Origin of the sequence: Parabacteroides chinchillae (genome assembly GCF_900108035.1) — a bacterium.
In the GTDB taxonomy this organism is placed as follows: Bacteria; Bacteroidota; Bacteroidia; order Bacteroidales; family Tannerellaceae; genus Parabacteroides; species Parabacteroides chinchillae.
In genome coordinates this window covers 115,344-201,703 of the sequence record NZ_FNVS01000003.1, presented here as the reverse complement: position 1 = coordinate 201,703, position 86,360 = coordinate 115,344, and the positions used below count along the sequence as shown (strand labels likewise).

The 86,360-nt window shown below is 39.5% G+C and carries 63 protein-coding genes, 2 tRNA genes and 2 pseudogenes (1 of these 67 only partly in view); 13 read left to right on the top strand and 54 right to left on the bottom strand.

The features are described 5' to 3' along the window. Positions 1-1,086 (top strand): annotated as a pseudogene (locus C4S38_RS04055) (DUF1566 domain-containing protein); the annotation flags it as partial. 323 nt (positions 1,087-1,409) lie between these two features. Here the strand turns inward: C4S38_RS04055 and C4S38_RS04050 are convergent. Next, complete coding sequence (locus tag C4S38_RS04050) at positions 1,410-2,837, bottom strand: CCA tRNA nucleotidyltransferase (protein WP_103982645.1); 1,428 nt, start codon at positions 2,835-2,837, stop codon at positions 1,410-1,412. Positions 2,838-2,930: 93 nt separating this feature from the next. Between C4S38_RS04050 and C4S38_RS04045 the strand changes: the two genes are divergently transcribed. Beyond that, a complete protein-coding gene (locus tag C4S38_RS04045; RefSeq protein WP_103982644.1) occupies positions 2,931-3,758 on the top strand; it encodes a hypothetical protein in 828 nt (275 codons plus the stop codon). Between the two features lie 129 nt (positions 3,759-3,887). Here C4S38_RS04045 and C4S38_RS04040 read toward each other — a convergent pair whose 3' ends face one another. The 3 genes from C4S38_RS04040 to C4S38_RS04030 form a co-directional block, all read right to left on the bottom strand. Then, positions 3,888-6,494 (bottom strand): DUF6383 domain-containing protein, encoded by a 2,607-nt coding sequence (locus tag C4S38_RS04040; protein WP_103982656.1) that lies wholly within the window; start codon positions 6,492-6,494, stop codon positions 3,888-3,890. 207 nt (positions 6,495-6,701) lie between these two features. After that, positions 6,702-9,479: a DUF6383 domain-containing protein gene (locus tag C4S38_RS16260; protein ID WP_103982643.1), complete on the bottom strand. Its 2,778-nt coding sequence runs from the start codon at positions 9,477-9,479 to the stop codon at positions 6,702-6,704. 626 nt (positions 9,480-10,105) lie between these two features. Then, positions 10,106-10,951, bottom strand: a complete 846-nt coding sequence (locus tag C4S38_RS04030; protein ID WP_099464203.1) for a mechanosensitive ion channel family protein — start codon at positions 10,949-10,951, stop codon at positions 10,106-10,108. Positions 10,952-11,105: 154 nt separating this feature from the next. Here C4S38_RS04030 and C4S38_RS04025 point away from each other — a divergent pair, with 154 nt between their 5' ends. Further along, positions 11,106-11,927 carry a tetratricopeptide repeat protein gene (locus C4S38_RS04025; RefSeq protein WP_099464204.1) on the top strand — a complete coding sequence of 274 codons (822 nt, stop codon included), beginning with the start codon at positions 11,106-11,108 and terminating at the stop codon, positions 11,925-11,927. 63 nt (positions 11,928-11,990) lie between these two features. On the opposite strand, the gene leuB is transcribed toward C4S38_RS04025, so the two are convergent. The 18 genes from leuB to C4S38_RS03935 form a co-directional block, all read right to left on the bottom strand. Further along, positions 11,991-13,058: a 3-isopropylmalate dehydrogenase gene (gene leuB, locus C4S38_RS04020; RefSeq protein ID WP_099464205.1), complete on the bottom strand. Its 1,068-nt coding sequence runs from the start codon at positions 13,056-13,058 to the stop codon at positions 11,991-11,993. A 15-nt stretch (positions 13,059-13,073) separates the two neighbouring features. After that, on the bottom strand, positions 13,074-13,517 hold the full coding sequence (locus tag C4S38_RS04015; protein WP_099464206.1) for a methylglyoxal synthase: 444 nt from the start codon (positions 13,515-13,517) through the stop codon (positions 13,074-13,076). Positions 13,518-13,543: 26 nt separating this feature from the next. Further along, entirely contained in the window at positions 13,544-15,055 is a 1,512-nt protein-coding gene (locus C4S38_RS04010; protein WP_200817941.1) for an alpha-isopropylmalate synthase regulatory domain-containing protein, read from the bottom strand. Positions 15,056-15,112: 57 nt separating this feature from the next. After that, positions 15,113-15,517, bottom strand: a complete 405-nt coding sequence (locus tag C4S38_RS04005; RefSeq protein ID WP_103982642.1) for a GxxExxY protein — start codon at positions 15,515-15,517, stop codon at positions 15,113-15,115. After that, on the bottom strand, positions 15,514-16,104 hold the full coding sequence (gene leuD / locus C4S38_RS04000) for a 3-isopropylmalate dehydratase small subunit (protein ID WP_103982641.1): 591 nt from the start codon (positions 16,102-16,104) through the stop codon (positions 15,514-15,516). The genes C4S38_RS04005 and leuD overlap by 4 nt, the downstream gene beginning before the upstream one ends. 66 nt (positions 16,105-16,170) lie before the next feature. Beyond that, positions 16,171-17,574 (bottom strand): 3-isopropylmalate dehydratase large subunit, encoded by a 1,404-nt coding sequence (gene leuC, locus C4S38_RS03995; RefSeq protein WP_103982640.1) that lies wholly within the window; start codon positions 17,572-17,574, stop codon positions 16,171-16,173. Between the two features lie 15 nt (positions 17,575-17,589). Continuing rightward, entirely contained in the window at positions 17,590-19,092 is a 1,503-nt protein-coding gene (locus tag C4S38_RS03990; protein ID WP_099464210.1) for a 2-isopropylmalate synthase, read from the bottom strand. Between the two features lie 319 nt (positions 19,093-19,411). Continuing rightward, positions 19,412-20,881 carry a DUF4434 domain-containing protein gene (locus tag C4S38_RS03985; protein ID WP_103982639.1) on the bottom strand — a complete coding sequence of 490 codons (1,470 nt, stop codon included), beginning with the start codon at positions 20,879-20,881 and terminating at the stop codon, positions 19,412-19,414. 64 nt (positions 20,882-20,945) lie between these two features. Beyond that, positions 20,946-22,490 (bottom strand): ADP-ribosylglycohydrolase family protein, encoded by a 1,545-nt coding sequence (locus tag C4S38_RS03980; RefSeq protein WP_103982638.1) that lies wholly within the window; start codon positions 22,488-22,490, stop codon positions 20,946-20,948. A 128-nt stretch (positions 22,491-22,618) separates the two neighbouring features. Then, positions 22,619-24,223: a DUF4434 domain-containing protein gene (locus tag C4S38_RS03975; protein ID WP_103982637.1), complete on the bottom strand. Its 1,605-nt coding sequence runs from the start codon at positions 24,221-24,223 to the stop codon at positions 22,619-22,621. Positions 24,224-24,338: 115 nt separating this feature from the next. Further along, positions 24,339-25,742 carry a DUF5018 domain-containing protein gene (locus tag C4S38_RS03970; protein WP_103982636.1) on the bottom strand — a complete coding sequence of 468 codons (1,404 nt, stop codon included), beginning with the start codon at positions 25,740-25,742 and terminating at the stop codon, positions 24,339-24,341. 18 nt (positions 25,743-25,760) lie between these two features. Next, positions 25,761-27,350, bottom strand: coding sequence for a RagB/SusD family nutrient uptake outer membrane protein (locus tag C4S38_RS03965; RefSeq protein WP_234999284.1), 1,590 nt, complete (start codon positions 27,348-27,350; stop codon positions 25,761-25,763). 17 nt (positions 27,351-27,367) lie between these two features. Further along, positions 27,368-30,799 (bottom strand): TonB-dependent receptor, encoded by a 3,432-nt coding sequence (locus C4S38_RS03960; protein WP_103982634.1) that lies wholly within the window; start codon positions 30,797-30,799, stop codon positions 27,368-27,370. A 150-nt stretch (positions 30,800-30,949) separates the two neighbouring features. Continuing rightward, entirely contained in the window at positions 30,950-31,906 is a 957-nt protein-coding gene (locus C4S38_RS03955; RefSeq protein WP_103982633.1) for a FecR family protein, read from the bottom strand. Positions 31,907-31,984: 78 nt separating this feature from the next. Next, positions 31,985-32,536, bottom strand: coding sequence for an RNA polymerase sigma-70 factor (locus tag C4S38_RS03950; RefSeq protein ID WP_158228513.1), 552 nt, complete (start codon positions 32,534-32,536; stop codon positions 31,985-31,987). 373 nt (positions 32,537-32,909) lie between these two features. Continuing rightward, a complete protein-coding gene (locus tag C4S38_RS03945; RefSeq protein ID WP_103982632.1) occupies positions 32,910-34,271 on the bottom strand; it encodes an efflux transporter outer membrane subunit in 1,362 nt (453 codons plus the stop codon). A 3-nt stretch (positions 34,272-34,274) separates the two neighbouring features. Next, a complete protein-coding gene (locus C4S38_RS03940; RefSeq protein WP_103982631.1) occupies positions 34,275-37,469 on the bottom strand; it encodes an efflux RND transporter permease subunit in 3,195 nt (1,064 codons plus the stop codon). 11 nt (positions 37,470-37,480) lie between these two features. Further along, entirely contained in the window at positions 37,481-38,587 is a 1,107-nt protein-coding gene (locus C4S38_RS03935; protein WP_103982630.1) for an efflux RND transporter periplasmic adaptor subunit, read from the bottom strand. A gap of 277 nt (positions 38,588-38,864) precedes the next feature. On the opposite strand from C4S38_RS03935, the gene C4S38_RS03930 reads away from it, so the two are divergent. Further along, positions 38,865-39,710 (top strand): DUF134 domain-containing protein, encoded by an 846-nt coding sequence (locus C4S38_RS03930; RefSeq protein WP_103982629.1) that lies wholly within the window; start codon positions 38,865-38,867, stop codon positions 39,708-39,710. Positions 39,711-40,135: 425 nt separating this feature from the next. On the opposite strand, the gene ilvC is transcribed toward C4S38_RS03930, so the two are convergent. From ilvC to ilvD, 5 genes are read right to left on the bottom strand one after another with little or no spacing between them, the layout of a single operon-like run. Continuing rightward, the gene (ilvC, locus tag C4S38_RS03925; protein ID WP_099464221.1) at positions 40,136-41,179 is read right to left on the bottom strand and encodes a ketol-acid reductoisomerase; all 1,044 of its coding nucleotides are present in this window, start codon (positions 41,177-41,179) and stop codon (positions 40,136-40,138) included. A 39-nt stretch (positions 41,180-41,218) separates the two neighbouring features. Continuing rightward, positions 41,219-41,944, bottom strand: a complete 726-nt coding sequence (locus tag C4S38_RS03920) for an acyl-[acyl-carrier-protein] thioesterase (protein ID WP_103982628.1) — start codon at positions 41,942-41,944, stop codon at positions 41,219-41,221. Positions 41,945-41,955: 11 nt separating this feature from the next. Further along, the gene (ilvN, locus tag C4S38_RS03915; protein ID WP_099464223.1) at positions 41,956-42,510 is read right to left on the bottom strand and encodes an acetolactate synthase small subunit; all 555 of its coding nucleotides are present in this window, start codon (positions 42,508-42,510) and stop codon (positions 41,956-41,958) included. A 12-nt stretch (positions 42,511-42,522) separates the two neighbouring features. Beyond that, entirely contained in the window at positions 42,523-44,223 is a 1,701-nt protein-coding gene (ilvB, locus tag C4S38_RS03910) for a biosynthetic-type acetolactate synthase large subunit (protein WP_099464224.1), read from the bottom strand. Positions 44,224-44,246: 23 nt separating this feature from the next. Continuing rightward, on the bottom strand, positions 44,247-46,082 hold the full coding sequence (gene ilvD / locus C4S38_RS03905; RefSeq protein ID WP_103982627.1) for a dihydroxy-acid dehydratase: 1,836 nt from the start codon (positions 46,080-46,082) through the stop codon (positions 44,247-44,249). Positions 46,083-46,491: 409 nt separating this feature from the next. On the opposite strand from ilvD, the gene C4S38_RS03900 reads away from it, so the two are divergent. The 3 genes from C4S38_RS03900 (at position 46,492) to aroC (ending at position 49,728) form a co-directional block, all read left to right on the top strand. Continuing rightward, positions 46,492-47,673 (top strand): MalY/PatB family protein, encoded by a 1,182-nt coding sequence (locus C4S38_RS03900; protein WP_103982626.1) that lies wholly within the window; start codon positions 46,492-46,494, stop codon positions 47,671-47,673. A 305-nt stretch (positions 47,674-47,978) separates the two neighbouring features. Continuing rightward, positions 47,979-48,554 carry an FKBP-type peptidyl-prolyl cis-trans isomerase gene (locus C4S38_RS03895; protein WP_103982625.1) on the top strand — a complete coding sequence of 192 codons (576 nt, stop codon included), beginning with the start codon at positions 47,979-47,981 and terminating at the stop codon, positions 48,552-48,554. A 97-nt stretch (positions 48,555-48,651) separates the two neighbouring features. Then, positions 48,652-49,728 carry a chorismate synthase gene (gene aroC / locus C4S38_RS03890; protein WP_103982624.1) on the top strand — a complete coding sequence of 359 codons (1,077 nt, stop codon included), beginning with the start codon at positions 48,652-48,654 and terminating at the stop codon, positions 49,726-49,728. 109 nt (positions 49,729-49,837) lie between these two features. Here the strand turns inward: aroC and rlmH are convergent, their stop codons facing one another. Next, on the bottom strand, positions 49,838-50,311 hold the full coding sequence (gene rlmH / locus C4S38_RS03885; protein ID WP_103982623.1) for a 23S rRNA (pseudouridine(1915)-N(3))-methyltransferase RlmH: 474 nt from the start codon (positions 50,309-50,311) through the stop codon (positions 49,838-49,840). 88 nt (positions 50,312-50,399) lie between these two features. Between rlmH and C4S38_RS03880 the strand changes: the two genes are divergently transcribed. Together C4S38_RS03880 and nadC are read left to right on the top strand one after the other, a co-directional pair. Next, positions 50,400-50,771 carry a DUF4783 domain-containing protein gene (locus C4S38_RS03880; RefSeq protein ID WP_099464229.1) on the top strand — a complete coding sequence of 124 codons (372 nt, stop codon included), beginning with the start codon at positions 50,400-50,402 and terminating at the stop codon, positions 50,769-50,771. Positions 50,772-50,776: 5 nt separating this feature from the next. Beyond that, positions 50,777-51,616: a carboxylating nicotinate-nucleotide diphosphorylase gene (gene nadC, locus C4S38_RS03875; protein ID WP_103982622.1), complete on the top strand. Its 840-nt coding sequence runs from the start codon at positions 50,777-50,779 to the stop codon at positions 51,614-51,616. Between the two features lie 72 nt (positions 51,617-51,688). On the opposite strand, the gene C4S38_RS03870 is transcribed toward nadC, so the two are convergent. Then, positions 51,689-52,264 carry an acyltransferase gene (locus tag C4S38_RS03870; protein ID WP_099464231.1) on the bottom strand — a complete coding sequence of 192 codons (576 nt, stop codon included), beginning with the start codon at positions 52,262-52,264 and terminating at the stop codon, positions 51,689-51,691. Between the two features lie 12 nt (positions 52,265-52,276). Further along, the gene (locus tag C4S38_RS03865) at positions 52,277-52,981 is read right to left on the bottom strand and encodes an SAM-dependent methyltransferase (protein ID WP_103982621.1); all 705 of its coding nucleotides are present in this window, start codon (positions 52,979-52,981) and stop codon (positions 52,277-52,279) included. Positions 52,982-53,033: 52 nt separating this feature from the next. On the opposite strand from C4S38_RS03865, the gene C4S38_RS03860 reads away from it, so the two are divergent. Next, positions 53,034-54,416: a methyltransferase RsmF C-terminal domain-like protein gene (locus tag C4S38_RS03860; RefSeq protein ID WP_103982620.1), complete on the top strand. Its 1,383-nt coding sequence runs from the start codon at positions 53,034-53,036 to the stop codon at positions 54,414-54,416. Here the strand turns inward: C4S38_RS03860 and C4S38_RS03855 are convergent. From C4S38_RS03855 to C4S38_RS03845, 3 genes are all read right to left on the bottom strand, one after another. Beyond that, entirely contained in the window at positions 54,406-55,413 is a 1,008-nt protein-coding gene (locus C4S38_RS03855) for a DUF4837 family protein (RefSeq protein ID WP_103982619.1), read from the bottom strand. The genes C4S38_RS03860 and C4S38_RS03855 overlap by 11 nt on opposite strands. A 181-nt stretch (positions 55,414-55,594) precedes the next feature. Next, positions 55,595-56,266, bottom strand: coding sequence for a hypothetical protein (locus C4S38_RS03850; RefSeq protein ID WP_103982618.1), 672 nt, complete (start codon positions 56,264-56,266; stop codon positions 55,595-55,597). An 11-nt stretch (positions 56,267-56,277) separates the two neighbouring features. Next, a complete protein-coding gene (locus C4S38_RS03845; protein WP_103982617.1) occupies positions 56,278-58,350 on the bottom strand; it encodes an RNA degradosome polyphosphate kinase in 2,073 nt (690 codons plus the stop codon). Between the two features lie 58 nt (positions 58,351-58,408). On the opposite strand from C4S38_RS03845, the gene C4S38_RS03840 reads away from it, so the two are divergent. Then, positions 58,409-58,903, top strand: a complete 495-nt coding sequence (locus C4S38_RS03840; RefSeq protein WP_099464235.1) for a metallophosphoesterase family protein — start codon at positions 58,409-58,411, stop codon at positions 58,901-58,903. A gap of 11 nt (positions 58,904-58,914) precedes the next feature. Here the strand turns inward: C4S38_RS03840 and C4S38_RS03835 are convergent, their stop codons facing one another. The 3 genes from C4S38_RS03835 to C4S38_RS03825 are packed head-to-tail and all read right to left on the bottom strand — an operon-like array spanning position 58,915 to position 63,124. Continuing rightward, complete coding sequence (locus C4S38_RS03835) at positions 58,915-60,045, bottom strand: NUDIX hydrolase (protein WP_099464842.1); 1,131 nt, start codon at positions 60,043-60,045, stop codon at positions 58,915-58,917. Between the two features lie 59 nt (positions 60,046-60,104). Beyond that, positions 60,105-60,950 carry a lipoyl synthase gene (gene lipA, locus C4S38_RS03830; RefSeq protein ID WP_099464236.1) on the bottom strand — a complete coding sequence of 282 codons (846 nt, stop codon included), beginning with the start codon at positions 60,948-60,950 and terminating at the stop codon, positions 60,105-60,107. Further along, the gene (locus tag C4S38_RS03825) at positions 60,950-63,124 is read right to left on the bottom strand and encodes a S9 family peptidase (RefSeq protein WP_103982616.1); all 2,175 of its coding nucleotides are present in this window, start codon (positions 63,122-63,124) and stop codon (positions 60,950-60,952) included. Before C4S38_RS03825 ends, lipA begins: the two co-directional genes overlap by 1 nt. A 92-nt stretch (positions 63,125-63,216) precedes the next feature. Here C4S38_RS03825 and C4S38_RS03820 point away from each other — a divergent pair, with 92 nt between their 5' ends. Further along, on the top strand, positions 63,217-64,149 hold the full coding sequence (locus tag C4S38_RS03820) for a TIGR01212 family radical SAM protein (RefSeq protein WP_103982615.1): 933 nt from the start codon (positions 63,217-63,219) through the stop codon (positions 64,147-64,149). Here C4S38_RS03820 and C4S38_RS03815 read toward each other — a convergent pair. Continuing rightward, positions 64,139-64,630, bottom strand: a complete 492-nt coding sequence (locus C4S38_RS03815) for a DUF4251 domain-containing protein (RefSeq protein WP_103982614.1) — start codon at positions 64,628-64,630, stop codon at positions 64,139-64,141. The genes C4S38_RS03820 and C4S38_RS03815 overlap by 11 nt on opposite strands. Positions 64,631-64,782: 152 nt before the next feature. Between C4S38_RS03815 and C4S38_RS03810 the strand changes: the two are divergent. Beyond that, positions 64,783-67,521, top strand: a pseudogene (locus C4S38_RS03810) (calcium-translocating P-type ATPase, PMCA-type); the annotation flags it as partial. Between the two features lie 101 nt (positions 67,522-67,622). Here the strand turns inward: C4S38_RS03810 and C4S38_RS03805 are convergent. The 17 genes from C4S38_RS03805 to C4S38_RS16255 form a co-directional block, all read right to left on the bottom strand. After that, positions 67,623-67,695 (bottom strand) — tRNA-Thr (locus C4S38_RS03805). A gap of 248 nt (positions 67,696-67,943) precedes the next feature. Further along, the gene (locus tag C4S38_RS03800; protein WP_146059444.1) at positions 67,944-68,696 is read right to left on the bottom strand and encodes a hypothetical protein; all 753 of its coding nucleotides are present in this window, start codon (positions 68,694-68,696) and stop codon (positions 67,944-67,946) included. Positions 68,697-68,703: 7 nt separating this feature from the next. After that, positions 68,704-69,132 carry a hypothetical protein gene (locus C4S38_RS15695; protein ID WP_234999283.1) on the bottom strand — a complete coding sequence of 143 codons (429 nt, stop codon included), beginning with the start codon at positions 69,130-69,132 and terminating at the stop codon, positions 68,704-68,706. A gap of 508 nt (positions 69,133-69,640) precedes the next feature. Beyond that, positions 69,641-70,099 (bottom strand): JAB domain-containing protein, encoded by a 459-nt coding sequence (locus C4S38_RS03785; protein ID WP_103982610.1) that lies wholly within the window; start codon positions 70,097-70,099, stop codon positions 69,641-69,643. Positions 70,100-70,442: 343 nt separating this feature from the next. Then, positions 70,443-70,811, bottom strand: a complete 369-nt coding sequence (locus tag C4S38_RS03780; protein ID WP_075555921.1) for a HepT-like ribonuclease domain-containing protein — start codon at positions 70,809-70,811, stop codon at positions 70,443-70,445. Next, the gene (locus C4S38_RS03775) at positions 70,804-71,097 is read right to left on the bottom strand and encodes a nucleotidyltransferase family protein (protein ID WP_103982609.1); all 294 of its coding nucleotides are present in this window, start codon (positions 71,095-71,097) and stop codon (positions 70,804-70,806) included. The genes C4S38_RS03780 and C4S38_RS03775 overlap by 8 nt, the downstream gene beginning before the upstream one ends. Positions 71,098-71,660: 563 nt before the next feature. Beyond that, positions 71,661-73,460, bottom strand: a complete 1,800-nt coding sequence (locus C4S38_RS03765; RefSeq protein ID WP_103982607.1) for a DEAD/DEAH box helicase family protein — start codon at positions 73,458-73,460, stop codon at positions 71,661-71,663. Positions 73,461-73,534: 74 nt separating this feature from the next. Next, positions 73,535-74,017 (bottom strand): hypothetical protein, encoded by a 483-nt coding sequence (locus C4S38_RS03760; RefSeq protein WP_103982606.1) that lies wholly within the window; start codon positions 74,015-74,017, stop codon positions 73,535-73,537. Positions 74,018-74,170: 153 nt separating this feature from the next. Then, the gene (locus C4S38_RS03755; RefSeq protein ID WP_103982605.1) at positions 74,171-74,983 is read right to left on the bottom strand and encodes a hypothetical protein; all 813 of its coding nucleotides are present in this window, start codon (positions 74,981-74,983) and stop codon (positions 74,171-74,173) included. A gap of 78 nt (positions 74,984-75,061) precedes the next feature. Beyond that, the gene (locus tag C4S38_RS03750; protein WP_103982604.1) at positions 75,062-76,261 is read right to left on the bottom strand and encodes a site-specific integrase; all 1,200 of its coding nucleotides are present in this window, start codon (positions 76,259-76,261) and stop codon (positions 75,062-75,064) included. A gap of 102 nt (positions 76,262-76,363) precedes the next feature. Continuing rightward, positions 76,364-76,436, bottom strand: a tRNA-Thr gene (locus tag C4S38_RS03745). 39 nt (positions 76,437-76,475) lie between these two features. Next, complete coding sequence (locus tag C4S38_RS03740) at positions 76,476-76,937, bottom strand: hypothetical protein (RefSeq protein WP_099464241.1); 462 nt, start codon at positions 76,935-76,937, stop codon at positions 76,476-76,478. Between the two features lie 66 nt (positions 76,938-77,003). Continuing rightward, a complete protein-coding gene (locus tag C4S38_RS03735; protein ID WP_234999282.1) occupies positions 77,004-77,975 on the bottom strand; it encodes a DUF6340 family protein in 972 nt (323 codons plus the stop codon). A gap of 74 nt (positions 77,976-78,049) precedes the next feature. Beyond that, positions 78,050-78,901 carry a sugar phosphate isomerase/epimerase family protein gene (locus C4S38_RS03730; RefSeq protein WP_103982602.1) on the bottom strand — a complete coding sequence of 284 codons (852 nt, stop codon included), beginning with the start codon at positions 78,899-78,901 and terminating at the stop codon, positions 78,050-78,052. Between the two features lie 100 nt (positions 78,902-79,001). Next, positions 79,002-81,005 (bottom strand): sensor histidine kinase, encoded by a 2,004-nt coding sequence (locus C4S38_RS15905; protein WP_200817940.1) that lies wholly within the window; start codon positions 81,003-81,005, stop codon positions 79,002-79,004. A 30-nt stretch (positions 81,006-81,035) separates the two neighbouring features. After that, positions 81,036-83,657: a valine--tRNA ligase gene (locus C4S38_RS03720; RefSeq protein WP_103982601.1), complete on the bottom strand. Its 2,622-nt coding sequence runs from the start codon at positions 83,655-83,657 to the stop codon at positions 81,036-81,038. Positions 83,658-83,993: 336 nt separating this feature from the next. Further along, positions 83,994-86,360, bottom strand: partial view of a DUF6383 domain-containing protein gene (locus tag C4S38_RS16255; protein ID WP_146059442.1) — the 3' portion only. It continues 429 nt past the right edge of the window; 2,367 of the gene's 2,796 nt are visible here — the last part of the coding sequence; the start codon falls outside the window, past its right edge; it ends in the stop codon at positions 83,994-83,996.

Sequence of the window (86,360 nt, the reverse complement as noted above, 5' to 3'; positions counted from 1 at the left end):
GACGTACCCTACGCCGGAACGGCAACGGCCAATCTATCATCCGGTTCTTTTGATGGCGTTGTTTCTGTCTCATTATACCGCACGCTGGCGAAAGTAACAGTAGTGAATCAGACCTTCTCCATACCCTACAGCTCACAAGGCGGAGGAAACATACCGCGCACAGGAATCCAACTCGTAAACGCAGGAAAAAAGTGCTTCGGAACAAAAAACAACTACGACGGAACAGGAAGCAACACTAACACCGCAGGAGTGGAGAACTCCACCTCCGTAAATGCTAACACCGTAACCTGGTATGTAGGAGAAAACGTACAATCCGGCTACTCGGCCACTAACGCCACCGAAAGAAACAGACTGAAAGCACCCGATGCTGCGAGGGTAACGCTGACGGGAAGCAAAACCCTCGCAACAGACGATGCCTACACATGCCACTTCGACGTCTTTATGGGCAAAAGCAGCGATGTAAGCGACTTCTCGCTACGCCGACACACAAACTACACGCTGACAGTAAACATCAACAATTCACTCGAATTCATTAGAAACTATGTAACGAATAGTAGTGGCAACCTATATTATAAGAATGACGATCCCCGGATATGGCACAGCGTGGCTTCTGTGTGGGTATCGGTTAATCAACCGTTGGCCAATACATATAAAACTTGGATAGGAAGTGATTTAACTAATTATCCACCTTTCAATTACGATGGTGGCGCTTCTTCCGGTACGGGTTCCGATTATATGGGCGTTTCTTCTACCGCTACTGTAAATACGCCTTATTCTTTCGAGGTTGAGAAAACAGAGCGTGGCAGTGCTTCTACTCATCGGTCTGCTACTGATTATTGTAATGGATTAGGTACAGGTTGGCGTGTTCCTACTTTTATAGAGTTAAAAGGTATGTATCAGAATAAGGCGGCATTGGAAGCAACAAGCGGCTTCGCTGCGTTCCTCATCAGCTACACCTACTGGAGTAGTTCGGTCTACAATGGCAGTGCCGGCATACGCTGCGGACTGGGCTTCAACTATGGCAATTACGATTACTACTACACGAGCACCGGCAATGGCTATGTTCGCTGTGTCCGGGATATCTGATCAATGGATAGAATATGGCTTTAGCCTGGTTTCAATTGCCGTCGGTTTCAACCGACGGAGGCAGTAGATTCTCCCCTTTCAAGGGCTTTAGCCCAACCGGAAAGAAATTTGGCTAAAGCCAACAGGAATGTACATCCCTTAATCCGTCCACTAAAGTAGACGGCAACCGAACTTAGGCTAAAGCCTACAAAGAGAACCTTCTTTAAGCCGTCCGCTGAAGCGGACGGTAACTAAAACCAGGCTAAAGCCATTACATAGCAAGGGAACATCCGGAGTATTTCGCTGTGTCCGGTAATGGCTTCTTTTGACACGCTCCGTTGCTGTTAGTGCGGCATAAGCCCCATCTTTTCGGCCCTTTCCAACATGAATAAACGGGCGGCTTCGTACTCGTTAGGGATAATACCATCCAGGATAGCATTCTTTATAGCCTCCTTAATCACTCCTACCGGCTGCGAAGGCGGAAGTCCAAAGGTATTCATGATCTCTTCGCCCGATACCGGCGGCTGGAAATTACGGACACGGTCTTTCTCTTCTATTTCTGCAAGTTTCTCCCTTACCAACCGGAAGTTTGCCAGAAAGCGGCGTACTTTCTCAGGATTCTTGCTCGTTATATCGGCTTCACACAGCTTCATTAAATCATCAATATCGTTGCCGGCATCAAAAAGCAAACGGCGGATAGCAGAATCGGTCACCTCGTCGTCCGCCAAGGCAATAGGACGCATGTGCAGGCTAACCATTTTCTGGACATACTTCATCTTCTCATTCATCGGAAGCTTCATTTTCCTGAAAATACCCGGAATCATACGTTCGCCTATAAAATTATGGTTGTGGAATGTCCAGCCCAAACGATTGTCGAACCGCTTTGTTGCCGGCTTAGCTATATCATGGAAGATGGCACTCCATCGCAACCATAAATTATCCGTGGTCTTACTTAATCTGTCCAACACCATTAAGGTATGTGCAAAGTTGTCTTTATGTCCGATACCTTCTTTCGTCTCCACTCCCTTTAAAGCACATAATTCGGGAAAGATAAGAGGTAAAAGCCCGCACTTGTCAAGCAGATCGAAACCAATAGAAGGCTTTGGAGAGAGCACTATCTTATTAAGCTCATCCACTATACGTTCTTTCGAGATTATCGAAATCCTGTCTTTATTACGTATAATAGCATCAAATGTATCGGGATAAATAAAGAAGCCCAGTTGAGTAGCAAAACGTACGGCACGCATCATCCGCAATGGGTCGTCGCTAAAGGTGATGTCCGGGTCGAGTGGCGTACGGATAGTTAAGTCGTCCATATCATCCAGTCCTCCGAAAGGATCAACCAACTCTCCATACCTGTCTTTATTCAGGCAAAGGGCTAGAGCATTAATCGTAAAGTCGCGTCTATTCTGGTCGTCTTCCAGTGTCCCGTCTTCCACTACCGGTTTACGGCTGTCATGGCTATATGATTCTTTCCGTGCACCAACAAATTCCAATTCCAAATCGCCACATTTAACCTGGGCTGTCCCGAAATTCTTAAACACAGACAGGTGCGCCCCGCGCCCTAACTTTTTTGCAACACTCTTTGCCAGTTCTATTCCGCTGCCAACAGCAACGACATCTATATCTTTAGACGTGCGGTTCAGATAAATATCTCTCACATAACCACCTATTACATACGCTTCGACACCTAATTCATCGGCCGCTTCCGAAATAATGCGGAACGGTTTTGCCGAAATATGTTTCAATATATCTTCTTGCTCTATATACATATATGTCAATAAAATGGTACAAAGATACGCAAATAATCAGACATATTTTCTGTAAGTTTGCAACTTGAAATAAAATCAAAAGGAGAATTACAGATGAAAAAGACAGCCGTTTGCATAGCACTAGCTGCTCTCACTTTAGCAGGATGCAACGATACGGAAAAAAAAGCACAAGCCCATTTGGATAAAGCACGTGCCATGTACGAACGTAACGAATTGTTCTCTGCCAAGAACGAAATAGACAGCATACGCGCCAACTATCCCAAAGAATATAAAATACTAAAAGAAAGTCTCGCATTAATGCGCCGGATCGAATATAAAGAGGCCGAACGCACGCTTGCCTTCTGTGACAGCATGATGCCTGTCAAACAACACGAAGCCGACAGCCTGGCCAAAAAATTCACTTTCGAGAAAGACAGTGTCTACGAAGAAATAGGCAACTATATATGGAAACAGCAAACGATAGAACGTAACTTGAAACGTTGTTATATCCGTTGCGGTGTAAACGAAAAAGGTGAAATGTATCTGGCAAGCGTCTATTTCGGCAGCCGCCCGATAGAACATACCGGGATTAAGCTCAGTACTAAAGACGGTATGTTTGCAGAAACAGCTTCAATACCATACGATGGCGGAGTAAACTACCGTTTCCAGGATCTGGGCAATACAACGGAAGTGGTTACTTATAAAGGCGATAATGGCATCGATGCTGTAAAATTCATCTTTACAAACGAAAAAGAACGGATCAAAGTAGATTATACGGGAGGAAAGCCATACGTCATCTATATAGCCGATGGAGACAAGAAAGCCATCGTGGAGACTTATAATCTGGCTACCGTATTAAGTGACATTGAGAACATGCGTAAAGAAACGGAAAAAGCAAACAAACGCATGAGCTACCTAAAGAACAAGCTGGATAAATCGTAAACCTTTGCAGATAAATGCAGACCGTATTGATATAAAGTTAGCATCTGAATAACTGTTCATAAAAAGAGCCGTATGGCAAGCTCCCGAAGGGCTTCCATACGGCTCTACTATTTTATAGAGACAGGTAACTTATCTCACGATTACTTTCTGAGCGTTTCCGCCTTCAACAGATACAACTACGATACCCTTTCCTGCAGGCAGGGTGAAATTGTCGGAAGTAGCTGTTACAGTAGCGATAACCTGACCTAAAATATTAGTCAAAGTAACCTTCTTGCCTGTTGCATTGTAAATTGTAACATTATCCGTACCGCCGGTAATCACGATTTCAGAAACCGCAACATCTTCATTTCCGGTAGGGGCAGATGTATTATCCACAGTAAACGGAGCACCTACGTTAGACATTACAACTACATTATTAACTACGCCCACATACGGAGTATGGAAATCATTACCACCGCTAAGCGTACGATTCAGTTCTTTCTGATTTTCCAGCAGATAACCACCATCAGAAGCGGTCTTGAAAGCAAACAAAGCAGGACTGTCGGCCATAGTCTTAATCGTATCACTTGTTATAAAGCCTGCACGGTAATAAGTTACATTGTTATTAACAAATGTCTTATTGGAATCGCGCAATGAAACCAGGTAGTAGCGGGTAGCTGCGTCTGCAGTTGCAGTTTCCGGAGCATGCAAAGCAGAAGAAACATAATACAGGCTCTTACCAGGTATTACCGTGTCTGCTTTTTCAACCCACAAACTAAAGTTATCGGCACTATAATCAGCCTTTAAGATTTCCTGGCCTTCGTTCTTAACTTCGGCATAGAAATTCAGCGGATTCATTGTCAGATATTTTCCATTTGTACCAATTTGCTTATGATTGTTTCCAAATGAAGCATATTCGGGAGCATCTACGGCAGTAAAATCAAAGTATGCAACCTTATCAGACAAAATCAGATTTGCATTGTTGATATCCAAAGATACGAAATCAGCGCCTGTAGTCAATTTATACTTGCCACCTTCCAAAGCGGTTACAAATGTAAATGTAAGAGCTTTACCTGCCGTAGAAGTCAGTACCAAACCTGTATTGTCAGGTTCTACATTGTTGGCTACAGAATCGTTAGTAAACTGCTGAGCCAATTTATAAGTAGCCGTATACAACTTATCACCTAAGCTGGTTGCACCCGTATTTTCACCTACATTAGGTATAGAATCCTGTACAATAGCAACTTTAAATGCAATTGGAGTTTCTGAGCTGCCTGCTTTAGCACGCAACATAGAATCTGCTGCAAATACCGGCAAATTACCAACACCCAAACCGGCAACAGCACTTAACTGATATCCGTTATCTGCAATTTCGGAAACTGTAAAATGACGAACACCTAAGAATTTATCATCAAAGTTTATATCTTTCTGATATACAAATGTGATAGAATCGGTTCTGCCTGAAATAGTATATGTATTAGCCATACCTTGTACCGGGAAGATTTCTTTGTTCATTCCGAAATCGGTACCATCATAACGGCTACCAACACTATATTTACCATTGTTCTCCAATACATACCACTGTCCTTTAGCCTGGAATGCAGACAAAGAATCGGCAGACATCATAGGAACAGAAGCAGAAGTAGATACCCAATACTCACCTGCAGTATTCAAACCGGCACTCTTCAGATAGTAAACACCTGTTCCTGTAGGAATAGTAGAAGGCGTACCTCTTTTAACAGTAATCATAGGTGCTGTTCCTTGTGCAGGAGCAGGCGTAGTTGCCACCAAGTTTGCGACAGTCAACACTTTTGTAGAACCAACACTTGCATACACAACACGTGCAGAATCGCCTAATATTCCAATAGGACTTGCATTTACAGTAGGAGCATCTTTTACAAACATAGCCAAAGAATCATTCTTCAGGTTAATTGTAAATTTAAACTTCTGGAAGTCTGCATTACCTACTGTATGTAAACTGCTTTGAGCATAAGTTGAATCCAATGCAAAGTTTGCACCAAATACACCGGTAGCTCCAGCTATAACAGTCTTTGTTGTATCCACACCAAAGTATTTAGGAGTACCATCCGGGAAAGACTGGTCATTTTGCAATTGCAATGTCATATAGCCTTCATCTGCAGCAGTCAAGTTTTTCGCTAAGATTTCCTGGCCTGCAAAAATGTTACCACCATAAGTACCGTCAAACATCAACTGAAAGACAGAAAAGCCATTACCTAATTCTTCGGCGTTAAGCTTCAAAGAAGCAGGAGGAAGCGCAACAGTAAAGTTTGATGTAGATGCAGAAGACAGTTCTAAATCACTACCATTTACATATAGCGCCATTAGCTGATTATTTCCGTAAGAAGCCTTAATGGCACCTCCATCTGTAAATAACCACTTATCAATACCAGCAGCCAAATTAGGCACTGCATCTGCAGAAGCAGCAAAAGACAACACGGCTTGGGTTGCCTTATTGGTAAACTGGTAAGCAGTACCGCCAATTGTTGTGCCCGCATTCGTTATTTGCCATAAAGCCGAGTCAATCGAAGCTTTTGTTGCAGTTGCAAGATCAATAGTCTTAACAATCACAGAGTCAGCCTTGTCTCCACTCAATGCCAAATAGTTACTACCATCTTGTAAATAATAGTAGTTTCCGGCCGTCCATTCGACAGGAGGCACAGAACCTTGCGCATTAGCCGTGAATACGCCTGCAACCATAAGTGCAGCCGCAGCCAAAAGAGTACATTTTTTGTTCATATACATATAGATTTTATTTATACAATCAACCTCTAAACAAGAAGCTTTACAAAAATGTTCTCGATGTGAGCTGCGTTAACAGCAATTTAGCGACTTATAACAAATAGGAGGATTGGTGCAAGGTTTGCTATATGCACAAGCAGAAAAGCCCCACCGGTTTTCCGGTGGGGCGAATCTATGAATAGGATAAACCTATTTAGTTTTCAATTATTTTACAACAGCCTTAACAGCAGCTTCACCTTCTACAGCTACGATTACAACACCCTGAGGAGCAGCAATCACTTCACTGTCTGAAGTTGCAACTATTGTAGTCTTCTGACCTAATACGTTAGATACAGTTACAGCCTTACCAGCAGCACCGTAAACAGTTACGTTACCTTCGCCAGCTACTACACTGATAGTGTTAGCTTCTGTTGATTCGTTGCCGGTTGGAGTATCAACAGTTGTTACTGTAACAGGCAGAGCGTTAGCTGCAACATCAAGAACTAATGCACCATTTACTTGTCTCAAATAAGAAGCAGAACCTACGTTGTAAACTTTATATTCACCAGCAGTCTTAGTGTTAGCAAACATAAACTGAGCCTTAGGTGCCATTGTTGAGTCTTTACCAACGATTAAAGTATCTTTACCAATACCATATTGTTTAGCTTCAACGAACACAACCTTATTATCTTTGTTTACAATCATATAATTAGCAATGCCTTCTTCAATCTTTTCAGCATCAACATTTCTTGTTGTAGTGAAATAGAATTTAGGTTCAGCAACATTTTCCATACAAGCAGTATCAACATACAACTTGAAGTCGTCAGCAGCATAACCAGCCTTCAAATCAGATTCACCCTTCAATACGCCAGAACCATCGGCAGCCATTGTAATAGCCAATGAGCTGTTAGCTGCAGAATTGATAGTCATGTGAGCAGGAGTACTATTTGAAACATTTACCCATTCAGGCAGGTCAGGAGTAGTTACAGTAAATGTACCCAACACTTGAGAATTTACTTTGGCAGCAACCATCTTAGCTTCTGTTCCTGAGAAAGTAGCTTGCAATGTATCAACATTAAACAATACAGTGTTGTCAAATGTCTTCATATTATTTGCATCATATACATCGCTACCCATCAAAGTAATCAACTGATATTGATCTTTAACCGGAGTTGCACGGAACACAACAGCCACAGTATCTCTCTTACCGTCAGCACGTTTTGTCAACTTAAACACTTCATTAGTTCTATCATATCCAAGAACCTTATCACCTAAGAATTCAGTTAAAATATAAGCTTCACGAGTCAAGTTATCACCGAACTTAACTGTACCTGCATTAGCAACTTTCAATTTGAATGTAGTAGCATCAGCATCAGCGGCTGCATGTAAAATAGAGTCTTTTACATATACCATAGCATCAGTTCCTAAAGAAGAGTTGAATTGCAATGCTACAGACAAGTTCTTCAATTCAGCAGCTGTAAAGTGTTTATAACCTACGAATTCGTCAGTTGCAGGAGCTTCTTCGAATATAAATGAATAAGCACCATTCACCATCTTATAGCCATTTGCACCATCTTCATAGATAGCCATACCATTTGCAAACTTTTCATCTTTAAGTTCGCGATTGAAAATATTATAATTACCATTAGCTAATTTTTCAACTGCCCACTGAGTAGAAGCTACATAAGGAGAAGCAGCACCGAATGCCTTAGCTGTAGACGGATAATTAATAACAACATATTTATCTTTATTGTCACCTGTAGTAACCTTAATATAATACTTCTTGGCAGCATCTAATCCTGTAAATTTAGTACCTACCATAAATTCGATACCAGGAAGATCGATATTTGCAGCATCAACAGCAGCAGTAGACAACACTTTTGAACCGTTTGCAATATAAGCCCAAGATACATAAGAAGGGGTAATTCCTTTTTCAGCAGTTGTATTAGCTGCCACATCAACTTTTGAAGTTGCTGTAGAAACGATTAAAGAGTCACCGGCAATTCTACCTTTGTTAATCATAAATTTGAACAAATAAGTAGAGATATTACGACCCTTAGCAGCTACTGTATCAGAAACACCACCATAAGCAGGATCCTGATTTGTTACATTAGTCAATGTATCCAAGCCAAATTTGAAACCGGCACCTTCATTCCAAGAAGCAGAAGCTACGTTGTGGCGAACTGTATCAGCAATGATAAACAGTGAATCGTTCATCACTTTATCATTCCACTTAGACTTCAAACCCGGAGCACCGATTACACGCAACATAACTGAATCTCCAGGAGTAAATCCTGTAACATCTGCTTTTAATTTATCAGAAGTATTTACTTGAGATGCATTTACAGCAATCGCTTTAATCTGATATTTTGTAAATACATTATCAGCAACATCATTATTGAATGCTAATTTGAAATAAGTACCATTAGCTTCATTCAATTGTTCTGCACTCAAAGGCATATCTGCAACTTCTACTGCATTCCATGCAACAGCTGCAGCAGCATTCTTCTGTACCTTTACTGTTCCGTCAACAACAGTATCCAAAGAGAATACATCGGAGCCCACTTTATAAGTAATAGTAGAGGTAGCTCCAGCCGTACAAGCCTTCCAAGACCAATCTTTGTTACCATCTTTTACAATTCCAACAACTTCCTTATTGTTTTCAACACTAAGAACAGTACCTGTCACCTTGTTCTCGAAAGTATAGATAGAGTCGCCTGATGTTGGCTGAACTGTCAAGTTCAACTTCCACATCACAGAGTCCAATGCCGGAACTTCAGAAAAATCGCCTTTTGTAACAGATTTCGTAACCAAACTATCCTTATCACCTGCTTTTGTTTTTATAACAGAAAGATAAGAACCGGCGCCGGCTTTAATGTGGTAATACTTGTCAGCAGGAGCAAGCTTAGTCGCAACCTCGTTACCGGGCGTAAACTGTGCGCTTGCTGATAATCCACCGACCATCAGAGCAATGGCCAAAAGAGTAGAAAATCTCTTGTTCATAATTCAAATAATTTATATTAATACTAAGTAAATAAGTTCTTTAATCTAAAAATATCCCTCACATCAAAACATACCAAGGGATGTAATTCATCTAATCTTGCCAACAAAAGTAAGCATTGTTTTTATATCTGCAATCCATTTCTTGTGTTTTTTTCTCTTTTAGTATACTTTCTTATCAACAAAACAACATAGTGTGTACGAAATTGTCGATTCCTTATACAAAACACTCAACAGTGGTGTATTTAAGCGGATATTCCAATATATAATATAATGTACGCGCATGTACATATCTTTATATCCAAATCATCGGGATCATTTTTCAATATCATCCCGATGATTTCAAAAAATGATCCCGATGATTTCTTTCTGAGAAAATGAAAAGCCCGCAATCAAGAGACCACGGGCTTAAAATCGTTCCTTTTATAACCAAATAATACTAAAGTAATAAAATAAAAGCCCTGAAATATCTTTTATCAGACAGAATGATTTACTTCTGCCGATTATATATCTTTTAAATTTTGATACACAAAGATAAATCTTTTCGATCATCTATAGGAAAAAATCTATTCGATCTAACCAAGTCTATTGGTTTATGAACAAAAAGATTCATTTCGAGTACATATCCCTCAATCTTTCGCCTGATGTACAGTAAGCTGAGGGAATGGGAATCCAATACCTTCGGCATTAAACGTTGCATAAATAGCCTGATTTATATCAAAATAAACACCCCAATAATCAGCACTCTTCACCCACACGCGTACAACAATATTTACACTGCTATCTGCCAATGCCGTTAATGCAATAAATGGAGCTGCCGGATCAGACAATATACGCGAATCTTTAGCCAAGACAGATTCTATTACGGACTTTACCTTCTCAAAATCGCTTCCATATTCAACTCCAAAAGTCCAATCTACACGGCGGCTTGTCTGATGACTAAAATTTGTCACTACCCCACTGCTTAACGAACCGTTTGGAATATAAATTATCTTATTATCAGCAGTAGACAGAACCGTATGGAAAATTTGTATCTCTTTCACCGTTCCCCCGACATTCTGAGCTTCAATATAGTCTCCTACTTTATAAGGTTTAAAAAGAAGAATAATTAAACCGCCGGCAAAGTTTGACAAATTGCCGCTCAGAGCCATACCGACTGCAACACCGGCAGAAGCAAGCAAAGCTGCAAACGATGTTGTTTGTACTCCCAATGCTCCTACAACCGAGATAATTAACAATATCGTAAGAACAACATTTACTAAACTACCGACAAATGTCTTAACAGAAAGGTCGATATCACGTTTATTCAATATCCGGCGAACCAACTTATTAATCAAATTAATAACTAACCGGCCAACTATAAAAACCAAAAAAGCTTTTATCAGTGTCCAGCCCAAAGTAGATCCTTGTTCAACAAGAGACCTCAAAGCAATTTCCAGCTTCGTAGCAGTTTCTGTAGCATCTAATAATAACATATCCTTTAAATTTAATTCTTATACTATATTTAACTCTTAGCGAATAAAATTATTACAAATTGTAGCAAAGGTATAAAGTTTTTTTATTCCAGCTAAAAGATTAATTTATTATGTAGATTTGCGGCAAATCAAATAACAGATTAAACATAATAGAATGAGAATCCTTAGCATATTTGCAGCTCTATTCTTACTTGTAGGCAATGTCTACGCCCAAACATACGAAGAATACATAAAAAAAAGCTATGACTTCCTGGATAAGAACGATTTAGTATCTGCTGAAGAAAGTCTGAAAGCGGCAATGCGTTTAGAGCCAGGAAATCCTACCAACTATGCACTGCTTTCAAATCTGGGAACAATTCAACGCAGGCAAGGTAAATTAGAAGAGGCTCTCACTTCATATTCCGCCGCATTGAGCCGCCAGTCTAAAAATATAGGAATTCTGGAAAATCGAGCTTCCTTATATTCCGAATTGGGAGAAACTGAGAAGGCGTTGAACGATTACACAACCCTTCTGCTTATCGATCCAACCCACCAGGAAGCTCTTTATTGCCGGGGATTACTTTACATACAATTAAAAAACTTCATTTGGGCAGAACAGGATTTCGACAAAATCCTGGAAGTAAACGAAAAGTCTGTACGCGGCCGTCTTGGGCATGCGATCCTTGAAAAAATGCGCGGCAATTATGATGAGAGCGAACGCATATTCAACTATCTGATTAATGAAATGCCCCGCGACTGGATTTTATACGAAGGCCGTGCCGACCTTTACTTTATGATGGGGAAGAATGCACGCGCCATGGCTGATATAAACCGGGTGTTTGTTGAAAGTACTCCCAGTGCTGCACTTTATGTTTTGCGAGGTAAGATAAAACTATCCCAATATGAAAAAGAGCCGGCTGCTCTCGACTTCCAAAAAGCATTAGATATGGGTTACGATAAGGCTGTGATTGAAGAGTTAATGAAAATGACAAAATAAAATAATGGCGGTGCGTTCACTAATTCCGACTTTTGACACACCGCCATTTCCAAATCCCTATTTTTAATTACTGATTCGTTCGGCAATCCAGTCTCCTACTTCACTGGTAGAATATGATTTGCCATTCTGTGAAATATCTTCCGTCACCACACCGGCATCCATAGAGGCAGCGACAGCCTCACGGATCACTTTTCCTTCTTCCATCAGATTGAAGGCATATTCAAACATCAGGGCGGCACTCAGGATAGTAGCCAACGGATTAGCTATATTTTTTCCGGCTGCCTGCGGATATGAACCGTGAATAGGTTCAAATACAGATGTATGTACACCTATGGAAGCCGAAGGAAGCATACCTAACGAACCTGTTATAACAGAGGCTTCATCCGTCAGGATGTCGCCAAACATGTTTTCAGTAACCAAGACATCAAAACTCTTTGGCCATTGGATCAGACGCATAGCTGCATTATCCACAAACATATATTCCGTCTCCACATCCGGAAATTCTTTTTCTATCTCTTGTGATACCTGGCGCCATAAACGGGAAGTAGCCAAAACATTAGCTTTATCTACAACAGTTACTTTTTTACGGCGTTTCTGTGCATACTGATATGCCAGACGTACAATGCGTTCAATCTCTTCGCGAGTATAAATACATGTATCATAAGCCGTGTTGCCATCTTCGCTACGTCCTTGCGGGCGCCCGAAGTACATACCTCCGGTCAGCTCACGGATACACATAAAGTCTGCACCTTCCACCAGATCGGCACGAAGGGGCGATTTATGGATCAAGGAAGGGAATGTTGTCACCGGACGAATGTTTGCAAACAAGCCCAGCTTTTTACGCATAGCCAGCAAGCCCTGCTCCGGACGAACCTTTGCAGACGGATTATTGTCATACTTAGGAGAACCGATAGCTCCGAAATAAACCGCATCACTCTGCATACACAGTTCGTGTGTTTCATCGGGGTACGGATTACCTACCGCATCAATAGCACAAGCACCAACCAATGCCTCCTTATAACTCAAATCATGTCCGAACTTCCGGCATACGGCTTTTACAGCTTTCATGCCTTGTTCTACTATTTCGGGACCAATCCCGTCTCCTGCCAATACAGCAATATTCAATTTCATTACGTTAGTATTTTGTTATTCTCTTTTGAAATATTCATACTTAGGCTCTGTAGGAACATAAGAATCATCATCCCACAAAGAACTTGTAATCATCAGGTCCGCACTGTAACGGTTACAAGCGATAGGTACATTATGAACACGGCATTGGCGAAGCAACATTTGAATGTCTGCTTCATGTGGCTGTGGATTCAGGTCGTCAATCAGGAACACGGCCAAATCTATTTCTTTGCGAACTACCATGGCTGCGATCTCCGCATCACCCCCCAAAGGACCGGAATGCATCCGTGTCATATCGATTATAGCCCCGGTTTCTTCAAGTGCCTTTTTAACAAGACCGCCCGTAGTTCCGGTACAAACCAAATGATGATGTGACAGGTATGTAGCATTGTGAACTGCCCATTCAACCATATCCGCCTTACGATTATCGTGCGCTACAAGCGCAATAGTTAACCTTTTCATAATACCTATAATTTTAATTAGACAATTTAGCCTTCTATTTTATTCAGCATCTTCAGAGTTGCTTTGATGGCTGCTTCCGTTTGGTCTGCATCCAATCCGCGTGTCTTAAAATCTACCCCGGCATAATTCCAACTAATGACAGTCTGCACAAAAGCATCGGTACGCCCACCGGGTGGAATCGTTACAGAATAGTTCGTCAGCATCGGAAACGGCCGTCCAAGATTTGCATAAATGCGACGTAAAGCGCGTACAAAAGCGTCATACTGACCGTCGCCGGAAGCCGATTCTTCATACGCCTCACCATCAATCTCTATCTTCAACGTTGCAACCGGTTTCAGTCCCTGAGCCAAAGATAAAGAATAATTCAATATCCGTATCTTCTGATCTGCCATCGCATCATGATGCAACACATCACTAATGATATACGGAAGGTCTTCAGGAGTAACCATCTCTTTCTTATCTCCCAGTTCGATGATGCGCTCGGTAATCTTCTGCATGGCTTCTTCATCCATATCGATCCCCAGGGTTTCAAGATTCTTACGAATATTTGCCCTGCCGGATGTCTTACCCAATGCATATTCGCGAACACGCCCAAAACGTTCGGGAAGCAGTTCGTTACAATACAGATTATTCTTACTATCCCCGTCTGCATGCACGCCGGCGCATTGTGTAAAAACATTCTCGCCTATAATTGGTTTATTGAGCGGGATATGTACACCCGAATAAGTCTCGACCAAACGGCTCACATGGTTAATACGTTCTTCGCGGACACTGCTCACTTCATCCAACTGGTCTTTAAGCATTGCCACCACACTGCTGAGCGGCGCATTTCCGGCACGTTCGCCCAAACCGTTCACTGTTGTATGGATGCCGCGAATGCCGGCACGAATTGCAGAATAGACATTCGCCACTGCCAGATCGTAATCGTTATGCGCATGGAAGTCGAACTTCAACTGAGGGTAACGATCCACCATCATTTTACAATATTCGAAGGTATTACCCGGATTCAACACGCCCAGCGTATCAGGCAGCATAAAACGGCAAATAGGCAAATCCATCAGTCCGTCTATCAATTGGAATACATAATCGGGGGAGTTCTTTATCCCATTCGACCAGTCTTCCAGATAAATATTTACATCGATATTCCTTTCGGCAGCATTCGATACGACCGAACGGATATCGGCAATGTGCTGTTCGGGGGTCTTACGAAGTTGCTTGGTAACGTGCTTGTAAGAACCTTTGCAAAGCAGATTCATCACACGGCAACCGGCAGAACCGATCCAGTCGAGCGAAACCGTCCCGTCAACAAAGCCCAGCACTTCAAGTTGTCCCAGCCTTCCGGCACGTTCCGCCCAGTGGGCTATTTCTTTGACCGCCTCAAACTCTCCATCCGAAACACGGGCGGAAGCAATCTCTACCCGGTTGACACCAAGTTCGACAAGCAGCATTTTTGCAATGCTCAGCTTTTCGCGTGCCGAAAAAGAAACGCCCGACGTCTGTTCCCCATCCCGGAGAGTTGTATCCATTATCTCTATCATATATCAGTTTCTATTTACCGGACGCAGACTGCGCAGATAACGCAGACAAACGCAGATTTATTTATTTTCGTTCCTGAATATTTTACGTTTTACCTGAGGGCGAAAACCGAAGTTTAATAAAAGACCAACTTCCATTTTCGTTGCTTTTAGATAATTCAACAATTGGGATTCATGTTCCGAACATAATTCATTCACGGCTTTTAATTCCAGTATAATATGGCCATTTACAATAATGTCTGCCACGTACTCTCCCACCAAAGAACCCTCATAATACACATTAATCGGGTATTGCGCTCTACAATCGAGTCCTTGTTTATGCAGTTCAAAGAACAGAGCATTCTGGTATACGCGTTCCAGAAATCCATATCCTAAAGAACGATACACTTTATAAAACGCACCAATTATCTTGTCCGTCTCTTCTTTAAATAAAAAATCTGCGTCAGTCTGCGTGTTCTGCGTCATCTGCGTGCCCTTTCGTAGGCTTCTATTTTAGACTGGTTGGCCAGGAGATAATCGATGTCGTCCAGGCCATTCACAAGACAGTCCTTTTTGTAAGCATTGATGTCGAAGTGCTCACTATGGCCGGTGGCATTGTTGGTAATGGTCTGCCGAGGCAAATCTACCGTCAGTGTCACTGCAGGATCTGCCCCTACAGAAGCAAAAACTTCGGCAAGGAACTCCGGTGATACAACAACCGGCAAAAGGCCGTTGTTCATAGAGTTATTTTTGAATATATCGGCAAAGAAGCTGCTAACAACCACGCGAAAACCATATCCGCTTATCGCCCATGCGGCATGTTCGCGGCTCGATCCGCTACCAAAGTTCTTTCCGGCTACCAGTATCTGCCCCTTATAAGTATTCTGGTTTAGCACAAAGTCGGGATTAGGGTTGCCCGTTTTATCGTACCTCCAGTCACGGAAAAGATTGTCGCCGAATCCTTCGCGTGTGGTTGCTTTCAGAAAACGGGCGGGAATGATCTGGTCTGTATCCACATTTTCCAAAGGCAGAGGAACGCAGGTTGATGTCAGGATGCTTATTTTCTCTTTCATTATATTTATCTTTTATGTTTTACTATCTTATTTCACCTAAGATTAAATCATTTCCCATGTTTTGATTTAATCTTCTGCCAAATCTCTCGGATCTGTTATACAGCCGGTAACTGCTGCTGCTGCTGCAACCAGCGGCCCCGCCAAAATCGTACGTGCGCCGGGACCCTGACGGCCTTCGAAGTTACGGTTGGAAGTAGAGACGGCATATTTTCCGACCGGCACTTTATCTTCATTCATAGCCAGACAAGCCGAGCAGCCCGGTTGACGGAGTTCGAAACCTGCCTCGTTCAATATTTTGTCAATACCCTCGGCACGTATCTGACGCTCCACCATCCAGCTTCCGGGAACCAGCCAGGCAGTTACATTATCGGCCTTCCTTCTTCCTTTCACCAAAGATGCAAAAGCACGGAAATCTTCAATACGGCCATTCGTGCAGCTTCCCAGAAAGACATAATCTATTTTCTTTCCCAGTACAGGTTCTCCAGCAGTAAATCCCATATAGTCCAACGATTTTTTATATGAAATACGACCGGCTTCATCTATTTTTTCCATAGCCGGAATGTTTTCACGAATGCCCATGCCCATGCCCGGATTGGTTCCGTATGTAATCATAGGTTCTATATCTCCGGCATGGAAAACGATCTCTTTATCGAATCTGGCATCGGCATCACTATAAAGTTTACGCCATTCGGCAAGACTCTTTTCCCACGCTTCGCCACGCGGAGAAAATTCGCGGTCTTTCAGATAAGCAAACGTTACGTCATCCGGAGCAATCATACCACCACGGGCACCCATCTCGATAGAAAGATTACAGATTGTGAGGCGTTCCTCCATTGTGGTATTGCGAATGGCCTCGCCGGCATATTCCACAAAGTAGCCGGTAGCACCTCCGGTTGTCATCTTACTTATGACATAAAGGGCGAAATCCTTAGCCGTTACGCCCGGTTTACGTTTTCCGTCAATGGAGATACGCATTGTTTTAGGTTTGCGTTGCATAATACATTGGGTTGCCAGTGTCATCTCCACCTCACTGGTTCCGATACCGAAAGCAATAGCTCCCAAAGCACCATGGGTAGAAGTATGCGAGTCGCCGCAAACCAATGTCATTCCCGGTTGGGTAAGTCCGTTTTCCGGACCTACGACATGGATAATACCGTTTTTAGGATGCTGCAAACCGTAATAGGTCAGGTTAAAATCCTTCGCATTCTGTTCCAGCGTATCAACTTGGTTCTTGGAGACTGGATCGTCTATTGGTTTATCCTGATTCAGAGTCGGAATATTATGATCCGGCATGCAGGTAATCTGTTCAGGCCGGAAAGGTTTCAGTCCACGGGCTTTTAATCCGGCAAATGCCTGCGGGCTGGTTACTTCATGGCAGTACAATCTGTCAATATATAACTGGATGGTTCCATCGGGCAGCGTGTCTACGACATGCTTTTCCCAAATCTTTTCAAATAATGTCTTGCCCATATCTCGATTCTGTTATTATTCTACGATAAATTTATTAATTGCATCTACAAAAGCTTCCACCGAAGCAGCTATAATATCAGTATTTGCAGAAAAGCCGTAATAAATAGAACCATTGTATTCTACCTGCATGTGAACTTTTCCGGTATCGTCGCTACCTTTACTTATTGCCTGAATAAGAAACTCCTGTATTGTCATATCGCTATTACTGATAGCTTTTTTCACCGCTTTGATACCTGCATCGACAGGACCGTTCCCGGCTGCCGCCTCATAGCGCTTAACGCCCGACATATTCAAACAGATACTGGCAACAGACTGTACACCTACACCGCTTGTTACTTGCAGATAATCCAGTTTGATACGGTGGGTAGCCGTACGGTCTTTACCTACCAGCATCAGCACGTCATCATCATTTATATCTTTCTTGCGATCGGCCAGTTTCAGAAACTCTTCGTACGCTTTATCCAGCTTTTCCTGGTCAAGTTCCACTCCTAAAACATGCAGACGATTCTTCAAAGCAGCACGGCCGCTACGGGCGGTCAGTACGATAGCATTATCGTCAATACCAACATCTTTCGGATCTATGATTTCATACGTCTGTACATTTTTCAGCACACCGTCCTGATGGATTCCCGATGAATGTGCAAAAGCGTTACGGCCTACTATTGCTTTATTAGGCTGAACCGGCATATTCATCAGGCTCGAAACCATGCGGCTTATTCCATATATTTTTGATGTATTGATATTGGTAACGATTTCGCGCTCTTTGTGGCTTTTAAAAATCATGGCGATCTCTTCCAGTGAAGTATTTCCCGCACGTTCGCCAATGCCGTTGATTGTGACTTCCACTTGGCGGGCGCCATTCAATACGCCCTGTACGGTGTTAGCTGTTGCCATGCCTAAATCGTTATGGCAATGTGTAGAGATAATGGCATTTTGAATACCGTCTACATGTTCCATCAGGTATTTGATCTTCGCACCATATTCATCCGGCATGCAGTATCCTGTTGTATCAGGTATATTGACAACAGTAGCTCCTGCTTTGATAACCGCTTCTACTACACGAGCCAGATATTCATTGCTGGTACGTCCGGCATCTTCACAATAAAATTCAATATCTTCGGCATATTTCTTTGCATACTTAGTAGCGGCAATGGCACGTTCGAGTATCTCATCCTGATTGGAGTTAAACTTATATCTGATATGATAATCGGAAGTTCCGATACCTGTGTGAATACGTCCGCGCTTGGCAAACTTCAAGGCTTCTGCAGCGACCTCTATATCTTTTTCAACAGCACGCGTCAATGCACAAATAGTAGGCCAGGTCACAGCCTTGGATATTTCAACCACACTTTTGAAATCACCCGGACTAGACACAGGGAAGCCAGCTTCTATCACATCCACTCCCAACATTTCGAGAGCTTTGGCAACCTGGATCTTTTCTACTGTATTTAACTGGCAACCCGGGACCTGCTCCCCATCCCGTAATGTTGTGTCGAAAATGAATAATCTGTCTGACATATTATTATCGTTTAATGTATTAATATCTTACGTTTGTCCGCTAAAACTAAAAAAGCCCTTCTCACAAGGAAGTGAGAAAGGCTCTTTTATTTATTTATCATGCCCGGCAAAGCATACAGTCTCACTTCCTATCCCGTTCCCAGAGTAGAATAATAGATAGAGAAATAATGAGACTATTTTGTATGTTCCGTGTCATTTCTATTTCTGTTTAATGATGCAAAGATACAGTCTTTTTTTTAACCACAAAATATAATTCGATATTTTTTGATTAATATTACTTATAAAACGTAAGATAAACCCTATTACAACAATCAAATCATCAATACCCAATCGTATCACGCCCGGTTACCAGATATTGCATATAGTCATTATACAATTTCACAGTAGGCTCACCTCCCGGTTGAGCAGTCTGCCAACTGGCATTCATCAATCCGGTATAGGCATAACAGCAAACTTTCTCGAAATTGTCAAGCATCAGCAAATCATGCACCACCTGATCTATCGGACGAGGATAAAGCGCATTTTTCTCACCAAAAAGGAAGACTTCCATATCCATCCAAAGATGGCTACCGGCTTCGTCACAATAATTCTGGAGGATTTCTGCGACTTCTTTTCCTGTATAGTCTCCTTCCGGCATACGATGGAAACCAAACGGACAAAGAATATCCAAGTTGGCAAGCAGTTTCGGGTAATAACCGTTCGAGCTCTTAACATCGTGGCAGTTGGTAGCCAGCATCACAGGTTTATCCGGAGCCAACGAACGGGCATAAGCTGTAAACTCTTTAAAGAAATGTACCAACTCATCCCGGCGTTCATCATTCTCACCCAAATAACCTCCTACCTCATTCGAAATATACCATCCGTAGAAGGACTTATGGTGTCCGTACATCTCCCATAATTCTTTTGTCACTTTCTTAGACCAATCCAAAGAACCTTGCGTGAAATCAAACCAGGCATAACCACCCACACCCAGAAATACTTTCATGTTCAGTTTGTCGGCTTCATCCAAAACAGACTCCAACGGCTTATCTGCAGCTAAATCTTTCCAGGCAGGATAGTTAGGAGATTCTTTACCGAAATTAGTATGATTCAACAAGGAATCACCTTCTTTTTTCGGATATACTTTAGACTCATAGTAAGGAAATCCGGTATAACCTGTTTTATCCATATCATGCTGACCTACATATTTCTGGTTACGGAAAAGTTCCTGTATTACCACAATATCCATCTCTATATCATGCATACCCTTCATCATTTCTGCCCATTGTGCATTTGTCAACTTGATAATATCCTTGTTCCAGAAATGTCCCTCGTTCTCGCACCAGTGATAAAACTCGAACCAACCACCATCTATCCGGCGTGTAGAACGTATTTTGGAGTCGATAATAGTCAGAGGTTCAATCATTGTCTTCACTTCATTTCCCGATTCAGCCACCAGAATAATGTTGCGGTTACCTATATACTTCTCAGTATCCAGCCAGAAACGGACACCCGTATTTCCTCCTGCAGGAACTTCCTTTTCTTCAGTATGCAAACAAGAGGCTTTATCTACATTATCCATATAGACAGAGATTTTGTACTTCCGGTCAGCTGGTGATTCATTCCAAACAGCACCCCGGATATCAAGTTTTACATTCTTGGTAATAGGAGATGGAGGTATTAATGTCAGACTGGCACGGGTGTCTTTCGATACACCTGCAGTTTGATTATTGGTACTGCCGGTACAGCCTGCCATCGCAAGCAGTACCAGCATAATAATACATTGTAACGTTTTCACTATGTTTTTCATATTAAAATCTTTTTCCTATAAGACACATGTATCCCCGCACATACTTACAGGAACCACTCATTTCTTATTGACAAGGCAGCTCATGAACTACTTTCTGATCCGTATAAAGAATTGCATCCGTCATCCAGATGTCAGCTCCTTTCACAGGATTTATCCATTTACATTTAACAGTGTAGTCGCCTTTCGGAAGATCGTAGTTGAAATAAATTTCACGTTTCCGGTGATCGAAGAACTTTGGCATCTTGCTTGTATCAACAAGTTTATCGTTCAAATAAATTTCAACTTCTGCCACATAATCTTCAGGGGCTGTACCTTGCAACCAACCTTTCAGCACTAAAGCCGTACCATTATAATGCAGAGAATCAAAAGCGGTAATTGACTTATTCAACGTTTCTTTACTCAACAAATACAAACCTTCAAAACTCACTTCCAAACGAACCGGCTCCGGCTTCTGATAGGCAATTGTTACCATTTCACCATCTGTCTTACCTCCATTTTTTTCAATCTCGGCAAGTGCATGTTTCATACTCAATTCATATGCTTTGTTCAAAGAGATTGTTGTATGAGAGAAAGGAGTATCAACAACAGGGTCCAATGCCTCAGTCCAACAGGTCGGAATATTACTATATCCTAACATCGTACCCAAGATACCGGCAGCTGTAGAAGGATTGCAATCCGAATCCTGACCGGCACGTGTCGATATATCCATTGTCTTAAAGAAATCGCCTTCACCATACAATAAACCTAATGCAACATAAGCCGAGTTCATCTTTGCTTCTATGTCAAAAGGAACCTGAATACCATCCGGACAAGAAATTTCTTCACCCCATTTCTTTTCAATCTCAAACCAAGTCTGTTTCCAATCATTCGGATATTGCTTATGCCAATTAATGACATCTGTTATACATTTATAAAATTCGCTTTCCTGAGGTATTGTCTTCAAAGCTTCACCTACTATGAAATTAATGTCATTGCTTACATACGCCAAAGAATACATGGCAGCCACAAAAACGCCACCATACCAACCGTCTCCATAAGACATAATATGTCCGGTACGGTCACAAATATCTGCAGCTTTATTCGGCATACCGGGCGTCATTACTCCGGCGAAGTCTGCTTCAATCTGAAAATCTATACAATCGGCATGTGGATTATTTTTCCAATGCCCACAGGCCGGAGGCATTAATCCGTTAAGCAAATTATACCTTGCTATCTGATTGGCATGATCCAAAGGATAACCGGCGCGAAGGAAAGCCATAGCAAACGAATCCGCAGGTGCATCCGAACCGTATTTATCAATCACATCAACGAATGTAAGATCTACATAGACATCGTCGTAAAGACCAGGAGCCGTATCATACCATTTTTTTACTTCTCCTTTACTCCAAGGAATAGGAATATAGTCTTGAATCATGGTCCCCACATAACGAAATTCGGTAGGCCCGCCATAGGTACAACCGATAGTCTTACCGGCCCAACTTCCCTTTACCTTATCGAACAGTTGTTCTTTGGAAAGAGTTAAATTCAATTCCGGCTGTTTCTCGGTTTTATTACAACCAAGCAGAGACAGAGCAAAACATCCGGCAACAACAAACAATTGTGCTTTCATAAAATTAATAGATTTAAAATAGAGTGAGCTAAGTAACGTATTTTTTAGCAGTGGACATCTGTTTATAAAAGGAAAATTCCATGAATTATTTGCTGAAACTGATAATCCCAAAACCATATTTAATAATTTCACCACTTTCCTTTCAGATACTTTTTATATTCATCAAAAGCCCCGGCTCCGGGTCTAAAAGTAGCCCAGCTAAAATTTGTAATTTTAGTTGTAAATAAGCCGGCTACAAATAATTGATCCTGCAATTCTTCCCAGTCTTTCGGCCTATAAGGAACATCCGGACACCAACAGTTTTTAAATGATTCTATATCAACCCCAAACTCCACTCCTGTTTCATCACAAGCTTTTTTAACTTGAGTAAAATAATTAGGTAAAACAACGTCAACATCCACCAAACAACGCCCACCTATATCTTGTAAATAAAGTACATCTATATCCGGTGTTTTTTTTAAAATAGCTTTGAACCATTCACCGCACAAATCTGCAGGTTTTCCCCGGAATAAAGCGGGAGCTATGTGTACCGGATATTTTTTCGTCTTAGACTTACAATAAGCTGCAACTTTTTGCAAATAGTCTGCCAATAAATCCCTTGCAGGATTATTCTGCCAACATCCATCAGGAAAAGAACCATCATGAAATTCTTCCGTAATATACCACCCTGCGAAACAAGAACAGGAACCAAACATCTCATAAATCTCATCAATAACCAGTTTGTTTTTTTCAAACAATACATCATAAGTTGCCTGTATATTTTTATCTCCGTTATAATCACCGCCAAATAGTCCAAAGACCAACTTAAACCTCTGCCTTTCCGCGGCTTCAACCATATTATTCACTATAGGATACTGTATTTTATTCCAAGGAACTTTCGTATTCAAATACCATGAAACATCATTCTGATTGCCAAAACCCTGCGTATATTGAATAATCCATGTATCAATATCAACATCTTTACAAGCCTTGAAGTCTCTATCCCAGTCTTCGTTTTCATAGCCAGAAGTCAATTGGATAAATAAGCTATTGAATTGAGGTGTTCCGGCTTGAAGTTCATATGAAGTAAGTTGTTCTAAAGCATCAATTTTCACCTCTCCGGAATGTGCTTCCCCTGACTGATTAACTATTTCGATACGATAACCTACAAATCGAGATAAATTCAATGAGTCTTTAGAATTACCTTTCAAAAACTTAAACGAAAAATAAGGTATTACTAATCTTTGCCAGTCGCCACAATTCAAAATGAAATCATTCGTATAAACAAAATGCACTCTCTCATCCCTCAAAGCTACCAAAGTTTCATCTTGTATCAAATGTATACGAAGTTGATCCATATTACCTTTTTCTCCTTTTATCCAAATAGATATACCTAAAGGACAAAAAGAAAGATCCGGGCGATAGTCCGCCCATACTTCTTCTAACAGAACACTTTCTTTTTCTCCATCTTCAGGTTTTCCTGAAAAATTATACTTTAAAGAGAAAGAACCGTCTCCTTCTATTTTATCTGCTCGATCTACAGTTTTCTTAATTTTCGCCTTCGGACAATTCCTGCCCGGCTCAATAATATATACATTACAAGCTTCTTCATCATAAGTATTTAATAATTTAGTAGCTTTCACTTGTTTCAATAAATCGTTTGATTCTCCGGAGTTAAAAAAATCTGCCGGAGCACGATTAACTGAGCAAGCTGAAAAACACGCATACATAAATATCAATAATAGATTTTTCATAAAATCATACTTTTAACAACAATAAAGGCTGTCTAAAAACTCAGTTTCCTGAACTGAAACCTTTTTTATTTTAGACAGCCTTTTGTTGGCTATTAACCCCCTTTACCTTTAATACCTATTGTGGATAATATGTCATTTTATAAGCTATAATACCTGATTTATCCGCTGCACCACAAGCAATAGAAGCATAAATATACACCTCACAACCATTTACAATTGTTGCAACATCTCCATATTGATTATAGTTCACTTCACCATATACATCACTTTCCAATAACTTAAACTTGGCATAGTCTGCATCGTCCGGTACTAATGTCAGATTATTCTTATCCGTAATTTCAAAAACTTTCATTACAACACCATCCCAAGCCCAGAAACCTTGTTCCAATGTCACCAGAAATTTATCTCCATTTACCTCAAACACATCAAAATCAAATATTTTATATAGGTTATTTTTCGGATTCATCCGGATAATATCCATACTTGGAGGAAAGACCTCTAAACGGCTACCTTTTTCCAGTTTTTCACTATCACTGCCATCATATATACAATATGTAATATAATGATCCGAATTTTCATCCAGTGACTCACGCTTTACTGAAGCAAATGACCATGCTTCTTTTGCACTCGCATATTTAACAATTGTTGGTTTTGTATTTACCGGAACACCATCACGGAACTCCCAATAATAGAAATCGGTCATACCAGAAGCTGTTGCATAAATATAGCCCTTTCCTTGTTTCAGATTCCCTATCACACTCATTTTTCGCCCTAACAAACCCGGGCAACCAGCATCTTCCGTATAATTCAAAATTTCCTTTGCAGGGCTATTCTCATCATCATAATAATAAACAATAAAACCCGCACTATTTTCATTATACCGATTTACAAGAATATGTCCCGCATCATCTGTTTTCACCTGCATGGTAAATGTAGTAGGAGCTGGTATTATCTTTTTGAACTTTCCGGTGATATTATCATATACCCTAACTCCATCTCCAGCGGTCCATATATCTGCATCATGCACATAAATATTATCTCCTGCAGCATCCATACCAGAAATATAAGGGTGGACAATTCCCATTTCCGTAGAATTCTTAAACCACATTTTTTTGAAAATTGTCTTTGGAGGGGTTGGAAGAATTTTAATAATATTCGTACGCTTTACACCTTCCCCATCAGTAACCGTAATTTTCAGAGGATCAGTAAAATCCATTTCACCTGTAATAGCAGGTTCTACATAGCAATTGTTTTCCACGTTGGCAAATGGTTTCAAGCGCGTTAAGTCTAAAGGAGAATCCTCCGTTGTAGGAACTTTAATATATAAAGTATCACCATCATTATACGGCCCTACCATTGTTGCACCATATTCTGTAGATCCACCAGGAATCTTCACGAAGAAATTTAACAATCCTTTATTATATGTAACACCGTTATCCATATCCGGTGACTCACAGCCAAATATTACGAGCAGGAGCAAACTGCAATAAAAAGTATTCAATATTTTATTGGTATTCATAACATAATCTTTTTAGCATTATTTCCATTCATCAAATTGTTCACAGGCCGGATTACGCTGAATCTCAGTCAGAGGTATAGGAAAACGATAATATTTTTCAGGAAATATACGTTTCTTCCCTCCATCGCAATCTACCTGATCATAAGTAAATGTTCCATCTTCATTTCTAGTTATTTTCGTACCATGACAGTTAACGTTATTAAGAACAATAGAAGCCTGTTTCCAACGTCTTAAATCCCAATAGCGATGTCCTTCAAAAGCCAGTTCAATCATCCTTTCATGCCGTAATAAAGACATAAACTCAGACTTACTGCTTGCTGTAACCGGTTTATCAAATCCTGCACGCAGACGCACCTGATTCAATGCAATTAAGGCTTCACTTAAATTATCCTGTTGGGCCATAGCCTCAGCGTATATCAAAAGAACTTCTGCATAACGCATAGCATAATAAGTCAATTCTCCGGGTTGAAAACCATTCCTCTGGCCTTCATCAAACAGTTTACGCATATAATATCCCGTACATGTTGTACCACCGCCAATAGCATATCCATCAACACCTCCGACATAAGTTTCTATTTTACGTCCTTTCCAATCAGCTCCATTATATAAAATTGATGCATAAAAACGCTTTTCACGCCCTTCATACGGATTCTTTGCCTGTTCAGGATTATTCCAACTAAAATCAGATCCATCAGCCATCTGATAAGCCGACACCAACTCCTCTGTAGGGCTAACCTGCGCATATCCTTTATCTCCAGGAGGACAATAAAAATAATCAAATGAATAACCAAAATTTGGAGATTGGTAGCCAAAATCAAGAATAGATTCTTTCGATGTTCCCGTGGCTCTTTTATAAGTAAATAATTTGGCATAATCATCTTCCAACTCATAAATACCTAAGTCCATTACAGCCTTTGCTGCATCAGATGCTTTCTTCCATCGTTCAGCATAAAGCATATAACGGGCTTTAAAAGCCAAAGCCGCCCCTTTTGTCAATTTTCCTTGATTATTTTCTTTTTCCGAAACAACCTTTACAGGTAGATGCTCTATAGCAAAATCTATATCTCTCTCAATAAAATCCCAGCATTCTTCAACGGAGCTACGAGAGTTTTCTTTCTTATCCGGCAATTGTTCGAAAATAATAAAACTGCCACCATACACTCTTGACAACTTAAAAGAGACCCAAGCTCTAAAAAAACGGATTTCAGCTTCAGCCCGCAATGTTACTTCTTCCGGTAAGTTAGATCCATACTTTTTCAACCCATCCAGAAATTCATTACAATCACGAGTCCACGTATAAGCCCAATCCCAGCAGCCCATTGCATTATTATCCGGAGTTACCATCTGGCTACCAAAAATAAACAAATTGGCATCCGCAACCGGAGTATTCATTTTCAAAATATCTGAATGTGCATCATCTTCCACATAAGGCGTATAATACGTCTGCCCAATCAAAGGATAAAATTTATTCAAATATAATTCCAGATTTTTTTCGTTTGTCCAAGGCACTTCATCCGAATAAGACTTTGTCAGTTCAGGATCAAGGCTACAACTCGCCAAGCATGTCATTGCAAACAAACCGGTATAAATAATTATTTTATTTAGCATATCCATTTCGTATTATATTAAAAGGTTAAATTAAGTCCAAATTCTACCGTACGTTGTTGTGGATAATAGCCTTGATTCACATCCGGCATTTCAGGATCCAAATATGGCAAAGCATCTATCGTAAACAAATTTCCACCAGAAATATAAAAACGAACTCTTTCTATAGATATTTTCTGAGTTAATATCCGAGGAATCGTATAACCTATCTGAGCATTTTTCAAACGAAGATAAGCTCCGTTCTTCAACCACCAGGAAGATTCAGAACTCCCGTTTGAACGACGTGAAATACCTAATCGAGGATATTCTGCATTTGTATAGTCCGGTCTCCAAGCCTTTTCTATCAAATAATAAGGAGAGTTTCCATCACAGAAAAACGGCTGAGTGTAGAATGTATGATCCGAAAATTTACGATCCGAATAGTACCCGCACAAAGAAATATCACAAAGAGCAGCACCCTGGAAAAACATATTAAAGTCAAAACCTTTCCAATCTGCAGCCAAATTTAAGCCAAACATCATTTCTGGCGTAGCACTTCTTCCTATCCACGTTTTATCTTGTTCATACGTAATACGTCCGTCACCATTCACATCCTTCAGTTTAATATCACCCGGCAAAGTAGGTCCTAAAACAGCACTGTGATCTATCTCTTCCTGTGATTGAAAAAGCCCTTCAGCTATAAATCCGAATTTCTGATTCATAGGTTTTCCTGTTAATCGTCTGTACTCCGGAACATTCGGGTCTTCAGTTGTTTCTATCACTTTATTTCTCGCCCATGATAAATTTCCCCGTACACTATAATTAACTTCTCCTATTTTATTCCTATGTGTTAATGTTATTTCAAATCCACGATTATCAACAATACCGGAATTCAAATAAGCAGGAAAATAACCACCCATAGAAGGAGGCATCAAACTTCCCTGAGCCTGCAGAATATCTTTTGTTTTCATATAAAAAAGATCCAATTCTGCGCCCAAAAGGCCATTCCACATTGATGTTTCCAGACCTATATTATAAGAAGTTGTTGTTTCCCATTTTATATTATCATTCGGAACACGATCTACACCCAAATAACGTCCCAAAGCATTTCCAATCATAACAACAGGGTCTTTTCCCATACTCATTGTACGTATATAAGCATAGTCGCCGGTTTCTCCAATATTATCATTCCCCAATTTTCCTACGGATAACCTCAACTTAAGATTATCTACAAAAGATACATTCTCTTTAAAAAAGGACTCATTAGAAATACGCCACCCCAAAGCTACTCCGGGAAAAAATCCCCAACGGTTATGCTGTGGTAAACGAGCGGAGCCGTCAATACGTCCTGTAAACTCAAAAAGATAACGCTCATCATAAGCATAATTTAAACGGGTAACATAACCCGCACGACGAAAGTTAGAATGTGAACCTTTCACCAAATCATCCAATACTATTTCACCATAATCCAGGTCCATAATATCCGTAATAGGGAAGCTTTTTCGTCCGGCAGACATTCCAGTACCATTATCTTCAGCATATTCATATAAGAACAATGCACCAACGGCATGTTTGCCAAATGTATTATCATAATTAGCAGAAGCCTGAACCGTAGAGCGCCAGGAATCAGAAAACCATTGGTTAATCGTTGCATCTCCACTAAGAGAATGACGTCCCCATTCATCATGATACGTCTTATCCCCCATGTGATATACCATCAATTTATAAGGTAAAAGAACAGACTTTTTCATTGAATATCCCTTGTCATACCCTAAATTCAACTTAAAGCTAAGCCCCTTTACGAAAGGTAAATCATATTTTATACTCATACTCCCTTCAAACCGATTACTCCTGTTATTCTGTTCTCCTGAAAGATCGCGGGCTGCCAATGGGTTTTGATTTCCATTATCTGGATTTAGGCTACCAGCATAACTACCATCAGGTCTGAAAGCCGTAACAAAAGGATATGCCAACAATGCCTGACTAAAAATAGATGCATAACTATTTCCCAATCCGGCACTTAATCCAGGTTCTTTCTGAGTCGATTGATTTGCAGCAATATTAAATGATACTGTTAAGTTATCAATCACCTTTGCATCTAAATTTGCCCTTACATTATACCGATCGTATGACGTACGATCTATAATTCCATTTTGATTAAATGCACCAAGTGAAACAAAATATTTAAACCGGTCATTCCCTCCATTCAAAGACACATTATTAGTAAATGTAGGCGCAGACTTCTTGAACAGGAGATCAAACCAATCTGTATTTCCAAATATCTCTTCCGGATCTCCATTTATAATTCTATTTAAATCACTATCCGAAAAACGGCGAGCCTCTTTAGGCACACCATCCATTTCTTCTGCCTTATCGTACCAATAAGCATAATCCGGTCCATTAAGAAACTTCGGAAAATTTGTATTCATGCTTATCTGAGCAGACGTATTAAAAGTTATCGTTGGCTTTTGTTGTGAACCACGTTTAGTAGTAACCAAAATAACACCATTCGCAGCACGAACACCATAAACTGCCGCAGATGTCGCATCTTTCAGGATAGTAATAGACTCAACTTCATCCGGATTAATGTTTGGAAATGGCCTTTCAAAGCCATCTACTATAACCAAAGGATCATTATTTCCTAAGGTATTTGAACCACGAACTAACAAAGAAGCGCCATCGGATCCTGGTTGGCCAGCTTCTTGTCTGGTTATCAAACCTGGCAAGCGCCCCTGCAACATAGATGATAAATTCCCGGATGTTGCGGTTTTCAAGTCTTTCGCTTCAATCTGGGCAATAGAACCCGTAACATTTATTTTACGTTGCGAGCCATAACCAACAACAACAACCTCGTCCAAAGTCTTAGTATCTTCCTTCAAAACAACTTTAACAGTATTCCTGTTTCCTACACGGATATCCTGAGAAACATATCCTATATAAGATACCTGTAATATATCATCCGGTACTACTTCGATCGAAAAATCTCCATCAATACCTGTAATAACCCCTTGTTTGGAACCTCTCACAACTACATTTGCTCCAATTACAGCCACTCCGGCAGGATCCAGAACAACACCTGTTATTTTTTTCTTTTTAGTAGATATGCTCTGTTTTACTTTTAGAGAATCTCTAGAAGCCAAAACAATCTGGTTACCGGAAACTTCATAAGTGATATTCGTTCCTTTAAAAATATCATTCAAAACATCTTCCAGTTTCTGATTCAAAACATCAACAGTGACAATGCGATCCAGATCTATCATACTGGCATCATACATAAATGACTGGCCTGATTTCTTCTCAATAGCTTGTAATACTTCTTTGACAGTAACTTTTTTAAGATTAACTGTGATCTCCTGTGACAGCAAGTTGTTACTACTTGCATAAGCGGAAGATACAGGAGAGAAAAGACTAAAAAATGACAATAAAATGCCATAAAAACCTTTTTTTAAACAATAATTTCTGTGTTTATTCATAACTTTGCAAAATCAAAGAGGAAACTAGCATAATACACAACTGCAAATCTTGTTTTATGCGTTAACTTCTCAAGAGAGAGGGTCGTTATACGACCCTTTTTTATTAATATTAGTATTATTTCATAGGCAACATTTTTTCCATTAAACTTTCTATTTGATACTCACATTTTTCTTGTCATAGGTTATTTCCATAGGATTTATACGAGACATCATTCTCAAAATTTCATCCAACTGCTCCGTAGTAATGGTAAATGTATATTTATACTTATCCTTCAAATTATCTGCCAGAACAATATCCACATCATACCATTGATTCAAATACTTCACGACTTCACTCAAACTTTTTTTTTCAATCTTGAGTTTCTCTTGTGCCCATAATGCATTGAAATAAGCATCCGTATTTTCAATAAAAGCATTACCCGTACTTTTATCCAAAACTGCTGCTTCGCCAGGGTTTATCCAGAAAGGATTATCTATTGGCGTCTTCTGAAACGATATTTTACCGGATAAAAGGCTAACAACCAATTCTTCTTTTGTAGAGTTTATACTAAATGAGGTACCATATACTTTTACCAATGATTGATCGACATTGACAAAAAACGGATGCAAGGAATCTTTTTTAACTTCCAGATAAGCTTTACCTTTTATTTCTATGTTACGATTTTCCGGAGAAAAATCATTAGCATAAATAATTTCCGAATGAGGAGCTAACCAAACTTGAGTTCCATCAGGAAGTGCTATTTTACTTTTACCATTTAATGTTGCATACTGGAAAACAACAGGGCATTCCTTGTCTGAATGATTAATAATATATAATGAAGAAATAGCTATCAACAGGATAACGACCGCAACTGATCTATAAATCCATTGAAATGAAATAGTTATACATTTAACTTTTTCTGAAATATGATTATTTACGATTTCCCAAGCTTTCTCTTTATCCGGATTAAAAGAAGAAGCTTTATATTGAATCATATTCCAAATTTTCTCTACATCTTTCTGTAAATCCACTGAAGGAGCCTTCTTATCGTTTAAAAGCAGAGATGAATCCAAGGATTCCCCTCTTTTTAGCTTATTTATTATATTTATCCAAAAATCATGTTTCATAATAAACCCTTTATATAAGAGTCACCCTATGAAAGTACAACACGTAAGCCCCCTCGCTTATTTAACATTGATTTGCAATTACCAAAGATATGAATAATTATTCCCTAAATATTGCCGGATACGCGATAAAGCGTTAGAGATATGAGTTTCTACAGTGCGAATAGATAAATTCTTTAGTTCTGCAATCTCTGCATTGGAAAGATTTTGTTCTCGGCTCAGGCGAAAAATTTCACTACATTTTTCAGGTAAAGATAGTATAGCTTCTTGTATAATATTCTGAAGTTCATGCAATTCTATTTCTTCATTCTCACAAGCAACATCATATGGCATCTCATCACAAAATACAATATGTCGATTATCCCTATAATAATTTAAAGTTCTATTCTTTACCGCTTGAAACAAATAAGATTTTAAGGTTAGTTGTATTGTTAACTGTTCACGTTTATCCCACAAATAAACAAACAAGCCCTGTACAATTTCCTCCGACGCAAACGTATCATCCAAACTTATATTGACAAAACGGCACAACGGAACATAGTACTTATCAAATATAAGTCTAAAAGCTCTCTTGTTTCCTTCTTTTACCTGGTTTAAAAGAGCAATATCATCATTTACAAAATCGTCATTCATGACACTGTAAAAAACACATTTATTCGAAATAATTAAATGGCATATACTATAGTACATGAAGAACTATAGTTTCAAATATCTAAAATATAATAAAAAAGGCCTTTTTATATCAACAGCTATAATTAAAATGACTATTCTTATTTATAAAATCAAATCTCGTTGCAATAATAATAAAATTATTTAAAGTAAACACTGTAAATTCATAATTAACCGATAATAGTTCTTCATGGACTAGCAATCGATGGAGAGGGTATGAGAAAAAAGAGCCTGCTTCATCAGGAACTGAAATTTCCTTTTTGAAACAAGCTCAAAAATAACAGAAAAGGTTTGGCTAAAATAATTTAAATTTAGATATATGGATTTAAATGCTTCCTTATTCTCTACCTCCTCCCAAAGCATGATAAAGATTTATTATACTTTGAATCTTGGTAAAATGATTGGCTGTTTGTGATAATTGTGCATTTAATAGTGATTGACGGGCTGTCAGCACTTCCAGATAGGTGGTCGTACCATGCTCCATTAATAAAGAGGTACTTTCCAGCGCTTTTTGTAAAGAAAGAACTTGCTTTTCAAACAAATCCATTTTTGCTTTACTGGTCTGGCAAGCAACTAGAGCATCATTGACTTCACTACCTGCATTCAGGAGAGTTTGCAAAAACATTTGGTTTGCTTCTTCCTGTTGTGCTTTGGCTATACGGTATTGAGCCATTATCTGTCCTCTATTAAATAAGGGTTGTGTAAGAGAGCCAACTGCTGATGCCAGAAATTTACCAGGATTGACAATCATACTTCCTGCCGAATTAGTCCATCCGGCACTTCCGTTTAATACAATAGATGGATAAAAAGCCGAACGCGCCTGATTGGTTGCGTAAAAAGCCTGTTCCATCGAACGCTCAGCCGAACGAACATCAGGGCGGTTTGACAACATTTGCATAGGAACTCCGACTGCTACGTCTTCTGGAAATTGCTGATCTGCCAATTTACCACGTTCGTAACGACGTGGAGTTTCAGCAAGCAATAATGCAAGGCTATTCTCCACCTGATTGATTTGTTCTTTCAAATCAAGTATGGAAGTTTGTACACTATAATAAGCAGCTTCCATTTGAGATGTGGAAGCCTCATTTGCCAAACCGGCTTCCATTAATGCACGAGTAGAAGCTACTGTTTCTTTCCAGGATTCTTCTGTTTGTTCTGAGATAATTAATTGTTCATCCAGCATCAATAGCGTATAATATACATTTGCTATTCCGGCTATCAATTGAGTACGTACGGCTTGCTGATAATCTTTACTTTGGGCATATAACGCTTTAGCTTGTTGCTTTGCATTACGCATACGCCCAAAAATATCTAGCTCCCAACTGGCTGTAACAGGCAATGTGTAGGTCTTAGTCGTTTTACTACCGTCAAAACTGCTTAATGTTCCTTGGGGTGCAAGAGCAAACGAAGGCAAAAAAGCGAGTTTTGCCGACATCAATGCCGCTTCCGCCTCTTCAATCCGTAATTGAGCAGACAAGAGGTCTGTATTATTTTGCAGGCCTTGCTCGATAAGAGTTTGCAATTGCGGATCTGTAAAAAGCTCTTTCCAGTTCATATTACCGAAGTTTGTCGTATCATCAGTAATTACCTCTTCTCCGTATAAATTATCCGGAGTCGTTGTAACCGGCTTATATTTGGTATATATGCCGCAACTGCTCAGCAGGGCAATTGCGGCTGTTAACAAGATTATTCTCTTCATATCTTAATTATTTTCATTGTTTAAACCACTACGTTCGGTTTGGCTTTTTTGCTTTTCCAACGCAACTTGGATATCGGCTTCTACTTCCATCGGCGGACGGATTTTTTCTTGCATATATTCAAAAATTATGTAGAACACCGGTACAACGAACAATAATGCCAATGTCCCAATAGCCATACCTCCGATAACACCTGTACCCAACGAACTATTACCATTGGCTCCGGCTCCGGTAGAAAACATCAACGGAAGCATACCGAAGATCATTGTAAGCACAGTCATCAAAATCGGACGCAAACGAGCTTGAGCTGCCGAATATGCAGATTCTATTATTCCCATTCCTTGACGACGACGCTCAACAGCAAACTCTGTAATCAAAATCGCAGTCTTGGCTAAAAGACCTATCAACATGATTACACCTGTCTGCAAATAGATGTTGTTTTCTAATCCGAATAATTTAGCAAACAGGAATGACCCCATCAAACCAAACGGCACAGAAAGAATGACAGCCCACGGAACCAAGAAACTTTCGTATAGGCAAGCCAGAATCAAATAAATGAGCAGGATGCAGACTGCATAAATAAAGAGCGTTTGTGAACCTCCGCTACTAGCTTCTTCACGCGCCATACCACCATATTCGTAACCGTAACCCGTAGGTAACATTTGTGAAGCTACTTCCTCAATAGCTTTCTGTACTTCACCTGTAGAATATCCTGGTACCGGATTCACATTGACAGTAATACAGCTAAAAAGGTTAAAACGGTTGGCTACTTCGGGACCAAGTACTCTTTTTAGAGTTACAAACTGACTTATAGGAGCCATTTCCGTACCATTTCGTACGAACATATTATTTAGGGCCTGTTCATCAAGGCGGTATTCCGGTGAAGCTTGCGACATCACTCGATATACTTTCCCAAACTGATTATAGTTGGAAATGTATGATCCACCACAATAACTGCCCAATACATCAAGTACTGCCGAAGGCGAGATGCCTGCACGTTTACATTTGGCAGCATCCACATCTACTGCTATCTGAGGAAAATTCATGGCATACGACGTATAAGCCATTGCTATTTCAGGGCGTTGGTTTAAGGCTCCGATATACTGCATGGCATTCTTGTAGAACGTACTCATGTCCCCACCCGTACGATCTTGCAAATTCAGCTCAATAGAGTTACCTAAACCGTATCCTGGTATCATACCCGGCTGGAAACAGAATATCTGTGCTTCTTTAATTTGAGCGAATTGTGCATTCAAACGTGCTACTACCGCATCGGAAACATGTTCACTGCCTTTACGTTCATTCCAATTCTTCAAACGAATGATAGCCATACCGTAAGAAGTTCCCTGCCCTGCCAAAAAACCATAACCAGCTACACGGGAGTAGTGTTCAATTTCCGGTGTGTTTTTTAAAATATTTTCTACTTTATCCAATACTTTCGTTGTTTCTTCCAACGTACTACCCGGGGCAATAGCGACATTAGCCATGATAGTTCCCTGATCTTCCTGTGGAACAAGACCTGTTTTTGTATTGCTGATCAGCCATCCCAATAAAATGACGGATGCAATCATTCCTGCCCACACCATCCAACGGTGATGAATAAAAAACATAACACCTTTTTTATATTTACCCAACACGGCATTGAACGAGGCATTATAAGCAGCACGTACCCGTCCGTTAATACTTTTAGCACTTTTATTACCATCGCTGGGACGCATCATCATGGCACAAAGAGCCGGACAAAGTGTCAACGCACAAATCATGGAAAGTCCCACAGACGTGGCCATTGTTACACCGAACTGCGTATAGAAGATACCTGAAGTTCCCCCCATAAAAGTTACAGGTACGAACACTGCCATAAATACGCACGTACAGGAAATAATAGCCATCGTTACATCTCCCATCGCGTCTTTTGTCGCCTGATAGGGCGATGTATAGCCTGCATCGAATTTTGCTTGCACAGCTTCCACCACCACAATGGCGTCATCCACCACCGTACCGATAGCAAGCACCAAGGCAAATAAAGTTAATATATTGATGGTAAATCCGGCTGCTGTCAGACAGGCAAATGTTCCTATTAATGAAACAATGATCGAAATAGAAGGGATAAATGTACTTTTAAAGTCCTGAAGGAAGAAATATACCACAAGGATTACAAGTATGATCGCTACAATCAATGTTTCTACTACATTATAAATAGAGGCAAAAAGGAAGTCGTTAGAACTCATCATTGTAATAAATTCCATACCGGCAGGCAATTCTTCTTCCATCTTTTTTAATTCTGCAGAGATACGTTCATTTACTTCTGTAGCATTGGATCCTGCAACTTGGTAAATCATAAATGTAACGGCAGGCTTACCGTCCATTTGGCTATCGAAACCATAGCTTAATGTCCCTAGTTCTACCTTAGCAACATCTTTAAGACGTAATACAGAACCATCTTCTTGAGCACGTACAACGATATTCTGGAATTCTTCCACACTTTTCAGACGTCCACGATATTTCATAGTGTATTGGAACACATTTTTCGAATTCTCGCCTAACGAACCGGTTGGAGCCTCAATATTCTGCTCTCCCAACACGGCAGTCACATCTGAAGGTATCAAGCCGTATTGGGCCATACGTTCAGGATTCAACCAGATACGCATACTGTAAGTATCGCCTAGCTCCATAACATCACCTACACCTTCAATACGTTTGATACGAGGAATAACGTTGATGTCTAGATAATTTCCAAGAAATGTTTTATCATAGCGCCCGTCAGGACTTACAAGAGCATCGATTTGCAAAAAGCTGGTTTGCCGTTTTTGTGTGCTGACACCTATACGAGTTACCTCCGCCGGTAATAAACCTTGCGCTTTTGTTACACGATTCTGCACATTGACCGCCGCCATGTCAGGATCTGTTCCCTGTTTGAAATATACTTCAATAGTTGCCGAACCTGCATTAGTAGAAGTAGAAGTCATGTACATCATATTTTCTACACCATTGATACTTTCTTCCAATGGCATGATGACACTATTCATCACCGCATCGGCATCTGCTCCGGTATAACTTGCCGATACATGGACTGTAGGCGGAGCAATATCCGGATATTGTTCGACAGGTAAAGTGAAGAGAGAGATCAATCCAATCGCCAAGATAAGAATAGAGATGGAAATGGCCATAACAGGCCGTTTGATAAATATGTTTCCTTTCATACTTCGATTCTTTATTTAACTTGTGTTCCTTCACGAACCAACCCGGCTCCTTCGGATATAATTTCTTCACCGACTTTCAGTCCGTCAAGTACAATATATTCACGACCGTCATTGATTTCGGCAACGGTAATTAATGTGGAAACAGCTTTACCGTCCACTACTTTATAAACAATAGTTTTATCTTGCAAACGCACTGTTGCGCCTTGCGGAATAATGATACAGTCATCATAAGCCTGTGGAATAAGTACATTGCCGGAAGCTCCACTATGAAGCAAACGGAATTCGTTTGGAAATACAGCACGTACGCCAACCGTACCAGTCTGCCGATCTATTACTCCACTGATAGATTCGATTTTTCCTTTCTGCTCATAAATAGACTGGTCGTTCAGTTTCAATGTGACTTCCGGCATATTAGCCAAAGCGTCATCCATACTTTTATATTGACGGCTCATTGCTAAAAGCTGATTTTCAGTCATAGAAAAATATACATACATGTTTGAATTATCGGAAACTGTAGTCAACGGTTGGGGAATACTAGCACTGACCAATGCTCCAACACGATAAGGCAACATACCGATAACTCCGTCACTCGGACTTTTAACTTCAGTATAGGAAAGATTATTACGAGCATTTAACTCCTGTGCCTCCGCCTGTGCTAATTGAGCTTTTGCTGTTAGAAAATTATTTTGGCTTGTTTTCAAATTAAATTCGGAAACAACCTTTTGGGCAAAGAGTTCTTTTGTGCTGTTATAATTCAATTCGGCTGTGTTCAAAGCCGCTTTTGCAACCTCTACATTTGCTTGAGCTGTTTTCAGAGCTGCTTTATAAGGAATTTGATCTATGACAAAAAGCAACTGCCCTTTTCGCACTGCCTGCCCTTCTGTTACACAGAGTCGTTCTATAGTACCCGATACTTGCGGATAAATATCTATATCTTGACGACCACGAATTGTAGCAGAATAGGGTGTAGTCAACTCTTTATCTGCGGTAGAGACTTTCATCGTTGCGTAAGACGCTTTCATCTGCGCATCCGGAGCATGTTTACAGGATGCCATCCACACTATTGTACAACTAACGATAGCCATCAGTTGTATTCCTTTCATATTTGCTTTTACCATATATTGAATATTAAATTGAGTGCAAAAGTAAGAAATAAAAATCGAATCTTGTTTGTATGAATCTCTAGAGAATTATTCTAATTTTATAGTTACTAAGTGTTTTAAGAAACATAGGCCACCAATCAATATCTATCCTTGCCCGAATATCAAGAACCTGTACAGTCCAGTTATTTACAGATCAAATATAACTCAAACAGATTTATGAAAAGTACTTTGTTGTTGTTTTTATTTTGAACATTTGTTCATTATCTTTGCGATTGTAAATAGTAAATATACAATGTCACCACGTCCAAAGAACATACGCAAAATCAACAATACGCCTTCTGTTGCAGGATTTAAGCCGATAGCTTTCAACAGTTGTTGTAAAGAGACTATACTCTTGCATTTCGAAGAATATGAAGCTATAAGATTATGTGATTATGAAATGAAAAACCAACAAGAGGCTTCCGTCTCAATGGGGGTATCACGTCCGACCCTTAGTCGGATATATACCAGTGCTAGGCAAAAGATTGCCAAAGCATTGGTTCGTGGTGTTGCTATAATGATAAAAGGCGGAGTAGTGTACACAGATAGTGAATGGTTCCGTTGTGGAGTATGCGGTTTTTTATTTAATAATATCGATCCTGCACTTAAAATCCGCAAAATAAAATGTCCTGTATGTCACTCTGATGACACAAACATAAGTAATATTAACATTAATAAAAATGAGATTATGATGAAAATTGCAATTCCGACCAAAGGCAATGTGGTTGATAACCATTTCGGTCACTGTGAGTATTACACAATTTTGACAGTAGGGCAAGACAATCAAATTCTAAGCAGTGAGACTATTCCTTCTCCGCAAGGATGTGGATGTAAATCCAATATCGCAGAAGAATTGGAAAACATGGGTGTAAGTGTAATGCTGGCAGGGAATATGGGACAAGGAGCTTTGAACGTCCTTACATCTCACCATATAAAAGTAATGAGAGGTTGTTCCGGAAATATTCTGGATGTTGCCACTGACTATCTGCGCGGGAAAATTACAGATTCCGGCATAGGCTGTTCGTCCCATGAACATCACCATGAATGCCATGCTTCTCTTTCATTGCAATCAATTGCACCGAAAGATAAGAAAGAATAAACCCTGGCAAGATTCAACCAAGTAAATGGATTGGAGATTTGTACGCGTTTCAGGCTTCCGGTTACAGGTACGGTTAATTGATTTGATTTCATAATGCGATGACTTTGGCTAATGCATATATGAGGATTATTTTTGAATTATGACATTTCATAGTTATGACTTTTTTTAGTCATAACTATGATCCGTTAAAATCATAACTATGATTTTTATAAGTAATTATCCAACCAACTTCACTGATAAACAGGGATAAGTTACTGTCAAATCATACTTAAAAAAAGTATTCAATAAATTCAAAACAGTTTCTTATAACCAGATGTGTTTACCTAATATTTTCCCTCATGGACTAAATATTTTTATTTTTGGAGATAATAAAAAAGGCGGAGAATGCTCTCTGCCTTTTTTATCACCATAAATTCTGAATATAATTAATTATTTTCCGGACGCAATTTACGTACTACAGCACCTGCACGCCACATTTCGCTTTCACGAAGAGCTTTCAATTCTTTTTCCAAACCTTCGCGATAATCAGGTTTGCTGTTTGTATCAATAGAGCGCTGGGCTTCGTTGCCACAGGCAACTTCGCTATATAGCTTTTCAAATACAGGTTTTGTTGCATCATGGAACGGCCCCATCCAATCCAAAGCACCACGCTGGGCTGTAGTTGAACAGTTTGCATACATCCAGTCCATACCGTTTTCAGCAAACAAAGGCATCAATGATTGAGTCAATTCTTCAACAGTTTCATTGAACGCTTCAGAAGGTTCATGTCCATGTTCACGCAACGTTTCGTACTGAGCCAGCAGCAAACCTTGAATAGCTCCCATCAAAGTACCGCGTTCACCTGTCAGATCGGAGTATACTTCTTTCTTGAATGTCGTTTCAAACAAATAACCAGAACCAACACCGATACCCAAAGCCACAACACGGTCGAAAGCACGACCTGTAGCATCTTGGAAGATAGCATAACTTGAGTTCAACCCACGTCCCTGAAGAAACATACGGCGAAGGGAAGTTCCCGAACCTTTCGGAGCAACCAGAATTACGTCTACGTCTGCAGGAGGTATAATATTAGTACGCTCTTTGTACGTAATAGCGAAACCATGAGAAAAGTACAATGCTTTCCCCGGAGTCAGGTATTTCTTTATACGTGGCCATACTTCAATCTGTGCTGCATCTGAAAGAAGAACCTGAATAATTGTAGCTTTTGCACAAGCTTCTTCTATGTCGAACAGTGTTTCTCCCGGTACCCAACCGTCAGCTACTGCCTTATCATAAGTCTTACCTTTGCGCTGTCCAACGATAACATTAAATCCGTTATCACGTAAGTTCAAACTCTGCCCTGGTCCCTGAACACCATAACCAATTACTGCGATAACTTCATCTTTCAACACTTCTCTTGCCTTTTCCAACGGAAATTCTTCGCGGGTAACAACATTTTCGTCTACACCGCCAAAATTCATTACTGCCATTTTCTTTTACTATTAAAATATAATGTATTAATAAAAATTCTATTTCCAGGTAACCGCCGCACGACAAATAGCCTTGCCTTCATGGCATATAGCCATATCATACTTACCAGGGATTGTTTCAATAGAATGCAATCCCAGCATCATACCGTATTTGCCTTCTGCCTGATAAGCTATTTCAAAACGGTTTACCTCTTTTTCGCGGAACATATTAATGTCAAACAGGTCTAGTAAATGTTCCATATATTTAATGCTATTCAAATGTCCGTTTATATCCAGGTCGCTATACTTCACCATGTAAGGGACACCTTCTGTTTTATTCTCTACCGGGAGAATCTTTCCAGGCTTTTCTATTGGACAAATACGATCGGATATATATATGCTCAACCCTTCCACATCCAACAAAGTAGGACGACGCGATTCCAAATCGATAGCCGCCCAGATAGAACGGGCAAAACCAAATGTTTTTCCTTCACCATCCGCCAGCTCAAAGCAACGGCTGGTAAAGAGTCGGCCTACCTCATCCACCCAAGTATAAACCGTTATAGATTGGGCATTTTTCGGATATTCAGTCACTTCAAGAGCCAAACGGGACAGAACCCAGGCAGTATGCCTCTCCGTCATATCGTCATACCCGAAACCACGTCCTGCCGCATGTGCCGAAGCTGCATGAATCAAGTAATTACCTATCATTGGAATCGTAACACGACCTCTAAAATCCATTTGGTACGACTCGGCATCAAAATGAAATACTCCTACTTTCTCCATATCTACCTTTATTACTGTTGTCTTCCTTGCAATTTACGTTCCATATCTGCCAACATATCACTCAAGCGTTCGACTTTACTTTTCGTGATAGCCACGCGCCCGGAACGAATAAACTGCAAAACGCCGATAGACCCGCTAAGTTCTTCAAACAAAGCCTGTGTCTCATCATAATGACCACTCTTTTCCAATACAACGCAATCTTCGTTCATTTCCAAAATACGGGCATTATACTTACGAATCAGGTCTTCCACCGTTCCCATCTTGATAAAAAGCTCGGTACTCAACTTATAGAGAGCTATTTCCTGATATACCAGATCTTCATCCGTATTATAGTAAGCTTTCAGAATATCAACACGCTTGTCAATCTGTTTTACAACCTTGTCAATCATATCCTCATCGGCAAAAGTCGTAATTGTGAACTTATGGATACCGGCAATAGCTGAAGGCGAAACTGAAAGTGTCTCTATATTCAGCTGCCGGCGCGTAAAGATAATCGTAATCTGGTTCAAAAGGCCAACGGTATTCTCCGAAAAGATGATAACGGTATATAATTTCTTTATATTCATAACTGTTCTTCCTTACTTATCTCCTAAAATCATGTTCGTAACACTTCCCCCGGCCGGAACCATCGGATAGACCATACCACAGGTTTCCACATTGGCAACCAATACATAAGCACCGTCATGATTCAGCATTTCGGCAATCGCGTCATCCAGTTCTTCACGTTTATCAACAGCACGGCTGGCTATTCCATAAGCTTTAGCAATCCCAACAAAATCCGGATTCTTCATTATCGTATTTGAATAACGTTCGTGGAAGAATAATTCCTGCCACTGGCGCACCATACCTAAGAAATCATTATTAAGAACAATAACTTTCACATTCAGATTTTCCTGCATGATAGTCCCCAGCTCCTGAATCGTCATCTGGATGCCGCCATCACCGGTAAAAAAACAAACCGTACGTTCAGGAGCGCCCAGTTTCGCACCAATCGCTGCAGGAAGACCATAGCCCATTGTTCCCAAACCACCAGATGTTACTACACTGCGGGTTTGTTTATATTTGAAATAGCGCACACCCATCATCTGATTTTGGCCTACGTCTGTAACCAACACAGCATCATTGCCCGTTGCTTCAGATACTTTACGGACTACTTCACCCATCTTCAGTTTGCCTTCGGAAGGATAAAGTTCCTTGCCGATCACTTTTTCGTATTCTTCCTTTTCATCCGGTTCAAATTCGGCATTCCATTCAGGACGTTTACGTTCTTCCAATAAGGCGGTAATCATCGGTATAGAATGTTTAGCATTACCCAGCACTTTTACGTCTACAGGAACATTCTTTCCTATTTCCGAATTATCGATATCCAGATGAATTATTTTTGCCTGTTTAGCATAAGTTTTCAAATCCCCGGTTACACGGTCGTCAAAACGCATACCGATAGCAATTAACACATCGCATTCGTTCGTTTTACGGTTCGGACCCACATTTCCATGCATGCCAAGCATTCCTTTATTTAAAGAAAAGTCAGAAGGCAAAGCCGACAAGCCAAGAACTGTTGAACCTGCCGGTATATCATTCTTTAACAGGAATGTTTTCAATTCTTCTTCCGCGCCACCCAACACAACGCCCTGTCCTACCAAACAAAATGGTTTTTCAGCATTATTGATAAGGCTCGCTGCTTCTTCAATCCTTTCTTTCTTTATATCTGGTTCCGGTTGGTAGCTACGGATATAATCTACTTTTTTATATTCATATTCCAGTAAACCAACCTGAGCATCCTTTGCTATATCAAGCACAACCGGGCCAGGACGGCCGGTTGATGCAATATAAAATGCACGCGAAACAGCCCAGGCAATTTCTTCGGGTTTACGAACCTGATAAGCCCATTTGGTAATAGGTTGTGCAATACCAATGACATCTACTTCCTGGAAAGCATCCGTTCCCAATAATGGTGATGGTACCTGTCCGGCAATTACTACCATTGGCGTACTATCCATCATCGCATCGGCTATGCCTGTAATAGTATTGGTTGCTCCGGGACCTGAAGTAACCAATGTCACTCCTACTTTACCAGAAACACGGGCATAACCCTGAGCTGCATGCGTAGCGCCTTGCTCATGGCGCACCAGTATATGTCTTAATTTATCTCTGTAATCATATAAACTATCATAAATAGGTATCGCCTGTCCGCCCGGATAACCGAAGATAGTATCTACTCCTTCAGCAATCAGCGCCTTCAGCAAAGCTTCCGAACCGGTTATCTTATGTGTATCCATATTAAATTATATTAGCCTTGTGTTTAATCTTCTATTATACGAACTCCTCCTTTATCCGCCGAGCTTACCATCTTAGCATAAGCCTTCAGCGCTTTCGAGACGACTCGCTGACGGTGAGGAGCAGTAAATGCTCTCGCTCCACGGGCTTCTTCCGCTTTACGACGTTCGGCCAATTCGGCATCGCTCACCTTTACATTAATAATACGTTCGGGTATATTTATTTCTATAATATCGCCATCCTTTACCAAGCCGATAGCACCTCCGGCAGCAGCCTCGGGAGATACATGTCCGATAGAAAGCCCGGATGTTCCGCCACTAAAACGTCCATCGGTAATCAATGCACATTCTTTACCCAAATGGCGGCTCTTGATATAAGAAGTAGGATAAAGCATCTCCTGCATGCCAGGTCCTCCTTTCGGGCCTTCATGGGTAATGACAACCACATCTCCTGATACAACTTTGCCTCCCAGGATACCCTCGCAAGCAGCATCCTGTGAATCGAATACTTTTGCCGGACCTGAGAACTTCCATATGCTCTCATCCACCCCGGCTGTTTTTACAACACAACCGTCGAGAGCAATGTTACCTTTCAGGACAGCCAAACCGCCGTCTTTCGAATAAGCATGTTCCACATCACGGATACAGCCATTTGCACGGTCGGTATCTAATTCTTTATAATAAGACTCCTGTGAGCCCATTCGAATACTGAACTTATGTGCAGGTGCACTCTTGTATTTCTTTATAGCTTCATCTGTTACACCTGGAGAAGTAATGCCGAAACTATCTACAGCCTCTGCCAATGTTTTACCATCTACACGCTTTACCGTGCCATCCACCAAACCGCCTTCCATCAACTCTTTCATAATAGAAAGAATTCCACCGGCACGATTTACATCCTGCACATGATAGATATGCGTATTCGGAGCGACTTTACATAAACAAGGCGTCTTACGGGAAAGTTTGTCTATATCGTCCATAGTGAAATCAGCTTCTGCCTCTTGAGCAACAGCCAGCAGATGAAGCACCGTATTTGTAGAACCACCCATTGCAATATCCAAAGACATTGCATTAAGGAAAGCCTGGCGGGTAGCTATACTGCGAGGTAAAACGGAGTCATCGCCATCCCGGTAATATTTATAAGCATTTTCGACAATCTGTTTAGCAGCATCTCGGAATAGCTGAATACGATTTGCATGCGTAGCAACAATCGTACCATTGCCTGGAAGAGCCAGACCTATTGCTTCGTTCAGACAGTTCATTGAATTGGCAGTAAACATACCGGAACAGCTTCCGCAAGTCGGGCATGCACTGCGCTCCACTTGTTTAATTCGTTCGTCACTCACAGAAGTATCCGCAGACTCTATCATAGCATCAATCAGGTCGAGATGACGGCCGTCCAGTTTTCCAGCCTCCATCGGACCACCAGACACAAAGATTGCGGGAATATTCAACCGCATGGCTGCCATCAACATTCCCGGAGTGATCTTGTCGCAATTACTTATGCAAACCATAGCATCTGCCTTATGAGCGTTCACCATATATTCAACACTGTCGGCAATAATATCACGTGAAGGAAGCGAATAAAGCATTCCATCATGCCCCATAGCTATACCATCGTCAATAGCAATCGTATTGAATTCGGCAGCAAAACATCCAAGTTTTTCTATTTCCGTTTTCACCAGTTGCCCGATTTCATGCAAATGTACATGCCCCGGTACAAACTGTGTAAATGAATTAACTATTGCAATAATAGGTTTGCCTAATTGTTCTTCTTTCATGCCATTGGCACGCCACAAAGCACGCGCACCTGCCATTCTGCGGCCTTCGGTACTGTATGAACTTCTTAACGGATGCTTCATCATATCTTTTATAAATTAAAAAAGCCCTTCTCTATAAGGAGAAAGGCTTAAGAATATCTTCACGATTTCACAACATCTTACACACCTTTCTCCTTACCTACTAATGACTAGAAGGACCACCACGAGAATAATATGCAATACGTTGTTCATCATCTTTTCTTTTCGTCTTTATTTTACTTGACGCAGCAAATGTAGAACAATAATCGGAATCAACAAAGGATTTAAAAGAAAATTCTTTCTTTTTCTTTCATTTATCAACGAAAAAATATGTTACACTTGCACTTTAACACGCCATAAAGACTTTTCCAATAGATTTAAAAGCAATCATTTCATATATCATAGATATCTATATTATAAAGATTTGTATCTTTGACGGCAACACAGACAAGAAACAGACATTTTATAGAATATGAAACAGTACAACTTTGATGAAGTAATCGAACGTCGCGGCACAAATTGTATAAAACATGATTTACTAAAAGAACGGTTCGGCGATGAAAAGTTAATACCTCTTTGGGTAGCAGATATGGATTTCCGCACACCCGATTTCATTGTCGAGGCCATAAAAAAACGCTGTGAACATGAGGTATTCGGTTATACATACGGCTCGGACGAATATTATGAAAGTATCATTAACTGGGTACATTACAAACACAACTGGAAAATACAAAAAGAATGGATCAGTTATATTCCCGGCATAGTAAAAGGCATCAGTTTTGCACTTCAATGCTTTACCCGTCCGGGGGATAAAATCATAATCCAGCCTCCGGTATATCATCCGTTCCGCATCGTTCCGCAAAGTATGAAACGCGAAGTTGTTTACAATCCGTTAAAACTGGTAGAAGGTTCGTATGAAATGGACTTCGAACAACTGGAATCTATTATAGATGAAAAATGCAAGGCATTAATCTTGTGCAACCCACACAACCCGGGTGGTATTGTATGGAAAAAAGAGACATTAGTACAACTTGCCGAAGTATGCGCCAAACATCATATCCTCGTTATCTCCGACGAAATCCATGCAGAAATGGCTTATCCGCAATATAAACACTATCCGTTTGCTACCGTATCCGATAATGCGGCTTTATGTTGCATCACATTTATGGCTCCCAGTAAGACATTCAATATTGCAGGAATCGTAACATCATACGCAATTATCCCCAATGATCGTTTACGCAAAGAGTTTTATGAATTTCTCGAAGCCGGAGAATTCGGAGACGGAACAATATTTGCTTATGAAGCAACAACAGCCGCATATACATATGGTGCTGAATGGTTACAACAAATGCGTATGTATATTATGGAAAACGTCCGTTTTGTAGATGAATTCATCAAAACAAACTTACCCAAGATTAAAATGTACATGCCACAAGCCTCCTTCCTTATTTGGTTAGACTGCCGGGAACTAAAACTTAATCAAGAAGAGCTTGTCGATTTATTCCAAAACAAAGCAGGTCTGGCATTAAACGATGGAAGTATATTCGGTCCGGGAGGCGAAGGACACATGCGTTTGAATATTGGTTGTCCACGCTCTATCTTGGAAACATCATTAAATGCATTAAAGAAAGCACTAAATAAAGAAAAGAAATAAATTACCCTGAATAAGGATTGTATACCTGAAATATACAATCCTTACTTTATTTTGAAAAATCTTGAAAATAATTATATAGTATCATCAAGTACTTCCTCACAATTGCATATTACCTTCATATACAATGTTGCCTATTCTAAAATATAGGCTATTAAAACGGTGCAAAGGTAATTATAATATTCTTAAAAATAGATATATCCGGCAAAGCATCCTCTATTTCTTTGGGAAATACGCCGATAAGTCAGAAATAATCCGTAAATTTGTCAGCTTAATAGTATTTTTACATTATAAAAACGAGATTACATATGAAAATTACGGCAAATAAGTACGTTGCGGTTACTTACGACCTGAACGTAGGCGAAGGTGAAGAGCGCGAACTGATGGAAAAAGCAACAGCCGAAGTTCCTTTGAAGTTCATATTCGGAACAGGCATGATGCTTCCCGCTTTCGAAGATGCCTTGAAAGGACTGGAAGTAGGTGATACCTTCAACTTCTCTATAGCTCCTGCCGATGCATACGGCGAATATGTAGAAGAGCATGTACTGGATCTTCCGAAAAACATTTTCGAGGTGGACGGCAAGTTTGACTCTGAAATGATTAAAGAAGGTAACACAGTCCCAATGATGGATTCCAACGGTAATCGTATGAACGGTTCTGTTCTGGAAGTAAAGGAAGATATCATTGTAATGGATTTTAATCATCCTCTGGCTGGCGAAACCTTACACTTTAGCGGAACAGTACTTGATGTTCACGAACCTTCTGAAGAAGAAGTAGCTGCAATGACAGCTCCTGCAGGCGGATGTAATTGCGGCTGCGATGATTGCGGCAGCGACTGTGGAGACAAAGACCACAACAGCTGCGGTTGCGGTGGTTGCCACTAATAATTATAGAATCGATATTTATTGAATGGTTAATAGTTAATTGGCAACAAACAATTATCTATTAACCATTTTTCATTTAGCAAAAACCCACAAGCTTATGTTCAACACTTTTGGTAATATATACAGGCTAACGTCGTTCGGCGAATCGCACGGCGCAGGTATCGGAGGCGTAATAGACGGCTGCCCTTCCGGCATTGATCTGGATATGGATTTTATCCAGCAGGAATTAAACCGAAGAAAACCAGGACAGTCACGCATCACTACTCCACGCAAAGAAGACGACGAAGTACAATTCTTTTCCGGTATATACGAAGGAAAAACAACCGGGACGCCAATCGGCTTTATTATCTGGAATAAAAATCAACACTCGGCCGATTATGACAACATGAAGTCTTTATACCGTCCCTCTCATGCAGACTACACCTATCAAACCAAATATGGCATCCGTGATCCGCGCGGAGGAGGACGTTCGTCCGCCCGCGAAACAATTGCGCGTTGTGTTGCCGGAGCTATTGCTAAACTGGCCCTACGCCAGCGAGACATCCGGATACAGGCATTTACTTCACAAGTTGGTTCTATAAAGCTGGAAGGTTCTTATCAGGATTACGATCTTAACCTGACAGAAGATAGCGCCGTACGTTGTCCTGATCCGGAAAAAGCAGCCGAGATGGAAGAACTTATAGCAGAGATCAAATCAAAAGGAGACACAGTAGGAGGCGTAATCACGTGTGTAATAACAGGTACTCCTGTAGGATTAGGCGAACCTGTCTTTGGCAAGTTACATGCAGCGTTAGGGCATGCAATGCTAACTATCAATGCTGTAAAAGGATTTGAATATGGAGACGGATTTGATGCTGCACTTTTCAGAGGCTCCGAACGTAACGACCGTTTCTTCAACGATCACGGCCATATAAATACACATACAAATCATTCAGGAGGAATACAAGGGGGCATTTCAAACGGGCAAGACATATACTTCCGCGTTGCATTCAAATCCGTAGCAACCATTTTGATGGAACAGGAAACTGTAACACAGGATTGTGAAGATACAATACTGAAAGCCCGCGGACGCCACGATCCATGCGTACTTCCACGCGCAGTGCCCATCGTCGAATCGATGGCAGCCATTACCTTACTTGATTATATGTTATTGCAAAAAACGCATGAATTTTAGAATTGCCCCGAAGCATTTTATTCATTTCTCCACGAAGAACTAAACAGATCACGGCTGTGATCCGACCAAACCACAGCCGTGAACCGATTAAAAGAACCTGTTCCTTATTCTATTCATGATGATAAGGTTCGTTGTTCAGAATAGTCATCGCCCTGTATATCTGCTCCACAAAGATTAAACGAATCATTTGGTGCGAGAAAGTCATTTTACTCAAAGAAATCTTTTCGGATGCAACCTTGTAAACAGCTTCACTAAAGCCATAAGGGCCACCTATCACGAAGACCAGCCGCTTTGGAACCGCGTGCATTTTTTTCTCTATATAGGAAGAAAACTGCATTGAGGTAAACTCTTTGCCCTTTTCATCAAGCAAAACAAGGTAATCCCCCGACTGAAGTGCTCTTAAAATCAGCTCGCCTTCTTTTTCTTTTTGTTGCGGCTCAGATAGATTCTTTACATTCTTTATATCAGGAATAACTTCCATCTCAAAAGGGATATAGTGTACCAAGCGGTTCTTATATTCATTAATAGCTTCTACAAAATAGCCGGCATCTGTCTTGCCTATCACAACCAATGCAATCTTCATCTGTTTACAATTAACGCATTTAGAGGGGCTAAGTTACGAGAAAAATACATACCTTTGCAGCTGATTATTCACAAAAAAAGGGAAAGCTATGAAACGATTTTTACTTACGCTCGCCTTGATACTCTCTGTATTAAGCATCCAGGCAGCTGATATAACGAATATATCAAATGCTTTCAAAGGAGGAAATGCCTCATCACTATCTGCTTCCATGGATAAAGAAGTAGATATGGCATTGCCCAATTCTACAAAGAAATGCAACAGCAATGAAGCCATTGCACAACTGAACACATTCTTTAGTTCTAACAAACCTTCCGGATTCACGATAGTTCATCATGCCGATAAAAAGGAAAGCGGTTTTTTCGTTGGCAAACTTTCAACAGGAAGCGGCGAATACCGGGTAAATGTGACCTACCGCTCGGAAGAAAACAAAGCGATTATACAATCAATCAGAATAGAATAGAATAAATGGATCAACTAATTGACGACTTAATCAAGCTATCTTTCGCCGAAGACATTGGAGATGGCGATCATACGACATTATGCTGCATTCCTGAAACTGCCATGGGAAAAAGCCAGCTTATCATCAAGGAAGATGGTGTACTTGCCGGTGTGGAAATGGCCAAACGTATCTTTCACTACTTCGATCCTGAATTAAAAATGACTATTTTCATCAACGATGGAGCAGAAGTAAAGAAAGGGGATATAGCATTCACGGTAGAAGGGAAAGTACAATCTCTGTTGCAGACCGAACGCCTGATGCTGAACGTAATGCAACGTATGAGCGGTATAGCAACAACAACCCGTAAATACGTAAAAGTATTAGAAGGCACTAAGACACGCGTACTGGATACCCGTAAAACAACTCCGGGTATGCGTATGATGGAAAAAGAAGCTGTAAAGATCGGAGGAGGCGTAAATCACCGTATCGGATTGTTTGATATGATTCTGCTGAAAGATAATCATGTAGACTTTGCCGGAGGTATCGAACAAGCTATCACCCGTGCACAGAAATACCTAAAAGAAAAAGGCAAAAATCTGAAGATAGAAATTGAAGTGCGTAACTTCGATGAGCTGGAACAAGCCATGAAAGTGGGTGGAATAGACAGAATTATGCTTGACAACTTCAATATAGAGAATACAAAGGAAGCTGTACGCCGCGTAGCAGGTCGCTATGAATTGGAATCTTCCGGCGGTATCACATTCGACACCTTACGCGACTATGCAGAATGTGGTGTTGACTATATCTCTGTCGGCGCTCTTACCCACTCTGTAAAAAGTCTGGACATGAGCTTGAAGGCTTGCTAAAAGATATACCTAGATAACTAATGGCGCAAAGTTATATATGGCTTTTGCGCCATTATTGTATAACCTGCTTTATTATTTTATCCGTTTTACTTCATTATCCAGAAGTTGATATTCTTGTCCGCTCTCAGGACAAGTTGCATAGCCAGCCTTATCAAAAGAAAGTTGATGGCCATATTCGCTTACCCAACCTACCTGCCTGGAAGGATTACCTACAACCAATGCATAAGGAAGAATATCCTTCGTCACCACACTTCCTGCCCCAATCAAAGCATAAGCGCCAATAACATGTCCGCAAACGATTGTTGCATTGGCTCCTATTGTTGCACCTTTGCCAACATACGTTTTCTTATATTGATCTTTACGGCAAACGGCACTACGTGGGTTCGTAACATTTGTAAACACGCAGCTAGGGCCAAGAAACACATCATCATCGCATACAACTCCGGTATAAACAGAGACATTGTTCTGCACCTTTACATTATTGCCTAATACAACATCCGGTGAAACAACCACATTCTGTCCGATATTACAATTCTTTCCAATCTTGCATCCCGCCATCAGATGGGAGAAATGCCAAATATATGTACCGTCGCCTATAACACATCCCGGGTCAATTACAGCAGTTTCGTGAGCTTGATATGCAGCCATACGCACTATATATTATTTATAGATTAAAAAGATTGTGGGCTTCTTACTTAAATCAGGCACCTTTCCTACCCATTCTTTAATCGGACGAGTATGGATATATTCATCCTCACACGTAATATCAGATGCTATACATAGCTTGGTAGAAGGACGGCACGTACGGATAAGCTCATCCGCCAACTTATTATTTCGGTATGGAGTTTCTATAAAAAGTTGTGTTTGGTTCTCCGAATAGATGCGCCCTTCCAGTTTCTTGATCGCATTTATCCGTTCCGAAGCCTCTATCGGCAAATAACCGTGAAAAGCAAAGCTTTGTCCATTAAAGCCGGAACCCATTACCGACATCAAAATAGAAGAAGGACCAACCAACGGCACAACCGGATAATTTTTACGTTGAGCAATAGCCACCACATCAGCTCCCGGATCTGCAATGGCAGGACATCCGGCTTCAGATATAACACCCATATTCTCTCCTTTTGCCAACGGGGCCAAATAGCCGGTCACTTGTTCAGGAGAAGTATGCTTATTCAATTCATAAAAAGTCAGTTCATCTATCACTATAGACGGCTCTACTTTCTTCAGAAAGCGACGTGCCGTACGTACATTTTCAACAATAAAATGCTTTATCTGCAATATAACCTCACGATTGTATTCCGGCAACACACGACGATGTTCCGTTTCTCCCAGAGTGACAGGTATAAGGAAAAGAGATGCTTGCATACTGTTTGTTTTCTGCAAATGTAGTATTTTTGTAGCAAACAAACAGAATAAGATGTCACTTCCTATTGATTTTATTACCCGTACACGTGCCTTGCTAGGCGACGAATTCAGCAAATTGGAAACAGCTTTGCAGGCCGAAGTACCCGTAAGCATCCGTATCAATGAAAAGAAAGGAACTCATACACCCAACGGCGGCGAACCTGTGGCATGGTGTAAAAGCGGCTTTTATTTGCCGGAACGTTTATCTTTTACTTTCGATCCTTTATTTCATGCAGGAGCTTACTATGTGCAGGAAGCCTCATCCATGTTTCTGGAACAAGCCATTAAACAGTATGTAGCCGGACCAGTACGTTGTTTGGATTTATGTGCTGCTCCGGGAGGAAAATCCACCCATCTTGCCAACCTTTTGCCGGAAGGCAGTTTGCTTGTAAGCAACGAAGTTATCCGGAGCAGAAGCAATATCCTTGCAGAAAACATGGCCAAATGGGGAATACCCGATGTTATTGTTACCAACAATGACCCTGAAGAAATAGGCAAGCTTACCCATCTATTCGATGTCATTGTAACAGATGTTCCCTGTTCCGGTGAAGGAATGTTCCGTAAAGATACCGACAGTACAGGCGAGTGGAGCCTTGCCAATGTTAATTTATGTGCCGGACGGAGCCGACGTATCATCCATGATATATGGAATGCTTTAAAGCCCGGAGGCATACTGATTTACAGTACATGCACATACAATACGGAAGAAGATGAAGATAATGTATATTACATTACAGAAGAATTAGGTGCCGAAGCCCTTTCAATCTCAACACCGGAAGAATGGCAAATAACCGGTGCCCTTAAATACAATTATCCGGTTTACCGTTTCTTTCCACATAAAACCAAAGGCGAGGGGTTCTTTCTGGCCGTTCTCCGCAAAGCAGAAGGTGAAGCAGAAGAAATTCGTTTCAAGACAAAAGAAAAGAAAGAAAAAAGAAAGGCGGAACCTCCCGTTCCGGAATATGCAAAAAAGTTTCTTCAGTATGAAAATTTATTTTCATCAGGATGGAACAAAAATTTCATACTGATGAAACCGAAATCGGTTGCCGATGTATATCCGCTTTTATGTGACCGGCTACACATTATCTCGGCAGGCGTTTGCCTTGGCGAGCTGAAGGGCAAAGACCTGATTCCTTCGCAAGAACTGGCACTTAGCACAGCGTTGCGCCGGGATGCTTTCCCGTCTGTGGAACTTAGCTGGGACGACGCAATACGCTATCTAAAAAAAGAAGCCCTTCTCCTACCCGAAAGCATAGAGAAAGGCTACGTATTAGTCACTTATAAAGGATTCCCTCTAGGTTTCGTAAAACACTTGGGCAACCGTGCCAACAATCTTTATCCACAAGAGTGGAGAATAAGAACAAGCTACTTGCCGGAAAAGGTGCTTACTCTTTAAAGCTGACTGTTAGAAGCGACGCTTCAAGTTGCCGTATAAGGTTGGCTTTCTTTGATTCGGGGGCAAACACAAAACCTTCGGCCACAAGAATCCGGCTGTTGGCCCTATCATGATAAATATACGAAACAAAAGGCCCCCCCATTTTGTCTCCTTCCATATCCCACAATCCGCGAAGTACGCAGCAGTTTTTCATACTGTTTGCATACCGTTCATAAACAGGAGGAAAACATTTGGCAGTTGTCATATATGAACCAGGAAAAGCTCCAGGAACATTTTTCCTCAACACGGAATCGCGCTTGGAAATCAACAAATCGGCAGTTGGTTCGGCCGATCCGCTATAAGGGAAGCTGTACACTACAATGTCTGAGCGTCCCTTTATTGCATTATTCGATACCCAAAAGAAACCTGAGGTATCTTTATACGCACTCATTTCTTCGGGCACAAACAATGAAACACCCAAATTATCTTGCAGTCTTTTTATCACCCACGAACTATGCGTTCTGCTCAGCATTGCGATCCGACGGTTCTGCTCTGCCTGCTCAAAATAGTTCACCAACGATCTGTCATGCAGCAAAACGTATTCGGATAACACACTAGACGAAGGTGCGGTTAGCCGGATTATATATTGCCCGGACGACCATTTATCACGTATCTCATGCACAGAAACTTTTGTATATAAATCCGGATTTATATCAACCAAAAGAATATTGCGCACGTATCTGAGGAAACTGTTAAAACTGGATGGCTCGGAATAACTCACATGCAAAGAAGGCTCAGATTGGGGCAAAGCAGGAACCGGCATTGTCAGCTCTTCCCGGATAATTAGCCCGGCTTCCCCCTTCCACACGTTTTTATCCATTACAACCAGCACTTCATAAGGCCAGCCTGTCGCTTTCTTCATCATGGCAGACAGGTTTGCGGCAGGATTCGGTTTGTTACATGAGCTAATTCCTATCAAAATAAAGCAGGAAACAGCGAAAGCAGATAGTGTTTTCATAGATACATCAAATTAATAAACTTAAAACAACACACTGCAAATATAGAAGAGAGAAGTAAAAAAGAACACGCGCTGTACCGGACAAATCAAAACAGGACAAACACACTTATAATAAGCACATTAAACCTATCAAAGGGTAAATCATTCATTATAATCCGGACAACCGGGCAAATAAATACAATTAATAAAGACGTATATATTGATCTATATCGACTTTTTCATCCAGTTGCAGTCTTTTTTTTAAACGATTCTTAGATTTAGCCAATGCCTCTGCCGTATTATTGAATACAGCCAATTGATCTTTGCGGGAAAAATTCCATTTAATAAGGCAACATATTTCTTGTTCATGGCGAGTAATAGAAAACTTATCCTTTAATTTCGTCAGATAGAGGTTAAACAGCAAATCAGACACGGTCAACAGTTCGTTCCACTCCGCTTTTGACAGATTTGTCCTTACCGGATCACTCTTTAACTGAACTAACAAAGGGACAATATTTGAAGCAAAAGTATCCGGGGTGTCGGATGAGAGCATACAGAGAGCACGGTCATACTCTCTTAATTTCTGTTCAAAGGTGGCGATTTCAGCTTCTCGCTGCACATACAACTCCGATTCTATAGTCAGTTGACTAAGCTCTTTTCTTAAGGCATCAATCTGCAGAATATAATTATGACGTTCTTTCCGGTATAAATTGGCAAGCGCATTGTTACGTTTGCTTTTATCTTTTATAAGTCTGATCCTCCCTTTATTGCATCCCACATAATTTCCCAATGCATAAGCCGATACAGCAACGACCAGAACTACTAAGCAAGAAGCTCCCCACAAGACAAAGTTCCAAGATGAAAAAATATCCATAGTTCAACTAATTACGACCGGTTTTTCAAGTATTCATAAATAGCCAACTGCGCACGGACTTTATGCGGATTATCATCCCGTTTAAAGTTATTGCATAAATTTTCATCGATCCGGCAAGCCTTTACGTTATCACGCATCTGTATATTCAGAATATCTATTATTTCCTGCTTCAACTCCGGTACTAATATAGGGAAAGCTGTCTCAATGCGGCGATTCAGGTTACGGCGCATCCAATCGGCAGAAGTCAAGTATAAGTTTTCTTCTCCATCATTATAAAAATACCAAACTCTGGAATGCTCAAGAAACATATCGACAATACGGGTAATCCGGATATTGCGGCTATACGGTTGATCCGGAACCAAACAGCAAATACCTCGAATAATCAAATCTATCTCTACACCATTCTCACTGGCCTTATATAATTCATTAATCATATTCTGATCATGAAGACCATTCATCTTCAATATGATACGACCTTTTCGGCCTTGCTTTACATGTTCTGTCTCTTGCTGAATCATACGAGTCAATTCCGATACCATATTAAAGCGGGCAACCAATAAATGCCGGAACACCGGTTCTGACGCATCACCTTCTAATATTGCAAACACTTTATTTATATCCTGTACTATTTCAGCTTTGGAAGTAAGCAATGCCATATCAGAATAGATTTTAGCAGTCTTCTCATTAAAATTGCCCGTACTTAGATAAGCAAAGTCTTTCCGCTTGCCTCCGTCTTCACTATCCTTACGTAGGATAACAGCTACTTTTGCATGTACCTTCAACCCCGGGATGCTATAAATAATACGAATGCCCGCCTGCTCCATACGTTCCGCCGTACTCATATTGTTTTCTTCATCAAAGCGGGCTTTCAATTCAACAAAGACCGTAACTTTTTTTCCATTCTGGGCAGCACTGATCAATGTATTGATAACAGCAGAGTTTTCTGCCACACGATATTGGGTAATCTTTATTTCCTCCACCTTCGGGTCAAAAGCTGCCTCCATTAAAAAACGTATCAGATAATCAAATGACTGATAAGGGAAATGAAGTAATACATCTTTCTTTTTGACGACTTTAAACACAGACTCCATTTCGTCAAGAAAAGAAACACGCATCGGAACCGGTATTTGCTGCTCCAGCTCTTTTCCTTTCGGATTAGGCAGCTTTATTAAATCTTGTAGATTCAGATAACGACCTCCAACTACCAAATCGTCAGCAGTAATTCCAAAAGCTTCACAAACAAAAGCCAGGAAATCATCCGGCATCGCCCGATCATACATAAAACGGCTTAATGCTCCAATCTTCCGTTTCTTTACTTTTTCCCGGATATCTTTAACAATATTACCGCTTTTCTCATTATCCAAATAAATATCTGCGTCTCTTGATATTTTAATACTATAACAACTGTCAATTACATAACCAGGAAATATACTAGACAGGTTTGCACGTATAATATCATCAATAAACATGATATATGATTTTCCCTCATGTACTGGCAACTCTATAAAACGGGGAACTTTTGCATACGGAATCTTCATTAATGCATAATGGTATTCAGGGACATATCCGGGAGTAGATAAGCGCTTGCTTTTCTTCACCATACGGATCACAAGATAAAGGCGGCGGTCACGTATAAAAGTTCGGATATCTCCCGCCTGAATCATTACCGGAGATAAAAAAGGGAAAATTTCCTCATTAAAAAAATTATGAACAAATTCTTCATGAAAAGATTCCGGTATACTGTCTTGATAAAGATAAATATTCTGTCTGTTAAGTTCCGGCAAGACTTTATCATAAAATATACGATAATATTCTCCTTGCTGCCGGTTTACCTCTTTCGTAATACCCGCTAAAACTTCCTCAGCCTCAGCACCGCTCTCTTCTGTATAATTCTTTTTCATAATAACACCACGGTGTTCGGCTACACGTATTTCGTAAAATTCTTCAAGGTTGGAAGAATAGATAGAAAGGAACTTAATCCGTTCATAAATAGGAAGAGCATCATCTTCTGCCTCCAACAAGACACGGTAATTAAAAGATAACCAACTAATGTCCCGTTTAAAGTATTTATATGAATTCTCCATAATATTCTTATCTTAGGTGCGTAAATATAGATACTTTTGTCGGATAAAAGAAATTGTTATGCTTAAAGTTGGACTTCTTTCAGATACGCATGGATACTGGGATGACAAATATTCGGAATACTTTAAAACGTGTGATGAAATATGGCATGCAGGCGATATCGGTTCAGATATACTGGCCTCCAAACTTGCATTACTAAAACCATTGAGAGCTGTTTTTGGCAATATAGACGGACAATCAACACGTTTGCAATATCCCAAAGTTGCCCATTTCAATGCAGAAGGGATGAATGTAATGATGACACATATCGGTGGATATCCGGGACGCTATAATCCTGAAATTCGACAAGAACTATATGACACACGCCCCAACCTGTTTATTGCAGGCCATTCGCATATATTAAAGGTGGTATTCGATAAAAATCTGAATTGCTTATATATAAATCCCGGAGCAGCGGGAAAGAGTGGATTTCATCAAGTCAGAACATTAGTCCGTTTTATGATAGAAGACAAAGCGATCAAAGATCTTGAAGTTATTGAATTAGGACACAGATAAAAGAAAAAGTTCTACTGTTTTACAGGATTTTCGCAACAAAAACGTTCTGCCAGCAAAACGGTATTCTGTAAATAGGGAAATTCTTTTTCAAAGGCTTCACTGAATACACCCTTATTCATATTCTCCTCAATCTGTTTCGTAGTCCACAATTTACCTTCTCGTTTTTTGCACATTTTTAATTGATCTTCTTTGCGAAGACACACCACATACAATGAAACAAGATGTTTTACTTTTTCATTTTCAAATGTATAACGGATTAAAAAACGAGGAGTTATACCTTCCTCTTTACCTAAACTACCAAGAGTTTCTTTAACTGTATTTTCTATGCTATGCCTGAACAACACATAACTATAATATGGATAGTCAAACATATTCGGAGAAATAAAAGCCTCGTGACTTCTCTTTGCCAAATACAACATTCCGTCATAGATAACTGCTATACGGACAACCGGATGATAATATTTTTTTGATAAAGCACGGCTTACCGACCTGGCAATACAACCTATTACTTTACCTTTTTCGTTCAATACAGGTAGCCACATTTCTTTCTTCAGGCTTCCTCTCATCAAAGACAAACGAATCTGTTCATAAAGAATAACACATACGCCGATAATCAAGCCTAATTCTCTATATAAAAAACGTTCTGTACGCACACTTTGTATCGAATCCGGAAGAATGCTATAAAGCAAGATAATAAATAAATGTAGTGTATAGAAATTCTGGACAATCTGGGATACAAAATAAAATTCATTTAAAGTTGTACGAAGTAATGTCCGTTTATAAGTCGGTTTTTTAGAATCCCTGATTTTTTGTAAAATTGTACGTTTTGAAAAGCCCACTATAGTGAGAACTACAACCAATATAACTTCTGTAATGAGAGGTGAATAGACATATAAAACAGGCTCCAGCTTCAAACAAAGAAAAACAGAAAACAATACTAGTGTAGCAGCAGAAGGCAATAATAAAAACTGGTAAACACGCTCTTTTATCAGCACTTGGAAAAGAAAGATACAAACGAAACAAAAAGTAATACCTATTATAAAGGATAATAAATAAGAAAAATAATTATCCAGAAACATAAATAGCAATAGAGGCAATAATCCTATTGCCTGATTATCCAACCCTTTCTTTACTTTATTCATTCTCCCCCCCTTTCATCCGCTTTATAATAAAACAACCAACATTCACAAAAGTTCATCAATTAAATATGCTTTTCCGCATGATAAGATGAACGTACAAGCGGAGCGCTCTCCACTTTATTAAAACCTTTTTTTAATGCTGTCAATCTATAAGATTCAAAGTGTTCAGGGGTTATATACTCTACAACAGAAATATTCTTTCTCGAGGGTTGAAGATATTGTCCGATGGTCAGTACTGAGACACCGGCTTTTAACACATCATCCATTAACTCATACACTTCTTCAGAGCTTTCTCCCAATCCAACCATAATACCTGTTTTGGTTGTTATCCCGCTCTTTGCAATATGGGATAATACGGCTAAACTCACATCATATTTTGCGGCGCTACGCACTAACGGAGATATTCTCCGCACAGTTTCCATATTATGCGAAATAATTTCAGGAGCAGCATTAACCACCATATCCACCAATTCAAGATTTCCCTGGAAATCGGGAATGAGAACCTCCACTGTAGTTTCAGGATTAATCTCTTTAATCTTACGAATCGTATTCACCCAATGCTTTGCACCCAGGTCTGACAAATCATCACGGTCTACCGAGGTGATAACCGCATGCTTCAACCCCATCAGACGGATACTTTCGGCTACATTCTCAGGCTCCTTCAAATCCAAAGGTAAAGGTTTACCTGTTAACGTATTACAAAACCTGCACGAACGCGTACATATTTCACCGCCAATCATAAAGGTAGCTGTTCCTCTACTCCAGCATTCACCCATATTCGGACATTTACCACTAGTACAGATTGTATGTAAACAATGAGATTCTACTATGTTTTTTGTCTTTGTGAATTGGTCGTTTCCTCCGAGCCGGATTTTCAACCAATCCGGCTTCCTCAAATGTTCTGCCATTACAAGTTATCAAATAAATAATTAGACATTTTGGTATACAAATGATAACGTGTATTACCACCAATGATGCTATGATTCCGGTCTTTATACACGTGCATATCAAACTGTTTACCAGCTTGCACCAATGCTTCGGCATATTCCATTGTTTGCATAAAGTGAACATTATCATCTGCTGTTCCGTGTATCAATAATAATTTTCCCTGCAAATCTTTTGCTTTACGAAGCGGAGAGGTCGCCGCATAACCTTCAAAGTTCTCATTAGGGGTACGCATGAAACGTTCCGTATACACAGAATCATAATATTTCCAGTCTGTAGGAGGAGCTACAGCAATACCCACCTTAAAAGTTCCGTTGCCGGTACTCAAAGCCATCAACGTATTATAGCCGCCAAAACTCCAACCCCAGATAGACATTCTATTTTTATCTATATAAGGAAGTTTAGCCAATGCTTGGGCAGCTTCGACCTGATCATGAGATTCGATATCTCCCATACGTAAATATGTACATTTGCGGAATGCTTCCCCGCGGGCACCAGTCCCGCGACCATCAACACAAACCACAACAATGCCTTTGCTTGCCAAATAATACTCCCAGTCAAAACTATATTGATCTAGTACTTGTTGAGAGTTCGGGCCACTATATTGTGTCATCATTACCGGATATTTCTTCGAAGAATCAAAATTGGCAGGTTTCACAATCCAAGCATTTAAGTCATAACCTGATGCCGTATGTACTGTCATAAACTCCTTCCGGGCAAATGAATATTCAGAAAGTTTATTCTTTAAGGCCATATTATCCTGTAACACGCGTAACGTTTTTTTTGTTTTAGTTTCGTTTACCGTGATCTTTGCCGGAGTATTGGCATTTGAATAATTATTTACATAGTAAGCAAAATTATCGCTAAACGTAGCATTATTCGTTCCTTCCTCTGTAGAGAGTTTAGTCTTCACCCCTTTTGCATCTATCTTATAAACAGAACGGCGAATCGGGCTTTCTTCTGCCGATTGGTAATAAACAGTCTTCGTTGCTTCATCTATCCCCAGGAATTTAGTAACATCCCAATTACCTTTCGTTACCTGGCGTTGCATAACACCTGTCGGCGAATAGAGATAAATATGATTATAGCCATCTTGTTCGCTGACATATACAAAACCATCTTTCATAAACTGGATAGATGTCATCAGATCCGAATCAATATAGCTTTTATTATCCTCGCGAAGAACCAAACGTGAAACGCCGCTCTTCGGGTTAATATAATACATATTGAAAGCATTCTGCCAACGATTCAATGTCATAACAGCCAACTGGTCAGGATTATTGGTAAAGACGATCCTTGGAATATAAATATCCTCGGCACCCGGCACTTTCAGTGTCTTAGTATCTTTCGTTTCAATACTATATGAATGAACACTTACTTTTGAATTCTTCTGTCCGGCTTTCGGATATTTATAATTATAATAACCCGGATATAGTCCATCTCCATACATCTGCATAGAATATTCCGGAACTTCCGATTCATCAAAGCGAACATACGCCAAATATTCACTATCAGGAGACCAAGCCATCAGATTCGTTACAGCAAACTCTTCTTCATATACCCAGTCTGTGATACCATTCAATATTTTATTTAATTCACCATCCTTCGTTACCTGTACTTCCGTATCATAGTCAAACTTTCTCAACCAGATATTATTATCACGTACATAGGCACACATACGGCCGTCAGGAGAAAAAGTGGGGATCATTTGTTTACTGGCAGACTCCGTAAGGGGTTTCAAATAATTACGACGGACATCATAATCATAAACAACAGCTTTAGAAGAACGACGGTATATAGGCTCTGTTTCACGCCAGACCAAAATATGATGTCCGGTGTTACTGATCGTATATCCGTCAAAATCTACAAACGTACATTCACGGGCTTTACCGGTATCAAACAGAGTGTCTACCGGATTACCTGTACGGTAAGAATATTTAATGATCATACTCTTATCTTTACTCATTGCCGTATAGTGTTCGCCATCCGGCAATGAACGCATTTCACCAATATTCGTAACCTGACGGAACTTTCCATCCGTTATCTCTTTCAAACCTAACTGCTTACTTCCATTCTGAGCAAAAGCACTTCCCATTGCTACCAATGAGAGCAATATACAAAGACTTATTCTTTTCATTATCTATTTATAGTAGTATTGTTGTACTTTAAATTAAGTTGCAAAGTTAACATAAAAGCAATGAATAAGAAGTTTTTATATATCTTTGCTGTGTGAAAAATACTAAACCATATAATGAATTCGGAGACTTTTTAAAGGAAATATTCCCTTATAAAGTACAAAAAATATCTATTAACGCCGGATTCACCTGTCCAAACAGGGACGGGTTAAAGGGCTTTGGCGGTTGCACATACTGCAACAACCAGACTTTCAGCCCAGAATACTGTCATACTGAAAAAAGTGTCACCGTACAACTTGAAGAAGGCATACGTTTCTTCTCCCGTAAATATCCGGGCATGAAATATCTTGCCTATTTCCAAGCCTACACTAATACGTATGACGAAACGGAAATATTGATCAGGAAGTATGAAGAAGCCCTGAGCTATCCCGGAGTGGAAGGTATTATTATCGGTACACGTCCTGACTGTATGCCAGACACATTACTGGAATACTTTGCCAGGCTATCCACCCACAAATTCGTTATGATAGAATATGGAGTAGAAAGCACATTGGATAAGACCTTGTTACACATTAATCGCGGACATACATATTCGGAATCGGAAGAAACGATTCGACGTACAGCCGGCATGGGTATCTATACGGGAGTACATCTTATTTTAGGATTGCCCGGAGAAAGCAGAGAAGAAATATTGCATCATGCCGATATTTTATCTGCACTGCCCATTACCACATTAAAGCTGCATCAATTACAACTGATCCGCAACACGCGCATGGCTAAAGAGTATACAGAGCATCCCGACTTATTTCATCTGTATACGGTTGACGAATACATCGAATTGGTAATCGACTTTATTGAACGGTTAAACCCCTCTATTGTAGTAGAGAGGTTCGTATCTCAGTCTCCCAAAGAACTGCTTATTGCACCCGATTGGGGACTAAAGAACTTTGAATTCACAGCCAAAGTAAACAAACGAATTGCCGAACGAAACACTTGGCAAGGCCGTTTGATCTCTACTATTTCATAGATGCAACTTCTCCATAGAATATAATGCTCTGCTTATTGACCGGTACTACATTAATGGTTGATGAACCGTTAGGGTAAATTTGCACATTGAAAGTATAGTTATCTTCATCTGTACGAACTTTAAATTTTATCTGTGCATCTCCCTTCTTTTTATAAGTTACTTTGTATTCGCTCAAGGGTTTCTCAAAACGCAACCCGTTTCCTCCACCATAAGGAACAGAGTAAGCCTGTCCAAAATAGGGGAGATAAGAAATCACTGAATCTCCTTTCACCTCTAATGAATAAGAAGAAGTTAGATTAACTGATCTTCCACTCATTGGAATAGAACGGTTTACATCTATTTTGAAATGACCCTTGTCAATCATTTTTTGCACCTGCAACTCTTTTTGCACCTTTTTCTCTTTATTACTTTGAGCAAAAAGGGATTGCCCGCCAATTAACAGGACAATCCCCAGCAAGAAAACTAACCTAACATTCTTCATAACCTTAAACACTAAACACCACTAGCTTTTATATATAAGACAATTAGTCAAACCAAAAGGTTTAATTAACAGATATAAAATAACTTAATAATAATCTAAAAAAGGAGATTATGAGTATTGGCAAATAAACACCTTGTGTAAGTTCGACAACTTTATCTATCTTTATCGCCATAAAAGCAATAAATAGTATTATAAATTATATGGAGCAAAAACATCAGTACCGGGGTTTAACTAAACAAGAAGTTGAAGAAAGCAGACAGCTGCATGGAGAGAACATATTAACACCTCCTGAAAAAGCTTCACTATGGAGCCAGTTTTTAGAAAAGTTTGACGACCCCATCATCAAAATTTTACTTGTAGCTTGGATACTTTCCATGATTATCGCCGGAGTACACTGCTGGGGGCCGGAGGCTAAAGGTTTTACTGCTTTTTTAGAACCGATAGGAATCTTTTTCGCTATCATGCTTGCCAGTTGCGTAGGGTTCTTCTTTGAAATGAAAGCAAACAAGGCATTTGATATTTTAAATACGGTTAATGACGATACTTTGGTAAAGGCCATCCGTGACGGAAACATATGCCAGATATCCAAAAAAGAAGTTGTAGTAGGCGACATCATTGTACTGGAGACAGGAGAAGAAGTACCAGCCGACGGAAGCCTGCTGGAAGCTATTTCACTTCAAATAAATGAGTCAACCCTAACAGGCGAACCAATTATCAGCAAAACAACCAATGAAGCCGATTTTGACCACGAAGCCACCTATCCGTCCAATGTAGTTATGCGTGGAACTACCGTTGTAGACGGACACGGAATAATGAAAGTAGAAAAAGTAGGAGATGCCACCGGATATGGCAAAGTATATGAAGGATCACAAATAGAAAGCGGTGTAGAAACGCCTCTGCAAACGCAATTAGCCGGTTTAGCCAAAGTAATCAGCAAAGCCGGTTATTCTATAGCCGCCCTCACCTTTATTGCTTTATTGGCTAAGTTACTTCTTTCATCATCCGGCATGCCGGTTATGGATCTGATAGCCCATATTCTGAACATTTTTATGGTAGCCGTTACGTTAATCGTAGTTTCAGTACCGGAAGGTTTGCCAATGAGTGTTACCTTAAGTCTCGCATTGAGTATGAACCGAATGCTCAAGACAAACAATCTTGTCCGCAAAATGCACGCATGCGAAACGATGGGAGCAACAACTGTTATCTGTACGGACAAAACCGGTACATTAACGCAAAACCAGATGCAAGTACATCAAACTAATTTCTATAATTTGAAAGGCCAGAAACTTGAAGACAATGAGATTAGCAATTTAATAAAAGAAGGTATCTCTGTAAACTCTACTGCCTATCTGGATTTCTCGGACAACGATAAAGTTAAAACACTAGGTAATCCAACTGAAGCCGCTCTGCTTCTATGGTTAAACAGTCAACAGCAGAACTATCTGGACTTAAGAGAAAATGCAGCCGTAATAGAGCAATTGACCTTCTCTACGGAGAGAAAATATATGGCCACTGTCGTAAAATCACCTTTACTCAACAAGACAATATTGTATGTAAAAGGCGCTCCTGAAATAGTGTTGGCCAACTGTCAGCGTGTCGCAACCGACGGAACATTTAAGCCGGTTGAAGATTGTAAAGCCAACATAGAAACGCAACTGCTGAATTATCAAAACCAAGCCATGCGTACACTGGGATTCGCTTATCAGGTATTAGACGACAAACAGGAAACATCTGTTTTTGCAAATGGCAAACTTCATAATGCAAATCTTACTTTCTTAGGAATCGTAGCTATCTCCGATCCTGTCCGTTCGGATGTTCCGGCAGCTGTGCAAAGTTGTCTTAACGCGGGCATTGACGTTAAGATCGTTACCGGAGATACACCGGGAACCGCAAAAGAAATCGGAAGGCAAATAGGCACTTGGCAAACAAACGACACCGAACACAATATTATTACCGGACCTAATTTTGAAGCGTTAAGTGATGATGAAGCACTTAATCGTGTTTTAGACCTCAAAATCATGTGCCGCGCCCGCCCTACAGACAAACAACGTCTTGTTCAGTTGCTTCAACAAAAAGGAGCAGTAGTGGCAGTCACCGGAGACGGAACCAATGACGCTCCTGCACTAAAAGCAGCCCAGGTAGGTTTGTCCATGGGAGACGGAACATCCGTAGCCAAAGAAGCCAGCGATATCACTATCTTAGATAATTCCTTTGGCAGTATCACCCGTGCCGTTATGTGGGGGCGTTCTCTATACCGTAATATACAAAAGTTCCTGTTATTCCAGTTAACGATTAACGTGGCAGCCTGCCTAATCGTTTTACTAGGTTCGTTGCTTGGCACCGAATCTCCATTAACCATTACACAAATGTTGTGGGTTAATCTTATTATGGACACATTCGCAGCAGGAGCTTTAGCATCTTTGCCTCCCAACGAAAAGGTAATGCAAGACAAGCCACGTAAAAGCGGAAAAGGAGGAGATTTCATCATTACCCGTTCAATGGCCTACAACATTTTTGGGGTCGGTATCTCTTTCGTCATCATCCTGATAGGACTGCTTTTATACTTCCATGCAGAAGATGGATTAACGCCTCATGATTTATCATGGTTCTTCAGTTTCTTCGTTATGCTGCAATTCTGGAATATGTTTAATGCTAAAGCATTCATGGAAGGCACCTCTGCTTTTGCCAATCTGAAAGAAAGTAAAAGCTTTTTATTTGTTGCTCTGATTATCGTTATAGGGCAATATCTGATCGTTACTTTCGGTGGAAAAATGTTTAGTGTCATACCTCTTTCATGGAAAGATTGGGCAATTATTATCGGTTCCAGTTCATTTGTCCTATGGATCGGAGAAGCATGTCGCTTCATTCAGAGCCTCCTCAAAAAGAAGTAGGCATATTTCTACAGAAAGGTCAGCACCTAAAACGAAAAAGGTAGGCAACTAATTGTAAAAAGTTGCCTACCTTTTTTATGTTCTAAATCTTACAAATCATGAGCCGAAAGCCGGACTTGAACCGGCGACCTACGCATTACGAATGCGTTGCTCTACCAACTGAGCTATTTCGGCAACACTCAATATAACATGTTGAATTATTGATATTTACAATTCAATTCTGTTATCTTTCTGATTTTATGTAATTTCTGGTTTACATCTGAGTTTACATCAGCATTTTGTTAATACTATTGTTAATTATCTCATTTTCAATTCAAATATACGCAAGATCGCCCAAGTAAGCAAGAATACTCTTTACTCGCTTGGGTGATCTTCTTTATATCCTTGCTACTGGAAGGGGGCTTTAAATAAGAATGAGTATCTTACTTGATATTTTCGTAAGTGTATTTATAAATATCGCTTTCTCCAGTAGAAAGTAAAACTTTGACCTCTTTCACATAACCATCTTCATCTAACTTGTATTCAAAATAATCAGGTTCTTCATCTTCTTCCCCTGCATAATTATATTCTTGCACCAGATATTTTGAAGTCTTTCCAAAGAAACCAACAGATCCCAATATATCCAAATCTTCTTTTTCTCCTAATCCATCTGATATATATAAATTCCCTTTATTGAGAATTTTATCAGGATAAAGTATATTTGGAACAGCTAAATATGAAGATGCAATCATATTCCATTCATCATCATAAGAGAATGTCTCTAAATCTCCACCTTCTTCTATAGATTTCAAATAACCTTCATCGTAATAATTGTATATCATTCCATGATTATCGCTTACGACATACCCATTATTATTTAAAGTATAAGTGGTTGTCCTTCCTTCATGCCATGCTTTAATTTCTTTATCACTTATTTCAAGCGTTGTATATATTTCTGAATCATCATCTAATACAGTAATTCGTGAAGGTCTATTTCCATCATATTCATACTCAACACTACCACAATATTCATAATCTGTCTGGTTGTCAGCAGAAGAAATTTCAACTTTTGTTAATCTCTTCTCTGTATTACCATTAATGCCACCTCCGTTTTCATCATCATCACCACCGCAAGAAACGAAGTTAATACACAAAACCATTGAAAGAATGGTCATAAAAAATCTGTTTGTTTTCATATAACTTTTAATTTATAAAATAAAAACATTTAGCATCATCATCAAAACGATGCCATACTATTACTCTCTCACCTTTAATTGTTTCTGCGAAATAGTATTCCCAACTATCCCAATTACATATAATAGATTGACCTGATTTTCTTCCATCATCAGAAATGTCTTTACTTGGTCCTCCATAAACAAAACTGGTATGCTCAATTGTAGTATAATCATCAGAGATATAAATTTCACCACTGGATCCATACCCTTCTGTTTCCCACTCATTGAATGAAAAATTGTAATATTTTGAATACTCAAAAGTACCTGTTTCTAATGGTAAACGGGAAGCTATCTCTGGGGGATCAAGCACTTTTTTTTCTTCGTCATCCCCACAAGAAAACCAACTTAAACAAAATACTATCAATAGGATAGCCATAAAAAATCTGTTTGTTTTCATTTTGTAAATATCTATCTCCTGTTCCCTTCAGAGTATTACTAAATAAAAAAGGTGTGGGAACTGTATTTGCTTTATCCTAAAGTCTGGCTTCTCGCATTGCCATTAGAGTGGATAAAACAACAGCAACCCACACCTATTGAGATATAGTTTACCCTTTCAGGTAAGTCTATAACAAAAGATGCGGGTGCTATTGCCATCACCTTCACTCTAATACAAATTTTGCGAGAATTTGACTTTAGAAGATAATTTCAATAACACCTTTCGTTAAATATGTCCTTCCACAGAGGTTCAACGCCATGAACGTGTAGAATTGCCACAAAGGTACAAAAAGTGTTTATACATCAACCAAGTAAGAGAATGAAAAATCTTTACTTATCCTTGAATTTTTCTCTTATCCAGAAAAAGAGAAACAAACAGCCAGAAAACAGAAGAAAAAGAGCCGCTATGATCGGATATAAATCAGGATTCCCAATCAAACAAAAAAGAACCACCAAGAAAGCCAACCACTTCATAATATCCTCCCTTCATCCAAATAAGAGTAATATCCGCTATCTGTAACTATTATATGATCCAACAACTGAATATCAAATAGTTTTACAGCCTTTTTCACTCTGTCCGTTAATAAATCGTCTTGGCTGCTTGGTTGTTTATTCCCAGATGGATGATTATGGCTAAGGATCATTGCAGAGGCGTTTCCCAATATCGCAGCCTGCATAATGATCCGTATATCGGCAGATGTTGAATCCAATCCACCCTCTGATATATGCACAAACCCCAATACTCTTTTAGCGTTGTTCAACAGGATCAGTTTCATATACTCCCTGTATTGGATTGTCTCAGAATCATATATATGATTCATTAATAAGGAATAAGCACTGTTGGAATCCTTGATAACAGCCCTTTCCGAACTCTTTACTTTCGTGTTGTACGTCAATTTAACGTCACATACCTTATACATTCCTTCCATACGTTTGTAGTTTAATAAGTTAATTGATTATGAATTACGGTTTTGCAAGAATAAAAGGAATACCACCAAGTAAAAGATACAACCCATATTTTCAATATCAGACAGTAGATTCAATCAGCTAAATATATTCTATTCTGGATTGAATGGTAGTGTACCCGTCTAAACATGAAATCGTGATCGGCTGATCCTGTAGGCTTTTGCGTAGGATATTCCTTTTTCCTTCTCATACATGGAGGGGTGTTTTAAAGTTGTGGACTTATGAACGCATAGGATATACTTGGTTAGGCTTACTCTTTGGCGTTACCCAAGTAAAAGGAATATATATAATAATGTATAGAGAATTTTAAATGTCAGATAACATTTTATCAATAGTCATTTTTACGGCTGGCAGGTTGTTTTTCATTACATCAAAAACGATAACTGCATCTATATCGAAATAATGATGTGCTATAATGTCTCGCATTCCCATAACTCCTTTCCAATCAATTTCAGGATAATGCGATAAAAGTTCTTTATTTGTGGCTTTATCAATACGTTTGACACTTTCTCCGATTGCAATCAACAGCATACAAATACTTTCCAACCTCTCAACTCCGCTTGGTGTCGTCAAAAAATCATCTGGAGAAAGTATTGTTTCCGATCTCTTTAATATTCTATCTAAAGCCGTTTGTATCTTTATCAAAGAAGAACGGATCAACTCTGTATCACACATAAATACCCTCCTTCTCAATCTGGTTTCTCAAGAAAGAATCCATGTGATCCCGTAATCGGACAATATCGACATTACAACCAAACAGGGTTTGCAGATCATCTTTTATATGTACCAATGCAAACATACTCGGCTTTGATGTTTCCAAATAAACATCTACGTCACTATCTTCTGTTTGTTCACCTCTGGCAACAGAACCGAATATCCCCATACGGGTAATGCTATATTTGGAAGCATTCTTCGCCATATAGTCACGCAAGATGTTCATATATTCAGTTGTTGATTTCATTTTCTTTTATCTATTTACCACAAAGATACACATTCATCTGTCAAAATCAAACAGGAAGTATCGTTCTTCTCTCTTTTTGGATTTACTCACAAATCACTTTTTTAAGTTCCTATTTATCTGTAACTTCGTGTGTTCTTCCAAGTTAAAGAGATTCTCTATGTTTCCAGATAATCCAATATTCATTCCAAAGAAACTCATTATGCAAGAATATAGACCATTTGACAGAATCGAAGTTTACAGGGAAATTGTGGAAACCATCAAAAAAAGACACATTTTGCCAACAGAGACTTATATATCTGTTCCCATTGTTAAAAATCGGATCAGGAAAAAGAAGAAAAGCTCCTAACCGATTTTGCATTGATAATTAAGTATTATAAGACGGATGTTTCCAGAAGGGAATGTCCGTTTTCTATTTGGCAGATACAAAAAAAACACTTCCAGTCTGCAATAGCTGGAAGTGTAAAAATCAGGATTTAAGTCTATTTAAAGTCCAAGAGTATATCCGTTCAACTTTTTTGAACAGGGTCTATAAAACCCTTATCTTCAAAAAAAAGTAGTATCTATCATATCAACTCCGTAACCAGTAACAATGCTTTACTTTTTCCAATCCATTTGTCTTCCGTTCTGAAAAACTCTTTTATGGATTGTCCTGTTATCGTTTTCTGGGGTCTGACATCAACCAGTCCATAAATTCGGGTCAATTCTGTTTTTATATATTTCAGAGTATATTTCTGTCCCGCCTTGAATGAGTTTTTGAGTAATTGGATAAACTCCGTCCCTTCTGTTTTTTCTCGAAACCTTTTCAAGATCATAGCCTCCTTGATCCGTTTTACAGAATAACCAAAGGATTCTATCATTTCCCTGCCAATTACCTCGTATGCCTCATAAATAAATGGATCAGCCTCTCTCAAATCATTTTTATATTCCCGAATCATTTCTGTTTCATCATCACCTTTCAATAATTCCAACTGGCGGACAATCTCTTTGCGCTTTTCTTTGAGTGAGACTGATTTATTCTCTCTTCTCAAACGTTCATAGTCTCCAAGTGGAAAAGGGGAATGTACATGGAACACATCAAAAAGTTTATTGTCTTGGTAACACTTGAACACTCCAAACCTGTTATTGTAACAGATTTTTAACAGGGTTTCATCTTTATAATTGTCTATCGCAAAGTAATTTTTTCTTCCTTCTTTGTCCAGCATTTTATTGTAGGGGACTATTTCCAATGCGGCTCTGAATGAATCCCTCGCACCTTCCGTTGCGGCGCAATCATATAATGTTTTCAATTTCTTGTAGACATCCTCGCAACCTGCTATATATCCGTCTATCTCTTCCACTGTGCGAACCGGGAAATTTGTGTTCGTATTAAAAATATGACAGACCTGTTCAATCCCGTTACGAAATCTCCCTATTGCCTGTATAGCGTCTGTATTAGGGTCGATCATCGAATATTCAGAGAAATAAACTTCGGTTATCATAATGACTGTAGGTTTTATGTCCAATTCTATGTCCAATGCATTATAAAAACGACTGGTAAAGAAATTGTATTTCCTCATTTTTGATTCATTCCATTGCTCGAATGCGTATTTAAAATGATTGTTCCTCAATTTTTCAACACTCTTCTTTGCACAGAATACAGTAGATTCATTTTCAATATCCAATTGCTTGATAAATGAATAAATCATATCTGTCGAATTGATAAAGAAACATATTGTCGTGTCCAATTTGCCAAGTTCCCTTTTTAACTGCTCCAATACATTATTAGTATGGATTAGCCTGATCGGGAGTTTATACTCAAAGGTCGGTTCTATCTTTATGGTCTGGAACTCTTGGCTTTCGAAACGAGGATCACTGAAAGAAATAGGGGTTGCTGAGACCAAAGCCTTTTCATTGAACAGAAAGAAATCATCGAACGGAAGTATTATATCCGATCTATAATCCACGTCTTTAACAATCTTATGGCATTCGTCGAACAAAAGAAAGCATGTACCATATACATCCATGTCCATTAATTCAAAAGCGTCTTTCACTTTTTGAAAACTTTCGGGAGTAGTCAGGATTTTTGTTCTCTTATCTGCTGATTTTTCCAGATACTTAATGACATCTTCCGTATAGACACCTTCATAAACTCCAAACAGGTTATCCCCTTTATGTTTGGGATCATTGCATTTACCAACAATAACAGGTACATTCGGTTCGATAATGATGGAATTACGGTCTGCTTTTAATTCTCCGTAAGTGGCTCCCAAACCTGTAAGTGTCTTATATAAGATGGTATTGGTTGGAATCATAGGAAGTACTTCTGTCAGATATTGGATTTTACCGTTTTCGTTTTTATTGATTTGAATTATTTGAGTATTCATTGTTTTTTCTGTTTTAAATGGTTCGTAAATGAGAGAGGAAGCGGAAAAGACTTCCTCTCATTGTTTTTCTTTTATCAGATCAATTCTTTTTCAGTCAGGTATTCCATCAAATCATCCGTTCTTTTCAATCGAAATATGATCTTCCCTTTTTTGTAAGAGGCATAAGCGGTTATATAGCCATTTGTTTCACGGAACATCGGTACAAATTGAAGGATTTTCCCACTCTCTATAAGTTGTCTGAAAATTGACATCTGCAAATCATTATCTTCTCCATCTTTGTAGGCTTCCACCTTTTCGGGTTCTGTTCCAAAGTCTTCCGTTTTTCCCTCTTTCAAATATCCCATCAGCCAAGTAAGTTCTTTTTGATTCAAGATCAGTTTGAAGCCTGCCGTACTTTTGGATTCCAACCAAGCATAAGGAAAATTGTCTTTGCCTGTCTTGAATTGGATGTTCATGTTCTCGAACTTCCTCATAATCAATTTGGCTGCCTCATGTGCACCATTGTTATCATACGCTTTTACTGTCTGGTTCTCGAAGTTGATGTTTAATGTCTGCATTTTGCTTTATTTTTTAATCGTTCCTTCTTTTCTGTTCAGGATTTCAGGCTTTCGATCTTAGAGATGTGCACCTCTCTTTGTCGATTGCGCTGCAAAAGTATAGCGGTCTGAGAACGTATATAGGATAAGTTTTGGCAGTACGATTTGTATCCTTTATTTTAATATCCAACCACCATGTATTTCCAGTTCATATTTATGGGACATATTCATGGATAAGTCTTTGAAGTCTTTCATCAGTTTGTTGTAATAGCCTAAGTCCAAGTAGTTTTCTGGATTATCCGCAAATTTGCATACATAGAGGGAACATAGGATCAACTCCTTTTCTTTATTTGAGATAGTGGCTTTTCCCCTTCTTTTAATATTTGAGATTCCTTCTATTTGTAGAAACTGGGTCAGTTGACGTGCAAAGAAATAGCCGATCTTTCGTCTGGAATCCGCCTTTTCTGTTGCTGATAGAGGTCTGAGTTCACTGTTGAACCGTTGCTTTTGCTGGTTACTCATCTTCTCTTCTTGTAAACGGATAGCCAAAAAGTCAAGGATCAATTTATCAGATATAGTATAAGTCTTTTTATTGGTGGTTTTAAATGTCAGTGATTCAATACGGGGATTCTGCTCTAAGAAAGCACAAAATTCATTGTAGGTCTCTTGGTGTGTCTTTTGTGGTACAAGTAGATTCTTGCAAGCGTCAGTAGTGTAGTCATACAGATACAGGATCAGTCCCCAGAATGATTCTGTATCCAGATTCAATTCTGTTAGAAGTTCCTGCAAACGTTCATGCTTATCATAGCCTGATCTTTTGAAAGGGATTGATTTTAGAATATCCTCATACCAGTGGGCGAATCCAACGGGATACCAAGTATTCATTAAATACGTCTTGCCATCTTCATCTGTCTCTAAGATAGCTTGATATGAACCGAAGTATTTCAGTACATACGCTAATAACGGGTTGTCTATATCCAGTATCATTTCCTTTTACTTGTTTGATGTGGCAAAATTAAGATAAAAAGAATCCCGTCCCCATTTCTGGAAACAGGATTCTTTGGTTTAGAGTAGGTTTTTCATTGCGTCTTCCATCTGATCATTACCGAAACTGTCCAGATAGATTTGTGTTACTCTCTCTGAACTGTGTCCTAAAGCCTCACAGATTAAAGAGGTATTGACGCCTGATCTCTTTAAGACTGTGGCGAAACTGTGTCTTGCAACGTATGTTGTCAAGTCAATAGGTATATTCAACCTTTCTCCTATTTCTTTCAAAGACTTATTCACTTTCGCTATAATCTTATGAATCCTATTTACTTTCTGCTGTTCCGTCTTATGGAAATTGGATAAAATAGGAAATAAATAGGGATTATCTGGCATTGAGTATTTCTGAATCAATTTAATAGCCTGTTCCTGCAATGAAACCTTTATCTGCTTTTGAGTTTTCTTTCTGATATAGATTAATCTATTTTCCAAGATATTATCTTTTGTCAGACGAGCAATGTCTCCAAAGTTAATACCTGCTGCCAGATATGAAAAAGTAAACAAATCTATAGCTAAACATTCCAAAGGTGTTTGCCCTTGATAGTTTAGTACAGATAAGATCTCATCCTTTTGTATTGAACGTTTGGCTGTAGTTTGGCTTAATTTAGAGACTTTAAACGAATTAAAAGGATAATATTCTGATTTAACGATCTTCTCCTCTATCGCAAAATTATAAATCACCCGTAAATGCCTAAAGCGTGTACCCAATGTGTTTATAGCCAATCCTTGACTTTGCAACCACACCTCATAACGCTTTAACCAAATTGTATCCATATCAGAAAAAGGAATATCCAAATGCTTGTTGAATTTTATAAGAGAGTGCATAGTACATTTATACATATCCGCATAACGTAAACGATTTGCTGATTCAAGTTCTTGAATATACTGGTTAAAGACCTCTTGTACAGTTTTACGCTTTACTGGTTTGTTCACCTTCTCCATTAAAGACGTTGCAGTAAATTCTTTTTCCTGTGATTTGAACTCTATAACCTTATCTGTATAGACTTTTACTTTCTCTGCTATTAACCTCTCTATATACTCCTTATTTGGACATTTTCTTGTGGGTTTGTTTTGCTTGAAATCCCACAAAGAAGGTAATATTGAAATTCCAATGCTTTCATACTTCCGTTTACCATCTTTACAGATACGCAACATTAAAGGTGATTCATTGTTTTTCAACACTTTAGACTTGTAACATACGACACTAATTGTTGTACTCATGGTTTACATCTCAGTTTACATGCCTCATGTAAACCCATACGAAAACCACAGAAAACACCATAAAAAAGCAGTTACCTAAAAAGGTAACTGCCTACAATTGTGAGCCGAAAACGGGACTCGAACCCGTGACCTACGCATTACGAATGCGTTGCTCTACCAACTGAGCTATTTCGGCAATGTTCTTGTTTTTATTTCGGGCACAAAGGTAAAAAGTCTAATCGACATCTGAAAGAAGTTTTGCTAAAAAATCGTCCAGATCTGCATCTAAATCTTTCAACAGAGGATCGTCTAAACGGAGTGTTTCATCGTCAAGGAACAGAAGCTCTTCTATCACAACAAAATCTTCATCCGTTAAACTGATAGACAATGGTTTCATAAAACGGGGATGATTAAACATATCCTTTGTGGACAAAATAGTCAATACCGCTTTCACAGATGCAGCTACCCGCTTATTGAATACATCCTCCTCTTCCGTATTATTCACCCAATCGAAAATTACAATTTTCTCTATCAGATGTTCTTCATCATCATATATCTGCAACTCTCCGCTTTCTGCATCTGCCTGCACATACAAGTCACTGATAAAACTCCCCGACTCATCTTTTGCAAGCTTATTAATCGCAGTTGAAAACGCAGACTCTATGACAGATTGTATCTTTGCATTATTTGAATTCATAATCTTTATTTATTCTTCTTATTCGAATGCCTTGCCAAAAGTAATAATAATTCGGATAATATCCGGTTAATCTTCCCCAAATTGCATATTTAGTTTTTTGTCCGAACGTATACGATCCTGCAATGCCCCAACATATATTTTCAACAACTTAGTGTTTGAATTATCATCGCCTACGTTTTTTTTAAATAAATCATACGATTTGGTAGCCCATTCCTGTGCAACTTCCAGCTTTCCTTCCATCTCATAGCACAAGGCTAAATTAGAAGCAGATTTCGCCTGCCCTTTCCAATCCTTTGCATTCTTATAGATCGAGTTCCAACGTTCAACAGCATAATTCCACTTTTGCCCGGAAGTATAAGCAGCCGCTTCCTTCCAACGCGACCCCATTCCGTTATAATACCAACGGGATTCATTAACCCAGTGAGGCACAAAGTTTATATATACTTTTGCACCTATATATTGTCCTGCCGTTCGCAAAGCTGTATTAGCATCAGGTAATACATATTTTAGTATCGACAAGTTATCAGCGCTTTCATTCCAGAAAATACTATCATTTATAAATACCGTAGCCAACGGATTGGAACGCCCCGGCAAATAACAACGTACAACTCCGCCAATTTCAACTTTAATATTCCCCATCAGATATCCTTCGGGAAAGGCAAAAACATCTTTTTCCATATTAAACAACAAGCGATCAAAGGAAATAACAGCTCCTGTCCCGGTTTCTTCACACAGGGAGACAATTTGTTCGGGAAGCAATTTAACATCGGAATAATATATACTATCATTACGTGTGGCATAATGGTAAAGAAGTACATCGTCAAAATAATCAGCCTCAACAATAGACTTTCCCAACGAACGGCAGGCATCAAATAAAGCACTGTCTGCCAAAGCCCTGCAAGTATCTTGCTTTGTTCCCATCAAAGTATATTCATACCCAACGTCTGCCGGTTGTGGCAGTGCATTATTCACAATCAAGACTTTCGTCACACTTTCGGGGAAAGTAACTTCCGAAGGGTTATATGTCTGTATATCCATATAGCTTATTGGGCTACAGGCATAACAAAAGAAAACAATCAGTAAATAAAATATATTTCTCATTTTTCTATATATCATGATAAATCACATACTGCCTTAAAATATCCAATAGATTCCGCTATACCAAGAAACGGATCTTTCATATCCTTTTCATATTCCAAACTGCACATCCCTGTATAGTTGACTTCGCGCATCATTCGTACCAACGCTGGAAAATCAATTTTCCCCCGGCCTATCTCTATACCAACTCCGGCTTTAGATGCTTCTGTCACATCTTTTATATGCATGTCGAACACCCGGGTATGATATTTTTTAAGATCTGCTACCGGGTCACAACCATTGCGTAAGTCATGCCCAACATCCAGACACATGCCGATACGTGAATCCAATTCTTTCGTATGTTCCCAAACATCAGTAGCATCAGGATATGTTTTTATGTCAGGCCCATGCAAATGAATGGCATAATTCAGGTCATATTCTTTTACCTTCTTGTCGACATAGGGCAATAAATCATAATCGGGAACTCCTACAATTGTTTTTACTCCTACCCGTTCAGCATATTCAAAAGCACGATCAATTTCATCTTCGCTTTTCATATAAATGGGTCCAACGGCATATCCTGTTACTTTATGAGCAGCACACTTACGATGAAAAGCCTGTATTTCTTCATTCGTACTATCCAATGGCAAATGAAAATCTTTAATACAAAGGTAATGCACATCTAACCGCTCTAACACCTTTAAAGTTGTGTCCAAATCAAAATTGACAAAAGTATAGCCAGCCATACCTAACTGAAAAGGATTTACAGCTTTAGACTCTCTCCGAATATTATAACCCGGAGTTCGGGCATTTGCCACAGATGCTGTTCCACATAACAGTATACTTGCTGCTCCCTGTTTAAAAAATGTCCGTCTTGAATATTTCATGGTTTAAACTTTACATAAAAGCGATTTTACACTAAGATTTAATCTCCACTTATTTTATATTTGAAACAAATATAACTTTTTTCCGGATGTTTTGTTGCATTTATGAATCATTATCAGAGTCGGAATTTCTCAATGGTAATACCACATAGAATACAGATCCTTCCCCTATTCTTGAGATTACGTCTATACTTCCTCCCATCTTTTCTATCAATCCTTTACAAATAGCAAGTCCTAAGCCAACCCCTTTACTCCAATCATTTAATTGGACGAAACGTGAGAAAATACGTTTTTGTTGTTCCTCCGGAATACCTTCGCCTGTATCTTGAACAAAGAAGCGGACATTCGAGTCAATCAGGGTATAACCAAAACGGATAAATCCTTGCCGGGTATGTTTTATTGCATTCGTCAGAAGATTGGTTAAGATTTGGGTTAACCGGTTACGATCTGTTTCCATAATAGCCGGAAGACATTCTTCTAACTTTAGTTCAACATGTTCTGGCATACGCAATAAAATAACGCTGTATATTTCTTCCATCAATGAAGGTAAATCTTGTTCTGCATACATGAAAGTCATCGAATTTGATTCAATTTTAGAAACATCAAGAACGTCTGCTATTAACCGTTGTAGTAGTTCATTATTGTTTTGTATAATTTCAGCCAGCTTCTCACGGACTTCACGGTTTTCTTCATCTATCAGGACCTGAGAAAAACCCACAATTGCATTCAGAGGCGTACGTATTTCGTGATTCATGTTTGCCAGAAAAGCAGACTTCAGACAATCCGCTTCCTCTGCCTTCTCTTTAGCAGCCTTCAACTGCAATCCATACTTATGACGAGAATAAGCTATAAAAACCAATAAACAACATATCACAACAAGAAATATCAATCCTCCTCCCATTATTAACATCTGAGAATGGATTTTTGAAGTTTCAAGCTCCATCTGCTTTGTCTTCAACTCCAATTTATCCATATCATGTTGTGTTTTTAACTTAGCCAGATCATTATAAAAAGTAACTTTCTGAACAGAATCCTTTTTCAAAATCAATGAACGATAAATTTTTGCCGCATCATAGGTTTTTCCTTTTAAATTATAGAGATCAGCATTTTTAAACATCATCTTCATTACAAAATCAGTCAGATTCCGCCGTTCATAATATGACATTAACTCATCATTCAATTTTATAGCCAGATCATATTTACCAATTAATTCATAATACAATGATTTTATTTGTAAAATAACCCTATCTTCACGATGGAGTTTTTCTCTATTTACAATTTTTTCGGCTTCCGTCAAATGCAATAAAGCGATATCCGGTTCTTTTAATTCTATTGCAATAATAGCATATGAACGATGATATAAATACTGAACTGTATATAAAGGATTTTCAGCATCCAGATACTCCACTCCTTTTTCTTTACATTCGTTTATGTAATTATCAAGTTTATCAAGATAATAAATTTTCTTTTTATTACTTATCGAGCTGTTCAGCAAATGACGTATAATGGTAATACGTTTTATTAGAGGAGCCGCTTTCTTCTCCATAGCCAAAAGGACTTCTTCATAAAGGGCTTCTCCCTCTTCCGTCAGTCCCTCTCTCAGATAATAATCGGCTAATGCCTGATTGGCCATGTCTTCGCCGTCAGGGAAATTATGTCTCTTTGCAAAATCTTTCAAGGCCTTAACAGCCGGAATCACTTTTTCTTTTTGGCCGCCACGAGTATAGCTGTAAATGTTCCATCCCTGCATACGGCATATCTCTTCCAAACGATTATCACGGAGCAAAACCGGTTCAGCTCTCTCCATAATAATACGCATACTATCGGCATTCTTCGCATAATAGTACATTGCCTGCAAGAACAAGGCACTTCCTATATAGTAGTTATTACGTTGCTTTTCAGCTTCCTTTAATAATAAGCTGGAATAAATTTCATAAGAGTCATTACGAAAACTCTCATTGGCCAGATCATAAATCTTTTTCAATTTACAACTGTCCGGTAGTTTTTTCAGTTCAATAATCAGACTGTCTATATCAGCACCTGATTGTGCTGATATAGGCATCTGCATCGTAATCAAAATAAGAATTAAAGTTACTACATACTTCATTACAGAGTTTGTTGTAGCAGATAGTTACATCTATTTCTGCAAAGCAGCAATGCTCTCTTCAATAGATTTAATTTTACTTTCCGCATCGGCCTGCTTCTTTTTCTCCATGTCAATCACCTTAGCCGGAGCCTTGTTTACAAAACTTTCATTAGCAAGTTTCTTCATAACCGAGGCAAGGAATCCTTGCTGATATTTCAACTCATCCTTAAGTTTTGCAAGTTCTTCGTCTACATTAATCATACTTCCCAACGGGACAGCATATTCGGTTGTGCGTACCAGGAAAGATACTGCGCCTGCTGTTTTCTCATCCACATTTGCTATAGCAGATAAATTACACATCTTGGCAATAACCGGATTAAATGTATCCTGGTGTTCTCCTAAAACCTGTAGTTCAAGAGTATCTTTATTCGGTATGCTCTTTTGCAAACGTATAGTACGAACACCACCCACAATTTCTTTTACAATTTCAAATGCATCTAAATAAGAGTTATCAACAGATGCCACTTCCGGCATCTGCGCAACCATTATACTTTCATGCTCTTTTCGAGGTTCGAGCGCCTGCCATAACTCCTCAGTAATGAATGGCATAAACGGATGAAGCAAGCGTAACAGAGAATCAAAGAAACCGAGTGTTGATAAGTAGGTAGACTTATCAACAGGTTGTTGATAACCCGGCTTAATCATCTCCAAATACCAGGAAGAAAACTCATCCCAGAATAATTTATATACAGCCATCATTGCTTCGCTCAGGCGATACTTATTGAATGAATCGTCTACTTCTGCAATAGTCTTGTCGAGCTGCATCTTAAACCACTTTACAGCAATAGCGGAAGCTTCCGGCTGTTCTATTGTTTCATCTACCGTCCAACCTTTTACCAAGCGGAAGGCATTCCATATTTTATTATTAAAGTTACGTCCTTGTTCGCACAATGCATCATCAAAAGGAATATCATTTCCGGCAGGGGCAGCCATCATTAGCCCCATACGTACACCGTCAGCCCCGTACTGTTCTATCAACATTAAAGGGTCGGGGGAGTTTCCTAATGATTTAGACATTTTGCGTCCTTGTTTGTCTCTAACAATACCAGTAAAATAAACATTCTTAAATGGCATGGCATTACGATATTCATAACCTGCCATAATCATACGTGCCACCCAAAAGAAGATAATATCCGGCCCTGTCACCAAATCGCTTGTCGGATAATAATAATTGATTTCTTCATTATCCGAATTATTAATTCCATCGAACAATGAGATAGGCCATAACCACGACGAGAACCAAGTATCAAGGCAATCTTCATCCTGACGCAGATCTGCTATAGTCAAATTATGATTTCCGGTTTTTTCTTTCGCCAGTTCCAATGCTTTATCGGCAGTTTCTGCAACAACAAAACCACCCTCCGGCAAGAAGTAAGCAGGAATACGGTGTCCCCACCAAAGCTGACGGCTGATACACCAGTCTTTGATGTTTTCCATCCAATAACGGTATGTATTCTTGAACTTAGGAGGATAAAATTTAATATCATCCTTCATTACCGGTTCCAACGCTATTTGTGCCAGATGTTCCATCTTTAAGAACCATTGCATTGACAATTTCGGTTCTATAGCAACACTTGTACGTTCCGAATAACCGACTTTATTTTCATAAGCCTCAACTTTTTCAAGTAAATTGGCTTTTTCAAGGTCTTTTGCAATCTGTTCACGTACATCAAAACGATCCATACCGACATACAAACCGGCAGCTTCGCTGATTGTACCGTTATCATTAAAAATATCGATAGAAGGCAAATTATATTTTTCACCTAACATATAGTCATTTACATCATGAGCAGGAGTTACTTTTAAACAACCTGTACCAAATTCGATATCCACATAATCATCTTCGATAACCGGAATCACCCGGTTTACCAATGGTACAATAACTTTCTTTCCTCTCAAATGCTGGTTTTTAGGGTCGTTCGGATTAATACACATAGCCGTATCACCCATAATCGTTTCGGGGCGAGTTGTTGCAACAACGGCATATCCGTCTTCTCCTTCTATTTTATACCGTAAATAAAACAAACGGCTGTGCTCTTCCTTATAAATAACCTCTTCATCCGACAAAGCAGTAAGTGCTTTCGGGTCCCAGTTTACCATACGTACACCACGATAAATAAGCCCCTTAGCATATAAGTCTACAAACACTTTCAAAACACTTTCGGAACGTTTTTCGTCCATTGTAAAAGCTGTACGATCCCAGTCGCATGAAGCACCCAGCTTACGTAACTGTTTCAGAATAATACCACCATGCTCTTCTTTCCATTCCCAGGCATGCTTCAAAAATTCATCACGTGTCAGATCTGTTTTTTTAATACCTTCCTGAGCTAATTTATTAACCACTTTTGCTTCTGTAGCAATAGAAGCATGGTCGGTACCCGGAACCCAGCAAGCATTTTTCCCCATCATACGGGCGCGACGAACTAAAATATCCTGAATGGTATTATTAAGCATGTGTCCCATATGCAATACACCCGTGACATTAGGAGGCGGGATAACAATTGTATACGGCTCGCGACCGTCCGGTTTAGACTTGAAATAACCATTATCCAACCAATATTGATACCACTTCCCTTCAACCTCTGCAGGGTTATACTTACTTGCAATTTCCATATTTTATATTCTTTCTTATTCTAATTTGTTTGCAAAAATACAAAAAAATAAGACAGGTAATCAGTTTAGCAATCATTTACATACATGAATAAATGACATTATATCTATTTTACCCTATACACAACACAAAAGAGGTCGTCCCAATCATTATTGAGATGACCTCTGAATTTTGCATCTACTTTCTCTCTTCCCAGAGATACAGGCAGAAGAACTTATTTTTATTACTTTAGTATTAATAGGTCATTTGTTCGCTCTCGCGAGTTACTGAAGGGTTCTCCCTAAAGAGAACCCTTGCATGACTTATTATAATTATTTGATTATAAATCATTCTATAATTTACTTTACAACTGCCTTAACAGCAGCTTCACCTTCTACAGCGATGATAACAACACCCTGAGGAGCAGCAATCACTTCACTGTCTGAAGTTGCAACGATTGTAGTCTTCTGACCTAATACATTAGATACAGTTACTTTCTTACCAGCAGCACCGTAAACTGTTACGTTGCCTTCGCCAGCTACTACACTGATAGTGTTAGCTTCTGTTGATTCGTTGCCGGTTGGGGTATCAACTACTTCTGTTGTGAAAGGAAGAGCATCGTCTACATCTGCAACAACGATTACACCATTTTTCTGAGCTAAATAGCTGTTAGAAGCTTCGTTGTAAATCTTATATTGACCTTCTGTTTTAGTATTAGCAAACAAGAACTGAGCTTTAGGAGCATATTCTTTGTCATCACCAACCAACAGGCTGTCAACACCGTTCAAACCAAACTGCTTTCCTGCAACGAATGATACTTTGCCGTCTTTAATAGATAAGTAATTGGCAACACCAGCTTCAACATCTTCAGAATCTACGCCTTGTGTTGTACAGATATAATATGTAGGTTTAGCAGCATCTGTCATTATAGCTGTATCAACATACATCTTCAAATTATCTTCTGAATAAGAATCAGCTTTCAAATCACTTGTACTCTTCAACAAAGCAGCACCCTTAGCACCCATTGTGATAGCCAATGAATTATTAGCTGTAGAACGAATAACCATATGAGCAGGTTTGTCTTCTGTTACATTTACAAAATCAGGAAGATCAGGGAATTCTACAGAGAATGAGCCAGCTAACAATGATGACAATTTTTCTGTAAACAATTTACCTTCTGTACCACCAGCTGTTGCAACTAAAGAGTCACCAGCCATATCTACCTCATTGTTAAATGTCTTTTTATCGTCTGTATAAACATCTTGACCATTCAATACAACCAATTGATACTTATTAGCAACTTCTGTAGCACGCAGCAATACCGCAACAGTATCTCTGGTTCCATCCAAGCGTTTTGTCAACTTTAAGTTGCCGTTTGCATCTTTACCAAGAACGCGGTCACCCAAAAATTCTTTCAAGAAATAAGCCTGACGTTTCAATTTATCGCCATATGTAGCAGCACCACCATTAGCTTCTGCCAATTTGAAAGAAACAGCAGTTTCACCCTTAGCAGCATACAGAATAGAGTCTTTATCTTTCAAATATACCGGAACATCATCACCAAATGAAGTATTGAAGTTCAGAGCAACAGAAGATGTTCCTAATTCAACAGGAGTAAAATGTTTGTAACCTACATATTCGTCAGTTGTACCAACTTCAATAAATTTGAATGTATTTTTGTCATCTGCCGATGTCTTGTAACCAGCATCACCAGCTTCATAAATAGGCTGATTTAATCTAAATGTCTTGCTTGCAAATTCGCGGTTAAATATTGTATAGTTTCCTGAAGTTAATTTTTTAACAGCCCATTGAGTAGCAGGCACTAACGGAGAAGCAGAGGCAGCAACACCTGTAGCCGGAGCATTCTGATCTTTAGTAAATGCAACTACAAAATATTTACCTTTATTAGTACCACCTGTATATTGGATAAAATACTTTTTGGAATCATCCAAACCTGTATACTTAGAACCCTGCGGGAATTCAATCAAAGTATTAGTTTCGCTCTCCAATGTAGTTACAATTTTAGTACCTGTTGCATCATTAGATATACCAACAACTACGTCTGTTGAAACACCCTTTGTATTAATAAAGTCAGTATGAGGATCTGCAGAAACACCTTTTGATACAGATGTAGCAATAATCAAAGAATCACCAGCAATACGATCTTTACATGCTGTTACCAAGAATTTGTAAGTAGAAAGATCACGACCATTCGCAGCAAGAGTATCACCTTCTACAGCATTAAAAATACCGCCCTTCTGTCCTTTACGTACTAATGTATCCAATGCAAACTTATAACCAGCTTTATCTGCCGACCAGCTAGCACCGGCAGGAGCACTATGCAAGCTCAATGTATCTGAGACAATGAACAATGAATCGTTACCAGCCTTACCAGTCCAATCATTCTTTATAGCATCTGCACCAATTGCACGAAACATCACTGAATCTGTATAAGTAGCATCGCCTCCTTCACAGATTGCAATAGCTTCAATTTTGTATTTTGTAAATGGATTAACTGCAGCATCATTACCAAATGCAAGATTGAAATAACCTCCATTCATTCCATTTAAGTCTTCTGCACTTAAAGCAACTTTCTTATCAGCTTTAACAATCATCCATGCTACACCAGCAACAGCTTCGTCACCAAACTTACCGTCTTTAGTAACAACAACTGTATGAGCAGGAATGCCGTCTACTGATGTGCTTAATGTATCAACTCTTAAAGA

Coding starts and splice junctions, on each gene's coding strand:
- rlmH (WP_103982623.1), bottom strand. CDS start 50,311: ATGAAGATTGCATTGGTTGTGATAGGCAAGACAGATGCCGGCTATTTT.
- C4S38_RS03965 (WP_234999284.1), bottom strand. CDS start 27,350: ATGCTAAATAAAATAATTATTTATACCGGTTTGTTTGCAATGACATGC.
- nadC (WP_103982622.1), top strand. CDS start 50,777: ATGGATCAACTAATTGACGACTTAATCAAGCTATCTTTCGCCGAAGAC.
- ilvB (WP_099464224.1), bottom strand. CDS start 44,223: ATGGATACACATAAGATAACCGGTTCGGAAGCTTTGCTGAAGGCGCTG.
- aroC (WP_103982624.1), top strand. CDS start 48,652: ATGTTCAACACTTTTGGTAATATATACAGGCTAACGTCGTTCGGCGAA.
- C4S38_RS04045 (WP_103982644.1), top strand. CDS start 2,931: ATGAAAAAGACAGCCGTTTGCATAGCACTAGCTGCTCTCACTTTAGCA.
- leuD (WP_103982641.1), bottom strand. CDS start 16,104: ATGAAAGAGAAAATAAGCATCCTGACATCAACCTGCGTTCCTCTGCCT.
- C4S38_RS03935 (WP_103982630.1), bottom strand. CDS start 38,587: ATGGTAAAAGCAAATATGAAAGGAATACAACTGATGGCTATCGTTAGT.
- C4S38_RS04040 (WP_103982656.1), bottom strand. CDS start 6,494: ATGAACAAAAAATGTACTCTTTTGGCTGCGGCTGCACTTATGGTTGCA.
- C4S38_RS03785 (WP_103982610.1), bottom strand. CDS start 70,099: ATGGAAGGAATGTATAAGGTATGTGACGTTAAATTGACGTACAACACG.
- C4S38_RS03980 (WP_103982638.1), bottom strand. CDS start 22,490: ATGAAAGCACAATTGTTTGTTGTTGCCGGATGTTTTGCTCTGTCTCTG.
- C4S38_RS03970 (WP_103982636.1), bottom strand. CDS start 25,742: ATGAATACCAATAAAATATTGAATACTTTTTATTGCAGTTTGCTCCTG.
- C4S38_RS03835 (WP_099464842.1), bottom strand. CDS start 60,045: ATGAATAAAGTAAAGAAAGGGTTGGATAATCAGGCAATAGGATTATTG.
- C4S38_RS03720 (WP_103982601.1), bottom strand. CDS start 83,657: ATGGAAATTGCAAGTAAGTATAACCCTGCAGAGGTTGAAGGGAAGTGG.
- C4S38_RS03990 (WP_099464210.1), bottom strand. CDS start 19,092: ATGTCAGACAGATTATTCATTTTCGACACAACATTACGGGATGGGGAG.
- C4S38_RS03880 (WP_099464229.1), top strand. CDS start 50,400: ATGAAACGATTTTTACTTACGCTCGCCTTGATACTCTCTGTATTAAGC.
- C4S38_RS03940 (WP_103982631.1), bottom strand. CDS start 37,469: ATGAAAGGAAACATATTTATCAAACGGCCTGTTATGGCCATTTCCATC.
- leuC (WP_103982640.1), bottom strand. CDS start 17,574: ATGGGCAAGACATTATTTGAAAAGATTTGGGAAAAGCATGTCGTAGAC.
- C4S38_RS15695 (WP_234999283.1), bottom strand. CDS start 69,132: ATGAAAACAAACAGATTTTTTATGGCTATCCTATTGATAGTATTTTGT.
- C4S38_RS03895 (WP_103982625.1), top strand. CDS start 47,979: ATGAAAATTACGGCAAATAAGTACGTTGCGGTTACTTACGACCTGAAC.
- C4S38_RS04025 (WP_099464204.1), top strand. CDS start 11,106: ATGAGAATCCTTAGCATATTTGCAGCTCTATTCTTACTTGTAGGCAAT.
- C4S38_RS03955 (WP_103982633.1), bottom strand. CDS start 31,906: ATGAAACATGATTTTTGGATAAATATAATAAATAAGCTAAAAAGAGGG.
- C4S38_RS03730 (WP_103982602.1), bottom strand. CDS start 78,901: ATGAAATATTCAAGACGGACATTTTTTAAACAGGGAGCAGCAAGTATA.
- C4S38_RS03985 (WP_103982639.1), bottom strand. CDS start 20,881: ATGAAAAACATAGTGAAAACGTTACAATGTATTATTATGCTGGTACTG.
- C4S38_RS16260 (WP_103982643.1), bottom strand. CDS start 9,479: ATGAACAAGAGATTTTCTACTCTTTTGGCCATTGCTCTGATGGTCGGT.
- C4S38_RS03780 (WP_075555921.1), bottom strand. CDS start 70,811: ATGTGTGATACAGAGTTGATCCGTTCTTCTTTGATAAAGATACAAACG.
- C4S38_RS03870 (WP_099464231.1), bottom strand. CDS start 52,264: ATGGCTGCATATCAAGCTCACGAAACTGCTGTAATTGACCCGGGATGT.
- ilvN (WP_099464223.1), bottom strand. CDS start 42,510: ATGAATATAAAGAAATTATATACCGTTATCATCTTTTCGGAGAATACC.
- C4S38_RS03975 (WP_103982637.1), bottom strand. CDS start 24,223: ATGAAAAATCTATTATTGATATTTATGTATGCGTGTTTTTCAGCTTGC.
- C4S38_RS03740 (WP_099464241.1), bottom strand. CDS start 76,937: ATGAATTCAAATAATGCAAAGATACAATCTGTCATAGAGTCTGCGTTT.
- C4S38_RS04010 (WP_200817941.1), bottom strand. CDS start 15,055: ATGATAGAGATAATGGATACAACTCTCCGGGATGGGGAACAGACGTCG.
- C4S38_RS03850 (WP_103982618.1), bottom strand. CDS start 56,266: ATGGATATTTTTTCATCTTGGAACTTTGTCTTGTGGGGAGCTTCTTGC.
- C4S38_RS03920 (WP_103982628.1), bottom strand. CDS start 41,944: ATGGAGAAAGTAGGAGTATTTCATTTTGATGCCGAGTCGTACCAAATG.
- C4S38_RS03865 (WP_103982621.1), bottom strand. CDS start 52,981: ATGCAAGCATCTCTTTTCCTTATACCTGTCACTCTGGGAGAAACGGAA.
- C4S38_RS03860 (WP_103982620.1), top strand. CDS start 53,034: ATGTCACTTCCTATTGATTTTATTACCCGTACACGTGCCTTGCTAGGC.
- C4S38_RS04005 (WP_103982642.1), bottom strand. CDS start 15,517: ATGACGCAGAACACGCAGACTGACGCAGATTTTTTATTTAAAGAAGAG.
- C4S38_RS03800 (WP_146059444.1), bottom strand. CDS start 68,696: ATGAAAACAAACAGATTTTTTATGACCATTCTTTCAATGGTTTTGTGT.
- C4S38_RS03845 (WP_103982617.1), bottom strand. CDS start 58,350: ATGGAGAATTCATATAAATACTTTAAACGGGACATTAGTTGGTTATCT.
- lipA (WP_099464236.1), bottom strand. CDS start 60,950: ATGGCAGAACATTTGAGGAAGCCGGATTGGTTGAAAATCCGGCTCGGA.
- C4S38_RS03775 (WP_103982609.1), bottom strand. CDS start 71,097: ATGAAATCAACAACTGAATATATGAACATCTTGCGTGACTATATGGCG.
- C4S38_RS04030 (WP_099464203.1), bottom strand. CDS start 10,951: ATGTTATTATTAGATGCTACAGAAACTGCTACGAAGCTGGAAATTGCT.
- C4S38_RS03765 (WP_103982607.1), bottom strand. CDS start 73,460: ATGAATACTCAAATAATTCAAATCAATAAAAACGAAAACGGTAAAATC.
- C4S38_RS15905 (WP_200817940.1), bottom strand. CDS start 81,005: ATGAAGTATGTAGTAACTTTAATTCTTATTTTGATTACGATGCAGATG.
- C4S38_RS03825 (WP_103982616.1), bottom strand. CDS start 63,124: ATGAAAAGAATAAGTCTTTGTATATTGCTCTCATTGGTAGCAATGGGA.
- ilvD (WP_103982627.1), bottom strand. CDS start 46,082: ATGAAGCATCCGTTAAGAAGTTCATACAGTACCGAAGGCCGCAGAATG.
- C4S38_RS03755 (WP_103982605.1), bottom strand. CDS start 74,983: ATGATACTGGATATAGACAACCCGTTATTAGCGTATGTACTGAAATAC.
- C4S38_RS03750 (WP_103982604.1), bottom strand. CDS start 76,261: ATGAGTACAACAATTAGTGTCGTATGTTACAAGTCTAAAGTGTTGAAA.
- C4S38_RS03815 (WP_103982614.1), bottom strand. CDS start 64,630: ATGAAGAATGTTAGGTTAGTTTTCTTGCTGGGGATTGTCCTGTTAATT.
- C4S38_RS03930 (WP_103982629.1), top strand. CDS start 38,865: ATGTCACCACGTCCAAAGAACATACGCAAAATCAACAATACGCCTTCT.
- ilvC (WP_099464221.1), bottom strand. CDS start 41,179: ATGGCAGTAATGAATTTTGGCGGTGTAGACGAAAATGTTGTTACCCGC.
- C4S38_RS03855 (WP_103982619.1), bottom strand. CDS start 55,413: ATGAAAACACTATCTGCTTTCGCTGTTTCCTGCTTTATTTTGATAGGA.
- C4S38_RS03840 (WP_099464235.1), top strand. CDS start 58,409: ATGCTTAAAGTTGGACTTCTTTCAGATACGCATGGATACTGGGATGAC.
- C4S38_RS03960 (WP_103982634.1), bottom strand. CDS start 30,799: ATGAATAAACACAGAAATTATTGTTTAAAAAAAGGTTTTTATGGCATT.
- C4S38_RS04050 (WP_103982645.1), bottom strand. CDS start 2,837: ATGTATATAGAGCAAGAAGATATATTGAAACATATTTCGGCAAAACCG.
- C4S38_RS04015 (WP_099464206.1), bottom strand. CDS start 13,517: ATGAAAAGGTTAACTATTGCGCTTGTAGCGCACGATAATCGTAAGGCG.
- leuB (WP_099464205.1), bottom strand. CDS start 13,058: ATGAAATTGAATATTGCTGTATTGGCAGGAGACGGGATTGGTCCCGAA.
- C4S38_RS03945 (WP_103982632.1), bottom strand. CDS start 34,271: ATGAAGAGAATAATCTTGTTAACAGCCGCAATTGCCCTGCTGAGCAGT.
- C4S38_RS03900 (WP_103982626.1), top strand. CDS start 46,492: ATGAAACAGTACAACTTTGATGAAGTAATCGAACGTCGCGGCACAAAT.
- C4S38_RS03950 (WP_158228513.1), bottom strand. CDS start 32,536: ATGAATGACGATTTTGTAAATGATGATATTGCTCTTTTAAACCAGGTA.
- C4S38_RS03735 (WP_234999282.1), bottom strand. CDS start 77,975: ATGGATATACAGACATATAACCCTTCGGAAGTTACTTTCCCCGAAAGT.
- C4S38_RS03760 (WP_103982606.1), bottom strand. CDS start 74,017: ATGCAGACATTAAACATCAACTTCGAGAACCAGACAGTAAAAGCGTAT.